We start from the raw sequence: 90485 nt of genomic DNA, 5'->3' as shown, positions 1-90485 counted from the left end.
GGGCCTGCAGGTCGCCGAGCGCGGGGGCGGGCGGGGCGCCCGGGGTCGAGGGGTGCGGGGCGCCGGGGGCCGGAGCGGTCGGGTCACCGAGAGCGGGGGCGGGCGGGGCGCCCAGAGCCGGGGCCTGCGGGTCGCCGGGGGTCGGGAGGTGCGGGGCGCCGGGCGCCGGGGCGTGTGGAGCTCCGAGAGCGGGGGCCTGTGCCGGGGCATGCGGGTCGCCGAGAACGGGGACGTGTGCGTCGCCGAGGGCCGGGGCGGGGGCCCCGGCGGGGGCCGTGCCGTGAGCCGTCGGGTGCTGTACCGGGGGTGCGGGGGCCCAGGGGCCCGGTTCGCCGTAGGGCGGGGTGCCGTAGGGATCCGGGTCGTGCAGCGGCTTGGGCCGCTCCTCGGACCCGGTCGGCGCGGGGCCCTCGGCCGTGGGCTCGGTGGCGGCCTCTTCCGGTGCCGGAACCCGCGCCGGCTCGGCCAGCTCGAAGTCACCGGCCACTGCGGCCCCGGCCCGCTCCCCGGGCCGCGGTGCGGTCGCCGGACGGGGCAGCTCGAAGTCCGCTCCGGTACCACCGCCGGCGACCTCGTCGGCCGGCCTCACCCCCGCCGCTCCCTCCGGTCCTTCCACCGACGGGACACGGTTCCCCTCGTTCATGCTCTCCCCACGGCTGCGCGTGACCGCACGCTTCGGCGGCGGCCACGGAATCTCGACTGCGCGCCCGGGTCATCGCCACGGGCGCGGCGCTCACCGGATTCAACCAGGTTCGCGGGCCGTGGTGCAGGGGTCGGTCAGGGCCGGTCAGGGCGCCTGGTGCGGTGTCGCGGGGGACGCCGAGGGAGCGGGGGAGGTGTGGGGGACGGGGACGGGCAGCAGACCGGAGCCGGTGACTTTGGAGGCCATGGACCAGTCGGCGAGCGGGAAGGCCACCATGTGATCCAGGGGGCGTATCAACGGGGAGACGGCGGCGGCACCGGCCAGCACGGGCGCGGTCAGGCTGCGGACGGCATCGATCGGGGCCTGTCCGGCGTCGGGGGCCGGCAGGCCGGGCACCATCGGCGCGGACATGAAGGTCGGCGCGGCCGTGCTCTGCCCGAACTGGGTGCCGCCCTGCGCGAGCAGCGGTCCCACCGGGCGGCGACGCTGGGTCTCGGGCGTGGCGGCGCCCGCGCCGGAACCGGTGCCGGTGCCCGCCGAGCGGGTCGGAACGATGTTGTTGCCCGTGCCGGAGCCACTGCGGGCGTCGGCGGTCACGTCACCGGGGATGGCGGTGGTCACGCCGCCGAGGGCGACCGCGGCCAGCGACACCGCGCCGGCGGCGGCGACCGCGAACCGCAGTCCGCGCGAGGCGGAGCGGCCCTCGTCCGGACGGCCGACGGGATGGATGCGGAAACCGCGCTCCTCGTGCACGGGCGTGTGCTGCGGGCCGGCGGGGACGTAGCCGAACGCGAAGCGCTCGCCCCGCCTCATCCCGAAGACGCCGGAGGTCCCGGAGGTCCCGGCATCGGGGTCGCGCCCGAAGAGTCCGCCGCCGCCCATGTCGCCTCCGCCGGGGAGGCCCTGGAGGCGGGCCAGGAGGCTCGCCGACGGCGGGGGCGGGGCCGCCTCCGCGAACACGTTCTTCAGCGCGCGCTGGGCCTCCGCCTCCGCCCTGCACCGGGCACAGGTGGCCAGGTGCGCGAGGACCCGCTCACGCGTCTCATGACCGAGCTCTCCGTCCACCAGGGCGGAGAGGCGGTCTCCCAGGTGCTGCTCTGCGAGGTGCGGCTCCTCGACAGGTTTCGGCCGAGATCCACTCACGCGGTCGCGCCCCCTCCCCCCAGAGCAGGGACACGGGTCAGGAAGGAACGGCGCTCGGCCGCCCGGGCTTCCGGAGAGCGGTGCGCGAGGGCCTTGCGGAGCTGGGAGCGGCCGCGGTGGATACGGGAGCGGACCGTGCCGAGCTTCACGCCGAGGGTCGCGGCGATCTCCTCGTAGGACAGCCCCTCGATGTCGCACAGGACGACGGCGGCCCGGAACTCGGGCGCGAGCGTGTCGAGGGCCTGCTGGACGTCGGCGTCGAAGTGGGCGTCGTTGAAGAGCTGTTGCGGGGTGGGCTCGCGGCTGGCCAGGCGCTCGGCCGCGTCCTCGCCGAGGGCGTCGAAGCGGATGCGCTGCTTGCGCCGGACCATGTCCAGGAAGAGGTTCGTGGTGATGCGGTGCAGCCAGCCCTCGAAGGTGCCCGGCGAATACGTCGACAGGGAGCGGAAGACGCGCACGAAGACCTCCTGGGTGAGGTCCTCGGCGTCGTGCTGATTGCCCGTCAGCCGGTAGGCGAGCCGGTAGACCCGGCCGCTGTGCATGCTGACGATCTCCTCCCACGTGGGCGGAGTCCACGCCTGCCCGTCCGCGTCGGTGGAGAAGGTCGCGGTCTGGGCCTCGCCTGCGGCGAAACCGGCGTGGTGGTCAGCAGCGGTGTCGGTCACGGATTTCGGCCTGCCCGCCGACCCGAGGAAGCGCCGCAGCACTCCACTCCGGTCCCCAGGCGCGGCCGCACCTCCCCTGTCGGCTCTGGTGGTGTCCAGTGGAGCCCCTACCATAGCCACCTCGCCCGTTAGCTCCGGATAAGCGGTTTTACGAGAATTTGATACTCGCTGATACGGCTCATCCGGCTGCGTCAGCAGTTGCTCGGCGCCCTGATCCACCTGTTACCCCCCGTCGCGTCGCCGGCCGCCGTCTCATCCTTATTAACGCCCGGTCCCATCTGCGGGTTCCCGACGCCAACGGATACAGTCACGCCCAGACAACCATGGGGACAGGAGAGGGTCATTAGCGGCAACCGGCAGACGAGCTGGGCGTTCTCCGACGCCTTTGTCGCCGAGGACGAGGCGCTGCGCTGGGCCCGCGACCGGGCCCGCGAGGCAGGGCTGCGCTCGGTGTCGCCCGGCGCCGGCGCCGCGCTGCGACTGCTCGCCGCCTCCGTGGACGCGAAGGCGGTGGCGGAGATCGGCACGGGCTGCGGGGTGTCCGGGATCCATCTGCTGCACGGCATGCGCCCCGACGGGGTGCTCACCACGGTCGACTCGGAGCCCGATCACCAGCAGTTCGCCCGGCAGGCCTTCCGCGCCTGCGGCTTCGCCAGCAACCGGGCCCGGTTCATCCCGGGCCGCGCGCTCGACGTGCTCCCCCGGCTCGCGGACGCCGGTTACGACCTCGTCTTCTGCGACGGGGACCGGCTGGAGTACCTGGACTATCTCGCTGAATCGTTGCGTCTGCTCCGGCCCGGCGGCCTGGTGGTCTTCGAGGGCGTCTTCGCCAACGGCCGTACGGTCGACTCGGGACCGCAGCCGACGGAGGTGCTGAAACTGCGGGAGCTGCTGCGCGCGGTGCGGGAGAGCCAGGAGCTGGTCACGTCGCTGCTGCCGGTGGGCGACGGGCTGCTCTGCGCCGTCAAGCGCTGAGCGGGCGGCCGCCGATGCCCCTGAACGCGGCTGCCCCGGCACCGCGTACGATGCCGGGGCAGCCACAAGGGCAAGATCGCTGGGGCGTCAGACGACGACCTTCTTGAGGGCGTCGCCGAGCGCCTCGGCCTCGTCAGGGGTCAGCTCGACGACGAGTCGACCGCCGCCTTCGAGCGGAACGCGCATGACGATGCCCCGCCCCTCCTTGGTCACCTCGAGCGGGCCATCACCCGTCCGCGGCTTCATGGCCGCCATGCTCGTTCCCCTTCCTGAAACCAGCTCATCGTCTGCCGAGGGCCCCGGGAGGGCACCCGCGGTCCGGAGCGGACACACGACACCGGCATCGAACACATTGCTTCCCAGCCATTATCCCGCATGGCAGGACCCGATGACCAACATCGGTTGGCATCGCTTGGGCAACGCGCGCGAGCAAAACCACCCAATTCGGGGATGCGGCTGCGATACTTCGCCGCCGCACGGACATCCGCCGGCCGGCTCCGCTCCGGATTTCTTTGACGCAGGTCACACGTCGGGTCCGGCCCCTGGACGGCGATCTCCGCCATGCTGTCCTCAGACAGGGACGTACTGAGCGGTACGTCACCAGCCGCCGACCGGAGGGGATACGCCATGGCCGACACCGTGCTCTACGAGGTGAGCGACGGACTCGCGACGATCACGCTGAACCGCCCCGAGGCGATGAACGCGCTGAACATCGCGACCAAGGTCGCCCTCCGGGAGGCGGCCGAATCGGCGGCCGGGGACGCGGCCGTACGGGCGATCCTGCTGACCGCCGCCGGGGACCGGGCGTTCTGCGTGGGCCAGGACCTCAAGGAGCACATCGGGCTGCTCGCGTCGGACCGGGAGACCGGCTCCGGGCAGACGATGAGCACGGTCAAGGAGCACTACAACCCGATCGTGCGGGCCCTCGCCGGGGCGCCGAAGCCGGTGGTCGCCGCGGTGAACGGCGTGGCGGCCGGCGCCGGCTTCGGGTTCGCGCTCGCCGCGGACTACCGGGTGGTCGCCGACACGGCCGCGTTCAACACGTCCTTCGCGGGCGTGGCCCTGACCGCCGACTCGGGGATCTCCTGGACCCTGCCCCGGGTGATCGGCCCGAGCCGCGCCGCCGACCTGCTGCTGTTCCCGCGCAGCATCAGCGCCCAGGACGCCCTGGAGCTGGGCATCGCCAACCGGGTGGTGCCCTCCGCCGAGCTGCGCGGCGAGGCCGAGCAGGTGGCGCGGGCGCTGGCCGAGGGGCCGACGGTGGCGTACGCGGCGCTCAAGGAGGCCGTCGCCTACGGCCTGACGCACTCCCTCACCGAGACCCTGGAGAAGGAGGACGAACTCCAGGCGCGGGCGGGGCGGTCCGAGGACCACGCGATCGCCGTGCAGGCCTTCGTGAACAAGGAGAGGCCCAAGTACCTCGGCCGCTGAGCGCTGCCGATGAGCGCTGCCGGTGAGCGCTAGCGGGCGGGCGGGCTGGTACGGCTCACACAGGTCTCCAGGTGGTCGTCGACCAACCCGCACGCCTGCATCAGCGCGTACGCCGTCGTGGGGCCCACGAATTTCAGGCCCCGCTGCTTCAGGGCCTTGGACAGGGCCGTGGACTCCGGGGTGACCGCCGGGACGTCGGCGAGGGTCCGCGGAACCGGCCGGTGGGCCGGGTCCGGGGCGTGGGACCAGATCAGCTCGTCCAGCTCGCCCTCCGCCCAGCCGGCGAGTGCGCGCGCGTTGGCGAGCGTCGCGTCGATCTTGGCGCGGTTGCGGATGATGCCCGGGTCGGCCAGCAGGCGCACGCGGTCCTCGTCGGTGAAGGCGGCGACCTTCTCGATGTGGAAGCCGGCGAAGGCCGCGCGGAAGCCGGGGCGGCGGCGCAGGATCGTGATCCAGGACAGGCCCGACTGGAAGGCCTCCAGGCTGATCCGCTCGAAGAGGGCGTCGTCGCCGTGGACCGGGCGGCCCCACTCCTCGTCGTGGTACGTCACGTAGTCCTCGGTGGACAGGGCCCAGGGGCAGCGCAGGGCGCCGTCGGGCCCGGCGAGGGCTGCGCCGGCCGTCACCGCTGCTCTCCTTCCGCGGGCCGCTCCTGCCGGGCGTGCGCGGCGGCTCTGGCACCGGCCAGGGCGGACTCCAGGTCGGTGATCCGGGCGTCCCGCTCGGCGAGTTCGGCGCCGAGGCGGCCCAGGGCGTCGTCGACGTCGGCCATGCGGTAGCCGCGCGGGGCGACCGGGAAGCGCAGGCCGTCCACGTCGGCTCGGCCCACCGGGCGGTCCGCGGGCAGCGGATCCTGCAGCCGCTCGGGCGCCGCCTCGGGCAGCGGGCCGCTTTCGCCGCCCCCCACCACGGCGAGAGTCACCGCGGCGACCACGACGGCCAGCGCGACGACCAGGAACAAGAACATCACCATCGCCTTAGGGTCCCCACGCTCGATACCGGACGCTGTGCCGGAAGCTGAAACTGTCAGGCTCCGATCGTGCCATGCGACTCTGCCAGTTAGGGTCACAGGCGGCCGTACTGCGGGATGTACTAGGAGAGGTCACAGCGGATGCTCAGGCTGGGCAAGCGGGAATTCGGGCCGCACGAGCCGGTGATCATGGCGATCGTGAACCGGACCCCGGACTCCTTCTACGACCGGGGGGCCACCTTCCGAGACGAGCCGGCTCTGGCGCGCGTGGAGCAGGCGGTGGCCGAGGGCGCCGCGATCGTCGACATCGGCGGGGTGAAGGCCGGCCCGGGCGAGGACGTCTCGGCCGCCGAGGAGGCGCGGCGGACGGTCGGTTTCGTGGCCGAAGTACGGCGGCGCTTCCCGGACGTGATCATCAGCGTGGACACCTGGCGGGCCGAGGTCGGCGAGGCGGTGTGCGAGGCGGGCGCGGATCTGCTGAACGACGCGTGGGGCGGCGTCGACCCCGGACTCGCCGAGGTCGCGGCGCGGTACGAGGTGGGACTCGTGTGCACGCACGCGGGCGGTGCCCAGCCGCGCACCCGCCCGCACCGGGTGACGTACGACGACGTCATGGCCGACATCCTGGACGTGACCCTGGGGCTGGCGGAGCGGGCGGTGTCGCTCGGGGTGCCGCGTGAGTCGGTGCTGATCGATCCCGGGCACGACTTCGGGAAGAACACGCGGCACAGCCTGGAGGCGACGAGGCGGCTGGACGAGATGGTCGCCACGGGATGGCCGGTGCTGGTGTCGCTGTCCAACAAGGACTTCGTCGGGGAGACGCTGGACCGGCCGGTGAAGGAACGGCTGATCGGTACGCTGGCGACGACCGCGGTGTCCGCGTGGCTGGGTGCGCAGGTGTACCGGGTGCACGAGGTCGCCGAGACCCGGCAGGTGCTGGAGATGGTGGCGTCGATCGCCGGGCACCGGGCCCCCGCGGTGGCCCGGCGGGGTCTGGCCTGAGCGTCCAGGGGGCGCGGCCCCCTGGACACCCCCTTGGCCCTAGCGGCCCGCCTCCTTCGACACCAGGGCCACCGCCTCCTCCACCTCGTCCGTGACGTGGAACAGGAGCAGGTCCTTCTCCGCCGCCTTGCCCTGGCCCACCACGGTGTCCTTCAGCCAGGACACCAGGCCGCCCCAGTACTCGGTACCGAAGAGGACGATCGGGAAGCGGGTGACCTTCTGGGTCTGGACCAGGGTCAGGGCCTCGAAGAGTTCGTCGAGGGTGCCGAGGCCGCCGGGCAGCACGACGAAGCCCTGCGCGTACTTCACGAACATCATCTTGCGGACGAAGAAATAACGGAAGTTCAGCCCGATGTCGACATAGGGGTTCAGCCCCTGCTCGAAGGGAAGTTCGATGCCGAGGCCGACCGAGGTGCCGCCCGCCTCGCTCGCGCCCTTGTTGGCCGCCTCCATCGAGCCCGGCCCGCCACCGGTGATCACGGCCCAGCCCGCCTGCACGAGCCCCCGCCCGAGCCGCACGCCCTGGTCGTACTCGGCCGAGTCGACCGGCGTCCGCGCGGAGCCGAACACGCTGATGGCGGGCGGCAGTTCGGCCAGGGTGCCGAAGCCCTCGATGAACTCCGACTGGATGCGCAGGACCCGCCAGGGGTCGGTGTGGACCCAGTCCGAGGGCGCCCGCTCGTCCAGCAGCCGCTGGTCGGTCGTGCTGGGTGTCACCTGGGACCGCCGTCGCAGGACCGGTCCGAGCCGCTGCTCGTCCGGCGGCTGCTTCTTCCCCTCGGGGTTGCCGGTAGGCATGTGCGCTCCCTCCGCTTGCCGGTAGTTCGATCTCAGACTAGATCCACGCGGGTTACGGAGGGGGGACATGCGCATGTCCGGTATGCGTGCGCCGCACCTTTCCGCTACGCGGTGAGCCAGCTGCGCAGGCGCTCCTCGCCCGCGAGGATCTTGGCCGTCTCCACGCGCTCGTCCCGCTTGTGGGCCAAGTGCGGGTTGCCCGGGCCGTAGTTGACGGCCGGGATGCCGAGCGACGAGAAACGGGAGACGTCCGTCCAGCCGTACTTCGGCATCGGGGTGCCGCCCACCGCCTCGATGAAGGCCGCGGCGGCCGGGTGGGACAGGCCGGGCAGCGCGCCGGGGCTGTGGTCGTCGACCACGAACTCCGCCACCCCGCAGTCCGCGAACACCTCGCGGACGTGCGCGACGGCCTCCTCCTCGCTGCGGTCGGGGGCGTACCGGAAGTTCACCGTGACGACGCACTCGTCGGGGATCACGTTGCCCGCGACCCCGCCGCTGACGCCGACCGCGTTCAGGCCCTCGCGGTACTCCAGGCCGTCGATGACCGGCCACCGGGGCTCGTAGGAGGCCAGGCGGGCCAGGATCGGGGCCGCCGCGTGGATGGCGTTGGAGCCCATCCAGCCGCGCGCCGAGTGCGCCCGCTCGCCCGTGGTCCTCAGCAGTACCCGCAGGGTGCCCTGGCAGCCGCCCTCGACCTGGCCGTCGGAGGGTTCCAGCAGGACGGCGAAGTCGCCCGCCAGCCACTCCGGGTGGGCCTCGGCCACGTGCTTGAGGCCGTTGAGCTCGGCGGCGACCTCCTCGTTGTCGTAGAAGACGAAGGTCAGGTCGCGGTTGGGGGCGGGGACCGTGGCCGCGATCCGCAGCTGCACCGCCACGCCCGCCTTCATGTCGCAGGTGCCGCAGCCCCAGAGCACGCCGTCCTCGTCGAGGCGGGAGGGGACGTTGCCCGCGATCGGGACGGTGTCGATGTGGCCGGCCAGGATCACGCGCTCGGCGCGGCCCAGGTTCGTGCGGGCGATCACGTTGTTGCCGTGGCGGTCCACCGTCAGGTGCGGCAGGGCGCGCAGGGCGGCCTCGACCGCGTCCGCGAGCGGCTTCTCGGTGCCGCTCTCGGAGGGGAAGTCCACCAGCCGCGCGGTGAGCGCGGCGGCGTCGAGCGTGAGGTCAAGCGAGGTGTCGGCCATGGCCACGACCCTAGCGCGCCGCCTGCCGGGGCGGCCTCGCCGTCCGCGCGGGCCGCCCGCCGCGCCGTGCGGACCCCCGGTGAGGGGTCTCGCGGCCTCCAGTACCTTGTACGCGTGCCAGAGCCGTCCCCCACCCGTCCCAAGCGTCGCGGCCGTCTTTTCCGTTTCGCGGCCGCCCTGTTGGTCCTGTGCGGTGTCGCCGCGTATCTCGTGGTGCAGTACGTCACCGGAGGCGGTGGTGCGCGCGGCTGCAAGGTGGTCCCGGCATCGGGCGCCGGGGCGTCGTACGAGTTCACGCCGGAGCAGGCGGCGAACGCGGCGACGATCGCCGCCGTCGGCACCGGGCGCGGGATGCCCGAGCGCGCCGTGACGATCGCGCTCGCGACCGCGCTGCAGGAGTCGGGGCTGCGCAACATCGAGCACGGCGACCGGGATTCGCTGGGCCTGTTCCAGCAGCGGCCCTCCCAGGGGTGGGGCAGCGAGCAGCAGATCATGGACCCGGCCTACGCGGCGGGCATCTTCTACGCGCACCTCGCCAAGGTGCAGGGCTACACCGACCTGCCGCTGACGGTGGCCGCGCAGCGGGTGCAGCGCAGCGGCTATCCGGAGGCGTACGCCAAGCACGAGCCGGACGCCACGCTGCTGGCGGCGGCGCTGACCGGGCGGGCGGCGGCCACGCTGACCTGCGACGGCCGGCCGGACGCCGGGACGTCGGCGACGGGGCCGGACGCGGTACGGGCCGCGCTGGTACGGGACTTCGGGCGGGACGCGCTGCAGGAGACCGGTGCGGAGGTGGGCGGGACGCCCGTGCCGTCGCCGTCCCCCTCGCCGAGCGTGACCGCGACCGCGCACGGACGGACGGTGACCGTTCCGGTGCCCGAGGGCGCCAGGCGGGACGCGACCGGGCGCGGGGAGCGGGAGCGGGGGTGGCAGCTGGCGCAGTGGGCCGTCGCCAACTCCTCCACGCTGCACATCCAGCGGGTGTCGTACGCGGGGCGGGAGTGGGCCGCCGGGAGCAGCGACAGCCGGTGGAAGCCGGCCGGCGGGCAGGGGGCCGCCGGGCAGGCGGCCGCCGGTGCGCGGACGTCCGTGGGGTCCGTCCGGATCGTGACCGGACAGTAGTACGGGGGATCACTCCGGCGGGTTGTGCGGTGCCGGGCCGCCCCGCCGTCCGGGCGACTTCGGGGCCCGGTTCGCAAACCCTTGGAAATTCAGGGCCGTAAGGATTCTGCGGGATTCCCCGTCGACGTTCTTTGCCCGTTTTTATCCACACCTGATAATGCGATGCGTTATCCATTCTTTACCTGGGGCGTCCGCAACCTTCGCGGGCTTCGAGCGGTAGTCACGGCGTCCGAGCCCGGAGACGGGCCCGGACGCAATCACCGACACATCACGTTCTCCCGTCGAATGGAGCATCATGTCCCTCCCTCTGACCCGCCGGATCGCCCGTGCCGCGCTGCTCGTCGCAGCGGGAGCGGCAGCCGGGGTCGGTGCGGCCGGCTCCGCCGGTGCGGCCACGAACCTGCCGGCGGCGACCCCGAACCTGGGTGGTCTGACCGCCCTGGACGGGGCGCACGTCGGCAACACGGTCGACGGTGCCGCGCAGAACGTCACCTCGCTCGCGGGCAACGCGGGCGGCAAGGCGGTCAACCAGGCGGTGCCGGCCGCGGGCAAGACCGGCGGCGCCGCCGTGAAGAAGACGGCGCCGATGGCGCAGAAGGCCGCGGGGGACGCGGCCGGGGCGGCGGGAGGTGTCCTCGGGGACACCGCGTCCACCGCGACGAAGGGCGGCCTGCCGAACCTGCCGGTGCCGGGCGGCCTGCCGCTCGGCGGCTGAGGTTCCGCGGCCGCTGAGCCGGGCCGACGGGGTCCAGGGTTCTCCCTGGGCCCCGTTCGCCGTCGTGGGGCGGGGTCAGGGGGTCAGGCGGGCGACCGCCGCCCGCACCCTCTCGTCCGTCGCCGTCAGGGCCACGCGGACGAAGGTCCGGCCCGCCTCGCCGTAGAAGTCGCCCGGGGCCACCAGGATGCCCAGGTCGGCCAGGTGGGCGACCGTGGTCCAGCAGGACTCGTCGCGGGTGGCCCAGAGGTAGAGGCTGGCCTCGCTGTGCTCGATGCGGAAGCCGTGGGCGAGCAGGGCCGTCCGGAGTGCCTCGCGGCGGGCCGCGTAGCGCTCGCGCTGCTCGTGCACGTGGACGTCGTCGCCGAGGGCCGCCACCACCGCCGCCTGGGTCGGCGCGGAGGTCATCATGCCGCCGTGCTTGCGGATCTCCAGGAGCGGGCCGAGGACGGCCGGGTCGCCGGCGACGAAGGCCGCGCGGTAGCCCGCCAGGTTCGAGCGCTTGGAGAGCGAGTGCACGGCCAGGATGCCGTCGTAGGAGCCGCCGTTGACGTCCGGGTGCAGGACCGAGACCGGGTCGGCCTCCCAGCCCAGCTCCAGGTAGCACTCGTCGGAGACCAGCAGGACGCCGTGCTCCCGGGCCCAGGCGACGATCTCGGTCAGGTCCCGCTTCGGGACGACCTTGCCGGTGGGGTTCGACGGGGAGTTCAGCCAGAGCAGCTTCAGGCCGGCGGGGTCCAGCTCGCGCGGGTCGTCGTAGGCCACGTAATCGGCGCGGGCCAGGCGGGCGCCGACCTCGTAGGTCGGGTAGGCCAGGCGCGGGTAGGCCACCTTGTCGCCGGGGCCGAGGCCCAGCTGGGTCGGCAGCCAGGCCACCAGTTCCTTGGAGCCGACGACCGGCAGGACGTGGCGGTGGGTGACCTCGCGGGCGCCCAGGCGGCGCTCCAGCCAGCCGGTGATCGCGTCACGCAGTGCGGGGGTGCCCCAGACCGTCGGATATCCCGGCGAGTCGGCCGCGTCGATCAGGGCCTTCTGGATCAGTTCGGGAACCGGGTCGACGGGCGTGCCGACGGAGAGGTCGACGATCCCGTCGGGGTGCGCGGCGGCCGTCTTCTTGTACGGCTCCAGCTTGTCCCAGGGGAAGGTGGGGAGCCGGTCGGAGACTGCGGACACGGGAATCAGGCTCACTTTCGTACGGTGCGGCAAACGCCTCGGTCCCGTGCGGCGGTGATCGGGGTGATCGGGCCGTACGGGACCGAGGCGGCGGCGGTTGCCGGCGGCCGCTTGGCGCTTAGACGGTCACTCGCCCTGCGGCGGCAGCGCGGCGACGAACGGGTGGTCGCGCTCGATCAGCCCCAGCTTGCTGGCGCCGCCGGGCGAGCCCAGCTCGTCGAAGAACTCGACGTTCGCCTTGTAGTAGTCCTTCCACTCCTCCGGAGTGTCGTCCTCGTAGAAGATCGCCTCGACCGGGCAGACCGGCTCACAGGCACCACAGTCGACGCATTCGTCCGGGTGGATGTACAAGGACCGCTGGCCCTCGTAGATGCAGTCGACCGGGCACTCCTCGATGCACGCCTTGTCCTTCACGTCGACACAAGGCTGCGCGATGACGTAGGTCACGCTGTCGTTCCTCCTCGATAGGGCGCTGGCGGGCCTCCTCAGGCTCCGCCGCCTGGCGCGCGGGAGCGCGGCGTCGTCGATGCCCGCCCCTAGTATCTCCGTTCCGGAGCATGATCCGAACAGGAGGGGTGAACTGACCAGTGGAAATCTCGGCGACAGGACGCCTTGAAGTCCGAATCACCCCTGCTGACGTGGGGAAACGGGTGTCGGTACGACGCTTGGGCGACGCGACGGCGGCGCCGGAGAAGTTCACCGACACGGTGGGTGTTCTCACATCATGGGATGATGGCGTGCTCATGATCACACGACGGGACGGGCGGAGTGTCCGCATCCCGGAATCCGCGCTGGTCGCGGGGAAGGTCGTACCCGCCGCGCCGGCACGTCGCCGGGGACCGGCCGCGTCCTATGCGGAGCTGGCCCGGATCGTCTCGCGCGGGTGGCGGCCGGTCGAGAGCGAGTCGCTCGGGGAGTGGGAGCTGCGGGCGGCCGGCGGGTTCACGCGGCGGGCGAACAGCGTGCTGCCGCTCGGCGAGCCCGGCCTTCCGCTCGACGCGGCCCTGGCGGCCGTACGACGCTGGTACGGCGAGCGTGGCCTGCCCGCGTACGTCCAGACCGCCACCGGCGCCGAGGGCACGCAGGAACTGCTGTGTGCGGAGCTGGAGCGGCGGGGCTGGGTGCGGGAGGTGACCGCCGAGCTGTGGACCGGTGCGCTGGCGCCGGTCGCGGACCGGGCCGAGGGCGCGGGGGTGGTCCTGACCCGGGAGGCGGACGAGGCGTGGCTCGCCCGGTATCAGCGCAAGGGGGTGAGCGAGGTGGCCCTGCGGGTGCTCGGCGGTGGGCCGTCCGTGTGGTTCGCGACCGTGCCCGGTGCGCCGGGCGAGCCGCCCGCGGCGATCGGGCGGTGTGTCGTGGACGGCCGCTGGGCCGGCTTCGCCGCCGTCGAGGTGTCCCCCGGCCGGCGCCGCGAGGGGCTCGCCACCGAGGTGATGGCCGCACTGGCGCGGCGCGCGCTGGACGAGGGCGCGTCGGCCGGCTGGCTGCAGGTCGAGACGGACAACGAGGGCGCCCGTTCGCTCTACAACGCGCTGGGCTTCACCCCCCACCACGCCTACCACCACTACCGGGCCCCCCGGGCCCCGGAGGCCCCGGCCCCGGCCGGCGAGCCGCGGCAGGCGCAGGAGGCGGCCGACCACACGGCTGGCCACCCGCACCCGGCACCGGACGACCGCCCGGCCGGTCACCCGCACCCGTCGCCGGCCGTCCCGGACGACGGCCCGCACCCCGCCCCGCCGAGCCACCCACACGCCTCACCGGATGCGGCCACCGGCGACCGCCCCCAGCCCGAGGGCCCGTCGAGCCACCCGCACCCGTCACCGACAGCCACCCACGACCGCCCGCACCACGAGAACCCGCCGGGCCACGCCCACCCGGCACCGGATGCGGCCGGCACCGCGCGGCCCGAGAACCGGCCTACCCGCCCACATCCATCACGCGGGGCGCATTCCGTCTGTGCCGGTGTGTCGTAGGAATCATCTTGGAAGGGCATGAGCCTCGCATGCGTCACCCGAAGCTGCCGCCGCCGTATCCGCCGCCGCCGGACCGGGCCGCCGAGCTGCGCCGCCGGTTCGGGGAGGAGGCGCGGTCCGAGCGGCCGGACCTGTCGGCGCTGTGTCTGCTGATCGGCGCCGAGGGGGACGGCTCGCTGGACGAGTCCGGCATGGACGCGGCCCAGGCGGAGCTGGACCGGCTGGCGGGCGAGCTGCCGTACCGGCCGGGTGGGCCGGCTGCCTGGGCGGAGGCCGTACGGCGGCTGCTGGGCGGCCGGTACGGGTTCCACGGCACGCCGGGCGACTACCAGCGCCTGGAGTCCTCCCTGCTGCACGAGGTGCTGCGCCGGCGGCGCGGGCTGCCGATCCTGCTGTCGGTGGTGTGGCTGGAGGTCGCGCGCCGGGCGGGGGCCCCGGTGTACGGGGTCGCGTTGCCGGGCCACTTCGTGGTCGGGTTCGGCGCGCCCGGGGAGCAGGTGCTGGTCGACCCCTTCGGCGAAGGGCGGGTGCTGACGGGGACAGACGCCGAGCTGCTGGTGGCGGGCGCGACCGGGGCGCCGCTGGACGCCTCGATGCTGGAGCCCGCCGCGCCGCTGGAGGTCGTCCAGCGGATCCTGAACAACGTCCGGGCGTGGGCCACCGCACGGCCCGAGCGGTCGGACGTCGCGCTGTGGGCCGTGGAGCTGGCGCTGCTGGTGCCCTCGCACCCGGCGCGGCTGCGCTACGAGCGCGGACAACTGATGGTGCAGCGCGGGGACTTCACCGCGGGCGCCACGGAACTGGAAGCCTACGCCGACCTGATCGAGGTCGTCGACGAGCCGGCCGCCCGCAAGGTGCGCGAGCAGGCGCACACGGCGCGGGCCATGCTCAACTGACCCGTCACAGCCAGCCCTTCTCCCGCGCGGTCCGCACCGCCTCGGCCCTGTTGCGCACCGCCAGCTTCTGGATGGCCGTGGAGAGGTAGTTGCGGACCGTGCCCTGGGAGAGGTTGAGGGTCTGGGCCAGTTCGGCGTTGGTGGCGCCGTCGGCCGCCGCCCGGAGCACCTCGCGTTCGCGTTCGGTGAGGGGGTTGGCGCCCTCGGCGAGCGCGGCGGCGGCCAGGGTGGGGTCGATGACCCGCTCGCCGTCCAGCACCTTGCGGACCGCCGCGGCGAGCTGGGCGGCCGGCGCGTCCTTGACGAGGAAGGCGTCGGCGCCCGCCTCCATGGCGCTGCGCAGATAGCCGGGGCGGCCGAAGGTGGTGAGGACGACCAGCTTGACCTGCGGAAACTCCCGGTGGACCCGGGCGGCGGCCTCGATGCCGGTGCAGCCGGGCATCTCGATGTCGAGCAGCGCCACGTCCACGCCGTGCGCGCCGACGGCCGCGAGCACCTCGTCGCCGCGGGCGACCTGCGCGACGACCTCGATGTCGTCCTCCAGGCCGAGCAGCGCGGCCAGCGCCTCGCGGACCATCGACTGGTCCTCGGCCAGCAGGACCTTGATCGTGCTCGTCATGCCCCGGATCCTACGTCCCCCGAGGGGGCCGTGGGCACGCGGGCGACCAGCCTGAATCCGTGCTTGACCCGGCCCGCCTCCAGGGTGCCGCCGGCCTTCTCCAGGCGCTCCGTCAGACCCGTCAGACCGTTGCCGGGGCCCTTGCCCGAGCCGCCCGATCCGTTGTCCTCGACGGACAGTTCGAGGACCGGCCCGTCCAGGGTCTGGCGGCGTTCCAGCCGTACGGCGCACCGGTCGGCGCCGCTGTGCCGGACCACGTTGGTGACCGCCTCGCGCAGCGCCCAGGCGAGCGCGGACTCGGCCTCCTCCGCGACACCGGCCAGATCGGGTTCGGCTGGCACCTCGGCGGTGACGCCCGCGGCGGTCAGGGCGACCTGGGTGCCGGCGATCTCCACGGCGATCCGGGGGCGCCGGTAGCCGGTGACGGCCTCCCGGACGTCGACCAGCGCCTGGCGGCTGACCTGCTCGATGTCGGCGACCTGCTGGGCGGCCTTCTCCGGGTGGCCGGGCAGCATGCGGCCGGCCAGCTCGCTCTTGAGGGTGATCAGGGAGAGGGAGTGGCCGAGCAGGTCGTGCAGGTCGCGGGCGAGCCGCAGCCGCTCCTCGTTGGCGGCCAGCTCGGCGACGGTGGCCCGCGCCTTGCGCAACTCCACGGTGGTGCTGATGAGTTGGCCGACGCCGACCATCGCGAAGCCGATCAGCGGGACGAGCAGCAGGGTCTCGTCCGGCTTCTCGTGCCAGCGCAGTCCGACGAGGTACATCGCCACGGTCGCCGCGGGGATCGCCGCGAACGCGGCCCGGACCGGCAGGGTCGCCCCGCAGGCGACCGACAGATAGACGAACAGGCCGATCCATGCGGCGCCGAGCGTGTACGTCAGCAGGGGGGCGAGGACCACGAGGACCGCGAGCAGCGAGACGACGACGCGTGGTGACCAGGGGCGCCCGATGTTCCGGAAGACCAGCGTCAGGTAGGCGGTGACGAACGCGGCCAGGCCGATCGCACCGCCGGCCGTGGCGCCCGTGGTGTGGCGGCCGGACACCAGGTCCTTGACCGGGGAGCTGAGGAAGATCAGCCAGACGCCGATCCACAGCACCTTGACCATCAGCTCGCGCCGGTTGCGGGGGCCCTGTCCGATCCGGACCTGGTGCTCCGGCCGCGCCGCACCGGTCCGCGGGTCTTCCGTCATCGTGCTCACGCCTTCAGCGTGTCCTTCCGGTACAGCCAGGCCGCGCCGCCCGCGAACAGGACGAAGTAGACGGCGAGGACGGCGACGTCCGTCGCGCTCGGGGCCTGGCTCTGCTCGATCGCCCGTCCCAGTGCAGCGTACGCGTGCGTGGGCAGCCACTTGGCGATGTCCTGGAGGAACTGCGGGAAGGTGGTCGAGGGCATCCACAGGCCGCCGAGGATCGACAGGCCGAAGTAGACGATCATCGTGATCGGGCGGACCGCGTCACCGGAGGCGAGGTAGCCGAGGGCGACCCCGAGCGCGGCGAAGACGAGGCTGCCGGCCCAGATGACCCCGGTGAGGGCGAGCCACTGCCAGGCGTCCAGGTGGACGTGCTTGAGCGCGGCGGCGGCGACGAACACCACGATGATGGACGGCAGGCTCACCACGGCGGCGCTGGCGGTCTTGGCGAGGACGTAGCCGCGCCCGGGCAGGGTGGTCAGCCGCAGCTGCCGTACCCAGCCGTTCTCGCGCTCCTTGGCGATGCGCTCGCTGTTGCCCATCAGGACGGCGGTCAGGGCGCCGAAGGAGGCCATGGAGACCATCAGGTAGGTGGCGACGGTCAGCCCGGTGTCGTCGACCTTGTCACCGGAGCCGGAGCTGCTGGAGAAGATCAGGAAGAGGATCGCGGGGTAGAGCACCGAGAAGAACAGGAACTTCTTGTTGCGCAGGGCGCGGGCGAGTTCGAGCTTGATCAGGGCGTTCACGACTGCTTGGCCTCCTCGGCCTCCGTGATGGCGACGAAGGCCTGCTCCAGACCGAGGCCGGCGACTTCGAGGTTGCGGGGGTAGACACCGAGGCCGTACAGGGCGTGCACGGTGGCGTCGGCGTCGGACGACTGGATGCGGACGGTCTGCCCGGACACGTCCAGGGAGGTGAGGAACGGCAGGGCGCCGAGTGCGGCCTCGTCGATCTCGCCCTCCAGGTCGAAGCCGATCCTCCGGGCGCCCGCCTTCGCCTTGATCTCGGCGGCGGTGCCGTCGGCGAGGAGCCGGCCGCGGTGCAGCACCAGGACCCGGTCGGCTATGGCGTCGGCCTCTTCGAGGTAGTGGGTGGCGAAGAGGACCGTACGGCCCTGGTCGGCCTGCTCGCGCATGGTGGCCCAGAAGGCCTGGCGGGCGGAGACGTCCATGCCGGTGGTCGGCTCGTCCAGGATGATCAGGTCGCTGTCGCCCGCGGTGGCGAGGGCGAACCGGACGCGCTGCGCCTGGCCGCCGGAGAGCTTGTTGACCTTGCGGTCGGCGATCTGCGTCACGCCGGCCCGGGCCATCACGTCACCGGCCTTGTACGGCTTGGGGTGCAGCGAGCAGGCCAGTTTCACCAGCTCGGCGACGGTGACCTCGTCCATCAGACCGCCGCTCTGCAGCATGGCCCCGACCCGCCCGGCGACGATCGCCTCGCGCGGGGTGCCGCCGAACAGGCTCACCGTGCCGCCGCTGTCGGGGTGCTTCAGGCCGAGGAGCAGGTCGAGGGTGGTGGACTTGCCGGCCCCGTTCGGGCCGAGCAGGGCGACGGTCTCGCCCGGGTACAGCCGGAGCGAGAGCCCGTCGACGGCCCGGACGCTGCCGTACGTCTTGGTCACCTGGTCGAAGCCGACCACCGGGGTGGTGGCGGCCGGTGCCGCAGTTGTCGTCATGGCATCCATGGTCGCGGCGGGGCGACCCGGCCCGGCAGTGTCGGGGGTCCTCGGTGCCGGATGACAGATGTCATACGGATCGGGTGACGGTACGGCGCAGGGGGCGCCCGTTGCCGGTGGGCGCCCCCTGTCAGCCGTGCGTCGTGCCTAGCTCGGGTTGGTGGAGATGACCGCGACCCGGTTGGTCCTGCTCAGCAGGGCCTGGCGCAGCGCGACATAGACGTCCTGCGGGGTGACCGCCGTCTTCTTGCCGTTGCCGCGGGTGATGAGCACGCCGTCGAAGGCGCCGCCGTAGAGCTGCTTCAGGGCGTTCAGGTCGGGCTTGTCGACCAGCTTGCCGTCCGCGGTGGGCACCACCCGGAGGAACTTCCACAGCGACTTCTGCGGGCTCATCAGCAGCGCGTGCCCCGGGCCCGCCGAGACGGTCACGTTGGCCGACATCGCCGGCTTGCCGAACTCCTTCAGCTCGCGGTCGACCTCGGCGTTCGACACCGTCGGCTGCTTGGTCGTGGACGGGACGGTGACCGGGGCCGCCGTGTCCGTCTCCACCAGGGTGCGGTAGGCCTGTTCGACCGCCTGGGTCGACGCGCCCGCGTCGATGGCCTTGCCCGCCTTGCCGTAGACGGGCACGGCCTTGCCCGACTCGAAGGTGATGCCGCCCTCGACGACCGAGCCGGAGCCGCCACCGGTCTGCTGGAGGGCGGCCTGCAGCTTCTCCTCGTCCACCGGCATCGCCGGGTCGACCACGCGCTTCTGCCCGAAGAGGGAGCCGATGACGTGGACCGGGTTGTAGTCGCTCTTCGCGGCCTCGCTGACCGTGGCCTGGAAGTCGAACTGCAGGCCGGCGTTCTCCGGGGTGATGGTGACGGTCTTGCCGCCCACGGACAGCTTGAGCGGCTTGTTGACCCGCGCGCCGAAGGAGTCGTCGAGCTTCTTCACCGCGTCGTCACGGGTGCCGCCGCCGATGTCGACGCCGAGCACGGTGGTGCCCTTGGGCACGTCGGTGTGGTTCATCAGCAGTCCGGCGCCGTAGGCACCGCCCGCGACGACGACCACGCCGGCACCGAGCAGGACCAGTTTGCTGCGGCCCTTCTTCTTCGGCCTGGCCGCCGCCTTGGGCGCGGCGGCCGGCACCGGCTTGGGGGCCACGGGCGCGGCCGGCCCGTCGGGGTGCGTGCCGAACGACGGCTTGCCCGCGCCGGGGATCACCGGGATGCCGCTGGTGACGGTGTGTCCGGAGACGTTGTCCGCGGCCGGCGAGCGGTAGCCGGGCGTGCCTTCGGGGGCCGGCTTCTGCGGGGTGAGGATCGCGGTGTCGTCGCTGAGCCCGCCGCCGGGGCCGCCGTGTCCGCCCGGGCCGTCGAGATCGGCGAGGTCGGCGAGGGCGCTGCGCGGGGCCTGGCCGCCGAAGCCGCCGGGCGCGCCGGACGGGGCGTCGAAGGGTTCGCCGGGGCCGCCGACCGGCGGGACGAGGGTGCTGTCGCCGGTGACCGGACCGCTGGTGGGTCCGGCGGGGCCGCCCGGGCCGTTGAAGCCGCCGGCACCGTCGGGGCCGCCCGGGCCGCTGAAGCCGCCGGGGGCGCCGTGCCCGTTGCCACCGCCCGCTCCGGGGGCGCCGGCACCGCCGTAGCCGTCGCCGCCGTTCGGGCCGAAGCCGTCGTAGCCGTCGCCGCCGTTCGCGCCCGGGGTGCCGAAGCCGTCGGCGCCGCCGCTCTCCGCGAAGTACGGCAGGTCGTCGCGGCGCGGTTCGCCGCCGCCGGGCGTGCCGGGGCGGGAGCCGCCGAGCGGGCCCGCGGCCAGGGCCTCGGTGACGTCGAAGGAGCCGGTGCCGCCGCCGTGTCCGGGGGCGACGGGGCCGCCGGTGGCGCCGGGCAGGCCCTTGCCGTTCGTGGAGCCGGGGCGGGGGGCGCCCGGCACGCTCATGGACCCGACCACGCCGCCGGGACGGCCGCCGCCGGGGCGTGCGCCGGTGGTACCGGCAGCGCCGGATGCTCCCGAACCACCCGGACGGGTACCCGACGCGCCGGTGGCGGTGCTGGAACCCCCCTGGATTCCGGCTCCGTTCGTGCCGCCGCCGCCCGGACCGCCCTTGGGGGCGGAGGACTTGCGGGGCGCGAACCAGTCGCTCGTCTTCTCCTCGGCCCCGGCAGCGGGCTCGGCGGGGGGCTCGGTGGTGCCCGTGGGCGTCCGGTCGGGCTCGGGCCGCGCCTCGGCGGCGGGCGCCTCGGCCCCGGCGCCCTCGGTGTCCCCGACGGGCGTGCGCATGACGACCGGCGGGATGGGCCGGGATCCGGGGATGTTGATCCGGATCCGGGTCGTCAGCGTGGTCTCGGTCTTCTTCTCCTCCGGGCGCGCGCCCGAACGGCCCGCGTCCGTACCGTCTTCGGAAGCCATGGGGGTCCCGTACGGCGGCGTGCCGGAGGGGTATGCGGCTCCGCCGCGCCCGTTGGGCCCGGAGGACGGAGTGTCAGTTTCACGACTCAAGGCAGGTTCTCCCAGTTGGCTCCACCGCCCGTTACGACCTGAACTCTCGGGCGGCTCGGCGGCGCGCACCACCATACTGTCCGCTTCCGGCGCGCAGCCCATGACCGCTGAGGAAACCCACACCGGACTCGCACGCGCGTCGTACGGCGAAGTGGTACGTCACTTGCCAAGTCGGGCAGAGCCGTCGCGGGGTTGCCGTGCGGCGCCGAGGGTGGCACAGATCACAGCGACGGCCATGCCGCCGAGCAGGAAGAGGTAGGAACTGCCTCCCGCGCCGAAGAGGAAGTCCCCTTCGGGGCGTGTGGTGGTGAGCAGGACGACGGCGACGATCCAGCCGGCCGCGGGGGCGACCGCCCCGGCCCGGCCGCCGGTGGCGTAGGACCCGCCGAGGAACGCCCCGGCCGCGCCCACGAGGGCGAGCAGCAGCCCGCCCGGGAACCAGGCGGCCTGCACCAGGGCCCCGGCGAAGGCGACGACCGCGCCGAGCAGGAACAGGCCGGCGTAGGCGACGGCGCGTCCGGCGGAGGGGGGCCGCAGCGGCTGGGCGAGCAGCGGGCCCTGTCCGTTGTCGCTCATGCCGCCTCCTCGGTCCCGGCGAACAGGTCGCTCTCCCCGGGCTGCGCCGCACCGCGGACCAGCTCGTAGTACTCGGTGGTGAACAGCGGCTGGGCGAGGTCGTTGGAGAGCGCGAAATACGGCTCGGCCACGGCGATCTGGGTGGCGTGGGCGCGCATCGCCGCGGCCTTGGCGGCGGCGTGCGCGGTGCCGTCGACGGTGGTGGTGATCCGCTCGTCGTCCACCACGCCCGGTACGTCGTCCACGGTGGCGCTCTTGTCGAACGGCAGCGCGGACAGCTCGTCCTGGAGGCGGGCGAAGGCGGCGTCGGCGACGGAGCGCGGGACCCGGTTCCAGTAGACCTTCGCGATGCGGTGCCCCCGCTCGGCCGCGAGGTCGACGGCGCGCATGGCGACGCGGTGGGCCTGGATGTGGTCCGGGTGACCGTATCCGCCCTGGTCGTCGTAGGTCACGAGGACCTGGGGGCGGACCTGCAGGATCACCTCGGCCAGGTGTCCGGCGGCCTCGTCCACGTCGGCCTGCCAGAAGCAGCCGGGGTCGTCGTTGTCGGGGATGCCCATCATCCCGGAGTCGCCGTAGCGGCCCGCGCCGCCGAGCAGCCGGACGTCCGCCACGCCCAGCTCGCGGGCGGCGGCGGCCAGCTCACCGCGCCGGTGCGCGCCCAGCGCCGGGCCCGCCAGATGCCGCAGCCCGGGCGGGATGACCTCGCCCCGCTCCCCCAGGGTGCAGGTGACCAGGGTCACATGCGCACCTTCGGCCGCGTACTTGGCCATGGTGGCGCCGTTGTTGATCGACTCGTCGTCCGGGTGCGCGTGCACCAGGAGGAGGCGTCGGGCGGGGAGATCCGTCATGGGACCACCCTACGAGGCGGTCTCGTCCTGGTAGCGCGGCAGGCCGTCCGTGGAGATGGTCCAGTCGGCGATCGCGACGTTCCTCGATGTCCGGTGCGCTGGTCATGGCGCATCTCCGCGGCAGTCGCGGCAGCGGGCGGCGGGCCGGTGCAGTGCCTCGACCGGCAGGTCGGCGGTCAGTGCGCGTCGTACGGCCGTGGGGCTGACGTCTCGCTCCAGCCAGGCGGCGACGCCGGGGGCCAGGTGGGCCGCGTCGCGGGCGGAGAGGAGCAGCCGGGAGTCGTGGAGCCGCAGGTCGGCGAGGAGGTCACCGGCCGTCTGGAGGAGGGAGGGCGCGGTACAGGCGGGCTGCGGCACGGCGGGGAGGGGTTTACGGGGGCGGGCGGGCGTCCGCCTGCTCGGCGCCGATGCCGGTGCCGGTGCCGTGCGGGGTACGGGGCGTCGGGCCGCCGGCTGGTTGCAGGAGATCGTCCGGGTGACGATCCGGCCGCCGGGGACGCGGTGCCGTTCGCGGCGCAGGTAGCCGTGGGCCTCCAGCTCGCGCAACGCGGCGGCGATACGGGTGGCCCCCTCGGGGAAACGGGCGGCGAGGCTCTTGATGTCCACCTGGGCGCCCTTCGGCAGCGACTGGATGTGGCAGGCCAGACCGATCGCCAGGAGGGAGAGGTCCGGATGCTGGGCCAGGTGGTTGCCGATCACCGTGAAGCGGGTGGTGTGGCGGGTGTTGTCGTGGGAGAGCCCGCCGGTGCGGGGGCCCCGGTTCGGGTGCTTGTTGCCCGCAGCGCGGGACTGGGCGCGCGTGGGCGCGCTAGGGTTCTGCGTATCCATCAGGAAGGTCTCTTCTTCCTCGGTGGTCAGGCCCTCGCACTGGGATTGCCCGTCCCGGCGGGGGCCGTCTCATGTCTGCGGTTGTTGCGCCGAGCGTAGAGGTGCCGGGGGCTGCGAAATCCAGCTGAACCGGGGATGTTCACCCGCCCGAGTGAGCGCGAGCCGCGGGCGGGAGGGGTGGGGTTTGGTGGAGTTCTTTCCCCACGGTTCTTCGCTTCTCAGTCGCCGATGTCACCGGAGCCCGCGGGGGCGAGTTCCGGTGCGGTCAGCCGCAGTTCGGCCCAGACGGTCTTGCGCGGGAAGCGGCCCTCCTCGACACCCCAGCGGTCGGCGAGGGCGTCCACGAGGAGCAGACCACGGCCGGACTCGGCGTGCACCTCCGGCGCCCGGAGTTCGGGCAGACGGTCACCACGCGTGTCGGTGACCTCGGTGCGCAGGGTGCGGCCGACCACGTGGAGCGTGAGGCGGAAGCTGCGGCCGGGCAGCCGGCCGTGGGTCGCGGCGTTGGCCGCCAGCTCGGCCACGATGAGCGTCGCGGGGTCCGCCGGAAGCCCCCAGCTCCGGAGCCGGTCCGCCGCGAACAGCCGGGCCAGGCGGGCACCGCGCGGGGTGGAGGACAGCAGGACGGTGAAGTTGAGGACGGAGCCGTCGCATCGGGTTTCCTGATTCACGTCACTCAGAGTGGCCGGTGACGCCTACCGTGTTGAGTGATCGGACGGTTGCGTACGGTGACTGTCCGATGGTTGTCCGACGTGTCCGGGCCTGTCGGGAGGGGCGATGACGGTCGAGCTCAAGAGTGAGGCGGACGAGCCGGGTTGGGAGGTCGATCCGGACGACGAGTGGGGCGTCGCGGTCGTCGCCACGGTCGGGCGGCAGCTGAGGCTGCGCCGGGAGGCGGTGGGGATGAAGGCGGGCGACTTCGCCAGGGCCGTCGGCTACGGGGAGGACCTGGTCTACAAGATCGAGGGCGGCAAGCGGATCCCCCGGCCCGAGTACCTGGACAAGGCCGACAAGGTGTTGCGGGCGGGTGGGTTGCTCTCGGCGATGAAGGAGGACGTGGAAAAGGTTCGGTACCCGAAGAAGGTGCGGGAACTGGCCGAGCTGGAAGCCAAGGCCGCGGAGATGGGGGTGTACGTCGGACTCAGCATCCACGGCCTGTTGCAGACGCCGGAGCACGCGCGGGCCTTGTTCGAGGTTTCCCAGTCCGCCTATTCGGAAGCGGAGCTGGAGCGCCTGGTGGCCGCACGCATGGGCCGTAAGTCGGTCTTCCATCGGGACCCGGCGCCGATGCTCAGCTTCGTCCAGGAAGAGGTGACACTGCGCCGAAGGGTTGGAGGCACAATGGTGTGGCGTCAGCAACTCGAACATCTGCTGGAAGTTGCCGGGTTGCGCAATGTCACCCTTCAGGTGATGCCGACGGACTCCGGTGCCCATCCCGGGCTGAGCGGCAAGATCGAGGTGCTGAAGTTCGACGACGGGTCGGCGGTAGGTCGCTCCGACGGAGCGTTCAACGGTCGCCCGACTGCGGAACCGAAACAGCTGCGGATCCTTGAGCTGCGGTACAGCACCATCCGGGCGCAGGCTCTCTCCCCACGGGAGTCGCTGGCCTTCATCGAGCAACTGCTGGGAGAGAAATGAAGCTGGTGTGGTTCAAGAGCAGTCACAGCGACGGCCCGGAGGGCGACTCCTGCGTCGAGATCGCCATAGCCCCCCACACCGTCCACGTCCGCGACTCCAAGCACACCACCGGCCCCCGCCTCGCGCTCACGCCGGAGTCATGGGCCCGGTTCGTGTCGTACGCGTCCGAGCGCTGAGCAGGGGTACGGCCAGCAGGGCCGCGAGCAGGAAGCCGCCGGCCACGGGCCAGAGGGTGCCGGAGGCGGGGACCAGCGTCGCACCGAGCGCTCCGCCCAGGTGCTGGCTCGTGGCCAGGGCCGCCGACGCCGCGCCCGAGTCCTGCGGGACCACGGCGTCGGTCGCGATGGAGTAGACCGGCATCAAGGCGACGCCGAGACCGAAGCCGGGGACCAGCATGCCGGCCCAGGTGTACCCGACGAACGCGAGTCCGGCGGCCGCGATGACCGTCAGCAGGGCCAGCCCCGCAGCCGCCGTGACCAGGCCGGCGGTGATCAGGATGCGGGGTCCTACGCGGTCGAGCAGACGTGCGGAGACCTGCGTGGCGCCGAGGAGGAGCCCGACGAACAGGAAGAAAAAGCCGATCCCGGCCGAGATCTGATCGTCGTCCTGGACGTACAGCAGATGGAAAGTGAGGGCCCCGAAGAGGCCCAGGGGGCTGACGCCGGAAAGGATCACGGCCAGGTAGCAGCCGACGCGGCCGCGGTCCCGCACGATGTACGACGGCAAGAGCGAATCGGACCGCCTCGCCTGCCACCAGAGGAAAACCCCGAGCACGGCGACGCCCCCGAGCAGGACCGCGGTCACCGGGGCGGCCCAGTCGAACTCGCGGCCCTGACCGAGGCCGAAGGTGAGCGCGCCGACGCCGACGAAGGCCAGCAGCGCACCGGGCACGTCGAAACGGGAGCCGGTGCGGCGTGGGCCGTCGTGCAGCGCGGTGCGCGCGCCGACGAGGGCGATCAGGGCCAGCGGGGCGGCGGCGAGCATGCCCGGTCGCCAGCCCACGGTCCGCATCTGCAGCATCACACCGATCGGCAGCATCATGAACGCCACCCCGCCGACCGCGGCCGAGGCGTAGATCCCGAAGGCCTTCCGGCGTTCCTTGGGCTCGGTGAAGGTGGTGCTCACGAGGGCGAGCGCGGCCGGTGTGACGAGCGCGGCGAAGGCTCCTTGCAGGGCACGGGCGGCGATCATCATGGCCGGGTTGGCGGCCAGTGCCCCGAGCAGGGAGGCCGACGCGACTCCCGCCAGACCGATGACCAGGGTCCGTCTACGCCCGACGAGGTCCGCCAGATGCCCGCCGGACAGCAGCAGGGCGCCGAAGAAGAATCCGTGGACGGCGAGCACGGAGACGGGGCCGTAATAGGACATGCGCAAGGAGAAACCGACAGCCGGCCACAACCCCATGCCCGCCTGGAGCAGCACCGTCAACTGCGCCAGCACCAGCGCCGCAAGACCCCACCAGCGCCGCGGGTGCGGCCCGGAGGAGGACGGCGGGCCAGAGGCGGGAGTCGTCGGGGTGTACGCGGGCGGCGAGGGCGGCGGAGCCGGTGTCCCCGGCTCCTCCGGGGCGCGGGGCTGCGGCGGCCCCTGGGTCTCGGCCCTGGCGAGCGCGACACGTGGGTCCGGCCGCGCGGCCGGCGCGTCCGCCGGGGGCTCGGCGCGCGGCACGGGAGCGAAGTCCAGCAACTGGGCAGCGTGGCGGCCGAGTTGTGCGAGGACCGCGCTCGGCAGCCACTCCCCCGCCGGCTCCGGCGCCGTGCGCTCGACCACCTGGGAAGGGGTGGGGCGCCGGGCCGGGTCCTTGTGCAGGCACGCGCGGACGAGGTCGAGCAGCGACTCGGGTACGCCGGTCAGGTCCGGCTCCTCCTCGGCGACCCGGAAGAGGTGAGCGTTCAGGCCGGTTTCCGCGGCACCGAAGAGGAGCCGCCCGGTGGTGGCGTGGACGAGGACGGCCCCGAGGCAGAACACATCACTGGCGGGGGTGAGTTCGAGGCCGCGGACCTGTTCCGGCGACATGAAGCCGGGTGAGCCGATCAGCATGCCGGTGCGGGTGAGCAGGCTGTTCGCGGAGAGGCTGTCCATCGCCCGGGCGATGCCGAAGTCGATGACGCGAGGGCCGTCGACGGTGACGAGGACGTTGGACGGTTTGAGGTCGCGGTGGATCAGGCCCGCCTCGTGCACGGCCCGCAGGGCATGGGCGAGACGGCTCGCGAGGACGCGGACCGAGTGCTCGGGCAGCGGCCCGAAGTCCTTGGCGACGACCGTGTGCAGATCGGGCCCGGGGATGTACTGGGTCGCCACCCAGGGGACGCCGGCCTCCGGGTCGGCGTCCAGCACGGCCGCCGTCCAGCTGCCGCCCACCCGCCGGGCGGCGGCCACCTCCCGGGCGAAACGACGGCGGAACTCCTGGTGCCCGGCATAGTCGGCCTGCACGACCTTGACGGCCACGGTGCGCCCGTCCTCGTCGCGGCCCAGATAGACCAGACCCATTCCCCCCTCGCCCAGCCGGGCGATCAGGCGGTACGGGCCTACGCGGGTCGGATCACCAGGCAGCAGCGGGTCCACACCTGGAAGATAGTGCAACTATCCAACCAGGCACAGGCCGTTGTCAGAACTTGATGCTGCCGATCATGCTGGCGACGTTCGTCGTCAGCTGGCTGATCGTCGGGGCGACGGTCGAGGAGGCGAGGTAGAAGCCGAGCAACATGCAGACGATGGCATGCCCGCCCTTGAGCCCCGACTTCTTGATCAGCAAGAAGACGATGATCGCCAGCAGCACCACCGCCGAAATCGAGAGTGCCACGGCGGCTCACCTCCAAAGATCGCCAGATCCAGATCAGTAGAGCAAATCCATGCAGATGCCAGCAGGTTCATACCCACTCAGCGGTAGTGATCATAACTATCCGTACTCGCGCATCGCTCGGCGCACAGCCGCACAAGGGGGCGCATGGCCAATATGGTCTGGGTATGACGACCGAGCCTGACTCCTTCCCCCGTCGGCACGCCCGGACCCAGCGGTTCACGCTCGGCGCGCCGCGTGCCTTCACTGTGGCGCCCGACGGTTCGCGTGTGGCGTTCCTGCGCTCCGGCTCCGGCACCGACCGGGCCAACTCCCTGTGGGTACTGGATCTCCCGGACGGCGGCGAACGTCTGGCCGCCGACCCGGGCACTCTGCTCGGCGGGGCCGGCGAAGAGCTGTCCGCCGAGGAGCGGGCGCGCCGGGAGCGCAGCCGGGAGGGCGGTGCCGGCATCGTCGGCTACGCCACCGACTCGGCCCTGGAGATGGCGTCTTTCGCCTTGTCAGGGCGGCTGTTCACGGCCGAGCTGCGGGCGGGCACGGCACGTGAACTGCGGGTCCCCGGGCCGGTGATCGACCCGCGTCCGGCGCCGGACGGCCGGCACGTCGCGTACGTGGCGAACGGGGCGCTGCGCGTGGTGGGCGCCGAGGGCGAGGGCGACCGGGCGCTCGCCGAGCCGGAGTCGGAGCATGTCACCTACGGGCTCGCGGAGTTCATCGCGGCCGAGGAGATGGGCCGCTCGCGGGGCTTCTGGTGGGCGCCGGACGCCCGCCGCCTGCTCGTGGCGCGCGCGGACGACACGCCGGTACGGCGGTGGTGGATCGCCGATCCGGCACACCCCGGACGGGAGCCGCGCGCTGTCGGTTACCCGGCCGCCGGCACCCCGAACGCGGACGTACGGCTGTTCGTGATCGGCCTGGACGGGACGCGCACGGAGGTCGCGTGGGACCGCTCCCGCTATCCGTATCTGGCTCGAGTGCACTGGTCAGGGGCGGGTGCGCCGCTGTTGCTCGTGCAGGCGCGGGACCAGCGCAGCCAGCTGTTCCTGGCGGTCGATCCGGACACCGGGGCCACCCGCATGGTGCACGCGGACGAAGATCCAACTTGGCTTGAACTGTTCGCCGGAGTGCCCTGCTGGAGCCCGTCCGGGCAGCTCGTCCGGATCGCGGACGAGGGGGGAGCGCGGGTCCTGGCGGTCGGCGAACGGCCCCTGACCAGCGACCAGTTGCACATTCGTGCGGTGCTGGACGTGGGCGCCGACGACGTGCTGGTTTCCGCCTCGGCGGGCGCGGCGGCGGAGGCGCCGGAGACCGGCGAGGTCCATGTGTACCGGGTGAACGAACTCGGCGTGGAGCGCGTGTCGCAGGAGCCGGGCGTGCACACGGCGGTCCGTGCCGGGGAGGTGACGGTGCTGATGTCCGCGACACTGGACAGGCCGGGCGCCCGTGTCCAGGTGCTGCGTGACGGAAAACCGGCGGCGGCTGTCCGGTCGTACGCAGAAAATCCCGGTCTGTCCCCCCGCGTGACCCTCATCCAGGGGGGCGCACGACAAATTCCGTGCGCCGTGCTTATGCCACGGGACTACCACGGTGACACTCCCCTGCCGGTCCTCATGGACCCCTACGGCGGACCGCACGGCCAGCGGGTGGTGGCCGCGCACAACCCGCACCTGACCTCGCAGTGGTTCGCCGACCAGGGCTTCGCGGTGATCGTGGCCGACGGCCGGGGCACCCCGGGACACTCCCCCGCCTGGGAGAAGGCGGTCCGGGACGACCTGGCGGCCGTCGTGCTCCAGGACCAGGTCGACGCACTGCACGCCCTCGCCGGGGAGTTCCCGCTGGACCTGGGCCGGGTGGCGGTCCGGGGCTGGTCCTTCGGCGGCTATCTGGCGGCGCTCGCGGTCCTGCGCCGTCCGGACGTCTTCCACGCGGCGGTGGTCGGCGCGCCCGTCACCGACCTGCGGCTGTACGACACCCACTACCAGGAGCGCTACCTGGGCCACCCGGACGAGCAGCCGGAGTCCTACCGCCGCAACTCGGTGATCGACGACGCGGGTCTGGTCGACCCGGCCGAACCGCACCGGCCGATGATGATCATCCATGGGCTGGCGGACGACAACGTGGTCGTCGCCCACTCCCTGCGGCTGTCCTCCGCGCTGCTGGCCGCCGGCCGCCCGCACGAGGTGCTGCCGCTGTCCGGGGTGACGCACATGACCCCGCAGGAGGAGGTCGCCGAGAATCTGCTGCGGTTGCAGCTGGACTTCCTGCGGCGTTCGCTGCCCCCGGCGGGCCGATAGCCGCGAACCGCGTTAACACGCGGGCAACTTCACCGAAGTGGCACCGATATACGGACACGGGACGCTGGACGGCGTACGGCCGTGCGGGTGCCGTGGACGGGCCGGGGTGCACCTTGTCACCCCGGCCCGTTGCCGTTCCCCCGCGCCGGTTCCGGCGGGGCCACCGCCCTCTCCTCCGCGAAGTGGCACGCCGAGGCATGGGCCGCGGGAGAGGCGGTGCCGCGGAAACAGGCGGGGACCGCGAGCGCCGGCACCTCCCGGGCACAGCGCTCCTGCGCCTTCCAGCAGCGGGTGCGGAAGCGGCAGCCGGAGGGGATGTCCGTCGGGGACGGCACGTCACCGACGAGGATGATGCGCTCGCGCTGTTCGCGGACCTCGGGGTCCGGGACCGGGACCGCCGAGAGCAGGGCCTGGGTGTAGGGGTGGGTGGGGTGGTCGTAGATCTCGGCGTCCCGTCCGATCTCCACGATCCGGCCGAGGTACATGACACCGACCCGGTCGGAGATGTGCCGGACGATGGACAGGTCGTGGGCGATGAAGACGTAGGAGAGGTCGAACTCCGCCTGCAGCCGGTCCAGCAGGTTGATCACCTGGGCCTGCACCGAGACGTCCAGGGCGGAGACCGGTTCGTCGGCGACGATCACCTCCGGGCGCAGGGCCAGCCCCCGGGCGATGCCGATGCGCTGGCGCTGACCGCCGGAGAACTGGTGGGGATAGCGGTTGATGTACTCGGGGTTGAGGCCGACCACGTCCAGCAGTTCCTGGACCCGGCGGCGCCGCTCGCCCTTCGGCGCGGCCTCGGGGTGGATGTCGTACGGCTCCCCCACGATGTCGCCGACCGTCATCCGGGGGTTGAGGGAGGTGTACGGGTCCTGGAAGACCATCTGGATGTTGCGGCGTACGGCCTTCAGGGCGCGGCCCGAGAGCCGGGTGATGTCCTCGCCCTTGAACCGGATGGAGCCGGCCGTCGGCCGTTCCAGGTTGCACAGCAGCTTGGCGACCGTGGACTTGCCGCAGCCCGACTCGCCCACGATGCCGAGGGTTTCGCCCGTGCCGAGCGTGAAGTCGACGCCGTCGACGGCCTTCACCGCGCCGATCTGTTTCTTGAAGAGGATGCCCCGGGTGAGCGGGTAGTGCTTGACGAGGCCGCTGACCTCCAGGATCGGCTCAGTGGTCGAGGTCATGCAGGCACTCCCTCCAGAAGTGGCAGGCGCTGCCGCGCTCTTCGGAGACCTGGAACAGCGGGGGTTCGTCGGTGCGGCAGACGTCCCGGGCCATCGGGCAGCGGGGGTGGAAGGAGCAGCCGGGCGGGATGTGTGTCAGGTTCGGCGGCAGGCCCTTGATGGCGTACAGCTCCCGGCCCTTCTGGTCCAGGCGGGGGATCGAGTCCAGCAGGCCCCGCGTGTAGGGGTGGGCGGGCGCCTTGTAGATGTCGTGGACGGGGGCGGACTCCACGATCCGGCCCGCGTACATCACGGCGATCCGGTCGGCCACGTCCGCGACGACCCCCAGGTCGTGGGTGATGAGGATGAGGCCCATGCGGTACTCGCGCTGCAGCTCCGCGAGCAGGTCCATGACCTGGGCCTGCACGGTGACGTCCAGGGCGGTGGTGGGCTCGTCGGCGATGACGAGCGCCGGTTCCAGGGCCAGCGCCATGGCGATCATGATGCGCTGGCGCATGCCGCCGGAGAACTGGTGGGGATAGTCCCGCACCCGCTGGGCGGCGCCCGGGATCCGCACCCGGTCCATCAGCTCGACGGCCTTGGCCCGCGCGTCCTTCTTCGACATCCCTCGGTGCACGACGAACATCTCGCCGAGCTGGTCGCCCACGCAGTGCACGGGGTTGAGGGCGGACAGGGCGTCCTGGAAGATCATCGCCATGCCGGCGCCCCGGATCCTGCGCCGCTCCTCCTCCTTCAGCGTGAGCAGGTCGCGGCCCTGGAAGAGGATCCGCCCGCCGGTGATCCTCCCCGGTGGCATGTCGAGGATGCCCATGACGGCCTGCGCGGTGACGGACTTCCCCGACCCCGACTCCCCGAGCACGGCGAGCGTCTCCCCCGCGTCCACGCCGTAGCTGACCCCGTTGACGGCGTGGGCGATCCCGTCCCGGGTCCGGAACTCCACGTGCAGATCCCGCACCTCGAGCAGCACGGCACCATCACCTCGTCTTCGGTTCGGGAGGCCACCCTCTGTTCCGGGCTCTGCGTGGCACGGTCCTCACCTGAGCTTCGGGTCGAGGGCGTCGCGGACCGCGTCGCCGAGCATGATGAAGGCCAGGACCGTGACGGCCAGGGCGCCCGAGGGCCACAGGAGGGCGTGGGGGGCGTTGCGGATGTAGGGGGAGGCGGCCGAGATGTCGATGCCCCAGGAGACGCTGGGCGGTTTGAGGCCGACGCCGAGGTAGGACAGGGTCGCCTCCAGGGAGATGTAGGTGCCGAGGGCGATGGTCGCGACGACGATCACGGGCGCCACGGCGTTCGGGGCGATGTGACGGAGCAGGATGCGCATGTCGGAGGCGCCCAGGGCGCGGGCGGCCTGGACGTAGTCGTTCTGCTTGGCCGTGATGACGGAGCCGCGTGCGATGCGCGAGATCTGCGGCCAGCCCAGCAGCACCATGAAGCCGATGACCGGCCAGACGGTGTTGCTCGTCACCACCGACAGCAGCACCAGGCCGCCGAGGACGACGGGGATGGCGAAGAAGATGTCGGTGATCCGGGACAGCACCGAGTCCCAGAGCCCGCCGAACCAGCCCGCCAGGGCGCCCAGCACGGCACCGATGACGGCGACCCCGGCCGTGGCGCACACGCCCACCGTGACGGACGTACGGGCGCCGTACACCGTGCGCGTGTAGACGTTGCAGCCCTGGCCGTCGTACCCGAAGGGGGCGCCCGGCCCGGGGCCGTCCTGGGCCTTGGCGAGGTCGCACTTCAGGGGGCTGCCGGAGGCGATCGCCGAGGGCCACAGGGAGATGAAGACCAGGAAGACGATGACCAGGGCGGAGACGACGAAGACCGGGTTGCGGCGCAGGTCCCGCCAGGCGTCGGACCACAGGGAGCGGGGCCTGCCCGCCGGGCCGGTACCCTCCGGTCCCCCCGGCACCTTCTCCAGGGTGGCGGCCTCGCTCGCGCCCAGGTCCATGGTGCCGCCCATCCCGGTGCCGGCGATCGCGCGCTCGGGCTCGTACGGCTGATCAGGCATAGCGGATCCTCGGGTCGAGTACGGCGTACAGGAGGTCGACGAGGAGGTTGGCGACGAGGAAGACCAGCACGAGGACGGTCACGAAGCCGACGACCGTCTGGGTGTTCTGGCGCAGGATGCCCTGGTAGAGCTGGAAGCCGACGCCGTGGATGTTGAAGATCCGCTCGGTGGCGATCGCGCCGCCCATCAGGGCGCCGATGTCGGCGCCGATGAAGGTGACCACGGGGATCAGGGAGTTGCGCAGCAGGTGCCGGACGATCACCCGGCGCCGGGGCAGGCCCTTGGCGACCGCTGTACGGACGTAGTCGGACCGCTTGTTCTCCGCGATCGAGGTGCGGGTGAGGCGGGTGACGTAGGCGAGCGACACCGAGGCCAGCACCAGGCCGGGCACGATCAGCTCGTCGATGGTGCCGTAGCGGACGGAGGGGCTGATCCAGTGCCACCGGATGCCGAGCAGCAGCTGGAGCAGCAGACCGGTGACGAAGGTGGGGACGGAGATCACGACCAGGGTGAACAGCAGGACGGACGTGTCGACGGGGTGCCCCCGGCGCATGCCCGTGACGACTCCCAGCGTGATGCCGATGACGATCTCGAACAGGATGGCCACGACGGTCAGCCGGATGGTGACGGGGAAGGCCGTCGCCATCAGCTCGGTGACCGGCTGGCCGTTGAACGCCGTGCCGAAGTTTCCGGTGAAGACGTTCCCCATGTACGTCAGGTACTGCTGCCAGACCGGCTTGTCCAAGCCGAATTCCCGCTTGAGCTGGGCGGCGGTCGCCGGGTCGCACGCCCGCTCGCCGCACAGCCCGGCGATGGGGTCGCCCATCACGTTCACCATGAGGAAGATCAGCAGGGTGGAGCCGATGAACACCGGGATCATCTGGAGCAGTCGCCGGACGACATAGCGCCCCATGCGGATCAGCTGACCTTGATCTGGCTGTAGACGGGAACGCTGAAGGGGTTGAGGAAGACATGGGACAGCCGCTGCGAGTAGCCGGCGCTGCCGTTCTGGTACCACAGCGGGATGGCCGCCATGTTGTCGCGGACCACCTCCTCGGCCTTCTGGAAGGTGGAGACGGCCTTGCCGGTGTCGGTCTCCGCGTTGGCCCGGTCGACGAGCCGGTCGAAGTCCTTGTTCGTCCACTTGCCGTCGTTGGAGGAGGCGTTCGTGTAGTAGAGCGGCTGGAGGAAGTTCTGGATGAGCGGGTAGTCCATCTGCCAGCCCGCCCGGAAGGGGCCGGGCAGCCGGTGCTGCCCGATCTTGCTGCGGAAGTCGGCGAAGGTGCCGACGGGGTTGCCGACGCAGGCCTTGTCGTTGCCGAGTGCGTTGTTGATGGAGTTGCACACGGCGTCCACCCACTCCCGGTGCGAGCCGGTGTCCGCGTTGTAGGTGAGCCTGACCTGGCCGCCGGGGATGCCGCCGCCCTCCTGGATCAGCTTCCTGGCCTCGTCGGGGTGGTACTCGCAGGCCCTGCCGCACAGGCCCGCCTTGTAGCCGCCGGCCGCACCGAGCACCGGGGAGGTCCAGTCGGTGGCCGGCGTGCGGGTGTGCTTGAAGATGGTGTCGGTGATCTGCTTGCGGTTGATCGCCTCGGACAGGCCGGTGCGGACCTTCTGTGCGCCGGGTGTGTTCCAGGCCTTGTCGTAGTAGGGGAAGGCGAGGGTCTGGAGGATGCCGGCCGGGGTGTTGAGGTAGCGGTCGCCGAGGTCGCTCCTGACGTTCTTCAGCTGGGCGGCGGGGACGTCGTCGACGAGGTCGAGGTTGCCGGCCATCAGGTCGGTGTAGGCGGTGTTGCTGTCCGTGTAGACCCGGAGGTCGACCCCGCCGTTCTGCGCCTTGTCCGGGCCGGGGTAGCCGTCCCACTTCTTCAGGGACATCTGCGAGCCCTTCAGGTAGGACTCGATCGTGTAGGGGCCGTTGCCGATGGGTTTCTTCAGCCAGGCCGCGTGGTCGGTGAAGAAGGCGTGGGGCAGCGGGGCGAAGGCCGCGTAGCCGAGGGTGTCGGGGAAGCCGGAGAACTTCTGGTTGAGCCGGACGGTGAAGGTGTCGTCGTCCAGCACCCGCAGCCCCGACAGGGTGTCGGCGCTCTGCGTGCCGTGGTCGGGGTGGACCTTGTCGTATCCGTCGATGTAGCCGAAGAAGTAGGCGTTCTTCTGGTTGTTCCGCAGGCTCGCCCCGTAGTTCCAGGCGTCCACGAAGGAGCGGGCGGTCACCCGCTGGCCGTCGGAGAAGGTCCAGCCGCTCTTGAGCCTGACGGTGTAGTTCCGCGAGTCCGTGGTGACGATGGACCGGGCGAGCATGTTCTTGGCCTTGCCGGTCCTCGGGTCGTACTGCTTCAGGCCCCGGAAGATCATGTCGAGGACCTTGCCGCCCTGCACCTCGTTGGTGTTGGCGGGCTCCAGCGGGTTCTGCGGGTCGCTCCATGAGGCGCTGAGCACCGCGCGGCCGCTGCTCGTGCCCACGTCCCCGTACCCGCAGCCGGCGCCGGCGAGCATCAGCGACAGTGCGCCTGCGGCCCAGCGGGCGTGCCTGATTCCGCGCATGGCGTCCCTCCTCGTGATCACCCGACCATTACCGGTAAATATCGGCCCATACGACACATACCGCATGTGAGCCGTTCCCGTGAGGGGCCTTTAGGGGGACACGTCATCCGAATGCAGACACCCATGGGTGGACCCGGAGACGATCTTGGGCCGGAGGCGCAACACATCTCCGTGCAACGATGCCGAAACGTTGGATTGCGACGCGTCGATGTACGCATTTCGACACACGACCGTCCGCATATCGAACTTCTTGCCCGATTAGTCCAGTTAGTCCGATGTGAAGCACGGATTGATTACATCGCGCTACCCGCGTAGCTACGGAATGATCAAGTACAGGCAAAGAAGGTAAAGACAAGCCCAAGCCAGACCAGAATTTATTGACCTTGAATGAATTGCGTTGAAAAAGTCCGGCGTAGCCCGTAGGGGAGCGCCCTGCGGAGCCTTGACCCACAAGGCACGGAGCATCATGACCCCCGCAACCCCTTCCTCGGCCGCCCCACTCGAGGTGACCAAAGAAGACAGCGCCGCATCGGCGAAGCCCGGCAACCCCAAGGGCACTGAGAGCCGCTCACCGGGACGTCTGGCCTGGACCCGCTTCAAGCGGGACCGGACGGGTGTCATATCCGCCCTCGTGGTGATCTTCTTCTTCGTCGTCGGCATCGCCGCGCCGCTGATAGCCAAGGTGTACGGCAAGGACCCGTACACGACGTACGGCCAGAACGACCCGAGCCTGCTGAACGACTTCGGTTTCCCCGTGCAGCCCAACGGTGGCATGAGCGGTGACTTCTGGTTCGGCATCGACCCCCAGCTCGGCCGGGACGTCTTCACGTTCCTGCTCTACGGCATCCGCAACTCGTTGCTGATCGCCGCGGCGACCACCGTCCTGGTGGCCTTCTTCGGCGTGGTCATCGGTATCACCGCCGGCTACCTGGGCGGCAAGACGGACTACTTCGTCGGGCGGATCATCGACATCCTGCTGGCCTTCCCGCAGACGCTGTTCTTCATCGGCTTCTTCCCGGTGCTGCTCACGATCCTGGTCGCGCCCGACGAGGCGACGCCGACGTGGCTCATCGTCGTGTCCTTGATCACCGTCATGACGGCCTTCGGCTGGGCGCCCATCGCCCGACTGCTGCGCGGTGAGGTACTCGCCCTGCGTGAACGGGAGTTCGTGGAGGCCGCCAAGGTCACCGGCGCGTCCCCGGCGCGCATCATCTTCAAGGAACTGCTGCCCAACCTGTGGACGCCGATCCTCATCCAGGCGACGTTGGCACTTCCGATGTACGTGACGGTCGAGGCCGGTCTCGCCTTCCTCGGCGTCGGCCTGTCCGACCCGACCCCCGACTGGGGTGTCATGGTCCAGAACGCCTCCAAGTACTACCAGTCCGACATCACGTACATGCTCTTCCCGGGCCTGACGATGGTGATCTTCGTGATCGCCTTCAACCTCCTCGGCGACTCGGTGCGCGACGCGCTGGACCCCAAGGCCAGGCGCTGAACCTCCCGTTCGTTCCACCTTCCGGACCGGGCGACGGGGCCCGCCGGTGAAGCTCGTATCTCTCCTCGACCAGAGCAGGAAACCATGTCCCTTTCCCGCAGAAACTTCGTCATCGCCACGTCGGTCGCGGCCGGCGGCTCCATGGTCCTCTCCGCGTGCAGCAGCGGGGGTGGCGGGAACAGCGGCAGCGGCGGCCACGCCGGTACGACCAAGTACACCGGTTCCGTGACCGTGGGCACCAAGGAGGACTCGACCGGCGCCGCCCCCGAGATCCCTGGTGCGCGCAAGGGCGGCAACATCATCGGCATCGGTCCGGACGACTTCTCCCACCTGGACCCGCAGCGGATCTACTTCGCGTGGAACTCCACCGTCGCCAACCTCTATGTCCGCGCCCTGACCGGCTACAAGATCGACATGAACGGCTCCATGAAGCTGGTCGGTGACCTCGCCACCGACCCCGGCACCATGAGCGACGGCGGCAAGACCTGGACCTTCACCCTGAAGGACGGTCTGAAGTGGGATGACGGCAGCGAGCTGACCGTCGAGGACGTCCGCCACGGCATCGAGCGCGGCTTCGCCAGCTTCACCACCGAGGGCGCTCAGTACGTCCAGTCCGCGCTCGTCGGCTCCAGCGACTTCCGGTCCAAGTACAAGGGCCCGTTCAGCGGCAAGCACCTGGACTCGATCGTCACCGACAAGGCGAAGAAGACCATCACGCTGAAGCTGAAGGTGGCCCGCCCGGACCTCAACTTCACGCTCGCGATGCACTCCTACGGCGCCGTGCCGGTCGGCCACGACTCCAAGGAGAAGTACGACAAGGACCCGGTCTCGGCCGGTCCGTACAAGATCGCTCAGCACTCCCAGGACAAGTCCCTGAAGCTGGTGCGCAACCCGCACTGGGACCCGAAGACGGACTCGATCCGCAACGCCTACCCGGACAGCTTCACCTTCCAGTTCGGTACCGAGTCCCTGCCGGCCACCGACCGTCTGATCGCCGAGAGCGGCGACGACCAGTACGCGGTCATGGCGTACAGCGGTGTGCCCGCCGAGCGTCTGCAGAAGGTGCTGGGCGACGCTGAGCTGAAGAAGCGCACGATCAACGGCCTGCTCACCGGTCTGTACTACTACGCCATCAACTGCAAGCGCATCACGGACCCGAAGGTGCGTCAGGCGCTCAACTATGCATGGCCGCTGGAGCAGATCCGCCGCATCTACGGTGGCCCGTCCGCCGGTGACTACGCGACCTCCATCATCAGCCCCGACATCCTGGGCTACGAGCACCAGGACGTCTACGGCAAGCTGAAGAAGCCGCAGGGCGACGCGGAGAAGGCCAAGTCGCTGCTGAAGGAGGCCGGCAAGCTCGGCCAGAAGATCGTCTACACCTACCCCAAGGGCAGCAACGACGCCTACACCAAGACGGCGGTCGTCATCACCAACGCCCTGAAGGCCGCGGGCTTCGACCCGGTCGTCAAGCCGGTGGACTCCACCAGCTACTACGACCAGGTCCAGCAGATCGACAACAGCTTCGACGTGATGTGGTTCGGCTGGTCCCCGGACTGGCCGACCGGTTACACCGTCATGCAGCCGCTGTTCGACGGCGCGACCATCGCCAACGGCTCCAACAACGTCTCGCAGCTGAACGTCAGCTGGGTCAATGACGCGATCAAGGCGAACGCCGTCATCCCCGACCCGACGAAGGCCGCCAAGGCCTGGGAGGCGCTGGACAAGAAGATCATGACGGAGCTGGCGCCGATCATCCCCGAAACCTTCCAGCGCCGGTTCTACCTGCACGGCTCGAAGGTCGGCGGCGCGCTGTTCGACCCGCAGTTCTCGGCGTTCATCATGTACAAGCTGTACGTGAAGGCCTGACGCCCAAAGCCAGTCCAGGGGCGGGGCGCCGTACACCGGCGCCCCGCCCGTCCCCCTCCGCCCCCACCACGGCGTCGCCCAGGGAATCCCATCGCCATGTTCCGCTTCCTCGTCCGCCGGACACTCGGCGCAGCGGTGATCCTGCTGATCATCAGTGCCATCACCTTCTTCCTCTTCTATGTCGCTCCGCGTGACCCCGCACGGGTCGCCTGCGGCAAGGTCTGCACGCCACAGACTCTGGCGCTCGTAAAGCACAACCTGGGGATCGACGACCCGCTGCCCGTCCAGTACTGGCACTGGCTCGAAGGGGTCTTCGTGGGCCGCGACTACGCGTCCTACGGGCACTGCAACGCGCCCTGCCTCGGCTACTCGTTCATCAACCGGACGTCGGTCACGGGCATCATCCAGGACCGCTTCCCGACCACGATCGCCCTGGCCCTGGGCAGTGCGGTCGTCTTCTTCGTCTTCGGTGTCGGGACCGGCATGATCGCCGCCGTCAAGCAGGGCAAGGCGCTGGACAAGGTCGCTTCCTCGGCCTCGCTGATCGGTTCATCGCTGCAGATCTACATCGTCGGCATCATCGCGATGTTCTACCTCTCCGACGAGTGGGGCCTCCTGCCCCGCCCGAACGACAACTCCGGAATCACGGACGACCCCGGGGCCTGGTTCGGCGGCTTCGTGCTGCCGTGGTTCGTGCTGGCGATCATCTTCACCGCCAACTACACCCGTATGACCCGCTCCCAGCTGGTCGAGACACTGAGCGAGGACTACGTCCGCACGGCGCGGGCCAAGGGGCTCTCCCGCAAAACGGTGTTCTTCCGCTTCGCCTGGCGCGGCGCGATGGGCCCGATCGTGACGATCCTCGGTCTGGACCTCGGCTCGCTGCTCGGTGGTGCGGTCATCACGGAGCAGACCTTCGGTCTGCACGGCATCGGCGCCGTCTCGGTGAAGGCCGTGAAGGACATGGACCTGCCGATGCTGCTCGGTGTCACCTTGGTGGCCGCCGGCGCGATCGTCATCTTCAACATCATCGTCGATGTCGTGTACGCCCTCATCGACCCGCGCATCCGCCTCGCTTAAGGAGAGACAAGATGAGCACCCCCTTTCTCTCCGTCCGCGACCTGCGTGTGCACTTCTCCACCGAGGACGGCGTGGTCAAGGCCGTCGACGGGCTCTCCTTCGACCTGGAGAAGGGCAAGACGCTCGGCATCGTCGGTGAGTCCGGCTCCGGCAAGTCGGTGACCAACCTCGCGATCCTGGGCCTGCACAACCGTCAGCACACTGCCCAAGAGGGCGAGATCCTGCTCGAGGGCCAGGAGCTTCTCACCGCCTCCGAGCGGACCCTGGAGAAGCTGCGCGGCAACAAGATGTCCATGATCTTCCAGGACGCTCTGGCCTCCCTGTCGCCTTACCACAAGGTCGGCGTCCAGATCGCCGAGACGTACCGCAAGCACACCGGCGCCTCCAAGAAGGAAGCCCGGGCGCGCGCGATCGAGATGCTGCGCCGGGTCGGCATCCCGCAGCCCGACGTCCGTGTGGACGACTACCCGCACCAGTTCTCCGGCGGTATGCGCCAGCGCGCGATGATCGCCATGGCCCTGGTCTGCGACCCGGAGCTGCTGATCGCCGACGAGCCGACCACGGCCCTCGACGTGACCGTCCAGGCGCAGATCATGGACCTGCTGAAGGACCTCCAGCAGGAGTTCGGCACCGCCATCATCTTCATCACCCACGACCTGGGGGTGATCGCCGACATCGCCGACGACGTGCTGGTCATGTACGGCGGCCGATGCGTGGAGCGCGGCACCAAGGAAGAGGTGCTGCGCTCGCCCCAGCACCCCTACACCCTGGGCCTGCTGAACTCGATGCCGAGCCTGAACGGCCCGGTGGACGTGCCGCTGACGCCGATCCCCGGTTCGCCGCCCTCGCTGCTGAACCCGCCGTCCGGCTGCCGCTTCCACCCGCGCTGCGCGTTCGCGGAGAAGGTGGAGGGCGGGAAGTGCTCCAGTGACCGGCCGGTGCTCGAGCTGACCGAGAACCGTGGCTCGGCCTGCCACCTCACCGCGGAGCAGAAGCGGGAACTCTTCGCCGACCTCGCCGAAACCCGGCACCACTGACGGACAGGGACTTCACGACCATGAGCAACACGAACCCCCTCCTGGACGTCTCCGGACTGACCAAGCACTTCCCGATCAAGGGCGGCTTCCCGATCCGCCGTACGGTCGGCGCCGTGCAGGCGGTCGACGGGCTCGACTTCCAGGTGGCCGAGGGCGAGAGCCTGGGCCTCGTCGGCGAGTCGGGCTGCGGCAAGTCGACCACCGGCCGGCTGATCACCCGGCTGATGGAGCCGACCAGCGGCAAGATCACCTACCGCGGTCAGGACATCACGCACGCCGGCCGCAAGCAGCTCGCGCCGATCCGGTCCGAGATCCAGATGATCTTCCAGGACCCGTACGCCTCGCTGAACCCGCGGCAGACGGTCGGCAAGATCATCTCCGGTCCGATGGAGATCAACGGGATCCAGCCCGAGGGCGGCCGGGAGAACCGCGTCCGGGAACTCCTGGAGATCGTCGGCCTCAACCCCGAGCACTTCAACCGCTTCCCGCACGAGTTCTCCGGCGGCCAGCGCCAGCGCATCGGCGTGGCCCGCGCGCTCGCGCTGGAGCCGAAGCTGATCGTGGCCGACGAGCCGGTCTCCGCCCTGGACGTCTCCATCCAGGCACAGGTCGTGAACCTGCTGCAGAAGGTCCAGCGCGAGCTGGGCATCGCGTTCGTCTTCATCGCCCACGACCTCGCGATCGTGCGGCACTTCTCGCAGCGCGTCGCGGTCATGTACCTGGGCAAGATCGTCGAGATCGCGGACCGCGCGGACCTGTACGACAACCCGCGCCACCCGTACACGCGGGCCCTGCTGTCCGCGGTGCCCGAGGCGACCGTGGACGAGGAGCCGCGCGAGCGCATCCGGCTGGTCGGCGACGTCCCGTCCCCGATCAACCCGCCCTCCGGCTGCCGCTTCCGCACCCGCTGCTGGAAGGCGACCGAGAAGTGCGCGTCGGAGGCACCGCCGCTGGTGCAGGTGGAGGGCAACAAGCCCGGCCACCTCACGGCCTGCCACTATCCTGAGACGGCGGAGACGATCCCCGCTCAGCGTCTCGCGAAGGACCCCGAGGCGGCGGCCTGACACACCCCTTTCCGTCAGCCGCCCCCTCGCGGAACGGACTGTCACCGGCCCATTGACCCGAGCCCGCGAACGTCCGCTTCCAGGGAACGAAGGCCCGCACCTTCCCAAGTGCGGGCCTTCGCGCTGCGTCGGCGCCCCGGCGGGACACGAAGGGCAGATCCGTTCCACCCGGCGTGAATGCCCCTCACGCGTGGCCCGTGAGTCACGGGGGCACACCCAGCCATCCCGGAACGTATCTGCCAATTCCTGCTGCGTCCCCCACCTCACCGGCCGGTACGTGGCCCGACTGAGCTTCCTGAGCGAAGAGTTGAGAACCCCTCAAGAACTCCCCCGGAACCTGACACACCGTTCAGCAACGTGTGTCAGACTGCCGCGGTGGTAGACCAATCGTTCACCGATCTCTCGCTCGCCGCGCTGTACGACAGCCTCAACCCGTGGGGACCGGGTGACGATTTCTACCTCGGTCTGGTGAGAGGGGCCCGGGCCGTGCTGGACGTCGGCTGTGGCACGGGGCAGTTGCTGCGGCGGGCGCGGGCCGAGGGGCACGAGGGCCGGCTGATGGGGATCGATCCGGCCGCCGCGATGCTCGTCCAGGCCCGGCGGGCCGAGCCGGACATCGAGTGGGTGCTCGGTGACATGCGCACCCGGTCCTGGGGCGGAGAGTTCGACCTCGTCGTCATGACCGGGCACGCCTTCCAGGAACTGCTCGGCGACGAGGAGATCCGGGTCTTTCTGCGGGCGGTCCGGGCGGCCCTCGGGGACGGGGGACGGTTCGTGTTCGAGACGCGCAACCCGGCCGCCCGCGCCTGGGAGCGGTGGACCCCGGAGACGGTGCACGAGGTGACCGCAGCCGACGGAACGCCGGTGCGGGTGTGACACGAGGTCCAGGGCGGCGGCCCCATCGGGGACCGGGTGCGGTTCACGGAGACGTACGAGGGTGACGGCTGGCCGGCCCCACGGATCAGCCGCAGCGTTCTGCGCTTCCTGGACAACGCGACGCTGCGGGGTTTCCTCACCGACGCCGGCTTGGGCGTCGTGGCGCAGTACGGGGACTGGGGTCGGGGACCCCTCGCACCCGCGGGTCCGGAGATCATCACTGTAGCGGAGGCGGCTTAGACCGGTTTGTATCAGCACATGACGACGGCGAGACCCAGACATCCCAATGACTCCGGGGATTGCGCTCGCATCGGGGCTGAGACGGCGTAGCCGCATGGTCAGGAGAGGCCCGCTCAATGACTCAGCGACGCTACTCCCATGCGGTCGAACTCGTCCTGTCATGTCGTCGGTCAGCTGGGCCTGACGGGCAAAGTTGGTGTCGCCGAGACAGCCGTCGTGAGGTCGCTGCGGTGCTGAACGGGAGGTCGACGGATCGCTCGGCGGCCGCCCGAGAGAGGTGGCCGCGTCGCACAGGCCAGTGCGGCGATGAAGGCGTTTGCGTGAACGGCTGCAGGCCCCGCACCATCCGGGTCCGGCCATGCCGTGCCCACGTTGTGCCTGCGGCGCCGGATTGGAGGTCCCGTGTGCAGGTCCACAACCCAACAGGCGGGGCGGGCGGATTGCTCCTGGTGAACTGTGACCCACGAGCCACCGCCGCTAATCGCGGCTATCGCTCGCGCCGTGGCTGAATCGGCCTCTCCGAAGCTCAAGCCTTCCTCAATCTCGTTGCCGGTTGAACACGGAGAGCCATATGGTGGCCATGTTCACAACAAACGGGGATTCCCGCCGAAAGATCGGTTGACCATCGTGAAAATCTTCGGCAAGAAGGCGGTTACGAGTGGCGCTACGCTCGCCCTCGCCTTTACGTTGTTCGGACCCACGGCGCCGGCGAACGCCGGTGACGCCATATTCCACGTCCACAGCGCAGTAACGGGCAAGTGCCTCCAGTGGAATGGCGTGGGCAAGACCATCACACTCGAGAAGTGCGCCAATAAGATGTCGCAGTTCTGGGGTCAAGCAGGCGGGCAGATCGCAAGCTACGCCGACACTCACGGCGACTACTGTGTCAGTATAACCAAGAAGTTGGAGAAGCCTCCGGTGGGCGCGTACTGCTGGGACGCTCCTGGCACGAGGATGAACGATCACCTTTTCGGCCACAAGACCTACTTTGCAGCAGCGGCGCCCGGATTCCCTTCCTGCAACTTCAAGACCGTCAACAAGAAGGCGGTGTGCGGTAAGAGGACAAGCACCCTGAAGCCGATGCAGTGGCTCATCGGGCCTTGATATCCTGAAATGAAGAGAGATCCGGGCTTGCAAGCCCGGATCTCTCTTCATTTCAGATGCTGTGCGCGGCTATCAGATACGCGCCGGTCAGCGACTGTGCCTCAAAAGCGACTGTCCACCACAATTGCCTTGCCTACCAATAATCGACGCTTGGGGCTGACTGAAGCGCGTCGATGTACGCATCGCCTCGTAGAGGCATCGCGTCTTGCAAACAGTTCGGGCCACGCCGTTGGACTGTCGAGCGGACCACCTCCTGGCCATTTGGCTACCGCCGACTCAACCCTGATCCCGCAACCACCCCGGCCCGAGCAGGGTCCGGCAAGCACCGTAGGAGCAGCCCTGAAGCCCTCCTCATCCACGCCCTACTCCGTCCCCTCCTCCTCCAGCGCCGCCAGCGCCGGGTCCAGGATGATGTCCTCGTCACGGGCCTCGATGCTGGGCTCCTCCGGGAAGTGGCAGGCCGTCAGGTGCCCGGCGCGGTTGCCGCCGAGCTGGATCAGCGGCGGTTCCTCGGTGGCGCAGCGGTCCTGGGCCTTCCAGCAGCGGGTGCGGAAGCGGCAGCCGGAGGGCGGGGAGATGGGGGACGGCACGTCGCCGGCCAGGCGGATGCGCTCGCGCGGGGTGGCCTCCTCCTCCGTGAGGTTCACCTCGGGGACGGCCGACAGCAGGGCGTGCGTGTAGGGGTGGCGCGGACGGGTGTAGATGGACTCGCGGTCACCGACCTCGATGATCTTGCCGAGGTACATCACCGCCACGCGCTGCGAGAAGTGCCGGACCACCGCGAGGTCGTGGGCGATGAAGAGAAAGGCGATGCCCAGTTCCTTCTGCACCTGCTGGAGCAGGTTCACGACCTGTGCCTGGATGGAGACGTCCAGGGCGGAGACCGGCTCGTCGGCCACGATCAGCTTCGGCTCCAGCGCGAGCGCGCGGGCCACGCCGATGCGCTGGCGCTGGCCGCCGGAGAACTCGTGCGGGAAGCGGTTGAAGTGCTCGGGGTTGAGGCCGACGATCTCCAGGAGTTCCCGGACGCGCTTCTCCCGGCCGCCCTCGGGCTGGATCCCGTTGATCTCCATCGGACCCGAGATGATCTTGCCGACCGTCTGCCGCGGGTTCAGCGACGAGTAAGGGTCCTGGAAGATCATCTGGATCTCGGACCGGATGGGGGCGAGCTCCTTGCGGCTCGCCCGGCTGATGTCCCGCCCTTCGTACGTGATGGTGCCGCTCGTGGGCTCCATCAGCCGGGTGATCAGCCGGCCGGTGGTCGACTTGCCGCAGCCCGACTCGCCGACCAGGCCGAAGCTCTCGCCGGCGTGCACGGTCAGGTCGATGCCGTCCACGGCCTGGACGTGCCCGACCGTACGGCGGATCGGGAACCCGCCCTTGACCGGGAAGTGCTTGGTCAGCCCCGAGACCCGCAGCAGCGGCTCCGCGTCCACGGCGGTGTCGCCGCCGTGGGGGGCCGGAAGGACGATGTCCTCCGTCATGACGATGTCCTCCTAGCCCAGACGGGGCTTGATCTCTTCGATGAAGACGGTCCGCTTCTGGTCGGCGGTGAGATGACACGCCGACGCCCGGTCGGGGGCGAGCAGCGGCCGCTCGTTCACACACCGGCCCGTGCCCTCCACCCGGTCCTGATGGGTGCAGCGGGGGTGGAACCGGCAGCCGGACGGCGGGGTGAGCAGTGAGGGCGGGGAGCCGGGGATCGGGGACAGCTGGGCGCCGAGGTCGGAGTCCAGCCGCGGCATCGAGTTCAGCAGGCCCCAGGTGTACGGGTGCTGGGGCGAGCGCAGCACCTCCTCGGTCGTGCCCCGCTCCACCGCGCTGCCCGCGTACATCACCATGATGTCGTCGGCCATGTCGGCGATCACCCCCAGGTCGTGGGTGATGAAGATGATGCCCGATCCGAACTCCTGTTGCAGGTCCTTCAGCAGATCCAGGATCTGCGCCTGGACCGTGACGTCCAGGGCGGTGGTCGGCTCGTCGGCGATCAGCAGGTCGGGGTCGCAGACCAGCGCCATGGCGATCATCGCGCGCTGGCGCATACCGCCGGAGAACTGGTGCGGATAGTCCTTGGCCCGCTCCCGGGGGTTGGGGATGCCGACCTTGCCGAGCATCTCCACGGCCCGCTCCCAGGCCTGCTTCTTGGGGGCCCCGGTGTGCTTCATGTACGGCTCGGCGATCTGCCGGCCCACGGTGTAGTAGGGGGAGAGCGCGGTGAGCGGGTCCTGGAAGATCATGGCGACCTTGTTGCCGCGCAGCTTCTCCAGCTCCGACTCGCGGGCCGTGGTCAACTCCCGCCCGTCGAGCAGGATCTCGCCCTCGACGGTGGCGAACATGGGATTGTGCAGGCCGAGGATGGTCAGGTTGGTCACCGACTTGCCCGAGCCGGACTCCCCCACGATGCCGAGCGTCCTGCCGCGTTCCACGTCGAAGGAGAGCCCGTCCACGGCCCGTACGACGCCGTCCTCGGTCTTGAAACTGACGTGCAGGTCCCGTACCGAGAGCAGGGGACCGGTGCCGGCCGGGTTCGGGGCACCGGCCTCCTTGGTCAGAGTGGTCACGACAGTGCTCCTAGGACAGCCGCACACGCGGGTCGATGAAGGCGTAGGCGGCGTCGACGATGATGTTGAACAGCAGGATCATGGTGGCGGCGAACAGCATCACGCCGAGCAGCAGCGGAAGGTCGCTGAAGAAGACGGACTGCACGGCCAGTTGGCCGAGGCCCGGCAGACTGAAGGTGTACTCGGTGATGATGGCGCCGCCGAGCAGGGAGCCGAGGTCGATACCGAAGATGGTGACGATCGGGATGAGCGAGCCGCGCCAGGCGTAGCGGAAGAAGACGTACCGCCGGGACATTCCCTTGGCGCGGGCGGTGCGGACGTGCTCCTCCTGGAGCTGTTCGATCATCGAGGACCGGGCCATACGGGTGTACTGCGCGGCGAAGATCGTGGAGAGCACCACCCACGGGATGATCAGGCCGCCGAACCAGCTCGCCGGGTCGGCGGTGAACTCGTTGTAGGCGGGTTTGTCGAACCAGTGCGTCTGGTAGACCAGGATCGCCAGGGCCAGCGGGCCGAGGAAGTAGATCTGCAGCGAACTGATCACCATGGCGCCCGCGGTGGCCGACTTGTCGATCAGCGTGCCGCGCCGCCAGGCGGCGAGCAGTCCGGTGCCGAGGCCGACGAACAGGAAGCACACGGCCGCGCCCAGGGTGAGCGAGACGGTGGTGGGCAGGCGGTCCATCAGCGTGCCCCAGACCTGCTCGTTCGTGTGGTACGAGTAGCCGAAGCACGGGGCCGGGCACGGCCCTTGGGCGAACTGGTCGCTGCCCAGGAAGATGTTGTGCAGGAAGATCCAGTACTGCTCGGGGATGGACTTGTCCAGGCCGAGCACATGATGGATGTTCGCGATGCTGTCCGGGTTGCAGGTCTTGCCGCACATCAGCAGTGCCGGGTCCCGGGGCACCCCGAAGAACAGCAGGAACGTGACGATGCTCAGCAGGAACAGAATGACGACGGCACCGATGATCCGGCGGACGAGGAAGCGCAGCATGACAGGGCAGCTCTCAGACGTCGGCGGTCCGGGCGGTCCCCGGCGCGCCCGGACGGGGCGGGCGCGCCGGGGACCGGCAGGGGACGGTTACTTGATGTAGAGGCGACGCGGGTCGATGCCGCCGATCACGTCGTCGTAGACGAGGCCGCCGACCTTGGAACCGGCGATCTGGGTCTGCTTGTAGTAGCCGGTCGGGACCTCGTTCACCACCTTGGTGAGGAGGTACTTGTCGATCTTCTCCCACTCGGCCGCGGACTTGACCGGGTCGGTGATCTGGTTGATCCGGTCGATCTCGCTGTTCACGTGCGAGTCGTTGATCTGCGAGTAGTTCGCCGCGCCGTCGGCGATCTGCCGGCCGTCGTACAGCGGCGGGATGACGGTGGAGGCGGACGGCCAGTCGGCGCCCCACGCGGTGTGGAAGATGTCGTACGGGTTGTTCAGCTTGGAGACCTGGTCGTAGTAGGTCTCGGCCGGGATCTCCTGCCGCTGGACGTTGAAGCCGGCCTTCTTCAGGCCCGCCGCCATGGCGGTGGAGTACTGCTGGCCCTCGTTGGTGTTGATGTAGCCGAAGGTCAGCTTCATGTTGAGCTTGCCGGCCTTCTTCAGCAGCTCCCGGGCCTTGGCCGCGTCACCGGCGGGCGTCTTCTTCTTGCCGTACGGGTCGAAGGAGGGGTCGTAGCCGCTGACGGTCGGGCTGATCAGGCCGCCGGCGACCTCCATGGCGTCGGTGCCGCCGTAGGCGCGGACGAAGGGGGTGACCGGGAGGGCGTAGGCGATGGCCTGGCGGACCCGGATGTCCTTCAGCTCCGGCTTGCTCATGTTGATGTTCATCTGGCCGACGTACGGCTGGTAGCCAGAGACCGTGCGGGCCTTCATCTTCGGGTCGCGCAGCACCTGGGAGAGGTTGCCCGCGTCGACCTGGTTGTTGAAGCTGATGCCGGTCTGGTCCGGGCCGCTGTCGGCGAGCAGGGCCTTGGTGGAGGTCTCGAACTGCTGGTTGAACTGGAAGTTGAACTGGTCCACGTACTGGTGCCGGATCGGGTCCGTCTTCGGGTCCCAGTTGGGGTTCTTGACCAGCACCATCGACTTGCCGGACTTGAACGACTGGATCTTGTACGGGCCGGAGGCCACCGGGGCCTTGTCGTACCGCTGCTTGGTGTCGCCCTTCGCGGACACCACGGAGTAGCCGGCCATGGCGAGGGCGTACGGCAGGTCCGGATGCGCCTTCTTGAAGTGGAAGACGATCGTCTTCGCGTCGGGCGTCTCCAGGATGCTGTTCGGCAGGTGCTTGCCCTTGTAGGGGCCGTCCTTGAGCAGCTTGCGGTAGTCGGCGCCGGAGGTGTCGGCCAGCCACTGCTGGAGGTAGCTGGGGCCCTGCGTGATGAAGGGGGCGAAGAGCCGCTCGATGGACTGGCGGACGTCCTTCGACGTGATCGGAGTGCCGTCCGCGAACTTGATGCCGTCCTTGAGCGTGTACTTCCAGGTCTTGCCGCCGTCGGTGGTGGTGCCCGAGTCGGTGGCCAGGTCGCCGACGACCTCGTGCTGCTTGCCGTCGTTGCCGGTCGCTTTGTAGCCGGTGAGGCCGCGGTGGATCAGCTGCGCCAGCGACATCTGGTCGGAGACGTAGATCTGCGCCGGGTCGAGGTGCGCGTAGCTGTCGCGCTGGAGGACCTCCATGGTGCCGCCGGACTTGGCGCCGGGCACGTCGGCCGCCGGGCCCGTGGAGTCCGCGGCGTCACCGAACTTGATGGACGCCTGCTGGCTCTTGGCGTTCTCCTGGTCCTTCTTGCCGTCGGTGCCGCCGTCGCTGCCGCCCTTGCTGCAACCGGTGAGCACAAGAGCTCCGGCCGCGAGCACGGAGAGTGCGCCGTATGCGTGGCGTCCGCCCCTACTCATCACGAAGATTCCCACCCATCTGTGTGTCACCAGTGCGTTCTGTGTCTCACCAGTGCGAAAGGGACCGCTGCAAGTGCAGTGCGGTGCAGTGGAGTTGGTGCAAAGGAATGTGTGCGGAGGAAGTGGTGCAGTGAACGGTCAGCGCGCGGTCTTCGGATCGAACGCGTCCCTGACCGAGTCCCCGAGCAGGTTGAACGCGACGACGAAGATGATCATCGAAACGCCGGGGAAGAACATGTAGGTGATGTCGTTCTGCATCACCAGTTCGGTGGACGCCTTGGAGAACATCTGCCCCCAGTCCGGCGTCGGTTCGACGATGCCCACGCCGAGGAAGGACAGACCGGCCTCGGCCGTCACGAAGCCGGGCAGCAGATAGGTCGCCTGCACCAGCAGCGGAGTGACGATGTTGGGCAGCAGCTCCTTGCGGATGATCCGCCACGGCGAGGCGCCACTGACCTTGGCCGCCTCGATGAACTCCCTCTCGCGCAGGGCGAGTGCGGTACCGCGCAGGATGCGGCCGAGGCCCATCCAGCCCAGGAACCACTGGACGAGGATCAGCGCGATCACCCGCACATAGGTGGGTGTCTCGTCGCGCGGGCTGACGAACAGGGAGACCACGACCGGCATGCTCGCGATGAAGAACAGCTGGGCCGGGAAGGCGAGCAGGAAGTCGATGACCCGGCCGATGAAATAGTCGGTCTTTCCGCCCATGTAGCCGGCGGTGACGCCGAGCAGGATGCCGGTGACGACGACCGCGAGGGTGACGGCCACCGAGATCATCAGCGAGGTGCGGATGCCGTAGATGAGCTTGGTGAAGACGTCGTAGCCGTTGCCGGGTTCGAGGCCGAACCAGAACTGGCCGCTGATGCCCCCGTTGGGCTGTATCGGGACGCCGGCGCTGTCGAAGAGTTCCGGGCGCTCGTCCGCGTACACCGTGTACGGATTCTTGCCGTACACCTTGGAGATCAGCGGCGCGAGCAGTCCGATCAGAAAGAAGAAACCCACGACGTAGGCCGAGATCACGCCCGTGCGGTCGCGCTTGAAGCGCATCCACATCAGCTGGCCGGGGGACCGGCCTTCGAGCTTGACGGTCTCGCTCTTCGTCTCCGGCCCTGGTACGCCGTCGACGACGACCGAAGTCCCGCCGCCCTCAATATCGATAGGACTTGTCACGGTTCGTCCGTTTCAAGATATGAGTGACTCCACGCGTTCACCAACAAGAGAGGGTTTTCACCGTCCCTCCGACACCCCTGACGGAGGGACAGAAATCCCCTGGTGCTCGTGAGTCGGCGCACTGTCCCCACAGTGCGAGACCCATTGACCCGAGCGCTTCGCGGCTAACTATCTGCCATGGGTCGACCACCGACCACTGCCCGTAGATCTCAATTCAGTCACGGATCGCCGCCACATCTTCCAAAATCTGGACAAACAGTCCGACGGAAGAAGGCACGAAACGGACTTGTTACATGGCTATCGGGCAACGATCTCCGCATGCCGGACATAGGGCCCCCGAAAACAGGTTGCAAAAAGCCCGGGCACCCCCATGCTGGGGGTGCCCGGGCTCAACCGGTCCTGGGATCAGCCGTGCTTGGCGCGGCTCGCGGTGCGGGCTCGGTCGCGCTGGTCGAGCACGACCTTGCGGATGCGAACCGCCTCCGGAGTCACCTCGACGCACTCGTCGTCGCGGCAGAACTCCAGCGACTGCTCGAGCGACAGCTTGCGCGGCGGCACGATCGCCTCGAACGAGTCGGCCGACGACGACCGCATGTTCGTGAGCTTCTTCTCCTTGGTGATGTTCACGTCCATGTCGTCGGAGCGCGAGTTCTCGCCGACGATCATGCCCTCGTACACCTCGGTGCCGGGCTCGGTGAACAGCACGCCGCGCTCCTGAAGGTTCGTCATCGCGAACGCGGTGACGGCACCGGAGCGGTCGGCGACCAGCGAGCCGTTGTTCCGGGTCGTCAGCGTGCCGAACCACGGCTCGTGGCCCTCGTGGATGGAGTGGGCGATACCCGTGCCACGCGTGCCGGTCAGGAACTCGGTACGGAAGCCGATGAGGCCGCGGGAGGGAACGACGAACTCCATGCGGACCCAGCCCGAGCCGTGGTTGGACATGTTGTCCATCCGGCCCTTGCGGACGCCCATGAGCTGCGTGACGGCGCCCATGTGCTCCTCGGGCACGTCGATCGTCATGCGCTCGACCGGCTCGTAGACCTTGCCGTCGACCTCCTTCGTGACGACCTGGGGCTTGCCGATGGTCAGCTCGAAGCCCTCACGGCGCATCTGCTCGACCAGGATGGCCAGCGCCAGCTCACCGCGGCCCTGCACCTCCCAGGCGTCCGGACGCTCGGTGTCCAGGACGCGCAGCGAGACGTTACCGATCAGCTCGCGGTCCAGGCGGTCCTTGACCTGGCGGGCGGTGACCTTGCGGTCCTTGACCGCGGCCTTGTTGTCGGCGCCCTTGCCGGTGCCGCCGCGGCCGACCAGCGGCGAGGTGTTCGTACCGATGGTCATCGAGATGGCCGGCTCGTCCACCGTGATGAGCGGCAGCGCGATCGGGTTCTCGGGGTCGGCGAGGGTCTCACCGATCATGATCTCCGGGATACCGGCGACCGCGCAGATGTCACCCGGGCCGGCCTTCTCGGCAGGCTTGCGGGTGAGCGCCTCGGTCATCAGCAGCTCGGTGATGCGCACGTTGGACATCGTGCCGTCGCGCTTGATCCACGTGACGGTCTGGCCCTTGCGCAGCTCGCCCTGCTCGACCCGGAGCAGCGCGATACGGCCGAGGAAGTTGTCGGCGTCCAGGTTGGTGACGTGCGCCTGGAGCGGGGCCTCCTCGTCGTACTCGGGGGCCGGGACGTGCGACAGGATCGTGGAGAAGAACGGCTCGAGGTTGTCGCTGTCCTTCGGGACCGTGCCGTCCTCCGGCTTGGTCAGCGAGGCGACGCCGTCACGCGCGCACGCGTAGACGATCGGGAACTCGATCTGGTCCTCGTCGGCGTCGAGGTCGAGGAAGAGGTCGTAGGCCTCGTTGACGACCTCGTCGATGCGCGAGTCCGGGCGGTCCGTCTTGTTGATGCACAGGATGACGGGCAGGCGGGCCTGCAGCGCCTTGCGCAGCACGAAACGGGTCTGCGGGAGCGGACCCTCGGAGGCGTCCACCAGCAGCACGACGGCGTCCACCATCGACAGGCCGCGCTCGACCTCACCGCCGAAGTCGGCGTGGCCGGGGGTGTCGATGATGTTGATGGTGACGACGTCCCCCCCGTCCTTGGGGTGGTACTTCACCGCCGTGTTCTTGGCGAGGATCGTGATGCCCTTCTCACGCTCCAGGTCGTTCGAGTCCATCATGCGGTCGTCGAGCGACTCGGCGGCGTGCGCGGCGAAGGCGCCGGCCTGCTTGAGCATGGCGTCGACCAGAGTCGTCTTGCCGTGGTCGACGTGGGCGACGATGGCTACGTTGCGGATGTCGTGGCGCGTGGCCATAAAGCGGCGTTCTCCCGGAGTGTGAGGGCGACCCTGCTGCGTACCCCTGTGTTACGCGGGCCCTGCCGGGCTGGACACGCCACGGCCTCACCCCATGGTACGTGGCCCTGCGGGACTCGGCCTCCGCAGGGCCGTCCGGGTCACTTCGCCTTGGGAGCGGCGGGGATCCTGGCCCCCTTCTTGAGGAAGCCCATGTCCTCGTAGACGGGCGTCCGGAATCCGAACGCACCCACGTTGACCAGCGTCTTCCGTGCGCCCACCAGCTGGGGCCGCTGGTAGAGCGGAATGGATCCCGCCGACGCCCAGATCCTGGCGTCCGCCTTCCTGATCAGGTCCCGCGCCTCGCCGTCGTCCAGCGTGGAGGCCGCCTGGTCGAAGAGCTGGTCGACCTGGTCGGTCCCGACCCGCGTGTAGTTCTGCTCGACGTTCACCGAGCCGTCGGCCGCCGGCAGCGGCTTCGCGTAGATCGGCCGGGCGTCCGTCGCCGGGAAGGCCGACGACGGCCAGGAGTACAGCGCGAGGTCGTAGTCGCCGGAGGCGATGTGGTCCTTGAAGTAGCTGGCGTCCGGGACCTTGGTGATCGTCGTGCGGATACCGACCCGCTCCAGCATCGAGGAGATCCGGTCGGCGACCGTCTCCAGGGTCTCGGAGCCGGGCCCGGAGGGCAGCACGAAGCGGAGCGCGAGCGCCTTGCCGTCCTTGGCGAGCGGTCCGGCCGGCGCGCCGCCGGCCGGGGCGGCCGTGCCCTGCGGGGCGTAGGCGCCCTGCGCGCCGCCGTGCTTACCCTCCTGCGCCAGGTGCCGGTCGTCCTGCTCCCCGTGGTTCCCGCTCTTGTCGTCCTCGCCGACGATGTACTCCCCGTCGTCACCGCCGTCGGACTGCTTCTGCTTCGCCTTGCCGGACGCGCCGGCCTCGGGGCCGGCCGCCTTCTCGGCCTTCTTCTCCTCCTTGATCGGGCCGCCCGCCACCCAGCCGGCGTCGGTGAGCAGCGCCTGCGCCTCCTTGGTGTCCTGGCCGCCGAGGGCGCCGCTGTTGTCGGCGTAGTCGGCCTGCCCGGACAGGGCGAGGTGGCTGCCGACCGGGACGGCGGGCAGGCCCAGCGGGGTGAGCACCAGCTTGGCGAGTTCCTCGCGGTCCAGGGCGCGGGCGACGGCCCGGCGGACGCGTTCGTCCATGAGCGGGCCCTCGGAGCCGTTGAGGGCGAGCTGGGTGTAGGCGGGCTCCAGCGACTTGCGCACGGCGACGTCGCGCAGCGACTGCTGCTGGTCCAGGTACGTGCTGATCGCCTTGCTCAGCTTCTGCTTGCCGGCCTTCACGTCGTCGGAGTCGAAGCCGTGCGCGAGCGCCCAGGAGCGCAGCTTCTTCACGGAGGTCTTCCCGGCGCCCTGCAGCGGGGTCCCGGTGCCCTTCTCACGGGCGGCGAGGCCGATCCGCTGGGCGTCGGCGGCGTCGATGTCGGCCACGTCCACGTCGGCGTCGGCGAGCGCGGCGGCCCGCTTGTCGCGGGTCACGGCGTGCAGCACGATCTGGTTCAGCTTGGCGGGCTTGCCCCACCAGCGCGGGTTGCGGGTGAGGACGACGTCCTTCTCGACGGTGTCGACCTTGTCCACCTTGAAGGGTCCCGCGGTGACCGCCAGCTTGCGCCGGGCGCCGTCGTTGAAGGCGTCCGGGGTGCCCATGACGTCCTTCGGGTACAGCGGGGAGAACAGCGACTTCCAGTCGGCGTAGGGGCGCGAGAACGTGACGCGGACCTGGAGGTCGTTGGCGCCGCGCTCGATCTTCTCGATGCGGTCGTAGCCGGCGTTGCGGGCGGTCCAGTACGCGCTGTTCTTCCCCGACAGGGCGCGCCACTGGGCGACGAAGTCGGCGGCGCCGATCTCCCGGCCGTCGCTCCAGACGGCCTGCTGGTTCAGCTTGTACAGCACCACCTGGCGCGGCTCGGTCTCGATGACCTTGGCCGACTCCAGGTAGGCGGGATTGGCCTCCGGGCGGCCGCTCGCGTCGAGCCGGAACATCGACGGCAGCACGGCCTGGGCGACCCGGGTGGTGCCGGCGTCGGCATCGGCCTGGAAGGTGTTCAGGGTCTCCGGGAGGGCGTCCACGGCCCACTTCAGAGTGCCGCCGTCGGCGACCAGGTCGCGGGCGACCGGGGCGATGTCCTGCCCGGCCAGGGGCTTGCCCGCCTGGTCCTCCCCGTCGGATCCGCAGCCGGCGAGGAGCGGGACGGCCAGCGCGCCGGCGGTGAGAAGGGTGAGGAGGCTGCGCTGGACAGGCCGCGATGGGCCCCCTTCGGGGCGCTGGTGGACGCCGTCGTGGGACATCTCTGCTACCTCCGGAAAGCCGCGGGCCTTATGCTCACATTTGTCGGTATATGGAGCTGATCACTTTTGGCGGTATATGGAGCTGATCAGATCTATGCAGCCACTGAAGAGGAAAGGATCCGGCCACAGCGGGCGACACGGCGACGGCGGACAGTAAGCCCACCCGTGCGGCGCAACACACCCCGGGATGCATCCGTACGCCTCGGCCAATCGATGCACATCCCTTCACAGCGACAGGTGTGACGCGCAACACTCCAAGGCGCATGAACGTCGCCGCCCAGGGCCCGACGGACCCGCGGAAGTGAGGACACGTCATGTCCGTGCACGACGACATCACCTCGGTCCAGCGCTCTCTCGACGATCTGCACCGGTCGCTGGGACGCCTGGAGAACCAGCTCGGCAGCGGCGGCCTGGAGATGCGCCGGGTCCGGCTGGACGCCGACCACCTGCGCGAGAGCGTGGCGCTGCTGCGAGAGGCCGCCAGCACCCCGGCCGCGGCCCGTCGGCCCGACCTCGTCACCATCTCCGACACGCCCTACGACATCAGCCTGTGGACGGACTCGGACGACGAGGGCCTGGGCGCCCGCGACCGGCACGCACCCTGACCGCTGCCGGCTCGCCCCCCGACCCCTGAACCGACCGGAGTCATCCCTTGGCCACTGGTACGGAACCCCAACAGAACAGCGGCGGCGTGCGCACCGGTACGCGGGCCGAGATCGCCGCACCGCATCTGCGGACCGACCGCTGGTGGCTGGCGCCCGCCGTCACCGCGGCCGGTCTGCTGGCCTTCGTCGTCTACTCGACCTGGCGGGCCTTCGCAGGCGCGCACTACTACGCGGCGCCGTACGTGTCGCCGTTCTACTCGCCCTGCCTGGCGCAGAACTGCAAGACCATGCACGCCGGGCCGAACTGGGACCTGTTCGGGAGCTGGTGGGGCATCTCCCCCGCGGTCATCATCCTGATCTTCCCGCTCGGCTTCCGGCTGACCTGCTACTACTACCGCAAGGCGTACTACCGCAGCTTCTGGGCGTCCCCGCCCGCCTGCGCGGTGGCCGAACCCCACCGGACGTACAACGGCGAGACCCGCTTCCCGCTGATCCTGCAGAACGTCCACCGGTACTTCTTCTACGCCGCCCTGCTGGTGGCGTGCGTGCTCACCTACGACACGGTGCTGTCCTTCCGGGACCCGCACTACCGCTGGGGGCACATGGGCCTGGGCACCCTGGTGTTCCTGGCGAACATCGTGCTGATCTGGGCGTACACCGTGTCCTGCCACTCCTGCCGGCACATCGTCGGCGGCAAGCTCAAGCACTTCTCCAGGCACCCGGTGCGCTACAAGGCGTGGCAGTTCGTCGGCCGGCTCAACGCCCGGCACATGCAGCTGGCGTGGGCGTCGCTGCTGAGCGTGGCGCTCGCCGACTTCTACGTCTACCTGGTCGCGTCCGGGGTCTTCGACGATCCGCGCTTCTTCTAGAGATTCCAGTGAGGGACTGATTGATGTCCGTGGTGGACCGGCAGGAGTGGGACGTCGTCGTGGTCGGTGCCGGCGGCGCCGGGCTGCGGGCCGCGATCGAGGCCCGGGAGCGGGGCGCCCGTACGGCGGTGATCTGCAAGTCCCTGTTCGGCAAGGCACACACGGTGATGGCCGAGGGCGGCATCGCGGCGGCCATGGCCAACGCCAACGAGCACGACAACTGGCAGGTCCACTTCCGCGACACCATGCGCGGCGGCAAGTTCCTCAACCAGTGGCGGATGGCCGAACTGCACGCCAAGGAGGCCCCCGAGCGGGTGTGGGAGCTGGAGACCTGGGGCGCGCTGTTCGACCGGACCAAGGACGGCCGGATCTCCCAGCGCAACTTCGGCGGCCACGAGTACCCGCGGCTGGCACACGTGGGCGACCGTACGGGCCTGGAACTCATCCGCACGCTCCAGCAGAAGATCGTCGCCCTGCAGCAGGAGGACTTCAAGGAGACCGGGGACCACGAGTCCCGGCTGAAGGTCTTCCAGGAGTGCACGGTCACCCGGGTCCTCAAGGAGGGCCATCGGGTCTGCGGCGTCTTCGCCTACGAGCGCGAGACCGGCCGCTTCTTCGTCCTCGAGGCCCCCGCGGTCGTCCTCGCGACCGGCGGCATCGGCAAGTCCTTCAAGGTGACGTCGAACTCCTGGGAGTACACCGGCGACGGCCACGCGCTGGCCCTGCTGGCCGGGGCACCGCTCGTCAACATGGAGTTCGTGCAGTTCCATCCCACGGGCATGGTCTGGCCGCCGTCGGTGAAGGGCATCCTCGTCACCGAGTCGGTGCGCGGCGACGGCGGGGTCCTGCGCAACTCCGAGGGCAAGCGGTTCATGTTCGACTACGTCCCGGACGTCTTCAAGGAGAAGTACGCCGAGTCCGAGGACGAGGGCGACCGGTGGTACGAGGATCCGGACCACAACCGCCGGCCGCCGGAGCTGCTCCCCCGCGACGAGGTGGCCCGCGCCATCAACGCCGAGGTGAAGGCGGGCCGGGGCTCCCCGCACGGCGGGGTCTTCCTGGACGTCTCCACCCGCATGCCCGCCGAGGTGATCCGGCGCCGGCTGCCGTCCATGTACCACCAGTTCAAGGAGCTGGCGGACGTCGACATCACCGCGGAGGCGATGGAGGTCGGGCCGACCTGCCACTACGTGATGGGCGGCATCGCGGTCGACTCGGACACGGCGGCGGCGCGCGGGGTGCCGGGGCTGTACGCGGCCGGCGAGGTGGCGGGCGGCATGCACGGCTCGAACCGGCTCGGCGGCAACTCGCTCTCCGACCTGCTGGTGTTCGGGCGCCGGGCGGGCTGGCACGCGGCCGAGTACGCGCAGGGGCTCACGGACCGGCGCCCGCCGGTGGACGACGCCCAGGTCAACACGGCGGCGGCGGAAGCCCTGCGGCCGTTCTCGGCGGAGACGGAGGGCGAGGCGGGCCCGCCGGAGAACCCTTACGCCCTCCACCAGGAACTCCAGCAGACCATGAACGACCTGGTCGGCATCATCCGCCGCGAAGGCGAGATGGAGCAGGCCCTGCACAAGCTCGCCGAGCTGCGGGTGCGGGCCCGCCGGGCCGGCGTGGAGGGCCACCGCCAGTTCAACCCCGGCTGGCACCTCGCCCTGGACCTCAGGAACATGCTCCTCGTCAGCGAGTGCGTGGCCCGTGCGGCCCTGGAGCGGACCGAGTCGCGCGGCGGGCACACCCGTGAGGACCATCCGACGATGGACCGCGCCTGGCGCAACGCGAACCTGCTGTGCACCCTGGCCGACCCCACCGGCGGCCTCGCCGCGACCGACCCCGCCCGGGGCCAGATCCGGCTGGCCCGGGAGACCACCGACCCCATCCGCCCGGACCTGCTCGCCCTCTTCGAGAAGGAGGAGCTGGTCAAGTACCTCGCCGAAGAGGAGCTGTACGAGTGAGCAGCTACGAGGCCCGCTTCAAGGTGTGGCGGGGCGACGTCGGGGGCGGCGGCCTCGAGGACTTCACCGTCGAGGTGAACGACGGCGAGGTGGTGCTGGACATCATCCACCGCCTCCAGGCCACACAGGCCCCGGACCTGGCCGTGCGCTGGAACTGCAAGGCGGGCAAGTGCGGTTCGTGCTCGGCGGAGGTCAACGGCCGCCCGCGCCTGATGTGCATGACCCGCATGTCGGTCTTCGACCGGGCGGAGACGATCACGGTCACTCCCCTGCGCGCCTTCCCGGTCGTCCGCGACCTGGTCACGGACGTCGGCTTCAACTACCAGAAGGCCAGGGAGGTCCCTGCGTTCGTGCCGCCCGCCGGTGTCGGCCCGGGCGAGTACCGGATGATGCAGGAGGACGTGGACCGCTCGCAGGAGTTCCGCAAGTGCATCGAGTGCTTCCTGTGCCAGGACACCTGCCACGTGGTGCGTGACCACGAGGAGAACAAGACGGCCTTCGCGGGTCCGCGCTTCCTGATGCGCGTCGCCGAACTCGACATGCACCCGCTGGACGCGGCCGCCGAGACCGGCCTGGACCGCAAGCGCACGGCCCAGGACGAACACGGCCTCGGCTACTGCAACATCACCAAGTGCTGCACGGAGGTCTGCCCCGAGGGCATCAGGATCACCGACAACGCCCTGATCCCGCTGAAGGAGCGGGCCGTCGACCGCAAGTACGACCCGCTGGTGTGGCTGGGCTCGAAGATCAGGAGACGCTCTTCGTAACGCCACCCCGCGGCGCACGGCCGGGGCGCTGGGCCAGCATCTGAAGGCCCAGCGCACCCATCCACAGGAACCAGCCGATGAGCGGGACCACGTCGAACCTGCGGGGGATCAGCCCGAGGAACATCCACAGGGACAGTCCCACCGCGCCGATCAGCTGGCCGTACCCGTGCAGCTTCGGCCGCAGGACGCGGCGCCGCGCGAAGGGCATCACCCAGCCGGTCGTGAGGGCCGCGACGCCGAACGCCACCATGGACGCCACGATCAGCACGGCTGCCACCACCATGTACATGTGCATGACGGTCAGCGTCCCACCAGCGCCAGGGCCCGCACCAGATTGTGCTCCGCGATACCGCGTATGGATTGCGTCAAGGGGAAGTCCCCGTCGAGCAGCCGCAGCGGACCGGCGACGAGGTTCAGGTGCATCGCCAGCCGGTACAGCCGCAGCCGGTCCTCGTCCAGGCCGGGGACGCGCAGCACGTCGTAGTGCGGGCCGAGGCGCAGGCGCAGGAAGATGTGCTCCCACTCGGCGTCGAAGTGCATCAGCCCCTCGATGTCGATCAGGGCGGGCCGCCCGCCGGCGTCCAGCAGGACGTGGTCGGGGCCGAGTTCGCCATGGACGAGGGAGTGCTCGGTGCGGGGCCGCACCGCGGCGGCGAGGGTCCGCACGGCCTCCTCCAGCCGGTCCCGGGCGGCGGCGACGCGCGGGTCGCGTACGGCGGTCTCGGCGATGTCGGACAGGGCGCGGTCGGCGACCAGCCGCGCGCAGGAACGGCCCGGCGAGGCGGGGGCGCCGGCGGTCACGGCGACCTTGCCCAGGGCGGTGGAGCGGCAGCCGCGCAGGGCGTCCAGTGCTTCGGCGAGCCCGTCCAGGGCCGGACGGGCCGCCTCCGGGTCCCGGTCCAGGGCCTCCTCCAGGCTGCCGCCGGGCAGGTCCTCGACCACCGCCGCACGTGCCTCGGGGTCCACGTGCAGCAGGCGTGGGGTGCGGACGCCGAGTGCGCAGAGGCGGTCGTGGGCGGCGGTGAACAGGTCGAGGCCGGAGGCGGGCGAGAAGGGGTCGTGGGGGTCGGGGGCCTCGGGCCGGTCCCAGTAGTCCTCGTCCGGGGACCACACGTAGGCGACGGCCGTGCGGGAGTCGTCGAGGACGAGCCGGTATACGCCCTTTCGGGAGCCGCCGCGCAGCCGGGCGACGGCGCTCAGCGTGCGGTGGGGGCCGAGGGCGGCGCGGACGAGCGGGGCGAGGTCGGCGGCGGTCCGCGGCCGGCGTGTTCTGGTCATCTCGCCGAGTGTTCCGCAGCGGCGCCGCTCAGCGGACCCATTTTTCCTCGTACGCCCGCCAGTCCGCGTCCGTCGCGGCGAAGTCCACGTACAGGGCGACACCGAAGCGGACCCGGTCGGCGTCGGTGCGGGACAGACCGAGGCGGACGCCCCGCACACCGGCCGGGACGGTCTCGGCACGGGCCCGGTGGCCGAAGCGGTTCTCGTGGTAGAAGGGCAGGCCCATGAGGAGGTCGGTGGTCTCGGGGGTGACCTCCAGGGCGAGGCTGGTCTGCTGGGCCACATAACCGCCGTACAGGCTCTGGAGCGGCTGCATGGTGTCGTACGACATGACGGCGATCTGGTCCACGCGGCGGGCCACCTGCCCGAAGTAGGCCTGCGACCACCACTTGGGGTGGTTGGTCGTCGCGCCCCAGAAGGAGTGGAAGGCCGGCAGCGGGTCGATCTGGTGGGCGGCGACGGAGAGCAGGGCGTGCCGGGCGTGGGTGACGCGGCGCAGGTCGTCGAGGAGGCCCAGGTAGTCGCGGTCACCGGAGTGCAGGGGCTCCAGGTCGAAGTGGGCGCCCTGGAAGCCGGCGGCGAGGATCCGGCGGGTGGAGCGGACGACGGCGGCGCGGGTGGCGGCGCGCTCCAGGTGCAGGCCGTCGGGGCTCTCGGTGGCCAGCTTGTCGCCGAGCCAGGCCTGGACGCGGACGCCGGGTGCCGCGCGGTGCACGGCCGAGATCAGCCAACCCGCCTTGGGGTAGTCGGACTTCGGCAGGGTGCCGTCGTGCTCCAGGGGCCCCGCGTGGACGTACAGGTCGCGGATGCCGGTGTCCTTCAGGCGGTGCGCGAGGGCGGTGACGTCCGCGTCGGTCTTGCGGCCGTCGACCCAGGCGTGGCCCAGCCAGAGGGCGTCCTGGTGACGGGTGGTGGTGCCGGGTTTCGGCGTGCCGGTGTAGTCGAGGCGGAGGGCCGTCTCCGCCGTGAGCAGGCAGAGCACGGGCAGGAGCAGGAGCAGACACACGGCGGTGAGGACCCGGCGCCGACGACGGCGCCGTCCGCCCTGGGGGCGCTCTCCGCCGGGCCTCCCGCCCTCGGCCCGCCCGTCCACGGGCCGCCCGTCCTCGGTCCGTCCTTCCGCCGGTTCGGCTCGCCGTTCCGACTGCTCCGCCGGCTCGGTCGGTTCCGCCGGCCCCGCCGCTTCCGTCGGTCGTCCCGCGGACGCTTGCGTTCCCCCGTCCATTCCTGCCCCCCGTTCTCTCGTCCCCCACCCGTATCCGCACCGGTCGCGTCGGCGCCTACCTGCCCATACGCTCCGAAATGTGACGTCCTCCCTGATCCGGGGCCGGCCCCGGCGCGCCGCGGTGCACATACGCGTGCGGGTGGCGCACGCCGTGCTGGGAGCCGTCCTGGGGGCGGGGTGGCTGGTGTTGCCGGTGATGACGGTCGGCGGCCATGATCCGGTTCCCCAGGCCGCCGCCGGGACCGTCGCGAGCGCCGCCGCACCGCAGCAGGGCGGGACGTCGACCGCCGATCTGGTGCTGCCGCTCGTCGCGGGGGCCGCGGCGGTACTGCTGGCCGGTTACGGCTACGTACGCCGCACCCGCCGGGCCCGCACCCGCACCACCCCGGGGCTCGTCTCCGCGCACCCGCCCGCGCCCAGCCCCGCCGACACCGAGCGCCAGGCCCGCGCCGCGCTGGTCCTCGCCGACGACTGCGTGCGCACGAGCCGGGAGGAGCTGTCCTTCCTGCCGGAGCGGAGCGGCGAGGCGGAGGCGGAGGCGGAGCCGGTCACGCACGCCCTGCAGGCCGCGGAGACCGAGCTGTCGGCCGCGTTCGCGATATGGCGGCGCTACGAGCAGGGGGTGCCCGAGGACCCGGTCGCCCGGCGGCAGGCGCTGGTCGGGGTGGTCGGGCGGTGCGCGGAGGCCGGGCGGCGACTGGACGCCGGGGCGGCGGGGCTGGACCGGCTGCGGGGGCTGGAGGGGCCGGGGCTCGGCACGGCGCTGGAGGTCGCCGAGGGCCGCTTCCGGGAGCTGACGGCGCGGACGGTGGCCGCGCAGGACACCGCGATCGCCCTGCACGAGCGGTACGCGCCCTCGGCCGTCGGGCCCGTCACCGGATACGTCGAACAGGCCAAGGACCGGCTGGTGTTCGCCACCTCCCGGCTCAACGAGGCCCGCCAGGCCACCGACGCGGGCGAGCCGGAGCGGGCCGCCGGGCTGCTGCGCGCGGCCGAGGGCGCGGTGGCCCAGGCGGGGGTCCTGGTGGGCGGGGTCGAGCGGCTCGCGGCGGAGCTGCGGGAGGCGGCCGAGCTGGTGCCGGCCGCGCTGACCGGCGGGGAGGCGGAGCTGGCGGTGGCCCGGAAGGGAAGTACGCGCTCGCACCTGACCACCGGCGAGCTGCACGCCCGCCTGGCCCATGCGGACGGGGTGCTGGCCGCGGTGCGGGAGGAGCTGACCGGCGGCCCCTACGACCCGCTGGACGCCCTGCGCCGCATCGCCCGCGCCGCCGGGCGCCTGGACATGGGCCGTACCGGAGTCCTGGACGCCGCGGCCCTGCTCGTGGCGCGGAGTTCCCTCGCCGGGGCCGAGGAGTTCGTCACGGTGCACCGGGGCGCGGTGGGCGCGGAGGCGCGGGCACGCCTGGCGGAGGCGGTACGGAAGCTGGGCGCGGGCGACACCGACCGGGCCGACGCCGCGTCGCTGGAGGCACGGGAGCTGGCCGAGCGGAACGTACGGGCCCACGGAACCCCGTACGTGGGCACCGGCACGGACTCGGCGGGGCCGCCCGGCGCGGACTCCGCCGGCCTGTCCGGCGCGGTCCTGGGCGGCATCCTCCTGGCCACGGAACAGGACGCCGGCCCCCCGGCGAGCTACGGCGGCCCGCAGACCAGGGGCCGCCACAGACTCGCCTGAGGCGGGTGCCTCCTTTCCGGCAGCGGAGCCGCCCCCCGAAGCCGACCTGGTCAGAACAGGCTCAGCAGGGCCTCCGCCGGGTCCGTGAGGCCGTTCTCGCCGCCCGGCAGCGGCAGTTCGAACCACACCGTCTTGCCGCGAGGCGTCCGCCGGGAGCCCCAAGCGGCGCTGAGCAACCCGACGAGCTGCAGCCCGCGGCCCCCCTCGTCGGTGTCCCGCGCCCGCCGCCGCCTCGGCTGCACCAGCCCGGAGTCCCACACCTCGCACACCAGCGTGCGGTCCAGCAGCAGCCGGAGCCGGATCTCTCCCTCGCCGTACCGCAGCGCGTTCGTCACCAACTCGCTGACCAGCAGCTCCGTCGTGTCGACCAGCGGCTCCAGGTCCCAGCTGAGCAACTGCGCCCGCGCGTACTCCCGGGCCCGCCCCACACTGCGCGGCTCCCGCGGCAGCGTCCAGTCGCCGACGGACTCGGCGGGCAGCCCCTGCACCCGGGCCATGAGCAGGGCGATGTCGTCCTCCCCGTGGTGGGTGTCCAGGGTGTTGAGGACGTGATCGCAGACGTCCTCCAGCGGACGGGAGGCGTCGGTGAGCGCACCGACGAACGCCTGCAGGCCCTCGTCCAGGGGGTGGTCGCGGGACTCGACCAGGCCGTCCGTGTAGAGCGCCAGCAGCGCGCCCTCCGGCAGCTCGACCTCGACCTCCTCGAAGGGCTCGCCGCCCACGCCGAGCGGCATCCCGGGCGGCACGTCCAGCATCAGGGCCGCCTCGCCGGGCTCGACCAGCACCGGTGGCAGATGGCCGGCGTTGGCGAACGTGCAGCGTCTGGTCACCGAGTCGTACACCGCGTACACGCAGGTCGCGAGGTACACCTCGGAGAGGTCGGCGTCCCGGGGCTGACGGGCCGTGCGCGTGGCCTGCTGGACGCCGCCCGGGGTGCCGAGGCCCCGCGCGATCTCGTCCAAGGCAGAGAGCACCTCGGCCGGTTCCAGGTCCAGCAGGGCCAAGGTCCGCACCGCCGTACGCAGTTCGCCCATGGCGACGGCCGCCCGCAGTCCGCGCCCCATCACGTCGCCGACGACCAGCGCCGTACGGTGACCCGGCAGTTCGATCACGTCGAACCAGTCGCCGCCCACCTCGGTCGCCGCGTTGCCCGGCAGATAGCGGCAGGCGATGTCCAGGCCGGACGCCTCGGGGTCGCCCGGCGGCAGCAGGGACCGCTGCAGTATCAGGGCCCGCTCGTGCTCCCTGCGGTACAGGCGCGCGTTGTCGATACACACCGCCGCCCGCGCGGCCAGCTCCACCGCCAGGTCCCGGTCCCGGTCGCCGAACGGCTCGCTGCCCTTCGTGCGGGCGAACTGCGCGAGTCCGACGACGGTGTCGTGGGCGACCATCGGCACGGCCAGCGTGGACTGCACGAGGCCGCCCTCCTCGGCGGGCACGCGCTGCGGCCGGGCGGTGCGCAGGGCGTACGCGCAGGGCGAGTTGAAGGGGAAGTGGTGGACCGCGCCGACCTCGACGGGCTCGCCGGATCCGGTGAAGGGGGCGCCGGCCACCGCGCTGGCGGAGGCGACCCGGCGGAGTTCGGCACTGCCGTCGGCGAGGCCGGGCGGGGTCTCGTCGCCGGCCAGCAGCCCCTGGTAAAGGTCGACCGTGGCGAGGTCGCAGAAGCCGGGGACGACGACGTCGAGGAGTTCGCGGGCCGTGGTCTCCAGGTCGAGGGAGTTCCCTATGCGTGCGCCCGCCTCGTTGAGCAGGGCGAGATTGCGCCGGGCGGCGGCGGCCTCACGGGCGGCGGCGCGGCGGGAGGTGATGTCGGTGCCGAGCCAGGCGATGCCGATGGGCCGGCCGCTGCCGCTGTGCACGCGGTAGAGGTTGACGGACCAGTGCCGGCGTTCCTCGGAGTTCGGCACGAAGCCGGTGACGTGCATGTCGGTGATGGACTCACCGCTCTCCAGCACCCGGCGAAGGGTGGCCGAAACCCGCTCCGCCTCGGCACGCGGCAGATAGTCGTGAACTCCCTTGCCACGGTGGTCGTCCGGGGTTCCACCGAAGATGGAGGCGAACCGCTCGTTGGCCCGGCGGACCCTGAGGTCGGTGTCGATCAGCAGGAAACCGAACGGGGATTGCCCGAAAATGGCCTGCGAGGCGGCCAGGTCGGTCTCCATGCTGCGCAGGGTGCGGACGTCGACGACGATGCACACGGCGGCCTTGTCGCCCTCGGCGGTCCGGGTCGGCATGACGTAGACCTCAGCCAGACCGTCCGTGCCGCGCACGCCGTCCGCCCGGTCGGGCATCCGGAAGGGCACGACCCCGGTCCACTCGCGTCCGTCGAGAATTTCGGCCATCTTGCGCTGGCCGCGGTCGCGCAGATCGGGGTCGATGAACGCCTCTATGGGGTCCATGCCGACGGCGCGCGACGCGGGGATGCCGAGGAGCTGTTCGGCGCGCAGGCTCCACTGGTCGACGAACCCGTCGGGGCTGATGGAGAAGGACGCGACCCTGATGTAGTCGTAGATCGAACCGGGCGGACTGCTCTGCCACATGGCGTCGCCGGCTGCCGCGGCACCCTCCGCGGCCTGGTCCCTCGCGCCGCCCGACGGGTCCTCGGACTCCGTGGCCTTCGCTGGTATCTCGCTCACGCGAACCGTCCCCTCCAGCTCACCGCGTCCGGCACCGGTCACCGGGGGCGGCTGCCCGCAGTATCCAGCACTACGGCGCCGCACGACACGGTGTTCACGATCACAGCTCGGTCCAGGTGGTTTTCGGACCGGTCCGTGACAACACTTCCAGTCTTCTAACCAGGGAACACGCCGTCGAATCACGCAGTTCCGGGCACTGCCAGTTCGAACCACACGGTCTTTCCGCTCGCGCCGGGGCGCGTGCCCCAGCGGCGCGAGGAACCGGCGAGCAGTTGGAGCCCCCGCCCGCTCTCGTCCTCGGGCCGGGCGACGCGTTCGCGCGGCGGGTCCGGGAGCGGGTCGGAGACCTCCACCAGCAGCGGTTCGCCGCGTCCGCCGGGGCGCACGAGCCGTACCCCGATGGGGCCGGTGGCGTGCCGCAGGGAGTTGGTGACCAGCTCGCTGACCAGCAGTGCGGCGAGGTCGGCGACGCTGTCGAGGTCCCAGCCGTGCAACTGGCCGCGGACCGCGGCGCGGGCGGCGCGAACAGCGCCCGGTTCCGCGGGAAACGTCCACTCGGCGCAGTCGCCATCGGTGTCGATCACGCCGATCACTTCCCAGGCCAGCAAGCGCACCCATGTCCGATTTCGTGGGGTTAATGGGCACATACCCGATATCCGGTGGGCAGTACCGTGCGAGAGGGCGCACTGTGGCACGAACGGCGTACGGAGGGGGGTCAGCGGGCGCCGGCGATGATGCGGGGCGCGACCTCGTGCACCGCCGCGACGTCCTGGTCCAGCCAGGCCACGTCCCAGACCTCGGCCGGGGTGAGCCAGCGCAGGTCGTCATGGTCCTGCAGCGGCCGGGGCGCGGGCGAGCCGGGGAGCAGGCGGGCGGTCCACACCTGAAGGACGTACGGCATCCTCAGCGGCCACTCCCCCGGCACCCGCTCGACGACTTCGGCGTCGATGCCGAGCTCCTCGCGCAGTTCGCGCACCAGGGCGTCCTCGGGCCGCTCGCCCGGCTCGACCTTGCCGCCGGGCAGTTCCCAGCGCCCGGCCAACTCGGCCGGTGCGCTGCGGCGGGCGGCGAGCAGCCGGCCGCCGTCGAGCAGGGCGGCTCCCACCACCACGATCGGGTCCGTCCGGTGCGTCTCGGGCGTCATGGAACGGAGCCTACGGGAGGGCTTGGGGCGTCAGTTGTGGGTGCCGTCCCCGTTCTGCTCGATGCGCTCGACCCAGTAGAGCTGTTTGTGACCCCGGTCGTCGAAACTGTCGGCGATCTTCTGGGCCTCGGCACGGGTGGCGTAACGGCCGACGCGGTAGCGATTGCCGTTGTCGTCCTGCCGTATCACGATCCAGGGCAGGGACACCGCGTTCTCACTCATGGCCCCCACCGCCCTCGCCGCCCCTTCTCGCACCGCCCCACCTGCTTCCCGTCCCAGGCCCCCGCCGTGGCCCGCCTAAGGAAACCCCAGTCCGCATATGCCCGAGCGTACGCCCAACCTTCACGGAGCGAATACGCCTTTTCACAAAGAGGTACGCAACCAGCCAGAACGCCGGGGGCGCACGAGACCGAACGCGCCCCCGCGAGCACGACTGCCTCGGGTCGGGACATACCGGAGGGACCTGGGATCACCTGGGAAAACGGCCGGATTGCAGCGGCCGGGCAGGGCCGGCACGCGGTCGGACGGCCGGGGCGACCGGCCGCGGGGCGGGCCGGGGTGTGCGCTACCTCACTCCAGGGGCGCGCAGGCACGGGGAGTGCGGCGCCCTCACTTCACGGGCAGGTGGTAGGCGACCCGGTACCGGTCGGCGGGGATCACCACGTCGGCGGTCTCCACCGGGCGGCCGGAGGCGTAGTAGGTGCGCTGGACGACCACGACCACATGACCGGGGACCCCGCCGAGCACGTGCAGCTCCTCGGCGAGGCCGGGGCGGGCGCCGACCTCCTCGGTGACGTTGTCCACGATGACGTCGATGGCCCTCATCCGCTCGACCACGCCCATGCCGCCGAGCGGGCCCTCCTCGGGCAGCATCACGGGCGTGCGGCCGGTGACGGCGAGCGGCTCCCAGGAGGTGGAGAGCATCATCGGCTCACCGGCCTCCCGGAACAGGTACTTGGTGCGCATCACCCGCTCGCCCAGCGGGATCGCGAGCCGCTCGGCGATGGCGGTCCCGGCCTCGGCCTGCTCGCTGCTTGACTCCCAGGTGCCGCGCACCGAGGCGTCGGCCTGCTCCTGCCGGAAGGGCGTGGCGCCGCCCGCCGGGCGGTAACCGGAGCGGGACACCCGCCGGGGGACGGGCCGTTCACGCACGTACGTCCCCGAGCCGGAGCGGCCCTCGACCAGCCCCTCGGCCATCAGCACCTTGCGGGCCTCCAGCGCGACCGTGTCCGAGACGCCGTACTCCTCGCGGATGCGGGCCTGTGAGGGCAGCCGGGTGTGGGGTGGCAGTGAACCGTCGACGATCTTCTTGCGGAGATCACCCGCGACGCGCAGGTACGCCGGCTGCTCACCGAAAGTCACTGGCCGCTCCCATCAGATTGTACAGACAGCAACAGCCTGGCAACCGTGGGTTGTGCCGTGCAAGCAAAGGCCAGAGAATCACTCGATGTGATGACATGGGGGTGGGGAGGGCTTTACCCAGGCACTTGTCCCCCGTATGGGCGCGATCACACCGGCACGCCGGTGTCGGTCTCGCCGCCCGGCGCTCCGCCCGGCGCGTCGACGTACTCACCCTGGGCCGGTGAGATGCGCGCGCCGTCGTGCGCGCCGTCCCTGACGCCCTGCCAGAAGTCGGCCGCACCGCCCGTGGCGAGCATCAGCGCCCAGAGCGCGAGCCCGATCACGGACAGGACGGAGCCGGCGACGGCGAGCCCGGTGCCGCGCTCGCCGCGCCGGCGGATCCGCCACAGCGCGACCAGCCCGAACACCAGCCCCAGCCCCGGCAGACAGCACAGCACCCCGAGCACGAGGGAGGTGATGGCGAGTCCGTTGACGGGCGCGGGACGGTTGTAGGGGCGGTAGCCCTGGGTCCACGGCCGGTAGGGAGCGTAGGGGAAGTACGGGGCCTGCGGGGGCTCTTGCGGCTGATGGGGGCCGGGGGCCGGAGGTATGGACACCGGTAGCGTGCTCCTGGGGGTGGTGGCGCCGGCACGGGCCGGTGACAGGTCTGGCGGACGACTGCGCGCATGGTAAGCGGGGCGCGCGAAGGGGGCGGAATGAGGACGGGGACCCGTGTGGGCGGCGAGGTGGTGCGGGCGGTGAACGGGCTCACCGCCCGGTGGGCCGCGACCACGACCGGAGGCACGGCGCTGTCGGCGGCGGGAGTCTGGCCGCTGCTGGCCTTCCTGGCCGACGGCGCGGCCGGGCCGGCGCGGGCGGAGCTGGCCGGGGCGCTGGGCGTGCCCGCGGACCGGGCGGCCGCCGCCGCACGGGAGTTGCTGGCCGGGCTGGGCTCGGTGGCCGGGCTGGACGCGGCGCTGGGGCTGTGGACGCACCAGGAGCTCGCCCTGCGCGCGCAGTGGCGGGCAGGACTGCCGGCCGGCACGCACGGGGTGTTCGGGGACGACCTGGTCACCGCGCAGGAGCGGCTGGACGCCTGGGCCGCCGAGCGGACCGGCGGGCTGATCGAGCGCATGCCGATGACGCTGACCCGGGAGGCGCGGATGGTGCTGGCCGCGGCCCTCGCGCTGCGCACCACCTGGCGGCAGCCCTTCGAGGAGCTGCCGCACCGGCCGGCGGCCGGCCCCTGGCAGGGGCGTACGGTGCGCGGGCTGCACCGGCGGAGCGTGCGGCCGGACCGGGTGGGTGTGGCCGGCACGCCGGACGGCTTCGTCACCGCGCTGACCGTGCCCGGCGACAACGGCGTCGACGTGCACCTGGTGCTCGGCGAAGAGCGCATGACGCCGGGCCAGGTGCTGGCGCGCGGCGTGGAGGTGGTGCAGCGCGCCCTCGCGGTCACGCCGGGCGGCGCCCTGCCGCACGGTCACGTCGGGCCGGGTCTGCATGTGGAACAGCAGCCGGTGACGGCGCCGGAGCCGCGGGCCCTCGCCGTGCGGACGGTGGGCTTCGAAGTGCGCGCCGACCACGATCTGACCGCTCTCGCGGGCCTGTTCGGGCTGACGACGGCCCTGGACCGGAGCCACGGCCACTTCCCCGGTGTCGCCGGCGTCCCGCTCGCCGTCGGGGAGGCCCGCCAGTCGGCCCTGGCCCAGTTCGGCGCGACCGGCTTCCGCGCGGCGGCGGTCACGGCGGTCGCGTCGGTGTACGGGGGCGGGTTCCAGCCTCGCTACGAGACCACCGTCGTCCAAGTCGACTTCGACCGCCCGTTCGGCTTCCTCGCCGTCGACCGCGACTCCAGGCTGGTGCTGGTGGCGGGCTGGGTGACGGACCCGGCGCCGTATCCGGCCACCGGCTGACCGCCGCGCTCGCGTACGTCAGGGGCCGGCCCCCGCGGGAGCCGGCCCCTGTGTGTCCTGCCTGCCCGTCAGGGCGGCGACGTGACGTCCGTGCGTCCGCTCACACGTTGAAGCGGAACTCCACCACGTCCCCGTCCTGCATGACGTACTCCTTGCCCTCCATCCGGGCCTTGCCCTTGGCGCGGGCCTCGGCGACCGAGCCGGTCTCGACCAGGTCGCCGAAGGAGATGACCTCGGCCTTGATGAAGCCCTTCTGGAAGTCGGTGTGGATGACACCGGCCGCCTCGGGAGCCGTGGCGCCCTTCTTGATCGTCCAGGCGCGGGACTCCTTGGGGCCGGCCGTCAGGTAGGTCTGCAGGCCGAGCGTGTTGAAGCCGACGCGGGCCAGGGTGGCGAGACCCGGCTCGTGCTGGCCGACGGACTCCAGCAGCTCCAGGGCCTCCTCCTCGTCCAGCTCGGCGAGGTCCTGCTCCAGCTTGGCGTTGAGGAAGATCGCCTCGGCGGGGGCGACCAGGGCGCGCTGCTCGTTCTTGAACTCCTCGTCGACCAGTTCGTCCTCGTCGACGTTGAACACGTACAGGAACGGCTTGGTGGTCAGCAGGTGCAGGTCGTGCAGCAGCTCGTTGCGCTCGGTGCCCTGGACGATGCCGTGGGCGAAGAGCGTGTCACCCTTCTCCAGGATCTCCTTGGCCTCCTCGACCGCCTTGACCTTGGGAGCCACGTCCTTCTTGATCCGGGACTCCTTCTGGAGGCGCGGCAGGACCTTCTCGATGGTCTGGAGGTCGGCGAGGATCAGCTCGGTGTTGATCGTCTCGATGTCGTCCTTCGGCGAGACCTTGCCGTCGACGTGGACGACGTTCTCGTCCTTGAAGGCGCGGATGACCTGGCAGATCGCGTCGGACTCGCGGATGTTCGCGAGGAACTTGTTGCCGAGGCCCTCGCCCTCGGAGGCGCCGCGCACGATACCGGCGATGTCGACGAAGTCGACGGTGGCCGGAAGGATGCGCTCGGAGGAGAAGATCGACGCCAGCTTGGCCAGGCGGCCGTCGGGGACGCCCACGACGCCGACGTTCGGCTCGATCGTGGCGAACGGGTAGTTGGCCGCCAGCACGTCGTTCTTGGTCAGGGCGTTGAACAGGGTCGACTTGCCGACATTCGGCAGGCCGACGATTCCGATCGTGAGCGACACGTTGCGACTTCCCGTAAATGAGAGGGCCAGGGGCTGCCAGGGGCCAGAGACACTGGCCGATCCACCAGTCTACGGCGTTCCCGGCGAGGGCCTCGCGAGAGCGTCGAACGCCCGGCCAAGCTCTGCTCCCCGGCGTGTCTGGCGGCCGACCGGGCACATAAGCAGACCTAGGTTGGTCCAGTGGAGCAACGCGGAATTCGACCCCCGAACGACGGACCCCGGCGCGGCGCGCCGCCGCGGCGGCTGCCCGGGCAGGCCCGGCCGAGGCCGGGCGACGAGCGCCGGCGGGGGCAGGGAGCGGCCCGGCCCGGACGGGGGAGCCGTCCGGCCAGGGTCGCGCGGCCGGTGCCGGCCGCCCGGCGGATGCCGCAGCCGCGGCTCACCGGGCTCGGCACCGGGCTGTTCTGCGCGGCGGTGATGCTGCTGCTCGGCAGCCTGGACCAGTTGATGTTCGACGGGTCACCGGCGGTCTACGGGGTGCTGTTCCTGCCGGTGTGCGTGCTGACCGCGCTGGTGGTGCGGGAGGGGGACCTGCTGACCGCTCCGGTGGTCGTGCCGATCGCGTTCGCCGTGGGCCTGCTCACCGTCGCCGACGGCGGCGGGGGGTCGGCCGGCCGTCTGATGGGGCTGGTCACGGGGCTCGCCACGCAGGCGGGGTGGCTGTACGGGGGGACGCTGGCCGCGGGCGTGATCGTGCTCGTACGGCGGGTGCGGTGGATACGGCGGCGCCGCCGGCGGGGCTGAGCCGTACGCCCGCTCCCCGCCGCACGCGCCCCCGGCCGCGGCCCTAGGGGGCGTCCTCCTGGGCCGCTCTCATCGCCGCCCCCACGATCCCCGCGTTGTTCTGCAGCTGCGCGGGGACGATCTCGGCTCTGATGCCCTCGATGAGGTGCAGGAACTTGTCCGCCTTGCGGCTGACACCGCCGCCGATGATGAACAGCTCCGGCGAGAAGAGCATCTCCACGTGCGCCAGGTACTTCCGGACGCGGTTCGCCCACTGCTCCCAGCTCAGCCCGTGGTCCTCCTTGGCCTTGCTGGAGGCCTTCTTCTCCGCTTCGTGGCCGTTCAGCTCGAGGTGGCCCAGCTCCGTGTTCGGGACCAGGAGACCGTCCACGAAGACGGCGCTGCCGATGCCGGTGCCGAAGGTGAGCAGGACGACCGTGCCCCGTCTGCCGCGGCCGGCGCCGAACTGCATCTCGGCGACGCCCGCCGCGTCCGCGTCGTTGACCACCGTCACCGGCAGCCCGCCCAGCCTGCCGCTGAACAAGACGCGCGCGTCGGTGTCGATCCAGCTCTTGTCGACATTGGCCGCCGTGCGGACCGTGGCGCCGCCCGTGACCACTCCGGGGAAGGTCAGCCCGACCGGGCCGGACCACCCGAAGTGGTCCACGACCTGCTTGACCCCGTCGGCCACGCCGTCGGGCGTCGCCGGGTGCGGGGTGAGCACCTTGCAGCGCTCCTGGGCCAGGTCGCCCCTGTCCAGGTCCACAGGGGCGCCCTTGATCCCGGATCCGCCGATGTCCACGCCGAAGATCTGCATGGCTCCACGTTACGACGGGCGACTGACGGTCACGCCCCGGATGCGGCCGCGGGTCCGGACCCGCCGCGCTCGGCGACCAGGGTGGCGGCCTCCTCGCGCAGGTCGCGGCGGAGCTCCTTGGGCAGCGAGAAGGTGATGGACTCCTCGGCGGCCTTGACGATCTCCACGTCCCCGTAGCCGCGCTCGGCGAGCCACTCGAGGACCTGCTCGACCAGGACCTCGGGGACGGAGGCGCCGGAGGTGACGCCGACCGTGGTCACGCCCTCCAGCCAGGCCTCGTCGATCTCGTCGGCGAAGTCCACCAGGTAGGCCTCGCGGGAGCCGGCCAGCTTGGCGACCTCGACCAGGCGCTTGGAGTTGGAGGAGTTGCGCGAGCCCACGACGATGACCAGCTCGGCCTCGGCGCCCATCTGCTTCACGGCGAGCTGACGGTTCTGCGTGGCGTAGCAGATGTCGTCGCTGGGCGGGGAGACGAGCCCGGGGAACTTCGTCTTCAGGGCGTCGACGGTCTCCATGGTCTCGTCCACGGAGAGGGTGGTCTGCGACAGCCACACGACCTTCGACGGGTCGCGGACCTCCACCTTGGCGACGTCCTCGGGGCCGTCCACGAGCTGGATGTGGTCGGGGGCCTCACCGGAGGTGCCGATGACCTCCTCGTGGCCCTCGTGGCCGATCAGGAGGATGTCGAAGTCGTCGTTCGCGTAGCGAACGGCTTCCTTGTGGACCTTGGTGACCAGCGGGCAGGTGGCGTCGATGGTGGCGAGGCGGCCCCGCTCGGCCTCCTCGTGGACCACCGGGGCGACGCCGTGCGCGGAGAACATCACGATGTTGCCGGGCGGCACCTCCTCCGTCCGCTCGACGAAGACGGCGCCCTTCTTCTCCAGGGTCTGCACCACGTACTTGTTGTGGACGATCTCGTGCCGGACGTAGATCGGGGCCCCGTACTGTTCGAGGGCCTTCTCGACGGCGATCACGGCGCGGTCCACACCGGCGCAGTAGCCCCGGGGGGCGGCGAGCAGGACACGGCGGCCAGGCGAAGCGGTCATGCGTCCCATCGTAAGGGTGCGTTCGGCGGCACCGGGATCGCGTGCCCCGCGCGGGGGCGGGGAGGACCGGGGCGCATGTCCGACACCGGAACGACCGCCTCCGCGACCGGCGTGGAGGCGTCCCGGGTGGCGCAGGTGGTGGGGGCGATGTGGCCGCCGGCCCCGAGCCGCCTCGGACCCGGTGTCGTAGGGGACCGATACGCTCGGGCCCATGGCTGTGAACACCTCGCCCGAAGCCCCCCTCCCCGTCGGTGAGGTCTCCCGGCTGATCGGGGGCTGGATCGATCGGCTCGGGGCGGTGTGGGTCGAGGGACAGATCACGCAGTTGTCGCGGCGGCCCGGTGCCGGGGTCGTGTTCCTGACGCTGCGCGACCCGTCGTACGACATCTCCGTCAGCGTGACGTGTTACCGGCAGGTGTTCGACTCCGTCGCGGACGTGGTCGGCGAGGGCGCCCGCGTCGTCGTGCTCGCGAAACCCGAGTGGTACGCCCCGCGCGGGCAACTGTCCCTGCGCGCCGCCGAGATACGGCCGGTCGGCGTCGGCGAGCTGCTGGCCCGGCTGGAGCAGCTGAAGAAGACGCTCGCGGCCGAGGGGCTGTTCGCACCGGAGCGGAAGAAGCCGCTGCCCTTCCTGCCGCAGTTGATCGGCCTCGTCTGCGGGCGTGCCTCGGCCGCGGAGCGGGACGTGCTGGAGAACGCCCGGCACCGCTGGCCCGCCGTCCGCTTCGAGGTGCGCAACGTCGCCGTGCAGGGCGTGCACGCCGTCCCGCAGGTCGTGCAGGCCGTGAAGGAGCTGGACGAGACCGGGGACGTCGACGTGATCATCGTCGCCCGTGGCGGCGGCAGCGTCGAGGACCTGCTGCCCTTCTCCGACGAGCAGCTCGTGCGGGCCGTGGCGCAGTGCCGTACGCCCGTCGTCTCCGCCATCGGGCACGAACCCGACAACCCGCTCCTCGACCACGTCGCCGACCTGCGCGCCTCCACGCCGACGGACGCGGCCAAGAAGGTCGTGCCGGACGTGGGCGAGGAGTTCGAGCGGGTGCGGATGCTGCGCGACCGGGCCCGGCGGTGCGTGAACGCGTATCTCGAGCGGGAGGAGCGCGGGCTGGCGCACGCTCTGGCCCGGCCCTCGATCGAGGATCCGCACCGGATGATCGACGAGCGGGCCGATCATGTGGCGGCCCTGGTCGAGCGGAGCCGGCGCACCCTCGGCCATCTGCTGGACCGCGCGGACTCGGAGCTGACGCACACGCACGCGCGCGTGGTGGCCCTCTCTCCCGCGGCCACGCTCGAGCGGGGCTACGCGGTACTCCAGAAGTCCGACGGACACGTGGTGCGTGACCCGGCGGAGGTCACCCGGGGCGAGGCGCTGCGGGCCCGCGTCGCCGACGGCGAATTCACAGTGAAGGTGGGCGAATGACCAAGGTGGACGAGGCGCTCTCGTACGAGCAGGCGCGGGACGAGCTGATCGAGGTCGTACGGCGGCTGGAGGCGGGCGGTACGACGCTGGAGGAGTCCCTCGCGCTGTGGGAGCGCGGTGAGGAGCTGGCCAAGGTGTGCCGGCGCTGGCTGGAGGGTGCGCGGGCCCGGCTGGACGCGGCGCTGGCCGAGGAGGAGGGCACGGAGGGGGACGCGGAGGGGGCCGCGGGGTAGGCGTCGCCCGGGGCCGTGAACCCGGGGCTGTGAAGCGGCTCACCGCACCCCCGCTTTTGTTGAAGATTGAACTTAGCTGGCGTAGTGTCATGCCGTCAGCCGATCCGGACCACGGTCCGGTACGTCGGATCGCGACACCGCTTAGGAAGTCAACGCATGTCTCTCGTTCTTGACCCCGCCGCCCAGGACCTGCTGTTCCGCGAGGCCCGCACCGCGAACACCTTCAGCGACGAGCCCGTGACCGAGGAGCAGGTCCAGGCGATCTACGACCTGGTCAAGTACGGCCCCACCGCCTTCAACCAGTCGCCGCTGCGCATCACCCTGGTCCGCTCCCCCGAGGCCCGTGAGCGCCTGGTGCAGCACATGGCCGAGGGCAACCAGCCGAAGACCGCCGCCGCCCCGCTGGTCGCGATCCTCTCCGCGGACAACGAGTTCCACGAGGAGCTGCCGGCCCTCTTCCCGCACTTCCCGCAGGCCAAGGACGTCTTCTTCAGCGAGCGTCCGGCCCGTGAGGGTGCCGCCGCGCTGAACGCCGCCCTGCAGGCCGCCTACTTCATCATCGGCGTCCGCGCCGCGGGCCTCGCCGCCGGCCCGATGACCGGCCTCGACTTCGAGGGCGTCCGCAAGGAGTTCCTCGACGACGACCACACCCCGCTGATGGTCGTCAACATCGGCAAGCCGGGCGAGAACGCCTGGTTCCCGCGCTCGCCGCGCCTGGCCTACGAGGACGTCGTCACGACCGTCTGAGCAGCCGGACACGAAAGAGGCCCCCAGCACCGCCGGGGGCCTCTGCCGTATGCGCGGATCACTTCAGCTTCAGCGCCGCCGCCATCTTCGTCAGCTCGCCGAAGGAAGCGGTGCCGGCCACCACCGTCGTGGAGCCGGGCGTGTTCTCCAGCACGAGGGCGTCGTAGCGGCCGCCGGTGTAGCGGGTCCAGGTGCGGCCGTCGATCCGCTCGGTCCGTTTCGTCGCCGACGCGCCCTGGCTGGCGGTGTCGATGAACGCGGAGCGCTTCTGCGCGGACTGCTCGAGCTGCGCGTACTGCCCGTCCGGGGTCTGGAAGCCCAGGTGCCAGCGGTCGGACTCCTCGCCCTGGAAGCGCACGGAGGTCGCCTTCCACGCGCTCGGCAGGCCCTCGGGGGCGGCCACCGGGTAGCTCGCCGCGCGACGGGCCGTGAGCAGATCGACCTGGTAGTCGACCCGCTTGATGTCGGGAGCGTGATCGTCGTGCGGGATACCGAAGAGCCAGACGGCCGCCGCCGCGAGGCCGATCAGGGCCAGGGAGAGAATCATGTCCCGGACCGTCTTCTGCTTGCCGTTCGAACCTGCCACGCCCCCTATCGTCGCAGGTGCCCCAAGCGCTCATCCGTGGGGTCCCCTGCTCATTTTGTCTGCTCAACGATAGAGTCAGGGCCAACACCCTCATCCGGCCGTCGTCGTATCAGAAAGGTGCGCTCCGATGACCGAAAATCATCACCTGCCGTCCGAGCTCGATGTTCCCTCCGAGGCTCCCGACCGCAACCTCGCCCTGGAACTCGTCCGGGTGACCGAAGCCGCCGCCATGGCCGCGGGCCGCTGGGTGGGGCGCGGCGACAAGAACGGCGCCGACGGCGCCGCGGTGCGCGCCATGCGAACCCTCGTCTCCACCGTCTCGATGAACGGCGTCGTCGTCATCGGCGAGGGCGAGAAGGACGAGGCCCCCATGCTCTTCAACGGGGAGCACGTGGGCGACGGCACCGGTCCCGAGGTCGACATCGCGGTCGACCCGATCGACGGCACCACGCTGACGGCCAAGGGCATGCCGAACGCCATCGCCGTGCTCGCCGCCGCCGAGCGGGGCGCCATGTTCGACCCGTCCGCCGTGTTCTACATGGACAAGCTGGTCACCGGCCCCGAGGCCGCCGACTTCGTCGACATCGACGCGCCCGTGGCCGTGAACATCAAGCGGATCGCCAAGGCGAAGAAGGCCACGCCCGAGGACGTCACCGTCGTCATCCTCGACCGGCCCCGGCACGAGGGCCTGATCAGGGAGGTCCGCGAGGCCGGCGCCCGCATCAAGCTCATCTCCGACGGCGATGTCGCCGGCTCGGTGTACGCGCTGCGCGAGGGCACGGGTGTCGACCTGCTGCTCGGCATCGGCGGTACACCGGAGGGCATCATCTCGGCCTGCGCCGTGAAGTGCCTGGGCGGGACGATCCAGGGCAAGCTGTGGCCCAAGGACGCGGAGGAGCGTGCGCGGGCCATCGACGCCGGGCACGACCTGGACCGCGTGCTGACCACCGACGACCTGGTGTCCGGCGAGAACGTGTTCTTCGTCGCCACCGGCATCACCGACGGCGAACTGCTGCGGGGTGTCCGCTACCGGTCGGAGACCGCCCTGACCGAGTCGATCGTGATGCGCTCGAAGTCGGGGACGGTGCGGAAGATCGACTCCGAACACCGGCTGCGGAAGCTGCGGGCGTACAGCGCGGTCGACTTCGACCGGGCCAAGTAACACCCGCCCGAGGGGTCCCGCGCCCCTGAGGCAAGGACGAGACGGGAAGGGCGCCCCCTGTGCGGAGGGGGCGCCCTTCCTTCGCTCATCCGGCTATGCGGTTGGCCGTCGCCCTCGTCGCCTTCTTCAGTTCGACCTCACGCCTGCGCCGCCTGGCCAGGACCACGCGGCGCTCCGCCGCCGTGAGGCCGCCCCAGACGCCGTACGGCTCGGGCTGGAGGAGGGCGTGCTCGCGGCACTCGACCATCACCGGGCAGCGGGCGCAGACGCGCTTGGCCGCCTCCTCCCGGCTCAGGCGGGCCGCCGTCGGCTCCTTCGACGGAGCGAAGAACAGACCGGCCTCGTCGCGCCGGCACACCGCCTCGGTGTGCCACGGAGCGTCTTGGTCCCTGTCCAGTTCCGGCACCCGCGGGGCCGGAACAGCAGCTACCTGCAGGGACGAATGCGGCGGTTGCAGCACGGTCTACTCCTGACGACGGCTTCGCGAGCGAGAGACGATGACGCAAGGCCTACCCGCTGTGCGCGCGCCTATGCACAGCGTTCCCAACCGCAGGCGCGTGACGGCTCGTTCACGCCCCCGGCACCCGCGGCCCCACAGGACCGACCCCTTCCGGCACCGGCGGATTCGCGACCGTCAACGGTCCAGGTGTTTGCGCAGCTTCCTGTCGACCTTGTCCTGGACCCGCTCCAGTTTCCGGTCGACCTTGCTCTGCACCCGGTCCAGGATGTCCGCCACGCGCTTGCCGCGCCTCGGACGCGCCTCCACGTTGCCCAGTACGGCCCAGCCGTCGACGTAGACGACCGGCGCGTCGGCCTCGACCGAGTCCAGCGTGTCCACCTCGAAGTTGCCCAGGACGCCGCCGCCGGTGCCACGCAGGGACACGTTCTCCGGGACACGGATCTGGACGTCACCGAAGACCGAGACGGCCTTGATGACGACCTGCTGGTACTCGAAGATCGCCTCGCTGAGGTCGATCTCGACGCTGCCGAAGACCGAGTACGCGTGCAGCCGGCGGCCGGCGCGCCAGCGGCCCCGGCGCACGGCGCTGCTGAAGACCGCGACCACGTTGGCATCGGCCTCGGCCGGGACCGCGCCGGGCGTCGGACGCGGCGGGACCGGCGTGTAGGCGGCGCCCGCCGGACGCTGGTGCGCCGCCGGCAGGTCCTGGATGAAGACCTCCAGCTCGCCCACCGTCTTGGCGTGCAGCACCCCCTCGACGCGCTCGGCGTGCTCCTCGGCGGTCAGGCGGCCCTCGGCGAGGGCGTCGCGCAGGATGTCGGCGACCCGGTCGCGGTCGGCGTCCGAGGCGCGCAGTGCGGAGACGCGCGGTGCGGCGTCCTGGGTTCGGGCGGGCTTCTGAAGGTCCACGACAGCAGAGTACCGAAACGCGATAGATCGCGACTAGGGGTGTGGAAAACCTCGGCGTGGCGAACTGAGCCTTACCTCACAGGTTCCGTGTCAGCGGCAGGTTCTACGCTGGTGGGGCCCGCCAGCGTCGGCGGGCGGCCGTCCGTCAGAGTGAGGAATGGGCTGAGATGCCTGAGTTCGCGTACACCGATCTGCTCCCCCAGGGAGAGGACACCACCCCCTACCGCCTGGTGACGTCCGAGGGCGTCTCCACGGTCGAGGGGCCCGACGGGCGGACGTTCCTCACGGTGGAGCCGGAGGCGCTGCGCAAGCTGGCCGAGGAGGCCATTCACGACATCCAGCACTACCTGCGCCCGGCCCACCTCGCCCAGCTGCGCCGCATCATCGACGACCCCGAGGCGTCGGGCAACGACAAGTTCGTCGCGCTGGACCTGCTGAAGAACGCGAACATCGCGGCGGCCGGTGTGCTGCCGATGTGCCAGGACACCGGCACGGCGATCGTCATGGGCAAGCGCGGGCAGAACGTGCTCACGCAGGGCCGCGACGAAGAGGCGCTGAGCCACGGCATCTACGACGCCTACACGAAGCTGAACCTGCGCTACTCGCAGATGGCTCCGCTCACCATGTGGGAGGAGAAGAACACCGGCTCCAACCTGCCGGCGCAGATCGAGCTGTACGCAACCGACGGCGGCGCCTACAAGTTCCTGTTCATGGCGAAGGGCGGCGGCAGCGCCAACAAGTCCTTCCTCTACCAGGAGACGAAGGCGGTCCTGAACGAGGCCTCCATGATGAAGTTCCTGGAGGAGAAGATCCGTTCGCTGGGTACGGCCGCCTGCCCGCCGTACCACCTGGCGATCGTCGTCGGCGGTACGAGCGCCGAGTACGCGCTGAAGACCGCCAAGTACGCCTCCGCGCACTACCTGGACGAGATCCCGGCCGAGGGCTCGGAGCTCGGCCACGGCTTCCGGGACAAGGACCTGGAGCAGAAGGTCTTCGAGCTGACGCAGAAGATCGGCATCGGCGCGCAGTTCGGCGGCAAGTACTTCTGCCACGACGTGCGCGTGGTCCGCCTGCCCCGGCACGGCGCGTCCTGCCCGGTCGCCATCGCCGTCTCCTGCTCGGCCGACCGCCAGGCCGTCGCGAAGATCACCGCCGAGGGCGTCTTCCTGGAGCAGCTGGAGACCGACCCGGCGCGCTTCCTGCCGGAGACGACCGACGAGCACCTCGACGAGTCCTCCGACGTGGTGAAGATCGACCTCAACCAGCCGATGGACACGATCCTCGCGGAGCTGACGAAGTACCCGGTCAAGACCCGTCTCTCCCTCACCGGCCCGCTGGTCGTCGCCCGTGACATCGCGCACGCCAAGATCAAGGAGCGGCTGGACGCGGGCGAGGAGATGCCGCAGTACCTGAAGGACCACCCGGTGTACTACGCGGGCCCGGCGAAGACCCCCGAGGGGTACGCCTCCGGCTCCTTCGGCCCGACGACGGCCGGCCGCATGGACTCCTACGTGGAGCAGTTCCAGGCGGCGGGCGGCTCCAAGGTGATGCTCGCCAAGGGCAACCGCAGCAAGCAGGTCACCGACGCGTGCGACGCCCACGGCGGCTTCTACCTCGGCTCCATCGGCGGCCCCGCCGCCCGGCTCGCCCAGGACTGCATCAAGAAGGTCGAGGTCCTGGAGTACGAGGAGCTGGGCATGGAGGCGGTCTGGAAGATCGAGGTCGAGGACTTCCCGGCGTTCATCGTCGTGGACGACAAGGGCAACGACTTCTTCACTTCACGGGAACCCGAGCAGCCGACGTTCACCAGCATCCCGGTGCGGGGCCCCGGCCTGGCCTGAGTCATCCCGTAAGCGCCTCACAGACCCCTCGGCGTCGCCGGGGGTCTGCTGCTGTCCGCGGGTGGCGCGATGAGCTCCTCCCCCGCTCCCGTGGCTTGAAGCGCACCCTTGACGCCAGCGCGGCTGGATCGGGAGGGTCCGTGCGTAGAAGTCCGTGCAATCCGCGTAGCCCGGGAGGCTGCTGTGTCGCTACGGTTCATCGCCAAGGACCCGAACACGGACGGGGCGAACTGCCCCACGGTCTGGGTCGACGAGGAGAAGCAAGAGATCGTGTTGCAGGGTTGGACGGTGGACGAGGCGACGCGCGCCGAGTGCCTGAAGACCGGCCCCATCCCCGACAGTGAGACCGTCGTCCGGCTGCCTGTGCGTATGGTCGCCGCCATCAGGGAGGCTTGTGATGCCGCAGACGGCCCCACCGTTCAGTGAGCTGCTGGCGAACTGCCAGCGATCCGCCGTACATCTGGAGATGCGCGACTTCTACGACGACCCCGACGAGGCCCCGCGCGTGGCCGCGTGGAAGGCCGGGCATCGGCCTGACCCGAACGACCGGGCGTCCTGGTGGCGCCCCTGGCTCGACATGGTGTCCGAGGCGGTTTCCCGTGGTGTCGTGATCCGCCGCGCCCGGATCGTCTCCGAGCCGGTGAGCGAGTACACCCGGTACCTCTACGACGGCACATTCACCAACATCGCCGCTGGTGAGCAGATCCGTTGGCTTCCCCGGCGGAACGCGTCGGATCTGGCCCTCCCTGGCAATGACTTCTGGTGCTTCGATGACCGGCTGGTGAGGTTCGGCTACTTCTCCGGTGAGGGCGTGTACCTCGGCGACGAAGTGGACGACCGCGCCGAAGTGGTCAAGCTGTGCGCCTCGGCGTTCGAAGCCGTCTGGGACCGGGCCGTTCCGCACGACCGCTACAGGATCTGAGAACGCACAGCCCCCATGGCCCGTTCCCCTTCGTCCAGCGTCCAGGCGGCCCGCGAGGCGCTTGCAGCACGCCTTCGGGATCTTCGCCTGGACGCCGGCCTGAAGGCTCGCGAGGTAGCCGTACAGGCTGGCTGGCATCCCTCGAAAGCGAGTCGGCTGGAGAACGCCGTAACGTCCCCCTCGGACGCCGACATTCGCGACTGGTGCCGGGTCTGCGGAGCCGACGATCAAGCAGCCGACTTGATCGCCGCGTCCCGCTCGGCAGAGTCGATGTACGTCGAGTGGCGACGGCTCCAGCGCACGGGGCTACGCCGACTCCAGGAGTCGTACGTACCTCTCTTCGAGCGCACCCGAACCTTCCGCATCTACTGCTCCAACGTGGTGCCCGGCCTGCTCCAGACCCCCGCGTACGCAACCGCGCTGCTGACTGAGATCACCGACTTCCGGCAGACGCCCAATGACGTCACGGAGGCCGTGGCCGCCCGCATGGATCGGGCGCGTGTTCTCCGCGAAGGAGATCACCGATTCGCCATCCTCGTCGAAGAAGCCGTCTTGCGGTACTGCATCGGCGACGCCGGAGTCATGGCCGGGCAACTGGGCCATGTGCTGTCGATCATGTCCTTGCCGGCCGTCTCCCTCGGCGTCGTGCCGTTCAGCGCCTCCCGGCACATGTGGCCGCTGGAAACCTTCTCGATCTACGACAGCGCGCAAGCTCAGGTGGAGCTGCTGACAGCGGCTGTGAATGTGACAGCGCCATCGGAGATCGACCAGTACGCGAGAGCCTTCGAACGACTGTCGGAAGCGGCGGTCTACGGGGCCACGGCACGAACCTTGATCGCGAAGGCCATCGAGGCACTCGGCTAACTCGCGTGCAATTTCGTAGAACTTCGTAGAGCTCCGATGTGGCCCGTTCCTAACGTGGTCTGCACGACCAGAGGAGGGGCGAGCGATCATGGCGAGCGACGCAAGAGCCCGGCTGTCTGAGGCGTTCGACGTGTTCGGCAGCAACGGCATGCTGTTGGTGTTCCACGACTCGGATGATCCGTTGGGAACGACGGCTGAAGGGGCGGACGCTCCGCCTCATTCGGGAGTGGCCCGTACGAGCCTGCGGGAACGGGTCGCCGAGGCCAATGCTCGGAGCCGTGGCGAAATCCTCTGATGGCGCGTACCGACCCGCGCCGCCCCAGAACGATCACTCAGAATCTGTGGTCGCACGGGGAGTACTGCGGAACGTGTGCCGGACACCGTGAAATCTGGTGCCCCCTCTGCTTCGGCTTCGAGGGTTGCTCGGGCTGCAACAACCGGCGGAAGGTGCTTTGCCCTACGTGTGCCGGCGGTCAACTCCTGCCCAACGTCTGTTGATCATTTCTCGCTGATCTCCGCCCCTGTCGGGTCTGACCCGATCCCCTATCCCCCATGGCTCGGAATCCCGGCGGGGCGGGCAACACCCCGTTCCGCATACAGCGGGGGACGGTTCAAGAGGCACCATCCCAACTGGAGGCAACCAGATGCGCAAGCAGTGGCTCACGGCCGAGGACCCCGGCAACCCCCAGGACGACAGCGACAGCGGCAACAAGCACGGCGGCGGCGGGTCCGACGAGGGCGGCAACACGAACGACGGCCAGGGACCGGCGGACGGCCGCTGAATGCCCGAGCAGCAAGGAACGGACGCCAGCCCCGAGCGGCTGGCGTCCGCGCTGATGGGGAAGGGCGCCCTGACGTCTGACTGGCTTCCCGCCTTCAAGCGGGCGCCGCGCCACCTGTTCGTACCGGATGTGATCTGGCCGGGCACTGCGGGCGGCAACCGGCAGAAGAGCCGGATCATCCGTTCCGAGGACTCTCGGGCGTGGTGGGACGCCGTTTACACGGACGCGCCGATCACGACGCAATGGGACGACGGCGCCCACACGGGTCCCGATAAGGGCAAGATCCCTTCGTCTTCCAACTCTATGCCTACCATGGTCTTTTCGATGCTCGACGCCCTGAGCGTCCATGAAGGCCATCGGGTTTTGGAGATCGGGACGGGTACCGGCTGGAACGCCGCGCTGCTGTCGCACCGCGTAGGCCCTGAGAACGTCGTCACGGTCGAGGTGGACGAAACCACGGCGGCGGACGCCAGGAAGCGTCTTCAGGACGCGGGGTTCGTACCGCTGGCCGTGGTCGGTGACGGAGCAGCCGGATTCGCGCTGGAGGCCCCGTACGACCGGGTGATTGCGACGTGCTCGATTGGCCGGGTCCCTTACGCCTGGATCGAGCAGACGAAGCCGGGCGGGGTGATCGTGGCCCCTTGGGGGCCGACGTACGGCGGAGAAGCGGTCGTGAGGCTCACGGTGAAGTCGAATGGGTCGGCGTCGGGGAAGTTTCTCGGGTCCTCGGCGTTCATGCGGCTTCGCGCCCAGCGCACGGAGCGACAACACGTTCGTGAGTACCTGAAGGGCAAGCCGTGGCCAGCCGACGGCGTCAAGTCGACCACGGCGCTCTCCCCGGATGTCGTGGGCGACTGGCGCGTCATGTTCGCCATCGGGGTACAGGTGGCCGACGCGTTCCCTTGGATGGAGACATACAAGGACGGCTCTTACACCCTGTGGCTTCGAGACACGGCGGTCACGTCGTGGGCTACGGCCGACTTCGAGAAGGATCGGGCAGAGTTCGCAGTCGTGCAGTCTGGTCCCAGGAAACTGTGGGACGAGGTCGAAAAGGCGTACCGCTGGTGGGAGAAGCAAGGTTGTCCCGGCTTCGAACGTTTCGGGCTCACGGCCACTGTGGACGGCGAAACCATATGGCTGGATGAACCAGGAAACCCAGTTCCTCCGATTCTCGGCTAAACAAGAACCAGGGGCACCCGGCGCCGGCCGGGTGCTCGCTGAGTTCGAAGGACTAGATCGGCTCCACCATATTTCCCGTCATTCGCATTGCCACCAACTCGGCCGAACCCCCGCGCGTTCAAGCGAAGGGAAGGGCGCGGGTGCCCGGAAGGACGTCTTCAGAGTTTCAAACCCCCCTTCCCAGCTCTTTCCGGTGGCCGGGGCCGTTGTGGAAGCGTCCGCGACCTGAACGCCGACGCCTTTCGGCTGAAATCCCCTTGACGGTGTCAGTACCGTGGACCGCATGGGTTGGTCGCTGAGCTATCTGAAGCCGCGTGAGCCACAGTTGTTGGACGCGCTTTTCCTGTCGGCTGGTCGCGCGTTGCACCTGGCCAGTGCCTTCGAGTCGAAGTGTCAGTACGTCTTGCGGATGGCCAACCTTGCCGAGGCTGCACAAGCCGACCCGGTGTTGGGTCTGCAAGAGATGATCAACGGCCTGCCCCCGGGCAAGATGCTCGGGGGGACGTTGCGAGACCTAGCGAACACATCGCTCGGCTCGCGAACCTCCGACTTCGACGCCCTCGATGGGGCGAGGAGGGCACGCAACTTCATTGCGCATGAAGGAGCCTCGGTAAGCTCAATATCTGCCGTGAGTCGAGGCGATATCTTGGAGCATGCAGCGCGACTGCGCGCTGCTGTCGCCGATCTAGCCTCGGGCGACAACGTCGTGTCGCAATGGTGCTTCCACCTCGATGAGCCGAAAGACTCTCTTCCGAGGATGCTGATAGACGCTTACCCAACCATGGTCGACGGTTGGGTGTTTGGTCACTTCGGCGGCCTACTCGACGCCGAGGACGACTCGCCCTCACACGTCGTTGAAGCTGAGTAATTCTGTCTCGCAGATAGAGGCACCCTCCACGGGGTGCCTCTAGGTTGCTATGAAGCCTGGCCTCCATTCCTCGGCCAGGGCGAGAAGCGCACGCTAGTGAGCTTCATTAGAGCAGCGCCCTTAGAGGGGCGCTGCTTATCTCTAAGGCCATAAGTTCCCTGGCCTTGGTCGGCCGGGGCATAGCTGCGCAGCGGAGCAGCAGCTAACGGCCCCCAAGGGGGCCTTACTAAGGCCATAAGTCGCCGAGGTCCGTTCAGGCAGCCTCGGTGAACCATTCCCGGTCACCGATCCAGCCCAGGCACTCCGAAGAACGGTCACCCGCCAGGAGGCGAAACGTCGTCTTCGCTCCGCGCTTGCTCCCGACCGCCTCGACGTCGAGCCATCCGGCATCGATCAGGGCCTTTACTCCGCGCTCGGCATAGCGGCGAAGGTTCCCGGCCCGGTCGCGCACGCCGACAGCATCGGCAAGCGAACGCCACGGAACGGTCACCTCGGATTCGTCGCCGCAGAGGCGGGCTATCTGCCGGGCCACGGCCTGACCGCTACGCGGCACGCATTGAACCGCGTCGGCACACCACAGGGCGGCTTGCCCGGTTGGGGGAGCCGTCTCGGCCGCAAGGGCGAACCCGCGCTTTCGCAGCTTCACCCTGCGCCTCTTGATAGCGTCCGCGTACTGTTCGGCAAAGGTCATCGGTCAGGTTCCCTTCCGGGGGATGCGGGTGGAGAAAAGGCCCCGGTCATCCGGAGCCGTTGTGCGGTCTTCTACGCCTAGGTTTTAACCTGCCAGGGGTGGCGGAATCAAGAAAGAGGGTTTGAACGGCCAGAGGCCGAGCGTGGGCACGATAAAGCCCCCGAAGCGTTTACACGCGACGGGGGCAAGGGTTGGGAGCGTGGGTACCCCCACCTACTTCCTCCTATAAGCCATCTGCTTCGGCAGAATGTATTCCGCCTCCGGCTCGATCAACCAGTATCCCTCGGGAACTTGAAGCCCGGTTTCCTTGGCGATTTCGGCAAGCTCAGGCATCTTGCAAACGACTCGCCGGCTCCCGTCTTCCGTGGCCCCCACCATCACAGATATGCCGTGCCGTTGCAGGAACACACGTTTCTGTTCGTCATCCTTGGTCGCCCACTCTTCGGAGTAGGTCCGCCCCGTCTCCTTCCATGCCGGGGCATCCTCGGCAGTCTTGATTTCCTTCCGCAGACGTTCCACCTTGGCCGACTGGAATTCGTGCTGACCCCAGTAGCGTTCAACCTGAACGTCGGTCTTGAACCGTCCAGCTAGGTAATCTGCTTCCAGTCGGTCTAGTGTGGCCTCGGCCTCGGCGAGCTCGGTCTTGGCCTGACTGATGGAATTACCAGTCCGCTCCATAACGGGGAGCGGGCCGAGAGTGACCTTCACGAAGGTCCCAACAGCCGTGTCTAGGTCATCGCGCCGAATGCGGCCAGGGTTAGGGCACGTTCCGGTGTTGACGTTGTTGCAGGCGTAGTAATGATGCACGCGGCCATTCGGCTTCGTCTTCTTGTTGGACGACATCCGGGCGCCGCAACCCTGGCAGGTAGCCACACCACCGAGCATCGACCGCGAAGGAGTGGACCGCCTAACCGGGCGATCACTCTTGAGCGCGGCCACGAATTCCGACCACTCGGCAAAATCCATCAACGGTTCATCAGTGATCCGAACATTCTCGCCGTTCTCGTCTACGACGTTCTCGCCCTTGTAGGTGTAGATGCCGGCCACCGTGGGATTCATGGCTATGGCGCGAATCGCGTTGGCAGTCCAGGCAACGCCCCTCGGATCTTCCCCCTTCACGATTCGAAGATGATCCCGCCAGGTGGGAACGCCACCCTTATTCAGATCAAGCGCGATCTTGTACGACGACCAGTCGCCCTTCAGTCGCTCGACAATCTCGCGGAACAACTCCGCATACGTGGGGTCCTGAACCAGCTTCTTTCCGCCGCCTTCCTGCCGTTCGAAGCGGTACCCGTACGGTTCGACGCCACCGATCCAAACGCCCTTGGCCTTACGAGCGGCCGAGCCAGAAAGCGCCCGGGCGCGGATGGTGTCCAACTCGCCCTCGGCGAAGGCGGCGATGATCTGAGCGAACATCTTGCCCATCGGGGTGGACATGTCGATGCCCTCGGTCACCGACACGATGGACTTCCCGTGCTTCTGGCACCACTCGAAGACCTCGGCGAAGTGACCTGCCTTCCTGCTGAGACGGTCGAGCTTCCAGACGGCCAACACGTCCCACTGCTCGACGCGCTCGTTGAACCAAGGACCGAGGCCCGGTCGTTTGAAGGGGTGCATCGCACCGGACACGTCCAAGTCTTCCGCCCAGCCCGCTATGCGGCCGTCCACGGCCGGGCCAGCAGTCCAGTGCTCTACGGCCTGCCTCTGCTTCCCAGGGCTGGTGGTGTCGTCCTTGAGGATGGACAGGCGGACAGCGCCCAGGACCCTCGGGTGCTTGATCATGGCGGTGATCGTACGGGGGTGCACGCGAGGTGAACAAGTCGAACGACTTCTTCCAGGACCCGGCCCCGGCGCCCACGTTCACGTCGATCCCGGTGCGGGGTCCCGGGCTGGCCTAGTGCCCTCGGGTGCGGCGGGGACGGCCCGCGGCAAAGCCGCTGACGCATACCGCGCCCCCGCCGCCCCTACCCGTCCCGTCCTTAGGGCCGCCGCCCCTTCGAGCCCGGCGGGGCCGAGTGCCCGTAGAGCCACAGGAGCCCCCCGGCCCACGGCCGGGGGGCTCCTGCACGTCCGCGTCCTCAGCCGCGGCGGTAGCCGGCCCACAGGGGCCCGCCGGCTCGGGACAGGGGCTCGTGGACCGCTGCCGTGAAGGCGTCCAGGCCCTCGGGCGTGCCGGTGACCGCCGCCGCCGCGCCCGTCGTCAGACGTGCGTGCAGCGCGGGGTCGGCCGCGGCCAGGCGGCGGGAGAGCGACTTGCCGCCGCCCAGCCAGTGGCCGCCCACGAGCAGCGCCAGTTCCGAGGCGCGCCGCAGCAGGTCGGCCACCAGATACGTGCGCTCCGACGGGTCGGTGCAGCCCCGCAGGTCGTCCAGGGTGTCGGTGAGCGCGTACCGCCGGTCCTCCAGTTCCGTGGCCGGCACCGGGGGCGGCCCGGCGGCCAGCCGCTCGCGGGCCTCGGTCCGCAGCGCGGCCCCGAGTCCGTCCGCGTCGGCCAGCAGCAGTCCGTCCGCGCACATGGCCAGCAGGGGGGACATGCGCTCGGCCGTCTCCCGCTCCGCGAAGCCCCGCCAGTCGGCCTCGGTCTGGACGAACAGCTCCACCGGCCGGCCCCGGTGCACCAGGCCCTCGCGGAACGGAGCGGGCGGCCCGGCCAGCAGGACGACGATGTCCAGGTCCGAGGTGGGGGTGCGGCGCCCGGTCAGGACGCTGCCGGCCAGGAAGGCGGCCCTGGCCTGCGGGAAACGGTCCCGGACCAGGTCCCCCGCGATCTTCACATGATCCATCGGCACAGTCCGGCCCCGCCCCGGCCACCCGACCGGCCCACCCCCGGAACATCCCCGCCCCGTCGGCCGCTGTACCGGGCATGAGCGAATACCGCATCGAGCACGACTCCATGGGCGAGGTCCGCGTCCCGGCGGACGCCAAGTGGCGGGCCCAGACCCAGCGTGCCGTCGAGAACTTCCCCATCTCCGGCCAGCGGATCGAGCGGGCGCACATCGAGGCGCTGGCCCGGATCAAGGCGGCGGCCGCGAAGGTGAACGCCGAGCTGGGGGTGCTGGACCAGGACGTGGCGAAGGCGATCCAGGAGGCGGCCGGGGAGGTCGCCGAGGGCACGTGGGACGAGCACTTCCCCGTCGACGTGTTCCAGACGGGCTCCGGGACCTCCTCCAACATGAACACCAACGAGGTCATCGCCACCCTCGCCAGTGAGCGGCTCGGGCGGGACGT

84 protein-coding genes and 5 pseudogenes (1 of these 89 cut by a window edge) are annotated in these 90485 nt (G+C 70.5%); 38 read left to right on the top strand and 51 right to left on the bottom strand.

Going from position 1 to position 90485, the window contains the following annotated elements; translation table 11 throughout:
- From AB0N17_RS24870 to sigE, 3 genes and pseudogenes are all read right to left on the bottom strand, one after another.
- Positions 1–589 (bottom strand): annotated as a pseudogene (locus tag AB0N17_RS24870) (protease); the annotation flags it as partial.
- Between the two features lie 198 nt (positions 590–787).
- Positions 788–1786: a zf-HC2 domain-containing protein gene (locus tag AB0N17_RS24865; RefSeq protein WP_366013656.1), complete on the bottom strand. Its 999-nt coding sequence runs from the start codon at positions 1784–1786 to the stop codon at positions 788–790.
- Positions 1783–2493, bottom strand: a complete 711-nt coding sequence (gene sigE / locus AB0N17_RS24860; RefSeq protein ID WP_366013655.1) for an RNA polymerase sigma factor SigE — start codon at positions 2491–2493, stop codon at positions 1783–1785. The genes AB0N17_RS24865 and sigE overlap by 4 nt, the downstream gene beginning before the upstream one ends.
- 234 nt (positions 2494–2727) lie before the next feature.
- Between sigE and AB0N17_RS24855 the strand changes: the two genes are divergently transcribed.
- Positions 2728–3426, top strand: a complete 699-nt coding sequence (locus AB0N17_RS24855) for an O-methyltransferase (protein WP_366013665.1) — start codon at positions 2728–2730, stop codon at positions 3424–3426.
- A gap of 87 nt (positions 3427–3513) precedes the next feature.
- Here the strand turns inward: AB0N17_RS24855 and AB0N17_RS24850 are convergent, their stop codons facing one another.
- Complete coding sequence (locus AB0N17_RS24850; RefSeq protein WP_018544333.1) at positions 3514–3681, bottom strand: DUF3117 domain-containing protein; 168 nt, start codon at positions 3679–3681, stop codon at positions 3514–3516.
- 372 nt (positions 3682–4053) lie between these two features.
- Here AB0N17_RS24850 and AB0N17_RS24845 point away from each other — a divergent pair, with 372 nt between their 5' ends.
- On the top strand, positions 4054–4857 hold the full coding sequence (locus tag AB0N17_RS24845) for an enoyl-CoA hydratase-related protein (protein WP_366013653.1): 804 nt from the start codon (positions 4054–4056) through the stop codon (positions 4855–4857).
- A gap of 29 nt (positions 4858–4886) precedes the next feature.
- On the opposite strand, the gene AB0N17_RS24840 is transcribed toward AB0N17_RS24845, so the two are convergent.
- Together AB0N17_RS24840 and AB0N17_RS24835 are read right to left on the bottom strand one after the other, a co-directional pair.
- Complete coding sequence (locus AB0N17_RS24840; RefSeq protein WP_366013652.1) at positions 4887–5483, bottom strand: DNA-3-methyladenine glycosylase I; 597 nt, start codon at positions 5481–5483, stop codon at positions 4887–4889.
- On the bottom strand, positions 5480–5830 hold the full coding sequence (locus AB0N17_RS24835; protein WP_366013651.1) for a DivIVA domain-containing protein: 351 nt from the start codon (positions 5828–5830) through the stop codon (positions 5480–5482). The genes AB0N17_RS24840 and AB0N17_RS24835 overlap by 4 nt, the downstream gene beginning before the upstream one ends.
- Before the next feature lie 138 nt (positions 5831–5968).
- Between AB0N17_RS24835 and folP the strand changes: the two genes are divergently transcribed.
- Entirely contained in the window at positions 5969–6829 is an 861-nt protein-coding gene (gene folP / locus AB0N17_RS24830; protein WP_366013650.1) for a dihydropteroate synthase, read from the top strand.
- Positions 6830–6868: 39 nt separating this feature from the next.
- On the opposite strand, the gene AB0N17_RS24825 is transcribed toward folP, so the two are convergent.
- On the bottom strand, positions 6869–7627 hold the full coding sequence (locus AB0N17_RS24825) for a TIGR00730 family Rossman fold protein (protein ID WP_366013649.1): 759 nt from the start codon (positions 7625–7627) through the stop codon (positions 6869–6871).
- A gap of 104 nt (positions 7628–7731) precedes the next feature.
- Complete coding sequence (gene dapE / locus AB0N17_RS24820) at positions 7732–8811, bottom strand: succinyl-diaminopimelate desuccinylase (RefSeq protein WP_366013648.1); 1080 nt, start codon at positions 8809–8811, stop codon at positions 7732–7734.
- Between the two features lie 114 nt (positions 8812–8925).
- Here dapE and AB0N17_RS24815 point away from each other — a divergent pair, with 114 nt between their 5' ends.
- Positions 8926–9933, top strand: coding sequence for a heavy metal transporter (locus AB0N17_RS24815; RefSeq protein ID WP_366013647.1), 1008 nt, complete (start codon positions 8926–8928; stop codon positions 9931–9933).
- Between the two features lie 295 nt (positions 9934–10228).
- Positions 10229–10648 carry an ATP-binding protein gene (locus tag AB0N17_RS24810; protein ID WP_366013646.1) on the top strand — a complete coding sequence of 140 codons (420 nt, stop codon included), beginning with the start codon at positions 10229–10231 and terminating at the stop codon, positions 10646–10648.
- A gap of 75 nt (positions 10649–10723) precedes the next feature.
- Here AB0N17_RS24810 and AB0N17_RS24805 read toward each other — a convergent pair whose 3' ends face one another.
- Entirely contained in the window at positions 10724–11821 is a 1098-nt protein-coding gene (locus tag AB0N17_RS24805; protein WP_366013645.1) for a bifunctional succinyldiaminopimelate transaminase/glutamate-prephenate aminotransferase, read from the bottom strand.
- 126 nt (positions 11822–11947) lie between these two features.
- A complete protein-coding gene (gene fdxA, locus AB0N17_RS24800; RefSeq protein ID WP_030746389.1) occupies positions 11948–12268 on the bottom strand; it encodes a ferredoxin in 321 nt (106 codons plus the stop codon).
- A 140-nt stretch (positions 12269–12408) separates the two neighbouring features.
- Here fdxA and AB0N17_RS24795 point away from each other — a divergent pair.
- Together AB0N17_RS24795 and AB0N17_RS24790 are read left to right on the top strand one after the other, a co-directional pair.
- Positions 12409–13398 (top strand): annotated as a pseudogene (locus AB0N17_RS24795) (GNAT family N-acetyltransferase); the annotation flags it as partial.
- 425 nt (positions 13399–13823) lie between these two features.
- Complete coding sequence (locus tag AB0N17_RS24790) at positions 13824–14690, top strand: transglutaminase-like domain-containing protein (protein ID WP_366013644.1); 867 nt, start codon at positions 13824–13826, stop codon at positions 14688–14690.
- Between the two features lie 4 nt (positions 14691–14694).
- Here AB0N17_RS24790 and AB0N17_RS24785 read toward each other — a convergent pair whose 3' ends face one another.
- The 9 genes and pseudogenes from AB0N17_RS24785 to AB0N17_RS24745 form a co-directional block, all read right to left on the bottom strand.
- A complete protein-coding gene (locus tag AB0N17_RS24785; protein ID WP_366013643.1) occupies positions 14695–15309 on the bottom strand; it encodes a response regulator transcription factor in 615 nt (204 codons plus the stop codon).
- Complete coding sequence (locus AB0N17_RS24780) at positions 15306–16496, bottom strand: histidine kinase (protein WP_366013664.1); 1191 nt, start codon at positions 16494–16496, stop codon at positions 15306–15308. The genes AB0N17_RS24785 and AB0N17_RS24780 overlap by 4 nt, the downstream gene beginning before the upstream one ends.
- A 5-nt stretch (positions 16497–16501) precedes the next feature.
- Positions 16502–17242, bottom strand: a complete 741-nt coding sequence (locus AB0N17_RS24775) for an ABC transporter permease (RefSeq protein ID WP_366013642.1) — start codon at positions 17240–17242, stop codon at positions 16502–16504.
- Positions 17239–18171 carry an ABC transporter ATP-binding protein gene (locus tag AB0N17_RS24770; protein ID WP_366013641.1) on the bottom strand — a complete coding sequence of 311 codons (933 nt, stop codon included), beginning with the start codon at positions 18169–18171 and terminating at the stop codon, positions 17239–17241. The genes AB0N17_RS24775 and AB0N17_RS24770 overlap by 4 nt, the downstream gene beginning before the upstream one ends.
- A 147-nt stretch (positions 18172–18318) precedes the next feature.
- A complete protein-coding gene (locus AB0N17_RS24765) occupies positions 18319–20655 on the bottom strand; it encodes a hypothetical protein (RefSeq protein ID WP_366013640.1) in 2337 nt (778 codons plus the stop codon).
- Positions 20656–20814: 159 nt separating this feature from the next.
- Positions 20815–21231, bottom strand: a complete 417-nt coding sequence (locus tag AB0N17_RS24760) for a DUF6113 family protein (RefSeq protein ID WP_366013639.1) — start codon at positions 21229–21231, stop codon at positions 20815–20817.
- On the bottom strand, positions 21228–22082 hold the full coding sequence (gene mshB, locus AB0N17_RS24755; protein ID WP_366013638.1) for an N-acetyl-1-D-myo-inositol-2-amino-2-deoxy-alpha-D-glucopyranoside deacetylase: 855 nt from the start codon (positions 22080–22082) through the stop codon (positions 21228–21230). Before mshB ends, AB0N17_RS24760 begins: the two co-directional genes overlap by 4 nt.
- 135 nt (positions 22083–22217) lie before the next feature.
- Positions 22218–22910, bottom strand: a pseudogene (locus tag AB0N17_RS24750) (helix-turn-helix domain-containing protein); the annotation flags it as partial.
- Positions 22911–23128: 218 nt separating this feature from the next.
- On the bottom strand, positions 23129–23590 hold the full coding sequence (locus tag AB0N17_RS24745) for an ATP-binding protein (RefSeq protein WP_366013663.1): 462 nt from the start codon (positions 23588–23590) through the stop codon (positions 23129–23131).
- 97 nt (positions 23591–23687) lie between these two features.
- Here AB0N17_RS24745 and AB0N17_RS24740 point away from each other — a divergent pair, with 97 nt between their 5' ends.
- On the top strand, positions 23688–24548 hold the full coding sequence (locus AB0N17_RS24740) for a helix-turn-helix transcriptional regulator (RefSeq protein ID WP_366013637.1): 861 nt from the start codon (positions 23688–23690) through the stop codon (positions 24546–24548).
- Positions 24545–24724, top strand: coding sequence for a DUF397 domain-containing protein (locus AB0N17_RS24735; protein ID WP_366013636.1), 180 nt, complete (start codon positions 24545–24547; stop codon positions 24722–24724). Before AB0N17_RS24740 ends, AB0N17_RS24735 begins: the two co-directional genes overlap by 4 nt.
- Here AB0N17_RS24735 and AB0N17_RS24730 read toward each other — a convergent pair.
- Both AB0N17_RS24730 and AB0N17_RS24725 read right to left on the bottom strand, forming a co-directional pair.
- Positions 24675–27113, bottom strand: a complete 2439-nt coding sequence (locus AB0N17_RS24730) for an MDR family MFS transporter (RefSeq protein WP_366013635.1) — start codon at positions 27111–27113, stop codon at positions 24675–24677. The two genes, AB0N17_RS24735 and AB0N17_RS24730, sit on opposite strands and share 50 nt — an antisense overlap.
- A gap of 43 nt (positions 27114–27156) precedes the next feature.
- Entirely contained in the window at positions 27157–27351 is a 195-nt protein-coding gene (locus AB0N17_RS24725; RefSeq protein ID WP_351238397.1) for a hypothetical protein, read from the bottom strand.
- Between the two features lie 164 nt (positions 27352–27515).
- Between AB0N17_RS24725 and AB0N17_RS24720 the strand changes: the two genes are divergently transcribed.
- Positions 27516–29642 (top strand): prolyl oligopeptidase family serine peptidase, encoded by a 2127-nt coding sequence (locus tag AB0N17_RS24720; protein ID WP_366013634.1) that lies wholly within the window; start codon positions 27516–27518, stop codon positions 29640–29642.
- 116 nt (positions 29643–29758) lie between these two features.
- Here AB0N17_RS24720 and AB0N17_RS24715 read toward each other — a convergent pair whose 3' ends face one another.
- From AB0N17_RS24715 to AB0N17_RS24695, 5 genes are all read right to left on the bottom strand, one after another.
- Positions 29759–30826 (bottom strand): dipeptide ABC transporter ATP-binding protein, encoded by a 1068-nt coding sequence (locus AB0N17_RS24715; RefSeq protein ID WP_366013633.1) that lies wholly within the window; start codon positions 30824–30826, stop codon positions 29759–29761.
- On the bottom strand, positions 30810–31793 hold the full coding sequence (locus AB0N17_RS24710) for an ABC transporter ATP-binding protein (RefSeq protein ID WP_366013632.1): 984 nt from the start codon (positions 31791–31793) through the stop codon (positions 30810–30812). Before AB0N17_RS24710 ends, AB0N17_RS24715 begins: the two co-directional genes overlap by 17 nt.
- 66 nt (positions 31794–31859) lie before the next feature.
- The gene (locus AB0N17_RS24705; RefSeq protein ID WP_366013631.1) at positions 31860–32840 is read right to left on the bottom strand and encodes an ABC transporter permease; all 981 of its coding nucleotides are present in this window, start codon (positions 32838–32840) and stop codon (positions 31860–31862) included.
- On the bottom strand, positions 32833–33753 hold the full coding sequence (locus AB0N17_RS24700) for an ABC transporter permease (protein ID WP_366013630.1): 921 nt from the start codon (positions 33751–33753) through the stop codon (positions 32833–32835). The genes AB0N17_RS24705 and AB0N17_RS24700 overlap by 8 nt, the downstream gene beginning before the upstream one ends.
- A gap of 5 nt (positions 33754–33758) precedes the next feature.
- Entirely contained in the window at positions 33759–35384 is a 1626-nt protein-coding gene (locus tag AB0N17_RS24695; RefSeq protein ID WP_366013629.1) for an ABC transporter substrate-binding protein, read from the bottom strand.
- 466 nt (positions 35385–35850) lie between these two features.
- Here AB0N17_RS24695 and AB0N17_RS24690 point away from each other — a divergent pair, with 466 nt between their 5' ends.
- The 8 genes and pseudogenes from AB0N17_RS24690 to AB0N17_RS24655 form a co-directional block, all read left to right on the top strand.
- Complete coding sequence (locus AB0N17_RS24690; protein WP_366013628.1) at positions 35851–36879, top strand: ABC transporter permease; 1029 nt, start codon at positions 35851–35853, stop codon at positions 36877–36879.
- Between the two features lie 84 nt (positions 36880–36963).
- Positions 36964–38748 carry an ABC transporter substrate-binding protein gene (locus AB0N17_RS24685; protein WP_366013627.1) on the top strand — a complete coding sequence of 595 codons (1785 nt, stop codon included), beginning with the start codon at positions 36964–36966 and terminating at the stop codon, positions 38746–38748.
- 96 nt (positions 38749–38844) lie between these two features.
- Entirely contained in the window at positions 38845–39828 is a 984-nt protein-coding gene (locus AB0N17_RS24680) for an ABC transporter permease (RefSeq protein ID WP_366013626.1), read from the top strand.
- Between the two features lie 11 nt (positions 39829–39839).
- Entirely contained in the window at positions 39840–40865 is a 1026-nt protein-coding gene (locus AB0N17_RS24675) for an ABC transporter ATP-binding protein (protein WP_366013625.1), read from the top strand.
- A gap of 20 nt (positions 40866–40885) precedes the next feature.
- Positions 40886–41929, top strand: coding sequence for a dipeptide ABC transporter ATP-binding protein (locus AB0N17_RS24670; protein WP_366013624.1), 1044 nt, complete (start codon positions 40886–40888; stop codon positions 41927–41929).
- Positions 41930–42304: 375 nt separating this feature from the next.
- Positions 42305–43045: pseudogene (locus tag AB0N17_RS24665) on the top strand (methyltransferase domain-containing protein).
- Positions 43046–43546: 501 nt separating this feature from the next.
- Positions 43547–44149 carry a hypothetical protein gene (locus tag AB0N17_RS24660; RefSeq protein ID WP_366013623.1) on the top strand — a complete coding sequence of 201 codons (603 nt, stop codon included), beginning with the start codon at positions 43547–43549 and terminating at the stop codon, positions 44147–44149.
- A 163-nt stretch (positions 44150–44312) separates the two neighbouring features.
- Positions 44313–44433, top strand: a pseudogene (locus AB0N17_RS24655) (IS5/IS1182 family transposase); the annotation flags it as partial.
- A gap of 78 nt (positions 44434–44511) precedes the next feature.
- Here AB0N17_RS24655 and AB0N17_RS24650 read toward each other — a convergent pair.
- The 7 genes from AB0N17_RS24650 to AB0N17_RS24620 all read right to left on the bottom strand — a co-directional run bounded on the left by AB0N17_RS24650 (position 44512) and on the right by AB0N17_RS24620 (position 55404).
- Positions 44512–45633 carry a dipeptide ABC transporter ATP-binding protein gene (locus AB0N17_RS24650; RefSeq protein ID WP_366013622.1) on the bottom strand — a complete coding sequence of 374 codons (1122 nt, stop codon included), beginning with the start codon at positions 45631–45633 and terminating at the stop codon, positions 44512–44514.
- Between the two features lie 12 nt (positions 45634–45645).
- On the bottom strand, positions 45646–46710 hold the full coding sequence (locus AB0N17_RS24645; RefSeq protein WP_366013621.1) for an ABC transporter ATP-binding protein: 1065 nt from the start codon (positions 46708–46710) through the stop codon (positions 45646–45648).
- A 10-nt stretch (positions 46711–46720) separates the two neighbouring features.
- A complete protein-coding gene (locus AB0N17_RS24640; RefSeq protein WP_366013620.1) occupies positions 46721–47701 on the bottom strand; it encodes an ABC transporter permease in 981 nt (326 codons plus the stop codon).
- 87 nt (positions 47702–47788) lie between these two features.
- Entirely contained in the window at positions 47789–49597 is a 1809-nt protein-coding gene (locus tag AB0N17_RS24635) for an ABC transporter substrate-binding protein (RefSeq protein ID WP_366013618.1), read from the bottom strand.
- Positions 49598–49735: 138 nt separating this feature from the next.
- Complete coding sequence (locus AB0N17_RS24630) at positions 49736–50770, bottom strand: ABC transporter permease (RefSeq protein ID WP_366013617.1); 1035 nt, start codon at positions 50768–50770, stop codon at positions 49736–49738.
- Positions 50771–51175: 405 nt separating this feature from the next.
- Positions 51176–53083: a translational GTPase TypA gene (typA, locus tag AB0N17_RS24625; RefSeq protein ID WP_366013616.1), complete on the bottom strand. Its 1908-nt coding sequence runs from the start codon at positions 53081–53083 to the stop codon at positions 51176–51178.
- A gap of 140 nt (positions 53084–53223) precedes the next feature.
- Positions 53224–55404 carry an ABC transporter family substrate-binding protein gene (locus AB0N17_RS24620; RefSeq protein ID WP_366013615.1) on the bottom strand — a complete coding sequence of 727 codons (2181 nt, stop codon included), beginning with the start codon at positions 55402–55404 and terminating at the stop codon, positions 53224–53226.
- A gap of 314 nt (positions 55405–55718) precedes the next feature.
- Here AB0N17_RS24620 and AB0N17_RS24615 point away from each other — a divergent pair, with 314 nt between their 5' ends.
- The 4 genes from AB0N17_RS24615 to AB0N17_RS24600 are packed head-to-tail and all read left to right on the top strand — an operon-like array spanning position 55719 to position 59600.
- Positions 55719–56009, top strand: coding sequence for a hypothetical protein (locus AB0N17_RS24615; protein WP_366013614.1), 291 nt, complete (start codon positions 55719–55721; stop codon positions 56007–56009).
- A 47-nt stretch (positions 56010–56056) separates the two neighbouring features.
- Positions 56057–56878, top strand: a complete 822-nt coding sequence (locus tag AB0N17_RS24610; protein ID WP_366013613.1) for a hypothetical protein — start codon at positions 56057–56059, stop codon at positions 56876–56878.
- 23 nt (positions 56879–56901) lie between these two features.
- Positions 56902–58833, top strand: a complete 1932-nt coding sequence (locus tag AB0N17_RS24605; protein WP_366013611.1) for a fumarate reductase/succinate dehydrogenase flavoprotein subunit — start codon at positions 56902–56904, stop codon at positions 58831–58833.
- Positions 58830–59600, top strand: a complete 771-nt coding sequence (locus AB0N17_RS24600; RefSeq protein ID WP_366013610.1) for a succinate dehydrogenase/fumarate reductase iron-sulfur subunit — start codon at positions 58830–58832, stop codon at positions 59598–59600. The genes AB0N17_RS24605 and AB0N17_RS24600 overlap by 4 nt, the downstream gene beginning before the upstream one ends.
- On the opposite strand, the gene AB0N17_RS24595 is transcribed toward AB0N17_RS24600, so the two are convergent.
- The 3 genes from AB0N17_RS24595 to AB0N17_RS24585 are packed head-to-tail and all read right to left on the bottom strand — an operon-like array spanning position 59581 to position 61971.
- Positions 59581–59895: a hypothetical protein gene (locus AB0N17_RS24595; protein WP_366013609.1), complete on the bottom strand. Its 315-nt coding sequence runs from the start codon at positions 59893–59895 to the stop codon at positions 59581–59583. The genes AB0N17_RS24600 and AB0N17_RS24595 overlap by 20 nt on opposite strands.
- 5 nt (positions 59896–59900) lie before the next feature.
- Positions 59901–60878, bottom strand: a complete 978-nt coding sequence (locus tag AB0N17_RS24590; protein WP_366013608.1) for a phosphotransferase — start codon at positions 60876–60878, stop codon at positions 59901–59903.
- A 28-nt stretch (positions 60879–60906) separates the two neighbouring features.
- Entirely contained in the window at positions 60907–61971 is a 1065-nt protein-coding gene (locus AB0N17_RS24585) for a hypothetical protein (protein WP_366013607.1), read from the bottom strand.
- Between the two features lie 211 nt (positions 61972–62182).
- On the opposite strand from AB0N17_RS24585, the gene AB0N17_RS24580 reads away from it, so the two are divergent.
- Entirely contained in the window at positions 62183–63778 is a 1596-nt protein-coding gene (locus AB0N17_RS24580) for a hypothetical protein (RefSeq protein ID WP_366013606.1), read from the top strand.
- A 50-nt stretch (positions 63779–63828) separates the two neighbouring features.
- On the opposite strand, the gene AB0N17_RS24575 is transcribed toward AB0N17_RS24580, so the two are convergent.
- The 6 genes from AB0N17_RS24575 to AB0N17_RS24550 form a co-directional block, all read right to left on the bottom strand.
- Positions 63829–66417, bottom strand: a complete 2589-nt coding sequence (locus AB0N17_RS24575; protein WP_366013605.1) for a SpoIIE family protein phosphatase — start codon at positions 66415–66417, stop codon at positions 63829–63831.
- A 179-nt stretch (positions 66418–66596) separates the two neighbouring features.
- Positions 66597–67031 carry an ATP-binding protein gene (locus AB0N17_RS24570; RefSeq protein ID WP_366013604.1) on the bottom strand — a complete coding sequence of 145 codons (435 nt, stop codon included), beginning with the start codon at positions 67029–67031 and terminating at the stop codon, positions 66597–66599.
- Between the two features lie 101 nt (positions 67032–67132).
- Positions 67133–67561: a (deoxy)nucleoside triphosphate pyrophosphohydrolase gene (locus tag AB0N17_RS24565; protein ID WP_366013603.1), complete on the bottom strand. Its 429-nt coding sequence runs from the start codon at positions 67559–67561 to the stop codon at positions 67133–67135.
- A 30-nt stretch (positions 67562–67591) separates the two neighbouring features.
- Positions 67592–67783, bottom strand: coding sequence for an SPOR domain-containing protein (locus AB0N17_RS24560; protein ID WP_366013602.1), 192 nt, complete (start codon positions 67781–67783; stop codon positions 67592–67594).
- Between the two features lie 387 nt (positions 67784–68170).
- Entirely contained in the window at positions 68171–68923 is a 753-nt protein-coding gene (locus AB0N17_RS24555) for a GntR family transcriptional regulator (RefSeq protein WP_366013601.1), read from the bottom strand.
- Positions 68924–69069: 146 nt separating this feature from the next.
- A complete protein-coding gene (locus tag AB0N17_RS24550) occupies positions 69070–69519 on the bottom strand; it encodes a DUF4190 domain-containing protein (protein ID WP_366013600.1) in 450 nt (149 codons plus the stop codon).
- A 99-nt stretch (positions 69520–69618) separates the two neighbouring features.
- On the opposite strand from AB0N17_RS24550, the gene AB0N17_RS24545 reads away from it, so the two are divergent.
- Positions 69619–70818, top strand: coding sequence for a serpin family protein (locus tag AB0N17_RS24545; protein ID WP_366013599.1), 1200 nt, complete (start codon positions 69619–69621; stop codon positions 70816–70818).
- Positions 70819–70918: 100 nt separating this feature from the next.
- Here the strand turns inward: AB0N17_RS24545 and ychF are convergent, their stop codons facing one another.
- Complete coding sequence (gene ychF / locus AB0N17_RS24540; RefSeq protein WP_366013598.1) at positions 70919–72007, bottom strand: redox-regulated ATPase YchF; 1089 nt, start codon at positions 72005–72007, stop codon at positions 70919–70921.
- Positions 72008–72187: 180 nt separating this feature from the next.
- Here ychF and AB0N17_RS24535 point away from each other — a divergent pair, with 180 nt between their 5' ends.
- The gene (locus tag AB0N17_RS24535) at positions 72188–72751 is read left to right on the top strand and encodes a DUF6542 domain-containing protein (RefSeq protein WP_366013597.1); all 564 of its coding nucleotides are present in this window, start codon (positions 72188–72190) and stop codon (positions 72749–72751) included.
- A 43-nt stretch (positions 72752–72794) separates the two neighbouring features.
- On the opposite strand, the gene ppgK is transcribed toward AB0N17_RS24535, so the two are convergent.
- Together ppgK and AB0N17_RS24525 are read right to left on the bottom strand one after the other, a co-directional pair.
- Positions 72795–73547: a polyphosphate--glucose phosphotransferase gene (ppgK, locus tag AB0N17_RS24530; RefSeq protein ID WP_366013596.1), complete on the bottom strand. Its 753-nt coding sequence runs from the start codon at positions 73545–73547 to the stop codon at positions 72795–72797.
- A gap of 29 nt (positions 73548–73576) precedes the next feature.
- Positions 73577–74602, bottom strand: a complete 1026-nt coding sequence (locus tag AB0N17_RS24525) for a 4-hydroxy-3-methylbut-2-enyl diphosphate reductase (RefSeq protein ID WP_366013595.1) — start codon at positions 74600–74602, stop codon at positions 73577–73579.
- 202 nt (positions 74603–74804) lie between these two features.
- Between AB0N17_RS24525 and xseA the strand changes: the two genes are divergently transcribed.
- The 3 genes from xseA to AB0N17_RS24510 all read left to right on the top strand — a co-directional run bounded on the left by xseA (position 74805) and on the right by AB0N17_RS24510 (position 76993).
- Positions 74805–76013 carry an exodeoxyribonuclease VII large subunit gene (gene xseA, locus AB0N17_RS24520; RefSeq protein WP_366013594.1) on the top strand — a complete coding sequence of 403 codons (1209 nt, stop codon included), beginning with the start codon at positions 74805–74807 and terminating at the stop codon, positions 76011–76013.
- Entirely contained in the window at positions 76010–76246 is a 237-nt protein-coding gene (locus AB0N17_RS24515) for an exodeoxyribonuclease VII small subunit (protein WP_366013593.1), read from the top strand. The genes xseA and AB0N17_RS24515 overlap by 4 nt, the downstream gene beginning before the upstream one ends.
- Before the next feature lie 156 nt (positions 76247–76402).
- Positions 76403–76993: a malonic semialdehyde reductase gene (locus AB0N17_RS24510; RefSeq protein WP_366013592.1), complete on the top strand. Its 591-nt coding sequence runs from the start codon at positions 76403–76405 to the stop codon at positions 76991–76993.
- A 58-nt stretch (positions 76994–77051) separates the two neighbouring features.
- Here AB0N17_RS24510 and AB0N17_RS24505 read toward each other — a convergent pair whose 3' ends face one another.
- Positions 77052–77579: a DUF4245 domain-containing protein gene (locus tag AB0N17_RS24505; RefSeq protein ID WP_366013591.1), complete on the bottom strand. Its 528-nt coding sequence runs from the start codon at positions 77577–77579 to the stop codon at positions 77052–77054.
- Between the two features lie 127 nt (positions 77580–77706).
- On the opposite strand from AB0N17_RS24505, the gene glpX reads away from it, so the two are divergent.
- Complete coding sequence (glpX, locus tag AB0N17_RS24500) at positions 77707–78741, top strand: class II fructose-bisphosphatase (protein WP_366013590.1); 1035 nt, start codon at positions 77707–77709, stop codon at positions 78739–78741.
- Positions 78742–78826: 85 nt separating this feature from the next.
- On the opposite strand, the gene AB0N17_RS24495 is transcribed toward glpX, so the two are convergent.
- Positions 78827–79201, bottom strand: coding sequence for a WhiB family transcriptional regulator (locus AB0N17_RS24495; RefSeq protein ID WP_366013589.1), 375 nt, complete (start codon positions 79199–79201; stop codon positions 78827–78829).
- A gap of 174 nt (positions 79202–79375) precedes the next feature.
- Positions 79376–80110 carry a DUF1707 domain-containing protein gene (locus AB0N17_RS24490; protein WP_366013588.1) on the bottom strand — a complete coding sequence of 245 codons (735 nt, stop codon included), beginning with the start codon at positions 80108–80110 and terminating at the stop codon, positions 79376–79378.
- Positions 80111–80277: 167 nt separating this feature from the next.
- Between AB0N17_RS24490 and AB0N17_RS24485 the strand changes: the two genes are divergently transcribed.
- The 8 genes from AB0N17_RS24485 (at position 80278) to AB0N17_RS24450 (ending at position 86566) form a co-directional block, all read left to right on the top strand.
- Entirely contained in the window at positions 80278–81951 is a 1674-nt protein-coding gene (locus tag AB0N17_RS24485; protein ID WP_366013587.1) for a fumarate hydratase, read from the top strand.
- Between the two features lie 183 nt (positions 81952–82134).
- The gene (locus AB0N17_RS24480) at positions 82135–82377 is read left to right on the top strand and encodes a hypothetical protein (RefSeq protein ID WP_366013586.1); all 243 of its coding nucleotides are present in this window, start codon (positions 82135–82137) and stop codon (positions 82375–82377) included.
- Complete coding sequence (locus tag AB0N17_RS24475) at positions 82349–82873, top strand: DUF6879 family protein (protein ID WP_366013585.1); 525 nt, start codon at positions 82349–82351, stop codon at positions 82871–82873. The genes AB0N17_RS24480 and AB0N17_RS24475 overlap by 29 nt, the downstream gene beginning before the upstream one ends.
- 15 nt (positions 82874–82888) lie before the next feature.
- Positions 82889–83737: a helix-turn-helix transcriptional regulator gene (locus AB0N17_RS24470; protein ID WP_366013584.1), complete on the top strand. Its 849-nt coding sequence runs from the start codon at positions 82889–82891 to the stop codon at positions 83735–83737.
- An 88-nt stretch (positions 83738–83825) separates the two neighbouring features.
- Entirely contained in the window at positions 83826–84032 is a 207-nt protein-coding gene (locus AB0N17_RS24465) for a hypothetical protein (RefSeq protein WP_366013583.1), read from the top strand.
- 349 nt (positions 84033–84381) lie between these two features.
- Positions 84382–84519 (top strand): hypothetical protein, encoded by a 138-nt coding sequence (locus tag AB0N17_RS24460; protein ID WP_199814055.1) that lies wholly within the window; start codon positions 84382–84384, stop codon positions 84517–84519.
- Positions 84520–85698, top strand: a complete 1179-nt coding sequence (locus AB0N17_RS24455; RefSeq protein WP_366013582.1) for a methyltransferase domain-containing protein — start codon at positions 84520–84522, stop codon at positions 85696–85698.
- 283 nt (positions 85699–85981) lie between these two features.
- Positions 85982–86566: a hypothetical protein gene (locus tag AB0N17_RS24450; protein WP_366013581.1), complete on the top strand. Its 585-nt coding sequence runs from the start codon at positions 85982–85984 to the stop codon at positions 86564–86566.
- A 253-nt stretch (positions 86567–86819) separates the two neighbouring features.
- Here AB0N17_RS24450 and AB0N17_RS24445 read toward each other — a convergent pair whose 3' ends face one another.
- The 3 genes from AB0N17_RS24445 to AB0N17_RS24435 all read right to left on the bottom strand — a co-directional run bounded on the left by AB0N17_RS24445 (position 86820) and on the right by AB0N17_RS24435 (position 90040).
- Positions 86820–87257, bottom strand: coding sequence for a hypothetical protein (locus AB0N17_RS24445; protein ID WP_366013580.1), 438 nt, complete (start codon positions 87255–87257; stop codon positions 86820–86822).
- Between the two features lie 213 nt (positions 87258–87470).
- Positions 87471–89039: a recombinase family protein gene (locus tag AB0N17_RS24440; RefSeq protein ID WP_366013579.1), complete on the bottom strand. Its 1569-nt coding sequence runs from the start codon at positions 89037–89039 to the stop codon at positions 87471–87473.
- A gap of 296 nt (positions 89040–89335) precedes the next feature.
- On the bottom strand, positions 89336–90040 hold the full coding sequence (locus tag AB0N17_RS24435) for a nucleotidyltransferase domain-containing protein (RefSeq protein WP_366013578.1): 705 nt from the start codon (positions 90038–90040) through the stop codon (positions 89336–89338).
- 80 nt (positions 90041–90120) lie between these two features.
- Here AB0N17_RS24435 and AB0N17_RS24430 point away from each other — a divergent pair, with 80 nt between their 5' ends.
- Positions 90121–90485 carry the 5' end (the start) of a class II fumarate hydratase gene (locus AB0N17_RS24430; RefSeq protein ID WP_366013577.1) on the top strand. Its footprint extends 1021 nt past the window's final position, so the window shows 365 of its 1386 coding nt (coding positions 1–365); it begins with the start codon at positions 90121–90123; the stop codon falls past the right edge of the window.

Source organism: Streptomyces sp. NPDC051133, from assembly GCF_040682635.1.
Classification (GTDB): Bacteria; Actinomycetota; Actinomycetes; order Streptomycetales; family Streptomycetaceae; genus Streptomyces.
The sequence above is the reverse complement of the archived record's forward strand: the minus strand, read 5'-3'. Positions and strand labels throughout refer to the sequence as shown.

Excerpts from the sequence above, each read along its gene's own strand:
- AB0N17_RS24850 (WP_018544333.1), bottom strand. The coding sequence starts at position 3,681 with ATGGCGGCCATGAAGCCGCGGACGGGTGATGGCCCGCTCGAGGTGACC.
- AB0N17_RS24845 (WP_366013653.1), top strand. The coding sequence starts at position 4,054 with ATGGCCGACACCGTGCTCTACGAGGTGAGCGACGGACTCGCGACGATC.
- AB0N17_RS24835 (WP_366013651.1), bottom strand. The coding sequence starts at position 5,830 with ATGGTGATGTTCTTGTTCCTGGTCGTCGCGCTGGCCGTCGTGGTCGCC.
- folP (WP_366013650.1), top strand. The coding sequence starts at position 5,969 with ATGCTCAGGCTGGGCAAGCGGGAATTCGGGCCGCACGAGCCGGTGATC.
- AB0N17_RS24825 (WP_366013649.1), bottom strand. The coding sequence starts at position 7,627 with ATGCCTACCGGCAACCCCGAGGGGAAGAAGCAGCCGCCGGACGAGCAG.
- dapE (WP_366013648.1), bottom strand. The coding sequence starts at position 8,811 with ATGGCCGACACCTCGCTTGACCTCACGCTCGACGCCGCCGCGCTCACC.
- AB0N17_RS24810 (WP_366013646.1), top strand. The coding sequence starts at position 10,229 with ATGTCCCTCCCTCTGACCCGCCGGATCGCCCGTGCCGCGCTGCTCGTC.
- AB0N17_RS24790 (WP_366013644.1), top strand. The coding sequence starts at position 13,824 with ATGCGTCACCCGAAGCTGCCGCCGCCGTATCCGCCGCCGCCGGACCGG.
- AB0N17_RS24785 (WP_366013643.1), bottom strand. The coding sequence starts at position 15,309 with ATGACGAGCACGATCAAGGTCCTGCTGGCCGAGGACCAGTCGATGGTC.
- AB0N17_RS24780 (WP_366013664.1), bottom strand. The coding sequence starts at position 16,496 with ATGACGGAAGACCCGCGGACCGGTGCGGCGCGGCCGGAGCACCAGGTC.
- AB0N17_RS24770 (WP_366013641.1), bottom strand. The coding sequence starts at position 18,171 with ATGACGACAACTGCGGCACCGGCCGCCACCACCCCGGTGGTCGGCTTC.
- AB0N17_RS24760 (WP_366013639.1), bottom strand. The coding sequence starts at position 21,231 with ATGAGCGACAACGGACAGGGCCCGCTGCTCGCCCAGCCGCTGCGGCCC.
- mshB (WP_366013638.1), bottom strand. The coding sequence starts at position 22,082 with ATGACGGATCTCCCCGCCCGACGCCTCCTCCTGGTGCACGCGCACCCG.
- AB0N17_RS24740 (WP_366013637.1), top strand. The coding sequence starts at position 23,688 with ATGACGGTCGAGCTCAAGAGTGAGGCGGACGAGCCGGGTTGGGAGGTC.
- AB0N17_RS24735 (WP_366013636.1), top strand. The coding sequence starts at position 24,545 with ATGAAGCTGGTGTGGTTCAAGAGCAGTCACAGCGACGGCCCGGAGGGC.
- AB0N17_RS24720 (WP_366013634.1), top strand. The coding sequence starts at position 27,516 with ATGACGACCGAGCCTGACTCCTTCCCCCGTCGGCACGCCCGGACCCAG.
- AB0N17_RS24715 (WP_366013633.1), bottom strand. The coding sequence starts at position 30,826 with ATGACCTCGACCACTGAGCCGATCCTGGAGGTCAGCGGCCTCGTCAAG.
- AB0N17_RS24705 (WP_366013631.1), bottom strand. The coding sequence starts at position 32,840 with ATGCCTGATCAGCCGTACGAGCCCGAGCGCGCGATCGCCGGCACCGGG.
- AB0N17_RS24700 (WP_366013630.1), bottom strand. The coding sequence starts at position 33,753 with ATGGGGCGCTATGTCGTCCGGCGACTGCTCCAGATGATCCCGGTGTTC.
- AB0N17_RS24695 (WP_366013629.1), bottom strand. The coding sequence starts at position 35,384 with ATGCGCGGAATCAGGCACGCCCGCTGGGCCGCAGGCGCACTGTCGCTG.
- AB0N17_RS24690 (WP_366013628.1), top strand. The coding sequence starts at position 35,851 with ATGACCCCCGCAACCCCTTCCTCGGCCGCCCCACTCGAGGTGACCAAA.
- AB0N17_RS24685 (WP_366013627.1), top strand. The coding sequence starts at position 36,964 with ATGTCCCTTTCCCGCAGAAACTTCGTCATCGCCACGTCGGTCGCGGCC.
- AB0N17_RS24680 (WP_366013626.1), top strand. The coding sequence starts at position 38,845 with ATGTTCCGCTTCCTCGTCCGCCGGACACTCGGCGCAGCGGTGATCCTG.
- AB0N17_RS24675 (WP_366013625.1), top strand. The coding sequence starts at position 39,840 with ATGAGCACCCCCTTTCTCTCCGTCCGCGACCTGCGTGTGCACTTCTCC.
- AB0N17_RS24670 (WP_366013624.1), top strand. The coding sequence starts at position 40,886 with ATGAGCAACACGAACCCCCTCCTGGACGTCTCCGGACTGACCAAGCAC.
- AB0N17_RS24650 (WP_366013622.1), bottom strand. The coding sequence starts at position 45,633 with ATGACGGAGGACATCGTCCTTCCGGCCCCCCACGGCGGCGACACCGCC.
- AB0N17_RS24640 (WP_366013620.1), bottom strand. The coding sequence starts at position 47,701 with ATGCTGCGCTTCCTCGTCCGCCGGATCATCGGTGCCGTCGTCATTCTG.
- AB0N17_RS24635 (WP_366013618.1), bottom strand. The coding sequence starts at position 49,597 with ATGAGTAGGGGCGGACGCCACGCATACGGCGCACTCTCCGTGCTCGCG.
- typA (WP_366013616.1), bottom strand. The coding sequence starts at position 53,083 with ATGGCCACGCGCCACGACATCCGCAACGTAGCCATCGTCGCCCACGTC.
- AB0N17_RS24620 (WP_366013615.1), bottom strand. The coding sequence starts at position 55,404 with ATGTCCCACGACGGCGTCCACCAGCGCCCCGAAGGGGGCCCATCGCGG.
- AB0N17_RS24615 (WP_366013614.1), top strand. The coding sequence starts at position 55,719 with ATGTCCGTGCACGACGACATCACCTCGGTCCAGCGCTCTCTCGACGAT.
- AB0N17_RS24605 (WP_366013611.1), top strand. The coding sequence starts at position 56,902 with ATGTCCGTGGTGGACCGGCAGGAGTGGGACGTCGTCGTGGTCGGTGCC.
- AB0N17_RS24595 (WP_366013609.1), bottom strand. The coding sequence starts at position 59,895 with ATGCACATGTACATGGTGGTGGCAGCCGTGCTGATCGTGGCGTCCATG.
- AB0N17_RS24590 (WP_366013608.1), bottom strand. The coding sequence starts at position 60,878 with ATGACCAGAACACGCCGGCCGCGGACCGCCGCCGACCTCGCCCCGCTC.
- AB0N17_RS24565 (WP_366013603.1), bottom strand. The coding sequence starts at position 67,561 with ATGACGCCCGAGACGCACCGGACGGACCCGATCGTGGTGGTGGGAGCC.
- AB0N17_RS24560 (WP_366013602.1), bottom strand. The coding sequence starts at position 67,783 with ATGAGTGAGAACGCGGTGTCCCTGCCCTGGATCGTGATACGGCAGGAC.
- AB0N17_RS24545 (WP_366013599.1), top strand. The coding sequence starts at position 69,619 with ATGAGGACGGGGACCCGTGTGGGCGGCGAGGTGGTGCGGGCGGTGAAC.
- ppgK (WP_366013596.1), bottom strand. The coding sequence starts at position 73,547 with ATGCAGATCTTCGGCGTGGACATCGGCGGATCCGGGATCAAGGGCGCC.
- AB0N17_RS24525 (WP_366013595.1), bottom strand. The coding sequence starts at position 74,602 with ATGGGACGCATGACCGCTTCGCCTGGCCGCCGTGTCCTGCTCGCCGCC.
- xseA (WP_366013594.1), top strand. The coding sequence starts at position 74,805 with ATGGCTGTGAACACCTCGCCCGAAGCCCCCCTCCCCGTCGGTGAGGTC.
- AB0N17_RS24515 (WP_366013593.1), top strand. The coding sequence starts at position 76,010 with ATGACCAAGGTGGACGAGGCGCTCTCGTACGAGCAGGCGCGGGACGAG.
- AB0N17_RS24510 (WP_366013592.1), top strand. The coding sequence starts at position 76,403 with ATGTCTCTCGTTCTTGACCCCGCCGCCCAGGACCTGCTGTTCCGCGAG.
- glpX (WP_366013590.1), top strand. The coding sequence starts at position 77,707 with ATGACCGAAAATCATCACCTGCCGTCCGAGCTCGATGTTCCCTCCGAG.
- AB0N17_RS24485 (WP_366013587.1), top strand. The coding sequence starts at position 80,278 with ATGCCTGAGTTCGCGTACACCGATCTGCTCCCCCAGGGAGAGGACACC.
- AB0N17_RS24475 (WP_366013585.1), top strand. The coding sequence starts at position 82,349 with ATGCCGCAGACGGCCCCACCGTTCAGTGAGCTGCTGGCGAACTGCCAG.
- AB0N17_RS24470 (WP_366013584.1), top strand. The coding sequence starts at position 82,889 with ATGGCCCGTTCCCCTTCGTCCAGCGTCCAGGCGGCCCGCGAGGCGCTT.
- AB0N17_RS24465 (WP_366013583.1), top strand. The coding sequence starts at position 83,826 with ATGGCGAGCGACGCAAGAGCCCGGCTGTCTGAGGCGTTCGACGTGTTC.
- AB0N17_RS24460 (WP_199814055.1), top strand. The coding sequence starts at position 84,382 with ATGCGCAAGCAGTGGCTCACGGCCGAGGACCCCGGCAACCCCCAGGAC.
- AB0N17_RS24455 (WP_366013582.1), top strand. The coding sequence starts at position 84,520 with ATGCCCGAGCAGCAAGGAACGGACGCCAGCCCCGAGCGGCTGGCGTCC.
- AB0N17_RS24450 (WP_366013581.1), top strand. The coding sequence starts at position 85,982 with ATGGGTTGGTCGCTGAGCTATCTGAAGCCGCGTGAGCCACAGTTGTTG.
- AB0N17_RS24445 (WP_366013580.1), bottom strand. The coding sequence starts at position 87,257 with ATGACCTTTGCCGAACAGTACGCGGACGCTATCAAGAGGCGCAGGGTG.
- AB0N17_RS24440 (WP_366013579.1), bottom strand. The coding sequence starts at position 89,039 with ATGATCAAGCACCCGAGGGTCCTGGGCGCTGTCCGCCTGTCCATCCTC.
- AB0N17_RS24435 (WP_366013578.1), bottom strand. The coding sequence starts at position 90,040 with ATGGATCATGTGAAGATCGCGGGGGACCTGGTCCGGGACCGTTTCCCG.